Source organism: Sphingomonas hankookensis (assembly GCF_001619955.1).
Taxonomy (GTDB): Bacteria; Pseudomonadota; Alphaproteobacteria; order Sphingomonadales; family Sphingomonadaceae; genus Sphingomonas; species Sphingomonas hankookensis_A.
The window spans coordinates 336,058-451,400 of sequence record NZ_LQQO01000001.1 but is presented as its reverse complement, the minus strand read 5'-3'; the positions used below and the strand labels follow the sequence as shown (position 1 = coordinate 451,400).

At 67.4% G+C, this 115,343-nt stretch carries 102 protein-coding genes and 2 tRNA genes (2 of these 104 only partly in view); 45 read left to right on the top strand and 59 right to left on the bottom strand.

Annotated elements, in window-relative coordinates; all coding sequences use genetic code 11:
- Positions 1-1,682, bottom strand: partial view of an autotransporter domain-containing protein gene (locus AVT10_RS02215; RefSeq protein ID WP_084401261.1) — the 5' portion only. 1,663 nt of this gene lie to the left of the window's left edge; the window shows 1,682 of its 3,345 coding nt (coding positions 1-1,682); its start codon is at positions 1,680-1,682; its stop codon lies beyond the left edge, outside the window.
- A 309-nt stretch (positions 1,683-1,991) separates the two neighbouring features.
- Here AVT10_RS02215 and AVT10_RS02210 point away from each other — a divergent pair, with 309 nt between their 5' ends.
- A complete protein-coding gene (locus AVT10_RS02210; RefSeq protein ID WP_066687735.1) occupies positions 1,992-5,288 on the top strand; it encodes a glycosyltransferase in 3,297 nt (1,098 codons plus the stop codon).
- A gap of 2 nt (positions 5,289-5,290) precedes the next feature.
- Here the strand turns inward: AVT10_RS02210 and AVT10_RS02205 are convergent, their stop codons facing one another.
- Positions 5,291-5,590: a hypothetical protein gene (locus tag AVT10_RS02205; RefSeq protein WP_066687732.1), complete on the bottom strand. Its 300-nt coding sequence runs from the start codon at positions 5,588-5,590 to the stop codon at positions 5,291-5,293.
- 117 nt (positions 5,591-5,707) lie between these two features.
- Here AVT10_RS02205 and AVT10_RS02200 point away from each other — a divergent pair, with 117 nt between their 5' ends.
- The gene (locus AVT10_RS02200; protein WP_066687729.1) at positions 5,708-6,013 is read left to right on the top strand and encodes a hypothetical protein; all 306 of its coding nucleotides are present in this window, start codon (positions 5,708-5,710) and stop codon (positions 6,011-6,013) included.
- Positions 6,014-6,015: 2 nt separating this feature from the next.
- Here the strand turns inward: AVT10_RS02200 and AVT10_RS02195 are convergent, their stop codons facing one another.
- From AVT10_RS02195 to AVT10_RS02185, 3 genes are read right to left on the bottom strand one after another with little or no spacing between them, the layout of a single operon-like run.
- On the bottom strand, positions 6,016-7,317 hold the full coding sequence (locus AVT10_RS02195; RefSeq protein WP_232307834.1) for a sensor histidine kinase: 1,302 nt from the start codon (positions 7,315-7,317) through the stop codon (positions 6,016-6,018).
- Positions 7,318-7,358: 41 nt separating this feature from the next.
- Complete coding sequence (locus tag AVT10_RS02190) at positions 7,359-8,042, bottom strand: winged helix-turn-helix domain-containing protein (RefSeq protein ID WP_066687725.1); 684 nt, start codon at positions 8,040-8,042, stop codon at positions 7,359-7,361.
- Positions 8,014-8,412, bottom strand: coding sequence for a hypothetical protein (locus tag AVT10_RS02185; RefSeq protein WP_232307833.1), 399 nt, complete (start codon positions 8,410-8,412; stop codon positions 8,014-8,016). Before AVT10_RS02185 ends, AVT10_RS02190 begins: the two co-directional genes overlap by 29 nt.
- Positions 8,413-8,541: 129 nt before the next feature.
- Here AVT10_RS02185 and AVT10_RS02180 point away from each other — a divergent pair, with 129 nt between their 5' ends.
- The 5 genes from AVT10_RS02180 (at position 8,542) to AVT10_RS02160 (ending at position 14,289) form a co-directional block, all read left to right on the top strand.
- Positions 8,542-9,585, top strand: coding sequence for a LacI family DNA-binding transcriptional regulator (locus tag AVT10_RS02180; RefSeq protein ID WP_084401257.1), 1,044 nt, complete (start codon positions 8,542-8,544; stop codon positions 9,583-9,585).
- A gap of 135 nt (positions 9,586-9,720) precedes the next feature.
- Positions 9,721-10,734, top strand: coding sequence for a ferritin-like domain-containing protein (locus AVT10_RS02175; RefSeq protein ID WP_066687720.1), 1,014 nt, complete (start codon positions 9,721-9,723; stop codon positions 10,732-10,734).
- Between the two features lie 20 nt (positions 10,735-10,754).
- Positions 10,755-11,768, top strand: coding sequence for a ferritin-like domain-containing protein (locus AVT10_RS02170; RefSeq protein WP_066687717.1), 1,014 nt, complete (start codon positions 10,755-10,757; stop codon positions 11,766-11,768).
- 24 nt (positions 11,769-11,792) lie between these two features.
- Complete coding sequence (locus AVT10_RS02165) at positions 11,793-13,121, top strand: Nramp family divalent metal transporter (RefSeq protein WP_066687714.1); 1,329 nt, start codon at positions 11,793-11,795, stop codon at positions 13,119-13,121.
- A gap of 220 nt (positions 13,122-13,341) precedes the next feature.
- Positions 13,342-14,289, top strand: coding sequence for an NAD(P)H-dependent flavin oxidoreductase (locus AVT10_RS02160; protein ID WP_066687712.1), 948 nt, complete (start codon positions 13,342-13,344; stop codon positions 14,287-14,289).
- Here the strand turns inward: AVT10_RS02160 and AVT10_RS02155 are convergent.
- Together AVT10_RS02155 and AVT10_RS02150 are read right to left on the bottom strand one after the other, a co-directional pair.
- A complete protein-coding gene (locus tag AVT10_RS02155) occupies positions 14,284-14,742 on the bottom strand; it encodes a DUF1465 family protein (protein ID WP_084401225.1) in 459 nt (152 codons plus the stop codon). The genes AVT10_RS02160 and AVT10_RS02155 overlap by 6 nt on opposite strands.
- 83 nt (positions 14,743-14,825) lie before the next feature.
- Complete coding sequence (locus AVT10_RS02150) at positions 14,826-15,023, bottom strand: YdcH family protein (RefSeq protein ID WP_066687702.1); 198 nt, start codon at positions 15,021-15,023, stop codon at positions 14,826-14,828.
- A 23-nt stretch (positions 15,024-15,046) separates the two neighbouring features.
- On the opposite strand from AVT10_RS02150, the gene AVT10_RS18895 reads away from it, so the two are divergent.
- Positions 15,047-15,331, top strand: a complete 285-nt coding sequence (locus AVT10_RS18895) for a YdcH family protein (protein ID WP_332307259.1) — start codon at positions 15,047-15,049, stop codon at positions 15,329-15,331.
- Positions 15,332-15,379: 48 nt separating this feature from the next.
- On the opposite strand, the gene dksA is transcribed toward AVT10_RS18895, so the two are convergent.
- Together dksA and AVT10_RS18665 are read right to left on the bottom strand one after the other, a co-directional pair.
- On the bottom strand, positions 15,380-15,847 hold the full coding sequence (dksA, locus tag AVT10_RS02145; RefSeq protein WP_055756271.1) for an RNA polymerase-binding protein DksA: 468 nt from the start codon (positions 15,845-15,847) through the stop codon (positions 15,380-15,382).
- A 182-nt stretch (positions 15,848-16,029) separates the two neighbouring features.
- Positions 16,030-16,947: a hypothetical protein gene (locus AVT10_RS18665; protein WP_232307832.1), complete on the bottom strand. Its 918-nt coding sequence runs from the start codon at positions 16,945-16,947 to the stop codon at positions 16,030-16,032.
- Between the two features lie 58 nt (positions 16,948-17,005).
- Between AVT10_RS18665 and AVT10_RS18035 the strand changes: the two genes are divergently transcribed.
- Positions 17,006-17,104 (top strand): PEP-CTERM sorting domain-containing protein, encoded by a 99-nt coding sequence (locus AVT10_RS18035; protein WP_157092662.1) that lies wholly within the window; start codon positions 17,006-17,008, stop codon positions 17,102-17,104.
- A gap of 75 nt (positions 17,105-17,179) precedes the next feature.
- Here the strand turns inward: AVT10_RS18035 and AVT10_RS02135 are convergent, their stop codons facing one another.
- Positions 17,180-17,611: a host attachment family protein gene (locus tag AVT10_RS02135; protein ID WP_066687697.1), complete on the bottom strand. Its 432-nt coding sequence runs from the start codon at positions 17,609-17,611 to the stop codon at positions 17,180-17,182.
- Positions 17,612-17,707: 96 nt separating this feature from the next.
- Here AVT10_RS02135 and serS point away from each other — a divergent pair, with 96 nt between their 5' ends.
- The 6 genes from serS (at position 17,708) to AVT10_RS02105 (ending at position 24,389) form a co-directional block, all read left to right on the top strand.
- Positions 17,708-18,985: a serine--tRNA ligase gene (gene serS / locus AVT10_RS02130; protein WP_066687690.1), complete on the top strand. Its 1,278-nt coding sequence runs from the start codon at positions 17,708-17,710 to the stop codon at positions 18,983-18,985.
- 64 nt (positions 18,986-19,049) lie between these two features.
- Complete coding sequence (locus AVT10_RS02125) at positions 19,050-20,126, top strand: M23 family metallopeptidase (RefSeq protein WP_066688104.1); 1,077 nt, start codon at positions 19,050-19,052, stop codon at positions 20,124-20,126.
- Complete coding sequence (locus AVT10_RS02120) at positions 20,123-21,133, top strand: potassium channel family protein (protein WP_066687688.1); 1,011 nt, start codon at positions 20,123-20,125, stop codon at positions 21,131-21,133. Before AVT10_RS02125 ends, AVT10_RS02120 begins: the two co-directional genes overlap by 4 nt.
- A complete protein-coding gene (locus tag AVT10_RS02115; protein ID WP_066687686.1) occupies positions 21,133-21,477 on the top strand; it encodes a DMT family protein in 345 nt (114 codons plus the stop codon). The genes AVT10_RS02120 and AVT10_RS02115 overlap by 1 nt, the downstream gene beginning before the upstream one ends.
- Before the next feature lie 52 nt (positions 21,478-21,529).
- Positions 21,530-22,861: a 30S ribosomal protein S12 methylthiotransferase RimO gene (gene rimO / locus AVT10_RS02110; protein WP_066687684.1), complete on the top strand. Its 1,332-nt coding sequence runs from the start codon at positions 21,530-21,532 to the stop codon at positions 22,859-22,861.
- Between the two features lie 145 nt (positions 22,862-23,006).
- Positions 23,007-24,389, top strand: coding sequence for a leucyl aminopeptidase family protein (locus AVT10_RS02105; RefSeq protein WP_066687681.1), 1,383 nt, complete (start codon positions 23,007-23,009; stop codon positions 24,387-24,389).
- Positions 24,390-24,509: 120 nt separating this feature from the next.
- Here the strand turns inward: AVT10_RS02105 and AVT10_RS02100 are convergent, their stop codons facing one another.
- A complete protein-coding gene (locus AVT10_RS02100; protein WP_066687679.1) occupies positions 24,510-25,961 on the bottom strand; it encodes an ATP-binding protein in 1,452 nt (483 codons plus the stop codon).
- Between the two features lie 92 nt (positions 25,962-26,053).
- Between AVT10_RS02100 and AVT10_RS02095 the strand changes: the two genes are divergently transcribed.
- Positions 26,054-26,479: a ribosomal maturation YjgA family protein gene (locus AVT10_RS02095; protein WP_084401254.1), complete on the top strand. Its 426-nt coding sequence runs from the start codon at positions 26,054-26,056 to the stop codon at positions 26,477-26,479.
- Here AVT10_RS02095 and AVT10_RS02090 read toward each other — a convergent pair.
- Genes AVT10_RS02090 through AVT10_RS02080 form a run of 3 tightly spaced genes read right to left on the bottom strand, consistent with a single transcriptional unit; the run spans position 26,404 to position 28,867 of the window.
- Complete coding sequence (locus tag AVT10_RS02090; protein ID WP_066687677.1) at positions 26,404-26,730, bottom strand: 2Fe-2S iron-sulfur cluster-binding protein; 327 nt, start codon at positions 26,728-26,730, stop codon at positions 26,404-26,406. The two genes, AVT10_RS02095 and AVT10_RS02090, sit on opposite strands and share 76 nt — an antisense overlap.
- Positions 26,727-27,821 (bottom strand): cysteine desulfurase family protein, encoded by a 1,095-nt coding sequence (locus AVT10_RS02085; RefSeq protein ID WP_066688102.1) that lies wholly within the window; start codon positions 27,819-27,821, stop codon positions 26,727-26,729. Before AVT10_RS02085 ends, AVT10_RS02090 begins: the two co-directional genes overlap by 4 nt.
- Positions 27,818-28,867, bottom strand: a complete 1,050-nt coding sequence (locus tag AVT10_RS02080; protein ID WP_066687674.1) for a cysteine desulfurase family protein — start codon at positions 28,865-28,867, stop codon at positions 27,818-27,820. Before AVT10_RS02080 ends, AVT10_RS02085 begins: the two co-directional genes overlap by 4 nt.
- Before the next feature lie 41 nt (positions 28,868-28,908).
- Between AVT10_RS02080 and AVT10_RS02075 the strand changes: the two genes are divergently transcribed.
- Together AVT10_RS02075 and AVT10_RS18030 are read left to right on the top strand one after the other, a co-directional pair.
- Entirely contained in the window at positions 28,909-29,565 is a 657-nt protein-coding gene (locus tag AVT10_RS02075; protein WP_066687669.1) for an alpha/beta hydrolase, read from the top strand.
- Between the two features lie 171 nt (positions 29,566-29,736).
- Complete coding sequence (locus AVT10_RS18030; RefSeq protein WP_126012702.1) at positions 29,737-29,967, top strand: hypothetical protein; 231 nt, start codon at positions 29,737-29,739, stop codon at positions 29,965-29,967.
- Positions 29,968-29,970: 3 nt separating this feature from the next.
- Here AVT10_RS18030 and AVT10_RS18465 read toward each other — a convergent pair whose 3' ends face one another.
- Together AVT10_RS18465 and AVT10_RS02070 are read right to left on the bottom strand one after the other, a co-directional pair.
- The gene (locus AVT10_RS18465; protein ID WP_164523814.1) at positions 29,971-30,138 is read right to left on the bottom strand and encodes a hypothetical protein; all 168 of its coding nucleotides are present in this window, start codon (positions 30,136-30,138) and stop codon (positions 29,971-29,973) included.
- On the bottom strand, positions 30,135-31,097 hold the full coding sequence (locus tag AVT10_RS02070; protein ID WP_066687666.1) for a threonine ammonia-lyase: 963 nt from the start codon (positions 31,095-31,097) through the stop codon (positions 30,135-30,137). The genes AVT10_RS18465 and AVT10_RS02070 overlap by 4 nt, the downstream gene beginning before the upstream one ends.
- A gap of 139 nt (positions 31,098-31,236) precedes the next feature.
- On the opposite strand from AVT10_RS02070, the gene AVT10_RS02065 reads away from it, so the two are divergent.
- Both AVT10_RS02065 and AVT10_RS02060 read left to right on the top strand, forming a co-directional pair.
- Positions 31,237-32,478, top strand: a complete 1,242-nt coding sequence (locus AVT10_RS02065) for a type III PLP-dependent enzyme (RefSeq protein ID WP_084401221.1) — start codon at positions 31,237-31,239, stop codon at positions 32,476-32,478.
- A 185-nt stretch (positions 32,479-32,663) separates the two neighbouring features.
- A complete protein-coding gene (locus tag AVT10_RS02060) occupies positions 32,664-33,716 on the top strand; it encodes a 1,9-bis(guanidino)-5-aza-nonane synthase (RefSeq protein ID WP_066687661.1) in 1,053 nt (350 codons plus the stop codon).
- Positions 33,717-33,907: 191 nt separating this feature from the next.
- Here the strand turns inward: AVT10_RS02060 and AVT10_RS02055 are convergent, their stop codons facing one another.
- Positions 33,908-36,715 carry a DUF3857 domain-containing protein gene (locus AVT10_RS02055; RefSeq protein WP_232307831.1) on the bottom strand — a complete coding sequence of 936 codons (2,808 nt, stop codon included), beginning with the start codon at positions 36,713-36,715 and terminating at the stop codon, positions 33,908-33,910.
- 147 nt (positions 36,716-36,862) lie between these two features.
- Between AVT10_RS02055 and AVT10_RS02050 the strand changes: the two genes are divergently transcribed.
- Positions 36,863-37,834 carry an alpha/beta hydrolase gene (locus AVT10_RS02050; protein ID WP_066688098.1) on the top strand — a complete coding sequence of 324 codons (972 nt, stop codon included), beginning with the start codon at positions 36,863-36,865 and terminating at the stop codon, positions 37,832-37,834.
- A 103-nt stretch (positions 37,835-37,937) separates the two neighbouring features.
- Here AVT10_RS02050 and AVT10_RS02045 read toward each other — a convergent pair whose 3' ends face one another.
- The 12 genes from AVT10_RS02045 to AVT10_RS01990 form a co-directional block, all read right to left on the bottom strand.
- Positions 37,938-39,824, bottom strand: coding sequence for an XrtA/PEP-CTERM system amidotransferase (locus AVT10_RS02045; protein ID WP_066687659.1), 1,887 nt, complete (start codon positions 39,822-39,824; stop codon positions 37,938-37,940).
- A gap of 1 nt (position 39,825) precedes the next feature.
- On the bottom strand, positions 39,826-41,346 hold the full coding sequence (gene xrtA, locus AVT10_RS02040; RefSeq protein WP_066687657.1) for an exosortase A: 1,521 nt from the start codon (positions 41,344-41,346) through the stop codon (positions 39,826-39,828).
- A complete protein-coding gene (locus AVT10_RS02035; protein ID WP_066687655.1) occupies positions 41,343-42,500 on the bottom strand; it encodes a TIGR03087 family PEP-CTERM/XrtA system glycosyltransferase in 1,158 nt (385 codons plus the stop codon). The genes xrtA and AVT10_RS02035 overlap by 4 nt, the downstream gene beginning before the upstream one ends.
- A complete protein-coding gene (locus AVT10_RS18660) occupies positions 42,497-43,546 on the bottom strand; it encodes a FemAB family XrtA/PEP-CTERM system-associated protein (RefSeq protein WP_066687652.1) in 1,050 nt (349 codons plus the stop codon). The genes AVT10_RS02035 and AVT10_RS18660 overlap by 4 nt, the downstream gene beginning before the upstream one ends.
- Positions 43,543-44,382 (bottom strand): XrtA system polysaccharide deacetylase, encoded by an 840-nt coding sequence (locus AVT10_RS02025; protein WP_066687649.1) that lies wholly within the window; start codon positions 44,380-44,382, stop codon positions 43,543-43,545. The genes AVT10_RS18660 and AVT10_RS02025 overlap by 4 nt, the downstream gene beginning before the upstream one ends.
- Before the next feature lie 8 nt (positions 44,383-44,390).
- Positions 44,391-45,587, bottom strand: a complete 1,197-nt coding sequence (locus AVT10_RS02020; protein WP_066688096.1) for an AAA family ATPase — start codon at positions 45,585-45,587, stop codon at positions 44,391-44,393.
- A 199-nt stretch (positions 45,588-45,786) separates the two neighbouring features.
- Positions 45,787-47,394: a hypothetical protein gene (locus AVT10_RS02015; protein ID WP_066687647.1), complete on the bottom strand. Its 1,608-nt coding sequence runs from the start codon at positions 47,392-47,394 to the stop codon at positions 45,787-45,789.
- Positions 47,391-48,281 (bottom strand): AAA family ATPase, encoded by an 891-nt coding sequence (locus AVT10_RS02010; RefSeq protein WP_066687645.1) that lies wholly within the window; start codon positions 48,279-48,281, stop codon positions 47,391-47,393. The genes AVT10_RS02015 and AVT10_RS02010 overlap by 4 nt, the downstream gene beginning before the upstream one ends.
- Positions 48,282-48,319: 38 nt before the next feature.
- The gene (locus tag AVT10_RS02005) at positions 48,320-49,843 is read right to left on the bottom strand and encodes an XrtA system polysaccharide chain length determinant (RefSeq protein WP_066687644.1); all 1,524 of its coding nucleotides are present in this window, start codon (positions 49,841-49,843) and stop codon (positions 48,320-48,322) included.
- A 1-nt stretch (position 49,844) separates the two neighbouring features.
- Positions 49,845-50,480 carry an XrtA/PEP-CTERM system exopolysaccharide export protein gene (locus AVT10_RS02000; protein ID WP_066687642.1) on the bottom strand — a complete coding sequence of 212 codons (636 nt, stop codon included), beginning with the start codon at positions 50,478-50,480 and terminating at the stop codon, positions 49,845-49,847.
- A 138-nt stretch (positions 50,481-50,618) separates the two neighbouring features.
- Positions 50,619-51,851 carry a pyridoxal-dependent decarboxylase, exosortase A system-associated gene (locus AVT10_RS01995; protein WP_066687640.1) on the bottom strand — a complete coding sequence of 411 codons (1,233 nt, stop codon included), beginning with the start codon at positions 51,849-51,851 and terminating at the stop codon, positions 50,619-50,621.
- Positions 51,848-53,350 (bottom strand): acyl-CoA ligase (AMP-forming), exosortase A system-associated, encoded by a 1,503-nt coding sequence (locus tag AVT10_RS01990; RefSeq protein ID WP_066687639.1) that lies wholly within the window; start codon positions 53,348-53,350, stop codon positions 51,848-51,850. Before AVT10_RS01990 ends, AVT10_RS01995 begins: the two co-directional genes overlap by 4 nt.
- A gap of 540 nt (positions 53,351-53,890) precedes the next feature.
- Between AVT10_RS01990 and AVT10_RS01985 the strand changes: the two genes are divergently transcribed.
- Genes AVT10_RS01985 through AVT10_RS01975 form a run of 3 tightly spaced genes read left to right on the top strand, consistent with a single transcriptional unit; the run spans position 53,891 to position 55,580 of the window.
- On the top strand, positions 53,891-54,163 hold the full coding sequence (locus tag AVT10_RS01985) for an acyl carrier protein (RefSeq protein ID WP_066687638.1): 273 nt from the start codon (positions 53,891-53,893) through the stop codon (positions 54,161-54,163).
- Positions 54,160-54,822 carry an alpha/beta hydrolase gene (locus AVT10_RS01980; protein WP_066687636.1) on the top strand — a complete coding sequence of 221 codons (663 nt, stop codon included), beginning with the start codon at positions 54,160-54,162 and terminating at the stop codon, positions 54,820-54,822. The genes AVT10_RS01985 and AVT10_RS01980 overlap by 4 nt, the downstream gene beginning before the upstream one ends.
- Positions 54,807-55,580 carry a hydrolase 1, exosortase A system-associated gene (locus AVT10_RS01975; protein WP_066688094.1) on the top strand — a complete coding sequence of 258 codons (774 nt, stop codon included), beginning with the start codon at positions 54,807-54,809 and terminating at the stop codon, positions 55,578-55,580. The genes AVT10_RS01980 and AVT10_RS01975 overlap by 16 nt, the downstream gene beginning before the upstream one ends.
- Here the strand turns inward: AVT10_RS01975 and metH are convergent.
- The 4 genes from metH to AVT10_RS01955 all read right to left on the bottom strand — a co-directional run bounded on the left by metH (position 55,567) and on the right by AVT10_RS01955 (position 61,343).
- Positions 55,567-58,257, bottom strand: coding sequence for a methionine synthase (metH, locus tag AVT10_RS01970; RefSeq protein WP_066687633.1), 2,691 nt, complete (start codon positions 58,255-58,257; stop codon positions 55,567-55,569). The genes AVT10_RS01975 and metH overlap by 14 nt on opposite strands.
- 121 nt (positions 58,258-58,378) lie before the next feature.
- Complete coding sequence (locus AVT10_RS01965; RefSeq protein WP_066687628.1) at positions 58,379-59,428, bottom strand: homocysteine S-methyltransferase family protein; 1,050 nt, start codon at positions 59,426-59,428, stop codon at positions 58,379-58,381.
- Between the two features lie 23 nt (positions 59,429-59,451).
- Complete coding sequence (gene metF, locus AVT10_RS01960; protein ID WP_066687599.1) at positions 59,452-60,393, bottom strand: methylenetetrahydrofolate reductase [NAD(P)H]; 942 nt, start codon at positions 60,391-60,393, stop codon at positions 59,452-59,454.
- Entirely contained in the window at positions 60,390-61,343 is a 954-nt protein-coding gene (locus tag AVT10_RS01955; protein ID WP_066687597.1) for an ArsR/SmtB family transcription factor, read from the bottom strand. The genes metF and AVT10_RS01955 overlap by 4 nt, the downstream gene beginning before the upstream one ends.
- Positions 61,344-61,433: 90 nt before the next feature.
- Between AVT10_RS01955 and AVT10_RS01950 the strand changes: the two genes are divergently transcribed.
- The 3 genes from AVT10_RS01950 to AVT10_RS01940 all read left to right on the top strand — a co-directional run bounded on the left by AVT10_RS01950 (position 61,434) and on the right by AVT10_RS01940 (position 63,034).
- Positions 61,434-61,814: a hypothetical protein gene (locus tag AVT10_RS01950; RefSeq protein ID WP_232307847.1), complete on the top strand. Its 381-nt coding sequence runs from the start codon at positions 61,434-61,436 to the stop codon at positions 61,812-61,814.
- A 102-nt stretch (positions 61,815-61,916) separates the two neighbouring features.
- Complete coding sequence (locus AVT10_RS01945; RefSeq protein WP_157092660.1) at positions 61,917-62,075, top strand: hypothetical protein; 159 nt, start codon at positions 61,917-61,919, stop codon at positions 62,073-62,075.
- Positions 62,076-62,077: 2 nt separating this feature from the next.
- The gene (locus AVT10_RS01940) at positions 62,078-63,034 is read left to right on the top strand and encodes an aldo/keto reductase (RefSeq protein WP_198158472.1); all 957 of its coding nucleotides are present in this window, start codon (positions 62,078-62,080) and stop codon (positions 63,032-63,034) included.
- Positions 63,035-63,066: 32 nt separating this feature from the next.
- Here AVT10_RS01940 and trxB read toward each other — a convergent pair whose 3' ends face one another.
- The 6 genes from trxB to alaS all read right to left on the bottom strand — a co-directional run bounded on the left by trxB (position 63,067) and on the right by alaS (position 69,924).
- Complete coding sequence (gene trxB, locus AVT10_RS01935) at positions 63,067-64,014, bottom strand: thioredoxin-disulfide reductase (protein ID WP_066687592.1); 948 nt, start codon at positions 64,012-64,014, stop codon at positions 63,067-63,069.
- Positions 64,015-64,130: 116 nt separating this feature from the next.
- The gene (locus AVT10_RS18830) at positions 64,131-64,265 is read right to left on the bottom strand and encodes a hypothetical protein (RefSeq protein WP_269746887.1); all 135 of its coding nucleotides are present in this window, start codon (positions 64,263-64,265) and stop codon (positions 64,131-64,133) included.
- Between the two features lie 130 nt (positions 64,266-64,395).
- A tRNA-Met gene (locus AVT10_RS01930) sits at positions 64,396-64,472 on the bottom strand.
- Positions 64,473-64,525: 53 nt separating this feature from the next.
- Positions 64,526-65,041: a 2'-5' RNA ligase family protein gene (locus AVT10_RS01925; protein WP_066687589.1), complete on the bottom strand. Its 516-nt coding sequence runs from the start codon at positions 65,039-65,041 to the stop codon at positions 64,526-64,528.
- Complete coding sequence (locus tag AVT10_RS01920; RefSeq protein ID WP_066688091.1) at positions 65,038-66,960, bottom strand: potassium transporter Kup; 1,923 nt, start codon at positions 66,958-66,960, stop codon at positions 65,038-65,040. Before AVT10_RS01920 ends, AVT10_RS01925 begins: the two co-directional genes overlap by 4 nt.
- Positions 66,961-67,278: 318 nt before the next feature.
- Complete coding sequence (gene alaS / locus AVT10_RS01915) at positions 67,279-69,924, bottom strand: alanine--tRNA ligase (RefSeq protein WP_066687587.1); 2,646 nt, start codon at positions 69,922-69,924, stop codon at positions 67,279-67,281.
- Positions 69,925-70,033: 109 nt separating this feature from the next.
- Between alaS and AVT10_RS01910 the strand changes: the two genes are divergently transcribed.
- From AVT10_RS01910 to AVT10_RS01900, 3 genes are all read left to right on the top strand, one after another.
- Positions 70,034-71,380, top strand: a complete 1,347-nt coding sequence (locus tag AVT10_RS01910) for a dicarboxylate/amino acid:cation symporter (protein ID WP_066687585.1) — start codon at positions 70,034-70,036, stop codon at positions 71,378-71,380.
- A 125-nt stretch (positions 71,381-71,505) separates the two neighbouring features.
- The gene (gene kynU / locus AVT10_RS01905; protein ID WP_066688086.1) at positions 71,506-72,729 is read left to right on the top strand and encodes a kynureninase; all 1,224 of its coding nucleotides are present in this window, start codon (positions 71,506-71,508) and stop codon (positions 72,727-72,729) included.
- 50 nt (positions 72,730-72,779) lie between these two features.
- On the top strand, positions 72,780-72,998 hold the full coding sequence (locus AVT10_RS01900; protein ID WP_066687583.1) for a DUF3072 domain-containing protein: 219 nt from the start codon (positions 72,780-72,782) through the stop codon (positions 72,996-72,998).
- Positions 72,999-73,099: 101 nt separating this feature from the next.
- Here AVT10_RS01900 and AVT10_RS01895 read toward each other — a convergent pair whose 3' ends face one another.
- The 7 genes from AVT10_RS01895 to ccmC are packed head-to-tail and all read right to left on the bottom strand — an operon-like array spanning position 73,100 to position 77,853.
- Positions 73,100-73,744: a tetratricopeptide repeat protein gene (locus AVT10_RS01895; protein WP_066687580.1), complete on the bottom strand. Its 645-nt coding sequence runs from the start codon at positions 73,742-73,744 to the stop codon at positions 73,100-73,102.
- Positions 73,741-74,145: a cytochrome c-type biogenesis protein gene (locus AVT10_RS01890; RefSeq protein ID WP_066687577.1), complete on the bottom strand. Its 405-nt coding sequence runs from the start codon at positions 74,143-74,145 to the stop codon at positions 73,741-73,743. The genes AVT10_RS01895 and AVT10_RS01890 overlap by 4 nt, the downstream gene beginning before the upstream one ends.
- Complete coding sequence (locus tag AVT10_RS01885; RefSeq protein WP_066687574.1) at positions 74,142-74,669, bottom strand: DsbE family thiol:disulfide interchange protein; 528 nt, start codon at positions 74,667-74,669, stop codon at positions 74,142-74,144. Before AVT10_RS01885 ends, AVT10_RS01890 begins: the two co-directional genes overlap by 4 nt.
- Entirely contained in the window at positions 74,666-76,585 is a 1,920-nt protein-coding gene (locus AVT10_RS01880) for a heme lyase CcmF/NrfE family subunit (protein ID WP_066687571.1), read from the bottom strand. The genes AVT10_RS01885 and AVT10_RS01880 overlap by 4 nt, the downstream gene beginning before the upstream one ends.
- Positions 76,586-76,598: 13 nt before the next feature.
- Complete coding sequence (ccmE, locus tag AVT10_RS01875; RefSeq protein WP_066687567.1) at positions 76,599-77,027, bottom strand: cytochrome c maturation protein CcmE; 429 nt, start codon at positions 77,025-77,027, stop codon at positions 76,599-76,601.
- Complete coding sequence (gene ccmD / locus AVT10_RS18025; protein ID WP_125655582.1) at positions 77,024-77,131, bottom strand: heme exporter protein CcmD; 108 nt, start codon at positions 77,129-77,131, stop codon at positions 77,024-77,026. Before ccmD ends, ccmE begins: the two co-directional genes overlap by 4 nt.
- Positions 77,128-77,853 carry a heme ABC transporter permease CcmC gene (ccmC, locus tag AVT10_RS01870; RefSeq protein WP_066688085.1) on the bottom strand — a complete coding sequence of 242 codons (726 nt, stop codon included), beginning with the start codon at positions 77,851-77,853 and terminating at the stop codon, positions 77,128-77,130. Before ccmC ends, ccmD begins: the two co-directional genes overlap by 4 nt.
- A gap of 100 nt (positions 77,854-77,953) precedes the next feature.
- Between ccmC and AVT10_RS01865 the strand changes: the two genes are divergently transcribed.
- Entirely contained in the window at positions 77,954-78,709 is a 756-nt protein-coding gene (locus AVT10_RS01865) for a Crp/Fnr family transcriptional regulator (RefSeq protein WP_198158471.1), read from the top strand.
- Positions 78,710-78,750: 41 nt separating this feature from the next.
- Here AVT10_RS01865 and AVT10_RS01860 read toward each other — a convergent pair whose 3' ends face one another.
- Both AVT10_RS01860 and AVT10_RS01855 read right to left on the bottom strand, forming a co-directional pair.
- Positions 78,751-79,755, bottom strand: coding sequence for a ferritin-like domain-containing protein (locus AVT10_RS01860; RefSeq protein ID WP_066687554.1), 1,005 nt, complete (start codon positions 79,753-79,755; stop codon positions 78,751-78,753).
- 17 nt (positions 79,756-79,772) lie between these two features.
- Positions 79,773-80,726 (bottom strand): ferritin-like domain-containing protein, encoded by a 954-nt coding sequence (locus AVT10_RS01855; RefSeq protein ID WP_232307830.1) that lies wholly within the window; start codon positions 80,724-80,726, stop codon positions 79,773-79,775.
- 266 nt (positions 80,727-80,992) lie between these two features.
- Here AVT10_RS01855 and AVT10_RS01850 point away from each other — a divergent pair, with 266 nt between their 5' ends.
- Positions 80,993-81,604 carry a Crp/Fnr family transcriptional regulator gene (locus AVT10_RS01850; protein ID WP_232307829.1) on the top strand — a complete coding sequence of 204 codons (612 nt, stop codon included), beginning with the start codon at positions 80,993-80,995 and terminating at the stop codon, positions 81,602-81,604.
- A gap of 7 nt (positions 81,605-81,611) precedes the next feature.
- Here AVT10_RS01850 and AVT10_RS01845 read toward each other — a convergent pair whose 3' ends face one another.
- Both AVT10_RS01845 and AVT10_RS01840 read right to left on the bottom strand, forming a co-directional pair.
- Entirely contained in the window at positions 81,612-82,913 is a 1,302-nt protein-coding gene (locus AVT10_RS01845) for a sigma-54-dependent transcriptional regulator (RefSeq protein ID WP_066687543.1), read from the bottom strand.
- Positions 82,910-84,673: a sensor histidine kinase gene (locus AVT10_RS01840; RefSeq protein ID WP_232307828.1), complete on the bottom strand. Its 1,764-nt coding sequence runs from the start codon at positions 84,671-84,673 to the stop codon at positions 82,910-82,912. Before AVT10_RS01840 ends, AVT10_RS01845 begins: the two co-directional genes overlap by 4 nt.
- A 191-nt stretch (positions 84,674-84,864) precedes the next feature.
- Here AVT10_RS01840 and AVT10_RS01835 point away from each other — a divergent pair, with 191 nt between their 5' ends.
- The 4 genes from AVT10_RS01835 to AVT10_RS18460 all read left to right on the top strand — a co-directional run bounded on the left by AVT10_RS01835 (position 84,865) and on the right by AVT10_RS18460 (position 89,991).
- The gene (locus tag AVT10_RS01835; protein ID WP_066687538.1) at positions 84,865-86,205 is read left to right on the top strand and encodes a dicarboxylate/amino acid:cation symporter; all 1,341 of its coding nucleotides are present in this window, start codon (positions 84,865-84,867) and stop codon (positions 86,203-86,205) included.
- A gap of 77 nt (positions 86,206-86,282) precedes the next feature.
- Complete coding sequence (locus tag AVT10_RS01830; protein ID WP_066687536.1) at positions 86,283-87,791, top strand: alginate export family protein; 1,509 nt, start codon at positions 86,283-86,285, stop codon at positions 87,789-87,791.
- Positions 87,792-87,869: 78 nt separating this feature from the next.
- On the top strand, positions 87,870-89,483 hold the full coding sequence (locus AVT10_RS01825; RefSeq protein ID WP_157092659.1) for an NAD-dependent malic enzyme: 1,614 nt from the start codon (positions 87,870-87,872) through the stop codon (positions 89,481-89,483).
- 115 nt (positions 89,484-89,598) lie between these two features.
- Positions 89,599-89,991, top strand: a complete 393-nt coding sequence (locus AVT10_RS18460; protein WP_066687534.1) for a hypothetical protein — start codon at positions 89,599-89,601, stop codon at positions 89,989-89,991.
- 37 nt (positions 89,992-90,028) lie between these two features.
- Here AVT10_RS18460 and AVT10_RS01815 read toward each other — a convergent pair whose 3' ends face one another.
- The gene (locus AVT10_RS01815) at positions 90,029-90,229 is read right to left on the bottom strand and encodes a hypothetical protein (RefSeq protein WP_084401217.1); all 201 of its coding nucleotides are present in this window, start codon (positions 90,227-90,229) and stop codon (positions 90,029-90,031) included.
- 42 nt (positions 90,230-90,271) lie between these two features.
- Complete coding sequence (locus AVT10_RS01810) at positions 90,272-92,479, bottom strand: TonB-dependent receptor (protein WP_066687528.1); 2,208 nt, start codon at positions 92,477-92,479, stop codon at positions 90,272-90,274.
- An 85-nt stretch (positions 92,480-92,564) separates the two neighbouring features.
- On the opposite strand from AVT10_RS01810, the gene AVT10_RS01805 reads away from it, so the two are divergent.
- Positions 92,565-95,015: a PepSY domain-containing protein gene (locus AVT10_RS01805; RefSeq protein WP_066687526.1), complete on the top strand. Its 2,451-nt coding sequence runs from the start codon at positions 92,565-92,567 to the stop codon at positions 95,013-95,015.
- Positions 95,016-95,028: 13 nt separating this feature from the next.
- Here the strand turns inward: AVT10_RS01805 and hspQ are convergent, their stop codons facing one another.
- Complete coding sequence (hspQ, locus tag AVT10_RS01800) at positions 95,029-95,403, bottom strand: heat shock protein HspQ (RefSeq protein ID WP_066687522.1); 375 nt, start codon at positions 95,401-95,403, stop codon at positions 95,029-95,031.
- Positions 95,404-95,535: 132 nt separating this feature from the next.
- On the opposite strand from hspQ, the gene AVT10_RS01795 reads away from it, so the two are divergent.
- Positions 95,536-95,625 (top strand) — tRNA-Ser (locus AVT10_RS01795).
- Positions 95,626-95,714: 89 nt separating this feature from the next.
- Positions 95,715-96,170: a tRNA (cytidine(34)-2'-O)-methyltransferase gene (locus tag AVT10_RS01790; protein ID WP_066687521.1), complete on the top strand. Its 456-nt coding sequence runs from the start codon at positions 95,715-95,717 to the stop codon at positions 96,168-96,170.
- Between the two features lie 15 nt (positions 96,171-96,185).
- Here AVT10_RS01790 and AVT10_RS01785 read toward each other — a convergent pair whose 3' ends face one another.
- Positions 96,186-97,040, bottom strand: a complete 855-nt coding sequence (locus AVT10_RS01785) for a fumarylacetoacetate hydrolase family protein (RefSeq protein WP_066687519.1) — start codon at positions 97,038-97,040, stop codon at positions 96,186-96,188.
- 158 nt (positions 97,041-97,198) lie between these two features.
- Here AVT10_RS01785 and AVT10_RS01780 point away from each other — a divergent pair, with 158 nt between their 5' ends.
- The 6 genes from AVT10_RS01780 to glgX all read left to right on the top strand — a co-directional run bounded on the left by AVT10_RS01780 (position 97,199) and on the right by glgX (position 107,454).
- Complete coding sequence (locus AVT10_RS01780; protein WP_066687518.1) at positions 97,199-98,161, top strand: alpha/beta hydrolase; 963 nt, start codon at positions 97,199-97,201, stop codon at positions 98,159-98,161.
- Between the two features lie 105 nt (positions 98,162-98,266).
- Positions 98,267-100,696, top strand: a complete 2,430-nt coding sequence (locus AVT10_RS01775) for a glycogen/starch/alpha-glucan phosphorylase (protein WP_066687517.1) — start codon at positions 98,267-98,269, stop codon at positions 100,694-100,696.
- Positions 100,693-102,843, top strand: coding sequence for a 1,4-alpha-glucan branching protein GlgB (glgB, locus tag AVT10_RS01770; protein ID WP_066687516.1), 2,151 nt, complete (start codon positions 100,693-100,695; stop codon positions 102,841-102,843). The genes AVT10_RS01775 and glgB overlap by 4 nt, the downstream gene beginning before the upstream one ends.
- A gap of 18 nt (positions 102,844-102,861) precedes the next feature.
- The gene (gene glgC / locus AVT10_RS01765; protein WP_084401214.1) at positions 102,862-104,121 is read left to right on the top strand and encodes a glucose-1-phosphate adenylyltransferase; all 1,260 of its coding nucleotides are present in this window, start codon (positions 102,862-102,864) and stop codon (positions 104,119-104,121) included.
- A 151-nt stretch (positions 104,122-104,272) separates the two neighbouring features.
- Complete coding sequence (glgA, locus tag AVT10_RS01760; protein WP_066687513.1) at positions 104,273-105,688, top strand: glycogen synthase GlgA; 1,416 nt, start codon at positions 104,273-104,275, stop codon at positions 105,686-105,688.
- A complete protein-coding gene (gene glgX, locus AVT10_RS01755; RefSeq protein ID WP_066687511.1) occupies positions 105,685-107,454 on the top strand; it encodes a glycogen debranching protein GlgX in 1,770 nt (589 codons plus the stop codon). Before glgA ends, glgX begins: the two co-directional genes overlap by 4 nt.
- On the opposite strand, the gene AVT10_RS01750 is transcribed toward glgX, so the two are convergent.
- The 5 genes from AVT10_RS01750 to AVT10_RS01730 form a co-directional block, all read right to left on the bottom strand.
- The gene (locus AVT10_RS01750) at positions 107,441-108,940 is read right to left on the bottom strand and encodes an MFS transporter (protein ID WP_066687509.1); all 1,500 of its coding nucleotides are present in this window, start codon (positions 108,938-108,940) and stop codon (positions 107,441-107,443) included. The genes glgX and AVT10_RS01750 overlap by 14 nt on opposite strands.
- A 149-nt stretch (positions 108,941-109,089) precedes the next feature.
- Positions 109,090-111,135: a glycoside hydrolase family 97 protein gene (locus tag AVT10_RS01745; RefSeq protein ID WP_066687506.1), complete on the bottom strand. Its 2,046-nt coding sequence runs from the start codon at positions 111,133-111,135 to the stop codon at positions 109,090-109,092.
- Positions 111,136-111,302: 167 nt separating this feature from the next.
- Positions 111,303-112,925, bottom strand: a complete 1,623-nt coding sequence (locus AVT10_RS01740) for an alpha-glucosidase family protein (RefSeq protein WP_066687503.1) — start codon at positions 112,923-112,925, stop codon at positions 111,303-111,305.
- Entirely contained in the window at positions 112,925-114,715 is a 1,791-nt protein-coding gene (locus AVT10_RS01735; RefSeq protein ID WP_066687500.1) for an alpha-amylase family glycosyl hydrolase, read from the bottom strand. The genes AVT10_RS01740 and AVT10_RS01735 overlap by 1 nt, the downstream gene beginning before the upstream one ends.
- Positions 114,712-115,343: the end of a tryptophan halogenase family protein gene (locus AVT10_RS01730; RefSeq protein WP_066688084.1), read on the bottom strand. It continues 889 nt past the right edge of the window; only the last 632 of its 1,521 coding nucleotides appear in the window; its start codon lies off the right edge, out of view — the gene reads right to left on this strand; its stop codon occupies positions 114,712-114,714. Before AVT10_RS01730 ends, AVT10_RS01735 begins: the two co-directional genes overlap by 4 nt.

Here is a 115,343-nt window from a genome sequence, read left to right as displayed (position 1 = left end):
ATGGTCTGGCCGTTCAGCTGGTTGATCTCGATCAGGCTGGTGAGCGAGCCGGTGCTGGTGACGTTCAACCGCGCCTGGCTGTTGGCGATCGACAGGCGGTCGATGGTGACGCTGGTATCGAGCGTCGTGGTACCCGCCGCGCCGAGCGTCACGTCGAAATAGCGTCCGACGATGCCCGACGCCTTTACCGGGTTCGTGTTGTTGGGGACGAAGTTGGTCGCACCCGGCAGGCCGTTGGCCAAAGTCGCGGCGGCACGCGCCACCGCGGCGGGACCGCGGTCGACCGGGTCCTGCGCGACCGCCACGCCGTTCTGGTAATAGATGCCGGTCGCCAAATCCTTGCAGATCGAGCTCGACGCGCTTTCGAAGCACAGCTGCCCGAAATCGCCGCCCGATCCGGCCTCACCCTGGCCCGCGGTGGTCGGCACGCCGTTCACCAGCTTGCCGTTCTGGATCACCTGATAGCTCGGGTCGAGCTCGGTCTGCCAATGGGTCGCGTCGGTCCACTTCGCATCGCCCGCCTTCGCGCTGACATAGCGGTAGGGGTTCGAGGCGACGATATAGTCCCAATAGAGATAGAGCGGCTGATAGAAGGACGTCGTGCCGTAGGACGACGACGGCTGCGCGGCATAATAGCGCGTGCCGCCCGAGAGTACGCCCAGCACGACCGGCTTGCTATACGTCTTGTCGAGGATCAGCGGACCACCCGAATCGCCGCCGGCGGTGATGCCTTCGTTCGGAAGCGCATTGTCCTTGAACAGGTTGAAGTCGAACCGGCTGGCCGACGCCGTGCCGCGACGCGGATCGTCGAGGTCGGTCATGTACAGGTTCTGGTTCAGCGTCCGCGCCGTGTCGCCATAGAGGAACAGGTCGACATCGCTGAGCGAGGTCAGCGCGCCGAGATAATTTTCCGCCACGCGACGACGATAATCGATCCCGCCGGTATCGCCGTTCAGCCCGGTACCGTTGCGGCCATAACCGGTGATGACGACATGATAGCCGGTGCCGGTGGCGTTGTTGATCGACGACGGCGCGGGCAGTGCCGAGAACAGCAGCGCCCATGCCGGGATACCGACCGCCGGCGTGTCGAGCGTCGCAATGGCGACGTCGGCCTGCAGGAAGCCGCGATTTTCGGGCTTCAGCGAGTCGGTCAGGTACGACACCTGATTGACGTTGAACATCGCATTGGCGGGGGTCGACCGGAACGCGGTCACGCCGGTCGTGGGATTACCGAACAGCCAGTCGCGCACGCCCTGCAGGTTATCGGCCTTGAAACCGAACGCCATCTGCTTGTTGCCGGTTTCGGTGCCATAGGCGCTGGCCGGACTGGTGTTCATGCAGTGCGCCGCCAGGATCACCATGCGCGGGTTGACCAGCGTGCCGGTGCACAGGCTCAGGCTGCCGCCGCCCTGATTGATGAACATCTGCCCGACGCCGGTGATGTCGTTCGGGTCGCGTGCCGTCGTGGGCGTGCCCGGCGGGTTGATGACGACCTGCGGCTCGTCGACCGACGACCCGCCCGGCATCACACCACCCGGCGCAATGCCCAGCGGAGCGACACTGACCGGCGCGCTGCCGATCGGAGCAACGCTCACCGGTGCGGCGGAGATCGTGCCGGCATGCGGTGCATGGACGGACTCCGTCGGACGCTCCTGCGCCTGTGCCTGCACGGCGAACGGCATCACCGATGTCAGCAACGCGCAACGAGCCATCCGGCGGAAAGCCGCCGATCGACGCTGTACCATGTAAATCCCCCTATACTTCGAACGGCCCGGAAAACGCCGTGATTGCGGCATCCTATGCTTTGTCGGGGGGCTGTCAATTCATGCCGGGTCGTATCGATCATCAATAATCCGGAATGCGCAACCTGTTGCAAAGCGGCATCACGCGCCGTCCTGCCCGCGTGACCAAAAATTCATGTGGCGCTCACCGCCCGGCGCGGCCCGATCCCGTAACGCGGCCGGCACAGTCGTTATTGAGGTCGCCGCCACGTGAGCAAGCCCATCTTCTTCGATCCCACCGGCCGGCGCGGCATCTGGGCGAGGCGCGGGGTCGCGCTGCTGATCCTGGCGGTCGTGCTGGCGGCGATCGCCTTTGCGACGACACTCGTACTGACGCCGCGCACGCTCGGCATGCCCCTGCCCTTCGCGCGGCGGCATGGCGAAGCCTTCGCGCCGCGCAACGACGGGTTGGCGAACCATCGCCGCTGGCTGCCCCGCACCAGCGCGCCGACGCCGGGATCGCCGCTGACCATCGGCTTCTACGTCCCCGACACCGCCGGCGGGCTGTCGTCGCTCCAGCGGCACATGACCGGCCTCGACTGGGTCGTGCCGGCCTTCGTCACCGTCGTCGGGCAGCAGGTCCATGCGATCGACGATCCACGCCTGACACAGCTCATGGCCGCCACGCGCCACGCGCCGAAGGTGCTGCCGATGGTGCAGAACCTGACCGACGAAAACTGGGACGGCGCAGGGGCCGCAAAGATGCTGGCCGATCCGCAGGCCCGCGCGGCTTTGGTGGCGCAGCTGGCCGGCTATGCGCAGGCGCATCACGCCGCCGGTCTGGTCATGGACTATGAAAGCCTGCCCGCCGCAGCGGTCGCCCGCTATCCCGCCTTCCTCGCGCAGCTCCACGCCGCCCTGCCCAAGGGCGCGATCCTCGCCGTCACCGCGCCGGCGGGCGATCCCGAATGGCGACTGGCCGATATCGCCCGCGCCACCGACCGGGTGATCCTGATGGCCTATGACGAACATTGGGAAAGCGGCACCCCCGGCCCCATCGCGTCGCAACCCTGGTTCGTCGATCAGGTCGAACAGGCCATTCGCCAGGTCGGTCGCGACAAGCTGGTCGTGGCGCTCGGCAGCTATGCCTATGACTGGCACGATGGCGGCGCCGATGCGCTCTCGATCGAGGAAGCCTGGCTCGCCGCGCACGACTCATCGGCCCCGGTCGGCTTCGACCGGTCGAGCGGCAATGCCGGCTTCACCTATGACGACGAACGCGGCAGCCGCCATCAGCTGTGGATGCTCGACGCCGCGACCAGCTGGAACGAACTGGCGGCGCTGCGTCGGTTGGGGCTGGACGATGTCGCGCTGTGGCGACTGGGCAGCGAGGATGCCGGCATCTGGAACGATTTCGCCGCCTTCCGCACCGCCGGGCGCGTGCCGCGGCTCGGCCGCCTGCGAAGCGCGGTCAATGTCGATGTCGAGGGATCGGGCGAAGTGCTGCGCATCACCAGCCGCCCGACGGATGGCCACCGCCTGCTGCAATTCGACCGCGACGGCATGATCGCCGACGAACGCTACACCGCGCTCCCTACCCCCTATGTCGTGCAGCGCACCGGCAGCGCCGATCCGAAGGCGATCGCGCTGACCTTCGACGACGGCCCCGACGCTACGTGGACGCCGCCGATCCTCGACGCGCTGGAAAAGGCCGGGGTGCCCGCCACCTTCTTCGTCGTCGGCGAAAACGCGCTCGAACATCCGGCGCTGTTGCAGCGGATCGTGGCCGATGGCGACGAGATCGGCAACCACAGCTACACCCACCCCAACCTCGCCACGACCGGCGAACGCACGACCAAGCTGGAGCTGAATGCCACCCAGCGGCTGATTCAGGCCTATACCGGCCGGTCGACCACGCTGTTCCGCGCGCCTTATTTCGGCGATGCCGAACCGACGACGATGGACGAAATCGCACCCGCGCTGCTGGCGCAGGACCTCGGCTACACCGTCGTCGGGCTGCACGTCGATCCCAACGACTGGCAGCGGCCGGGCACCGACGCGATCGTGCGGCAGGTGGTGGAGCAGGTCGAGGACGCCAGCGCCGACAGTTCGCGCAACGTCGTGCTGCTGCACGATGGCGGCGGCGACCGGCAGCAGACGGTCGATGCCCTGCCGCAAATCATCGCGATCCTGAAGGCGAAGGGCTATCACTTCGTCACCGCATCGCAGCTGGTCGGCGTGCCGCGCGCCGTCGCGATGCCGGCGGTGACCGGACGCGACCTCGCGGCGGTCCGCACCGATGTCGCCATCTTCATCGTGCTGGCGGCGATTGCGGTCGGCCTCGCCTGGCTGTTCTACCTCGCCATCGGTCTCGGCATGGCGCGCGCGGTGCTGATGGCGGCGCTGGCATGGTTCCAGTCGCGGCGGACGCGCCCGACCCCGCCCGACTATCATCCCAGCGTCTCGGTCATCATCCCGGCATATAATGAGGAGCGGGTAATCGCCGATTCGGTCGCGCGGGTGCTGGCCAGCGACTATCCGGGGCTGCAGGTGATCGTCGCCGATGACGGGTCGAAGGACGCCACCAGCGCCGTCGTGCGCGACCGCTTCGCCCGCGATCCGCGCGTCACGCTGCTGACGCTCGCCAATGGCGGCAAGGCGGCGGCGCTGAACCGCGCGCTGTTGCAGGCGGAGGGCGAGGTGATCATCGCATTGGACGCCGATACCCAGTTCGAACCGACGACCATCGCCCGGCTGGCGCGCTGGTTCGCCGATCCGAAGCTGGGGGCGGTCGCGGGCGATGCGCGGGTCGGCAACCGGGTGAACCTCGTCACCCGCTGGCAGGCGGTCGAATATATCACCGCGCAGAATCTCGAACGCCGCGCACTCGCCGGGTTCGATGCGATGACGGTGGTGCCCGGCGCGGTCGGTGCCTGGCGGCGCGCGGCACTGGATGCGGTCGGCGGCTATCCGGAGGACACGCTGGCCGAGGATCAGGACCTGACCATCGCCATCCAGCGCGCCGGCTGGCGCGTCACCTACGACCCGCGCGCCGTCGCGTGGACCGAAGCGCCCGAGAGCTTCAAGGCGCTCGCCAAGCAGCGCTATCGCTGGGCGTTCGGCACGCTGCAATGCCTGTGGAAGCATCGCCGCGTGCTGCTGACCGGCAAGCCCGCTGGCCTCGCCCGGATCGGCCTGCCCCAGGCATGGCTGTTCCAGATCTTCTTCGCCGCCATCTCGCCGCTGATCGACCTCGCGCTGATCCTGTCGATCGTCGGCACGGCCGTCCGCGTCGCGCAGCATGGCTGGGCACAGACCAGCGGCGATGTCGGGCAGATGGGCCTGTACTGGCTGTGCTTCACCGCGATCGACGTCTTCTGCGGCTGGATCGCCTATCGGCTCGACGGCAACAAGACGCGCTATCCCGCCCATCTGCTCGTCGCGCAGCGGCTGGTGTACCGGCAGATCATGTACTGGGTCGTGCTGCGCGCCATCGCCTCGGCGATCGGCGGGTTCGTGGTCGGATGGGGAAAGCTGGAGCGCAGCGGCCGGGTGGAGGCGGCGTGAGGTCAGAAGGGAATCTTCAGCCGCACCATCAGTCGTGGGATCGTGATCCCGCTGCCCAGCGCCGCGCTCTCACCCTCGACCGCGGCCTTGGCGTCACCAATCCGCACTTCCGCCCGCATCGGCTCTTCCGCCGCAGCGGGCGGGGCATTCAGGCGATAGCGGCGGCTGTCGCGCTCGCCGCACACGACGATCTCGCCGTCGTCTTCCGCCTTGCCGCATTTCGGTTCGGGCGACAGCGGCGTCAGGTCGATCCGCGCGGGCGGTTCGGTGCCCGCCTGCATCAACAGAAGCAACGCCCACATCGCCCGTCTCCTTCCGGTCAAGGAATGTTCCCGCGAAATACGGCACGGCAAAGGCAGCCCCTTGGAGCATCGACCGCCACCTTGCCCGAGTCCTCCCGGCATCCTAGCTGATAGCTCATGGTATTCGATCTGGGCCGGGCGATGCGCAAGAAGGCGGAGCATGAAACCGCGCGCCTGCTCGACTTCGAATTTCGCATGCGGGTCCGGGCCACCCGCATGCTGCTGTCACGCCTCGGCCTCGACGAAACCGTCGCTGCCTCGCTGGTGGCCACCATGGCGGAAGACGCCGCCCTCGCCCATGTCACGCAACTTGCCGGCACCGAAATCGACTCCGTGACCGCGTCCTATCGCGACTGCCTGACCATCGCCCATCGACAACTGGTCGCCGAACGCGGCGACCCGACCCCGCACCGCCTCGCCTGACCCTACACGGCGATCGTCATCCGCGCGACCAGCCCCGGCGCATTGTCGCCCAGCTCCAGCGTGCCGCCATGCAGATGCGCGACCGCCGCAACCAACGACAGGCCCAGGCCCGCCCCGCTTTCGGTCCGCGCCGCATCCAGTCGCCCGAAGCGCCGCAGCGCATCGTCGCGCCGGTCGGGTGGGATACCCGGACCATCGTCGGCAACGATGATCGCCACGCTGCCCTCCGCCTGCTCGACGCCGACCCGGATAACACCAGCGCCATATTTCAATGCGTTATCGACCATATTTGCCACCGCCTGTCCGATCATTTCGCGATTGGCGGGAACGGTCACACCGCCGCCATCCACGACGCGGATCGCCAGCCCGCGGTCCTCGGCCAGCGGTTCGAACATGTCGGCGACATCGGCGACCAGCGCGGACAGGTCGACCGGCTGGAACGCCTCCCGCCCGATGCCCGCCTCCGCCCGCGTGATGCGCAGCGCGGTGTCGAGCATCCCGAGCAACCGGTCGCCCTCATCCATCGCCCGCAGCACCGCGACCCGCCCCTCCTCGCTCTCCGCCGCCGCCAGCGCGCGTTCCAGCGTCGCGCGCAGCCGGGTCAGCGGGGAGCGCAGGTCATGCGCCAGCCCATCGGTCGCCAGCTTCAGCTCGCCGACCAGCATCGCGATCCGGTCGAGCATCGCATTGACCGACCGGCCCAGCGCCTCGAACGCGTCGTTGCCCCCGTCCAGCGCGACCCGCTGCGCCAGATCGCCCGCCGTCACCGCCGCCACCGTCTGTGCCGTCCGCCCGAGCCGCGCCGCGATCAGCCGCGCCGCCGCCCATCCGGCCAGGGCGGCCAGCAGCAGCGCGACGACCATCGCCGCGACCATCGCCGCCTCCATCGCGCCGACGAACGCCAGCTCGCCCTCGATCACATGGCCGGTCAGCAGCCGCGTCCCATCGGGCAGGACGGTGCCGATCACCCGCATCGCCTCCGGCTGGCTGCGCGCCACGCGAAAGATTTCGATGGTCGATGGCGGTCCGATCACGACATTCGGGGGCCATGCCGCCACATTGCCCGCCAGCACCCGCCCGTCGCGCCCGATCACCAGCACGACCGATTGCGGCCGGTCGCTCCGGTCCAGCCGCGCCTCGGCGACGCGCACCAGCCGGTCGACCCCGCCCGACGCCCATCCGTCCAGCAGCGTCGCGCGCAATCGCCCCGCCTCGTCGGTGGCATTGGCGGTCAGCTGCTTTTCGGTAATCGACCGGACCGTCAACAGCACGACCGCCGACCCGGCAATCTGCAACGCGAACACCAGCGCGGCAAAGCGCAGCGTCGCCGACCGGCTCCACCGGATCAGGCGTCGGCTCCCAGCTTATAGCCCGACCCGCGCACCGTATGCAGCAGCCGGCGTTCCTCACCCTCGTCGATCTTGCGCCGCAGCCGGCTGATATGCACGTCGGTCACGTTGCTGCCCGGATCGAAATGATAGTCCCACACGCCCTCCAGCAACATGGTGCGGGTCACCACCTGCCCGGCATGGCGCAGCAGATATTCGAGCAGCCGGAACTCGCGCGGTTGCAGGTCGATGACCCGCGTCCCCCGCCGCACCCGCCGGGCAAGCAGATCCATCTCCAGATCGTCGCAGACGAGCTTCGTCTCGACCGCCGGCCCGCCCGCCTGTTGCCGCCGGGTCAGCAGCCGGACGCGGGCGAGCAGTTCGGCGAACACGAACGGCTTGGTCAGATAGTCGTCGGCCCCCTGGGTCAGCCCGGCGACCCGGTCGTCGGGCGATCCCATGGCCGACAGGATCAGCACCGGCGTAGCGACCCCGGCGGCCCGCATCGCCGCGACCGCCGCCATGCCGTCCATCTGCGGCAGCATCCGGTCCATGACGATACAGTCGTAGCCGCCGTCAATGGCATGGAACAGCCCGTCGCGCCCGTTGGTGGCGCGATCGACGTTGAACCCGGCCTCGGTCAGCCCCTTGGCGATATAGCTGGCGGTTTGTTCATCGTCCTCGACGATCAGGATCTTCACCTTGGCCCTCCGTTGGTCGCCGCCATATCAGCGTGCGGCCCACGCCGTCACCCCTTGCCGCGACATGCAGGCGCGCGACGCCGTCGCCCTCCGCACGCAGCAGCATGTCCGGCGTCGGCGCGCCCGATCCGTCGACCCGGTCGATCACATCGCCGACGCGCAGCCCCGCTTGTGCAGAGGCGCCACCAGTCTCCAGGCTGGTGACGATCAACCCGTCCGGCGCCTGGGTAACGGACAGCGTCGCGCCGCCGGCCGTCACTGCGCTCCGCCCGCTGGCAAGGACGCTGGGTCCGACCAGGGCAAGGGCGACCAGACCGCTCAGCGCGATCCCGCGTACCGGCATTCCCGACCTGCGCCCGATCGCGTCCATCGCCACCTCCTTCGCCGCCACCCTGCGCCATGCCGGGCGTCCGGCGGATGGGCGGCACATGAAGATCGCGTCATCTTCGCACCTGCGAAGGTTGACATGCGCGCGGCGGCGTGGAGGAAGATGGCGCCCATGAAATCCCCGCGATCGCGCCCGTCCCGGCGCATCACCATCGTCGATGTCGCGCGCCATGCGGCGGTATCGACGAAAACCGTGTCCCGCGTGCTGAACGGCGAACCGCACGTCACCGATGCGGTGCGCGACCGGGTGCGCGAAGCGGTGCGCGTGCTCGACTATCACCCCAACATCATGGCGCAGGGGCTGGCGCGGCAACGCTCCTACCTGATCGGGCTGGTCTATGAAAATCCCTCGCCCAGCTATGGCGTCGACCTGCAGATGGGCGTGCTCGACCGGTTGCGCGGCGAACGCTACCGGCTGGTCGTGCTGCCGGTGCGTTCGGTCAACGACCATGCGGATGAGGTCGTCGGTCTGCTGCGCTCGGCCGCGATCGACGGCGTGGTGCTCGCCCCGCCGGCATCCGACAGCCGCCGCATCCTCGACGAACTGGTCGGGATCGGGATGCCGTTCGCCCGCATCTCGCCGACCCAGTTCGACGATATCGTGCCGGGCGTCGTCGTCGACGACGTGGTCGCCGCGGCCGAAGTCGCCGGCGCCGTCCTGGCGCAGGGCCATCGCCGCATCGGCATCATCAAGGGCGATCCGACCCATGCCGCCAGCAGCGCGCGCATGACCGGCTATGCCGACGCCTTCGCCGCCGCCGGCGCTCGGATCGATCCGACGCGGGTCATCGACGGCCTGTTCACCTTCGATTCGGGCTTTGCCGCCGCGCGGACCCTGCTCGACCGGCCCGACCGGCCGACCGCGATCCTTGCCCAGAACGACGACATGGCGGTCGGCGCGCTGATGGCCGCGCGCGAACTGGGCATCGACGTGCCGCGCGACCTGTCGATCGTCGGGTTCGATGATTCGGAAATCGCCCGCATCACCTGGCCGCGCATCACCACCATGCGCCAGCCGGTGTTCGACATGGCGGTCAGCGCGACGTCGTTGCTGCTCGATCAGCTGTCCGGCACGCCGGTCCCGGCGACCATCGCCCACGAACACCGCCTGATCCTGCGGGAATCGATCGCGCCTCCGCCGGTCGCTGGGGGGTAGCATCGCGGCACGACAGCCAATACAGCACGCTACAGCGATATGTCGGTCGGCCTGACCCGCATATCATCGAAGGAGAGGTCCGGGTCGTTCCGTCATCCACGGAACGGGGCCGCCAGGGTTTAAGGGAACCGGTAGATGACCGACGAGACACAGATGGTTGCAGCCCTCGACGCGCGGGTGCGCCGACGCGAGGAACGCCGGGACTTCTTCCGTGCCTTTGGCGCGGTGGCGGCGGTCGGCACCGGCCTCGCGCTGACCTCGTGCGGCGGCAACGACGACAACTCGCCCACCCCGACGCCCAGCGGCACGCCGACGCCGACCCCGACGCCGACCGCAACGAACAGCAGCGGTTTCACCGACCTCGACGTGCTGAACTTCGCGCTGAACCTCGAATATCTCGAAGCGCAATTCTATGCGTTCGCCGCCAACGGCACCGGCCTGGCTGCCACGCTGCTGACCGGCACCGGCACCGCCGGGACCGTGACCGGCGGCAAGAAGGCCAATCTGAGCGACCCGATCGTCGCCAACTATGCCCGCGAAATCGCACAGGACGAAGTGGCGCACGTCGAATTCCTGCGCAACGCGCTGGGCACCGGGGCAATCGCGATGCCGAACATCGACATCAGCGCGACCGCGACCAGCGCCTTTTCGAACGCCGCGCGTGCCGCCGGCCTGATCGGTCAGGGCGCGACGTTCGATCCCTATGAGAATGACGACAATTTCCTGCTCGCCGCCTTCCTGTTCGAGGATGTCGGCGTCACCGCCTATCGCGGCGCGATGGGCGGCATCGCCAACGCGCTGATCCGTCAGGCGGCGTCGGGCATCCTCGCCGCCGAATCCTATCACGCGGCGATGATCCGCTCGGCACTGTACATGCGCGGGCTGACCACCCCGACGCTGATCGATTCGACCGAAGCGATCTCGAAGGCGCGCGACGATCTCGACGGCGCCAGCGACATCGATCAGGGCGTGCGCCCGATCGAGGACCAGTCGAACATCATGCCGTTCGATTCCACCAACGGCCTCCCCTATGGCCGCACCACCGGACAGGTGCTCAACATCGCCTATCTGAACCGGAACGCCGTCACGACGGGCGGCTTCTTCCCCGCCGGTGTCAACGGCGCCATCAAGTCCAGCGCGGCGAACTGAGCCTTTCGGGAGCGACCCAGATGACCAACGAATCGATCCTGTCGGTGCTCGACACCAACGATAGCCGCCGCGCCGATCGCCGCGACTTCCTGCGCAGCGCGGGCAGCGTGTCGGCCGTCATGGCCGGCGCGTCGCTGCTCGCTGCCTGTGGCGGGAACAACAGCAACCCGGCCCCGACGCCCACCCCCACGCCGACTGCAACGACGTCGCCCACGCCGACGCCGTCCTCGACGCCGCTGACCGATGCCGATGTGCTGAACTTCGCGCTGAACCTCGCCTATCTCGAGGCGCAGTATTTCAGCGTCGTCACGACCGGCGCCGGCCTGTCCGCCGACCTGCTGACCGGAGCCGGCACCGCCGGGGCCGCCAGCGGCGGGCGCCAGCGCGTGTTCGCCGATCCCGTCCTCGGCCAGTTCGCGCGCGAAATCGCCGCCGACACCCGGGCACAGGTCGCGCTGCTGCGCCGCACGATCGGGACCCCGGTCATCGCCCAGCCGGCGATCGACCTCGGCGTCACCGCGACCAGCGCTTTCTCGAACCTTGCCCGGACGGCGGGGCTCATCACCGGCACGGCGGCGACCTATGACGTCTATGCCACCGACGAACAGGTCATGCTCGGCGCGTTCGTGTTCGCCGACGTCGCCGTCACCGCCTATCGCGGCATCACCGCCGGCGTGACCGGCGCGGCGTTCATCGACGCGATTGCGGGCATGGTCTCGGCCAAGGCCTATCATGCCGGCCTGATCCGCGCTGCGCTGTATCGCAAGGGCATCGCCACCCCGGCGATCCTCGATGCGACCGAAGCCCTGTCGAAGGCCCGCGACGACCTCGAAGGTGCCAACGACACCGATCAGGGGGTGAAGCCGGTCAACAACGCGTCGAACATCGTGCCGACCGACGGCAGCGCGCTGACCTTCAGCCGCCTGCCGGCGCAGGTGCTCAACATCCATTACCTGACCCGCGCCTCGGTCTCGGCCGGCGGCTTCTTCCCGGCGGGGGTCAATGGCGCGCTGAAGACCAGCAACGCCGTCTAACGTCTGATTTCGGGAGCGTATCGCATGGCCCCTCCGACCAGCGCAGACGCTCCCGAGCGGCGCCCCAGCCTGCCCGGCTCGTTTCGCACCGTGCCGGTTCCAGCCGGCGCCGGGCAGTTCTGGCGCAAGCTCGGTGCCTTTGCCGGCCCCGGCTATCTCGTCGCGGTCGGCTATATGGACCCGGGCAACTGGGCGACCGACATCGCCGGCGGTTCGGCGTTCGGCTATACGCTGTTGTCGGTCATCCTGCTGTCGAACATCATGGCGATGGTGCTGCAATCGCTGTCGGCCAAGCTCGGCATCGTCACCGGCCTCGACCTCGCCCAGGCGTGTCGCGAATATTATCCCTCGCCGATCCGCTGGGTCCTGTGGGTGCTGTGCGAGCTGGCGATCATCGCCTGCGACCTTGCGGAGGTCATCGGCACCGCCATCGCGCTGCAACTGCTCTTCGGTATCCCGCTCGTCTGGGGCGTGTGCATCACCGCCGTCGACGTGATGCTGATCCTGCTGCTCCAGCAATATGGCTTTCGCAAGCTGGAAGCGTTCATCGTCGCGCTGCTCATCATCATCGCCGGCTGCTTCGCGGTGGAACTGTTCCTCGCGCAACCCTCGCTCGCCGCGATCGCCGAGGGGCTGATCCCGCGAACCGAGATCGTGACCAATCCGGCGATGCTCTACATCGCGATCGGCATTCTCGGCGCGACCGTGATGCCGCACAACCTCTATCTGCACTCCTCGATCGTGCAGACGCGCAGCTTCGATCGGACGCCGGAGGGTCGGCGTGAGGCGGTGAAGTTGGCGACGATCGACAGCTCGGTCGCGCTGATGCTCGCGCTGTTCATCAACGGATCGATCCTGATCCTCGCCGCTGCGACCTTCCACACCGCGGGCCGCACCGACGTCGCCGAAATCCAGGACGCCTATCAGCTGCTGACCCCGATGCTGGGTGCCGGTGCCGCCAGCATCCTGTTCGCGGTCGCGCTGCTCGCCTCGGGCCAGAACTCGACCATCACCGGGACGCTCGCCGGACAGATCGTGATGGAAGGGTTCCTCAACATCCGCCTGCCGGCGTGGATCCGCCGGATCGTCACCCGGCTGATCGCGATCGTCCCCGCCGTCATCGTCGCCAGCCTCTATGGCGAAAGCGGCACGGCGCAGCTGCTGATCGCCAGCCAGGTCGTGCTGAGCCTCCAGCTGCCCTTCGCCGTCTATCCGCTGGTCCGCTTCACCGGCGACCGGGGCAAGATGGGCGACTTCGCCAACCGCCCGGTACTGGCGCTGGCCGCATGGGTCATCTGCGCGGCGGTGATCGTGCTCAACTTGGTGCTGCTCTATCAGGTCGTGACCGGCTGACTTTCCTACTTGGCCGAAACATGCATGCTGTTCCGGCTCTTTGACATTGCCCGGCACCGCTCGACGCACCGATTGAACCACAAGTGTCGACTTCCACGCCGAAGTTGCCCTGCAAGTCATTGCAGAACAACGAAATCTGGTCGTTATAAACTTCGACGTACCGTAACCTTCGCCAACTTTCGCCGCTGGACAGTGATTACGGTTGCGCTATGAAACTCATATGGCGCTTCCTTCTCTCTTCGACAGGCTGACGATCCCGGTCATCGGGTCGCCGCTGTTCATCATCTCCGGCCCCGATCTGGTCATCGCCCAGTGCAAGGCCGGGATCGTCGGCTCCTTCCCGGCGCTGAACGCCCGGCCGCAGGCGCAGCTCGACGAATGGCTCCACCGCATTACAGAGGAACTGGCCGCCCACGACCGCGCCAACCCGGACCGCCCCGCCGCGCCCTTCGCGGTCAACCAGATCGTCCACCGCTCCAACGACCGGCTGGAGGCGGACCTGACGACCTGCGCCAAATGGAAGGTGCCGATCGTCATCACCTCGCTCGGCGCGCGCGAGGACCTGAACACCGCCGTCCAGGGCTGGGGCGGGATCACGCTGCACGACGTCATCGACGACCGCTTCGCCCACAAGGCGGTGGAAAAGGGCGCCGATGGCCTGATCCTCGTCTGCACCGGCGCCGGCGGCCATGCCGGCCGCCTGAACCCCTTCGCCTTCACGCAGGAGGTTCGCCAGTGGTTCGACGGCCCGCTGGCGCTGTCGGGCGCGATCGCCAATGGCGGCGCGGTGCTCGCGGCCCAAGCGGCGGGCGCCGACCTCGCCTATGTCGGCTCCCCCTTCATCGCCACCGCCGAAGCCAATGCCGTCGCCGCCTACAAGCAGGCGGTGGTCGACGGCCGGGCGGACGATATCGTCTACAGCAACCTCTTCACCGGGGTGCACGGCAATTATCTTCGCGCCTCGATCGTCGCCGCCGGCCTCGATCCCGACGCCCTGCCCGACAGCGACGCCTCGAAGATGAATTTCGGGTCCGGCGCAAAGGCTTGGAAGGACATCTGGGGCGCGGGCCAGGGCATCGGTGCGGTCGATGCCGTCCTGCCCGCCGCCGACCGTATCGCGCGCATGGCGGAGGAATATCGCGCCGCCCGCACCCGGCTGGCGCTATAGCTGCATCGCCAGCCGTTCGAACATCGCCCGCGCCGGGCTGGCCGGCGGCGGGCTGGTCTTCGACCGCTCGATCCGTTCCGCCCGGCGATACAGGTCGAGGCTGGCGCGGATCAGCACCTGCGTCCCCGCCGGCATCGTCTCCAGCACCTCGTCCTCGGTCACCGGCGACGTGGCCAGCGCGCGCAGCGGATCCTCGGCCAGGTCCGGCGCCATCTCGCCCGCATCGATCGCGCGCTGGGTCAGCAGCCACGCGATGACGTGCATCAGCCGCGTCGTGATCTTGAGCGATTCGCACGACAGCACCACCCGCGCCATCGGGTCGAGCAGCGCGCGTTCCGCCTGTCCGGCATCGTTGAAATAGGATCGCGCCTCGTCGGCCAGCAGCATGGCTTCGACGTACAGCGAATCGATCAGTCGGCGTTGAACGTCCGCCCCGTGTCCGGCTGGTCCCATGATCCGCTGGATGCCACGCCCTGCCGCCGGACGACAAGCGCCCGATGACGCGCGACCGTCCCTGAACGAACCAACCGGGCGGTTCAGGCGATGATGTCGGGGATCAGCTGGTCCTCGATCGCCGCGATCTCGTCGCGCAGGCGCAGCTTACGCCGCTTCAGCCGGGCGATTTGCAACTGGTCGACCTGCGCCGCCATGCCCAGCGCCGCGATCGCATCGTCGAGGTCGCGATGCTCGATCCGCAGCAGCCCCAGACGCTGTTCAAGGTCCGATTCGTCCATCGCGGTCCACTCTCGCTTGGCGCTTGGCCGCTGGCAACGGCCCGTCGGTCATTTTCGCACGCCATGTCGAAAAAGCCGCTCGCGGCATGGCGACAATCGTCGGCGGCTGTGTTCTATTCATTCCCCCAACAGCCAAGCAGGAGGATGCAACGATGCAGTCTGCCCACCTCACCGCCCTCGAAGCGAAACATGCGACGCTCGATCGTCAGATCGCCGCCGAAACGCAGCGTCCTTCCCCCGACCAGGCGCTGCTGTCCTCGCTGAAGAAGCGCAAGCTGATGGTGAAGCAGGAGATGACGGCGCTGTAACGCGACGACCTGCGCGGGGCCCTGCCGGCCCCGCGCCTTGTCGTGCGCTCAATCCTCGCGCGATACCTTTTCCTGGCGTTCGTGGCGGCTCTGCGCCTCGACCGTCATCGTCGCGATGGGGCGGGCTTCCAGCCGGCCCAGCGCGATCGGCTCCCCGGTGACTTCGCAATAGCCATATTCGCCATCGTCGATCCGGCGCAGCGCCGCCTCGATCTTGGCGATCAGCTTGCGCTGGCGATCACGGGTGCGCAGTTCGATCGAAAAGTCGGTCTCGCTCGATGCGCGGTCGGTCAGGTCGGCCTCGCGCAGCGATTCGTTCTGCAGATGCGCCAGCGTGTCCTGCGCCTCGCGGTGGATTGCGTCCTTCCATGCCAGCAGTTTGGCCCGGAAATAGGCCTGCTGACGGGGGTTCATGAACGGTTCGTCCGCATGGGGACGATATCCGGTGCCATCGTCGTTCGCCGGCGGCGGTGGCATGTCGAGAGGTTGTTTCGTGTCGCTCAAAACCGTGGCCATCCCCATTCTCCACCCAGGGGCGTCCCTCTACGAAGCCCGCGGGGTCGCCCTCTCTTGTCCCGCGCGCCTATATCGAGCGGGGGGCGGCTCCACAAGCGTTGCGGAACATGGGACATTGTTCCCGTCGCATCGCCGACGGGTCCGTATCGTACCGGTGTGACTCGTCGTCCCTTTACGGTACGTTAACCGTAGCGAAGTGCTGGCGTAGCGCGCATTTCAGAAATATGACCGCGGGAATAGGTCACATTGGCTTGAACTTTACGGTTTCTTTCGCCTTGGTGATGCAGGACGGACCCGCGCGATGCTCTCGGGCACGTAGTCGGGGTTCTTTGGGAAGAGTGGTGCTGCATGTCGGTAAAGATGGCATTGGCGAAATTATGCGCATGTGCCTGTGGCGGTGCCGTCATCGGCGGCGGCGCGGTGCACGTCGCCGAATCGTCGCAACATCGTGAGATCACGAAGCGCGCCATCACCAAACGCGTCATCACGAAGCGAGTCGCGGCGCGCCCGGCCCCCAAGCGAGTCGTGAAGCGCATCGTCACCCGGACCAAGACCGTGTGCGCACCGACCGTCGTGACCGTCGCCAGCCAAGCCGATCCCGTGCCGCTGCCCCCCGCCTTTGCCAGCCCCGACATGCCGGTCATGCAGGGCGGCGGCTTCGCCCCCGGCCCGGTACTGGTCGGCGGCACCGGCGGCGGCGGGATCGGCGGCGGCTTCTTCGCGGGCGGCTTCTTCGGCGGCGGCGGTTCGGGCGGGTCGAGCGGGATCGTCGTATCGTCGACCTCCAGCACGAGCGGCTCCACCTCGACCTCGGCCGGTGGGTCATCGACCAGCACCGGCGGCGTGTCGAGCACCAGCAGCACGTCGTCCGCGTCGGGCGGCAGCAGCGGAAACGTGTCCAGCTCGTCCAGCGGCAATGTCTCGTCGTCGTCGAGCGGCAATGTGTCGACGTCCACCTCGTCGAGCGGGAACGTGTCGACCTCGACCTCCTCGAGCGGCAACGTCTCGACGTCGACCTCCACCTCGTCGAGCGGCAACGTATCCACCAGCACGTCGTCGGCATCGTCCGCCTCGACATCCTCGGCGACCAGCTCGTCCACCTCGTCGTCCTCCAACGGCTATCCGCCGCCCCCGCCGCCGGACAAGCCCCCGACGCCGGTGCCGGCCCCGCCGATGCTGCTGCTATTCGGTGGCGCCGCCGCGGCGCTGGTCCTGCGCAAGCGGTTCGCGCGCAAGGTGGCCAGCGACGCCGCCTGATCCCGGTCGATTGCACGACAAAACGGGCCGCGTGGAACCCCCGCGCGGCCCGTTTTCCGTTCCGGCCTTTCGGCATCAGGCGTTGGCGAGCAGCTTCTCGATCTGGTCGACCGGATGGCCGGTCAGGTCCTTGTCGAGTTCGCCGGCCAGCTTGTCGCTGACCGCCTTGTGATAATGTTTGCGCATCTCGCCCAGCGTCTTGGGCGGGGCGACGATGATCAGCGATTCGAACTCGTTCGCCAGCGCACGCTTGCGCAGCAGCTCGGCCGCTTCCGCCGCGAACCGGTCCTCGGCCTGCTGATGGAAATCGACCTCCCCCATCGTGCCGCCGGTGGTCGACGACGCCTGACCCGCCGCATCGGTCTTCTGGTGGCGGTCGGCGGGATTGGCCTGCAGCTTCTGATCCTCGACGATCAGGTTCGGCATGTCCGCATCGCCTTCGTTGCGAAAGAACAGCATCTTGCGCCCGTCCGCGACCAATATGCAGGCGTCATGGGGTATCCGCATCGTCCATCTCCTTATGGCTGTCCGGGCGAATGAACGCGCCGATGGGCGGGGCGGTTGCGGCTTGCATGGCTCGGCTGGCCTCGCCATAGCCCCGCCATGCACGATATCCGCCTGATCCGCGACGATCCCGCCGCCTTCGACGCCGCCCTTGCCCGCCGGGGTCTCGACCCGCGATCGGCCGAGATCGTGGCGCTCGACGAGCGCCGCCGCGCGCTTCAGACCGAGATCCAGACCGCTCAGGCGCGCCGCAACGAAGCATCGAAGGCGATCGGGGCAGCCAAGGCGAAGCGGGACGAGGACACTGCCGCAATGCTGATGGCCGAAGTCGCCACGCTGAAGGATCGGATGCTCGCGGCCGAGCTGGAGGAGGCGTCGCTCGCCAGCGAACTGCGCGGCGTTCTCTCGATCGTCCCCAACCTGCCGCTCGCCGATGTGCCCCAGGGCGCGGACGAGGACGATAACGTCGTCGAAAAGACCGTAGGCGATCCGACTGCCTTCGGCTTCGATCCTGCCGAGCATGACGCGATCGGCCCGGCCATCGGCCTCGATTTCGAAACCGGGGTCAAGCTGTCGGGCGCGCGCTTCACGCTGGTGCGCGGCGCGGCAGCCAAGCTGCACCGTGCGCTCGGCCAGTTCATGCTCGACACGCTGACCGGCATCCATGGCTATGAGGAGGTCGTGCCGCCGGTGCTGGTGCGTAGCGACGCGCTCTATGGCACAGGACAGCTGCCCAAATTCGCCGAGGACCTGTTCCGGACGACGGAAGAACATTGGCTGATCCCGACCGCCGAAGTGTCGCTGACCAATATCGTCGCAGGCGACATCCTCGCCGAGCGCGAGCTGCCGCTGCGCTTCACCGCGCTGACCATGTGCTTCCGTTCGGAAGCTGGTGCCGCGGGACGCGACACGCGCGGCTTCATCCGCCAGCACCAGTTCGAAAAGGCGGAAATGGTATCGATCACCACGCCGGAGCAGTCGGACGCGGAACATGAACGCATGACCCAGGCGGCCGAGGATATCCTCAACCGTCTCGTCCTTCCGTTCCGCCGCATGAAGCTGTGCACCGGCGACATGGGCTTCTCGGCCGCACGCACCTACGACCTCGAAGTCTGGCTGCCCGGCCAGCAGCGCTATCGCGAAATTTCGAGCTGCTCGACCTGCACCGACTTCCAGGCGCGCCGCATGAACGCACGCTATCGCCCGGAGGGGGAGAAGGCGACCCGCTTCGTCCATACCCTCAACGGTTCGGGCCTTGCGGTCGGGCGGACGCTGGTCGCGGTGCTGGAGAACTACCAGCAGGCCGACGGATCGGTCGTCGTGCCCGACGTGCTGCGCCGCTATGTCGGGCAGGACGTTCTGGCGCCCGCACGCTGACGGCTTTCCCGCTGCGGCGGCCATGGTTAAGGTCGCGTCGGGGATGACGGGCAAGGGGTTGGCGATGAAGGTCGGAACGCGGAGCGCGGCGGCGCTGATTGTCATGGGCCTGGCCAGCGGGTGCATCCCTGCCTCGCCCGGCTACGATCCTGCCCCGGCCCTGCCACAGGCGCCGCCGGTCGCCGCGCCCGGCACCCCGCCTGCGACCAAGCCGGAAGGCGACGGCGTCACCGCACTTCCCTCCCCGCCGCCGGCCTGGGAGGCACGTCGCGTCGTCGCCAATGCCCACAGCATCGCCGAAAGCAGCTACGTCGTCCGGCCCGGCGATACGCTGCGCGGTATCGCCAACGCGACCGGCGCCGGATCGGAAGCGATCGCCCGCGCCAACAACCTGCCCGCACCCTTCACCATCCGCGCCGGACAGCGCCTGACCATTCCCGACGGCCGCTATCATACCGTGCATGAGGGCGAGACCGGCATCGCCATCGCCCGCGCTTACGGCGTCGACTGGTCGCGGATCGTCACCGCCAATGCCCTGACCGAACCCTATATCCTGCGTACCGGACAGCGCATCCTGATTCCCGGCGATGCCTTGCCGCGCTCCGCCGCCGAACGCGCCGCCGCGTTCCGGCTCGACATCGACGACATCCTCACCGGCGGCGAACCGGCAATCAAGCCGAACGAAAAGCCAGTGGTCGCGGTGACCTCGCCCAAACGCGTCCTGCCCTCGACCGCCGCCATCGCCGCGCCGACCACGACGCCCGGCACCTTCGCCTGGCCGGTCGATGGCCGGCTGTTCAAGCGATTCGGCGCCGGCGCCAGCGGGGAGCGCAATGACGGCATCAAGATCGCGGTGCCGCTGGACACCCCCATCGGCGCAGCGGCGGACGGCACCGTCGCCTATGTGGGGACCGGCGTGCCGGGGCTGGGCGGCGTGGTCATCGTCCGCCACGGCGGCGGGCTGACCACCGTCTACGGCCATGCCAGCCAGTTGCTCGTCCAGCGCGGGCAGGCGGTGAAGAAGGGGCAGAAGATCGCCCTGTCCGGCGATTCGGGCTTTGCCGACCGGCCGATGGTCCATTTCGAGATGCGTTCGGGCCGCACCCCGGTCGATCCGCTCACCCGGTTGCCGCGCCGGTGAGAGCGCCCGGCCGGCGCGCGATCCTGCGCCAGTCGTCGTCGCTGCCGGTCTGGGCCTCGATCCTGTGGCGGGTCGTCGCGGTGCTGGCGCTGGTCGGGATCGCCATCGGCGTCCACTGGTTCGACCGCGCGGGGCTGCGCGACAATTACGACGGGTCGGTCAGCTTCATCGACGTCATCTATTTCACGATGATCTCGATCACGACGACCGGCTATGGCGACATCGCACCGGTCACCGAACGCGCGCGACTTTTCGATGCGTTGATCGTTTCGCCGATCCGGGTGTTCGTCGTGCTGCTGTTCATCGGCACGACCTATCAGTTCGTCTTTCGGCGCAGTTGGGAGCGTTGGCGCATGGCGCTGTTGCAGGAAAAACTTTCCGGACACATCGTCGTCGCCGGCTTCGGCAAAACCGGTTCCGAAGCGGTCGATGAACTGATTGCCCGGGGCGAGGACGCCCGCCGCATCGTCGTGATCGATCCGGTACAATCGCATCTCGATGAAGCGCAAAAGATCGGCTGCATCGTGCTGCAGGCCGATGCCACCCGCGACGCGACGCTGAACGACGTCTGCGTGGCAAAGGCACGGGCGCTGATCGTCGCGACCGGCCGCGACGACACGTCGATCCTCGTGACGCTCACCGCCCGCCACCTCGCCCCCGACCTGACGATCAGCGTCATTGTGAAGGCGGAGGACAATGAATCTCCTGCCCGGGCCGCCGGCGCGACGACCGTCATCAACCCGGTCAGCTTTGCCGGCCTGCTGCTCGCCGGATCCTGCCGCGGCCCGCATATCGCCGACTACATGCTCGACCTCGCCTCGATCGACGGCGCGGTCGCCCTGTCCGAACGCCCCGTCGCTCCGCACGAAGTCGGGCAGCCGCTGTCCGCGATCACCACCGGCCTCGGCCTGCGCATCTACCGGCAAGGTGGGAAGATCCGGTTCGACAGCCCCGAAGCCCGCAACCTGCAACCCGGCGACACGATCGTCGAAGTGGTGACCCGATAATGCCCGATGCTGCCCGTCTCTGGCCGATCCTGCTGCTGATCGCGTCGAACATCTTCATGACCTTCGCCTGGTACGGCCATCTGAAGCACAAGGGGGCGCCCCTGTTCTTCGTGATCGTCGTCAGCTGGGGCATCGCCTTTTTCGAATATTGCCTCGCCGTGCCCGCCAACCGCATCGGGTCGCAGGTCTATTCGGCGGCGCAGTTGAAGGGGATGCAGGAGGTCATCACCCTGACCGTCTTCGCGATCTTCTCGGTCGCCTATCTCGGACAGAAGATTACGGTCAATCACATGATCGGCTTCACGCTGATCGCCGGGGGCGCGTTCTTCCTGTTCCGGCAATAGGTTCCGCTGCCCCTATCATTTTTCGCCGAAATCGCTATGTGACGCGGCGATCATGGCAACTCGTCTTCCTTCGCCCCCCCGTGTCGGGATGGTTTCGCTCGGCTGTCCCAAGAACCTGGTCGACAGCGAACGCATCCTGACCAAGCTGCGCAGCGACGGCTATCAGATGTCGCCCGACTATGCCGGCGCCGACGTCGTGCTCGTCAACACCTGCGGCTTCCTCGATTCCGCCAAGGAAGAGTCGCTCGAAGCGATCGGTGAGGCGATCGCCGAAAATGGCCGCGTCATCGTCACCGGCTGCATGGGGCAGGAGGCGGAGACGATCCGCGCCCGCTTCCCGCAGGTGCTGGCCGTCACCGGCGCGCATCAATATGAGCAGGTCGTCGACGCCGTCCACGAGGCCGCGCCACCAATCCCGTCTCCCTTCGTCGATCTGGTCCCCGAAAGCGGGCTGAAGCTGACGCCGCGCCACTACAGCTATCTGAAGATCTCGGAGGGCTGCAACCACCGCTGTTCCTTCTGCATCATCCCGTCGATCCGCGGCGATCTGGTCAGCCGCCGCCCCGACGCGATTCTGCGCGAGGCGGAAAAGCTCGTCGCCGCCGGCACGAAGGAACTGCTGGTCATCAGCCAGGACACCTCGGCCTACGGCATCGACATCCGCCGCGAACCGCGTGCGTGGAAGGGGCGCGAGGTCGTGCCGCACATGACCGACCTCGCCCGCGAACTGGGCCGGATCGCGCCTTGGGTCCGGCTGCACTATGTCTATCCCTACCCCCACGTCGACAGCGTGATCCCGCTGATGGCCGAAGGACTGGTGCTCCCCTATCTCGACATTCCTTTCCAGCACGCCTCGCCGTCGGTGCTGAAGGCAATGAAGCGCCCGGCCAACGATGCCAAGGTGCTGGAGCGCCTGCGCGGCTGGCGTGAGGTCTGTCCGGACATCGCAATCCGTTCGTCGTTCGTCGTCGGCTTCCCCGGCGAGACCGAGGCCGATTTCCAGTACCTTCTCGACTGGCTGGACGAAGCGCAGCTCGACCGCGTCGGCGCTTTCCGCTTCGAGCCCGTCGAGGGCGCCGCCGCCAACGCGCTGCCCGATCCGGTGCCGGAAGAGGTCAAGGAAGAGCGCTACGCCCGGATCATGGAAAAGACCGCCGCGATCTCGGCCGCCAAGCTCGCCGCCAAGATCGGCCGCACGATAGACGTCATCATCGACGAGGTCGGCGAAGAGGGCGGCGCCACCGGTCGCAGCACCGCCGATGCACCCGGCATTGACGGCGAGGTGTTCCTGCGCGACGCCGGCCATCTGGCCCAGGGCGATATCATCAAGGTCGAGGTCGAGGACGCCGACGAACACGACCTGTACGGCGTACCGCTGACCTGAGATCCTCCCCGCTTCGCGGGGAGGGGGACCAGCCGCAGGCTGGTGGAGGGGCGTGTCCGCGCACGGAACCGTAGCGTTGCGAGCTGATCCCTCCCCGTGCCGGGGAGGATTGCGCTGATCCATGGGTCGGTCCTACATCCCACCCATGACACCGACGATCACCGCCGACCGGGGGCAGGAAGCCCGCACCATTCACCTGATCGACCCCGCCGGCTTCGACACCTGGCGTGGCGCACAACCGCCCCGCATCCGCGCCGCCGTCGCTGCCCAGCGCCTGACCCCGAAACCCGGCAAGACCGCCACCCTGCCCGGCGAACAGCCCGACGACTGGTCGGTCGTCACCATCGTCGCCGATACCACGACGCTCACCCCCTGGTGCCTCGCGCACCTTCCCGCCCAGCTTCCCCCCGACCACTACCGGCTCGCCAGCGGCACGCCCGGCGCGGCGAAGCTCGGCTGGGCCACCGCCCAATATCGCTTCACCCGGTACAGGAAGGCGGAGGATGACGCCCCCCGCATCCTGCTGTCGCGCGATCCGGCGCAAATCGACGAAGCGCTGCGACAGGCGGCGGCGACCGCCCGCGTCCGCGATCTGGTCAACACCGCCGCCGCCGATCTCGGCCCGGCCGAACTCGCTGCCGAGGCGAAAGCGCTCGGCGAAGCGCATGGCGCTACCGTCACGATCACCGCCGGTCGCGACCTCGAAACCGGCTATCCGATGATCCACGCGGTCGGAAAGGCCGCCGCAAAGGGCCGCGAACCGCGCCTGATCGAACTCACCTGGGGCAACCCGGCCCACCCGAAGGTCGCGCTGGTCGGCAAGGGCGTATGCTTCGACAGCGGAGGCCTCGACATCAAGCCATCGTCCGGCATGCGGCTGATGAAGAAGGACATGGGCGGCGCGGCACACGCGCTGGCGCTGGCCGGACTGGTGATGGAAACCCACCTGCCTGTCCGGCTCCACCTGCTCATTCCGGCGGTCGAGAACAGCGTCTCGGGCGACGCCTTCCGCCCCGGCGACGTGCTGAACAGCCGCAAGGGGCTGACGGTCGAGAATACCAATACCGATGCGGAGGGGCGCCTCATCCTCGGCGACGCGCTGACCCGTGCGTGCGAGGGAGCACCCGAACTGCTGATCGACTTCGCGACGCTGACCGGCGCGGCGCGCGTCGCGCTGGGGCCGGACCTGCCCGCGACCTTCGTCAATGACGAAGCGCTAGCCGCCGACCTGATCGCCGCCGGCACCGCCGAAGCCGACCCGCTGTGGCAGATGCCGCTCTGGGACGCCTATGACGACCTGCTCAAGTCCGACATCGCCGACATGGTCAACGCACCCGACGGCGGCATGGCCGGCGCGGTAACCGCCGCGCTGTTTCTGCGGCGCTTCGTCACGCCCGGCACGGCTTGGGCGCATCTCGACACCTTCGCCTGGCGCGCCGCCGCCAAACCGGGCCGGGCCAACGGCGGTGAAGCATATGGCCTACGCGCGGCGTGGCGATTGCTGAAGGACCGGTACGGGCAACGCTAGGACCGGACCATCCCTCTCGCTCCAAACGTCATCCCAGCGCAGGCTGGGATCTCCCGGTGATAACGCGGGACAGGAACCGCGGGAGACCCCAGCCTGCGCTGGGGTGACGTTTCGTCTCGACTACGCCGCCTCCGCCGCCTCCGTCGTCCACCCCAGATGCGGCAGCGCGATCGAGCGTTTCCCCGCCAGATCGATCCGGCACACCATCAGGTCGCGCCCCTCGATATAGGCCAGCATCCGCTTCACCCGGCCGAGCGAGCTGGTGCCATAGGTCCGCGCGATCTCCGCTTCGCTCGGGCACGGCCGCCCTTCCCGCGCCGCCCGCGCAATCAGCATGAACGCGCCGAGCATGTCGTCGGGCAGCACGTCCGCGATCGCCAGCGCCTGCGCCCATTCCTCGTCCGGTGCGTCATAAATCCCGGCGCGCGCACAGGCCAGCCGCCGCGTGAAAGCGGGCAGGTCGAGCGGCGGTCGCGGCAGGCCAACCATGCGGCAGCGCACGTCGAAATCCTGATACAGCACCGCCGCCGCGCGCTGCTGATCGCCCTCGTCCTCCACCAGCGCGCGCAGCACGTCTGCGACGATACCGTCGGTCTCGTCCGCGCTGCGTTCGGGCAGGTCGGGCGCGACGCTGGGCCGGGGAGGAGCGGCAATCGCCGCCTCCACCGCCTCGGGCGGCGCGACATGGCGGATCGGCGGTCCCAGTGGCAACATCGCCTCGACCGGGGCCAGCAACAGGTTCTTGATGTCCGCCACCGGTGCGGTCGGCAGCGGGGTCAGCTTGGGGCTGCCGCTGCGCGCCGAGGTCTGCACCGGCCCGATCTTGATCGACAACGGCCGCCGCGACACCGCCGGCCCGAGCGCGAGGAAATGGCCGCGCTGCAGGTCACGAATCGCTTCGGCCTGCCGCCGCTCCATGCCCAGCAGGTCGGCGGCACGCGCCATGTCGATGTCGAGGAAGGTCCGCCCCATCAGGAAGTTCGACGCTTCGGCTGCAACGTTCTTGGCAAGCTTCGCCAGACGCTGCGTCGCGATCACACCGGCCAGGCCGCGCTTGCGCCCGCGACACATCAGGTTGGTCATCGCCGACAGCGACGCGCGTCGCACCTCCTCAACCACCTCGCCGCCGCCCGCCGGCGCGAACAACTGCGCCTCGTCGACCACGACCAGCGCCGGATACCAATGCTCGCGCGGCGCATCGAACAGCGCGTTCAGGAACGCGGCGGCGCACTTCATCTGCCCTTCGGCCTCGAGGCCTTCGAGGCTCAGCACCACCGACGCCCGATGTTCCCGCGCGCGCGTCGCGAATTTGGCGACCTCGCGCTCGCTATGGTCCGCCGCCTCGATCACGACATGGCCGTAGGCGCCGGCCAGCGTCACGAAATCACCTTCGGGATCGATCACCACCTGCTGCACATGGCCGGCGCTGCGTTCGAGCAGCCGGCGCAACAGGTGCGACTTTCCCGACCCCGAATTGCCCTGCACCAGCAGCCGGGTGGCCAGTAATTCTTCCAGATCAAGGGGAACGGTCTTGCCCGCCGGGTCCGTCCCCATATCGACGTTCACGGTCATCGCGGGTCTTTAGGCGGTCGCGGCGTGTCGGGGCAAGCGGTTGCATCGCCATCCGTCGCACGCCATGGTGCGGGCGGGTTCGGGGAGAGATGATGCGCTTCGACACACGCTATGCCGCGCTGACGCTGGCCCTGCTGCTGACCGAAATCGCCATCGCGCTGTTCGTCCGCGACGCGATCATCCGCCCCTATGTCGGCGATGCGCTGGCGGTGGTGCTGGTCTATGCCGGGCTGCGCACGGTCACGCGCCTGCGCGTCGTCCCTGCCACCACGCTGGCGCTGCTGATCGCCTTCGTCATCGAGTTCGCGCAATATTTCCGCCTGCTCGACCAACTCGGCCTGTCAGGCAATCGCTGGGCGCGGATCATCCTGGGCAGCGGATTCGACCCGCAGGATTTCGTCGCCTACACCGCCGGTGCGGTCACCGTGCTGCTCGTCGAGCGTTACCGCCGTGCATCGCGCGCTGCCGCCGGCACGCGCACGGTCAACTCGCCCAGCGATTCGTCGAGCACGATCTGACACGCCAGCCGACTGGTCGCGACCGCCCCTTCGGCGAAATCGAGCATATCCTCCTCCTCCTCGCTTGCCGCCGGCAGCCGCGCAAAGTCCACCGGATCGACGATCACATGGCAGGTCGAACACGCCATTTGCCCGCCGCACGTGCCCTCCAACGGCAGGTCATAGGCCTGCGCCAGATCGAGCAGCCGGTCGCCCGCTGCCCCGCGCGCTTCCTCGACCCGGCCATCGGTACGGACGAACCGAACGATCATCGCTGCCCCCGCGCGGCTCGGTCGATCGCCTGCAATGCCCGCACCAAATCCTCCTCCTGCGTATAGCGCCCGAACCCGATCCGGATCGACGACCGCGCCTCGCGTTCGGTAAGGCCCAGCGCGCGCAGCACATGGCTGCTCCGCCCCGACCCGCTTGAGCAGGCCGACCCCGCCGAGAAGGCGATATCGCGGCATTCGCTCATCAATCGCGCGACGTCCAGCCCGTCCATCCGCACGTTCAGATTGCCGTGCCAGCGCGACGCCTCGCTGCCGTTCAACCCCCAGTCCGGCGCCGACAGGATCGTGCGAGCGACGCGCCACAACCGTTCGGCCTGCACCCGGTCCTCCTCCGACAGCAACGTCGCCGCGACTCCGAACCCGACGCACAGCGCGGGGCTAAGCGTACCCGACCGCAAGCCGCCCTCCTGCCCGCCGCCATGCAGGATCGCCGCCGGCTCCATGCCGTCGCGCACCCACAACCCGCCGACGCCCGTTGGGCCATAGACCTTGTGCCCCGACACCGCGATCAGGTCGCAGGCATCAACCGGCACGTCGACCCGCCCCAATCCCTGCACCGCGTCGCAAAACATGACTGCCCCGGCCGCGCGTGCCAGTTCGCGCAGCCAAGCGACCGGCTGCACCACGCCGATCTCGTTGTTGACCAGCATCGCCGCGACAATCGCGGTTCGCCCGTCGATCGCAGCGACGGCGGCGTCGCGATCGACTAGCCCGTCCCGCCCGACCGGCAGCACGACGACCTCCGCCCCCAGCGCCGCTACGGTATCGAGCACGCAGGCATGCTCGGTGGAAATCGTCACCACCTTCGGCCGCTCGGCCCCGACGCGCGCAAAGGTGCCGGTGATCGCCCAGTTCGCCGCCTCGGTCGCGCCGCTCGTGAAGAACAACCGTCCACCCGTCACACCCAGCGCCGCCGCCACCTGCCCCCGCGCGACCTCCACCGCCGCCCTGGCGCGCCGCCCCTCACGATGCGGCGAATGGGGGTTGGCATGGTGGTCGCGCAGCCACGGCACCATCGCCTCGAACGCCTCGGGTGCGAGCGGCGTCGTCGCCTGATAATCGAGGTACGTCACGCCAACGCCCTCCACGCCGCCGCGAAGTGCTCGACATCGTGCGCCGTCGTCGTCCAGCCGAAACTGACCCGGATGACCTCGCTCGCCGCCTTGGCGTCGATCCCCATGGCGGTCAGGACATGGCTGGTCTTGAGCGTCCCCGACGAACAGGCGCTTCCCGCGGACACGGCAAACCCGGCGGAATCGAGCCGCATCAGTTGCGCCCCCGCCGATCGCCCCGGCATTCGATAGGCGGCGATGGTCGGGATGCGCGGCGAAGCATCGGCAATGACCTCGCCCCCATGCTCCCGCACCACATCGTCGAGGGTATGGCGCAGTATCGCCGTGCGCTCGAACCACTCGTGCGGCGCCTCCAGCGCGGCGGCAAAGCCCAGCGCACCCGGCACATTCTCCGTACCGCCGCGATAGCCCTGCTCCTGCCCTCCGGTCGGGGTCAGCAACGCAAAGTCCCGCACCAGCAGCGCGCCGATCCCCGGCGGCCCGCCCAGCTTGTGCGCCGACACCACGATCAGGTCGGCGGGTGGCAGCGGCAGCTTGCCCGCACTTTGCGAACAATCCGCAACGAGCACGTCCGCCTTCGCCGCCACGTCCGCGAGCGGTTGGAGCACACCGGTTTCGCTATTGGCGGACTGCACCGCCAAGCGCCGACCCGGCGGCACCTGCGCGGGATCGACCAGCCCATCACCGCCGACACTGATCCGGTCGCTTCCGACCACGCGCAGCACCGCATCATGCTCGACGCTGGCAGCGACCGCATCATGACCTTTCAGCGCGATCGCGAGCGCCTCGCTCGCCCCGCTGGTCAGGATAACCTCTCCCTCCCAGCCCAGCGCCTTCGCGATCCGCGCCCGCGCATCCTCCAGCGCCCGCCTCGCCGCGCGCCCCTCGGCATGGGGGCTCGACGGATTGGCCCAGCGCGCCATGCCGTCCGCAACGGCGGCGATGGCTTCGGACCGCATCGGCGTGGTCGCGGCATGGTCGAGATAGATGCGAGTCGTCAAAACACTTCCGTTCCGATTGTCTGCGCCTATATAGCCGCGAACCATCTTCGCGCCATCGCTGCGCCTCCATCACAACAGGACGTCCCATGCCAGAAGTCATCTTCCCCGGTCCCGAAGGTCGACTGGAAGGGCGTTTCGCCCCGGCACCGCGTCCACGTGCGCCCGTTGCGATGATCCTGCACCCGCACCCCTCGTCGGGCGGGACGATGAACAACCGCATCGTGCAGGAACTCTACAAGACGTTCCAGCGCCGCGGCTTCGCGACGCTGCGCTTCAACTTCCGCGGCGTGGGCAAGAGCCAGGGGACGTTCGACAACGGCGTCGGCGAGCTGTCGGACGCCGCTTCGGCACTCGACTGGGTGCAAAGCTTCCACCCGGAAGCGCAGACGACGTGGATCGCGGGGGTCAGCTTCGGGGCATGGATCGGCATGCAGCTGCTGATGCGCCGCCCGGAAATTCGCGGCTTCATCTCGATCGCGCCGCCGGCGAACATGTACGACTTCACCTTCCTCGCGCCCTGCCCGTCGTCGGGTATCATCATCCAGGGCGACGCGGACGAGGTCGTAACGCCCGCCGCCACGCAGAAGCTGGTCGACAAGCTGCGCACGCAGCGCCACATCACGATTCACCACGACGTGATCCCAGGCGCCAACCACTTCTTCCAGAACGAAATGCCCGAACTGATGGGCAGCGTGGACAAGTATCTGGACATGCGCCTGGACCCGAACTCGCCGATTAAGTGAGACTCGGCGCAGCGGATTGGCGTTGCTAATCCGCGCCCGGCGGCGAGCCCGGCCGGCGGCGCACCAGGCGCCGACCGACGACGCGGCTTCGCCGCGTGGCCATATCCTGCTTGCCATATTCATTCACAACCATAGGGTGTCAGCAACACTCCGTTACAGGACGACCGGACCATGCTGACCTCCCTGCTGCTCGCCGCCGCCATGCAAGCCGCCCCTACACCTTCCCTCTCTCCGGCAACGGAAAAGCCGATCTGCCGCCGGGAAATCCCGATGGGATCGAACATGATGCGCAAGGTCTGTCACACCCGCGCGGAATGGGCACGGATCGACGGCGAGAATGCCAGCGCCAGCGGACAGGCGCTTCGCCAGCGGGTCAACCGGCCAGGTAGCAACAGCAACTGAGCGCTAGACGGTCCAGATCGCGACATTCCCGATCATCACCAAGGCACACACCAGCATCAGCCACCCATTGCGCCGTTCACCCCGCGCAATCATCCGCACGCCGAACACGGCCAGCAGCACCGCGACCAGCATCAGGATTGCCAACAGCGTACCCGCCGGCCCCTGCGTCATGCCGCCAACACCTTGGCATAGGCGGCGGCGTCGACATTACCGCCCGACACCAGCACCAGCGTCCCCGGTACCACCGCCACCCGCTTCGACAGGATCGCCGCCAGCGCCACCGCGCCTCCGGGCTCCACCACGGTGCGCAGATGCCGCATCGCCCAACGCTGCGCCTCCGCGATCTCGCCCTCGCTGACTGCTACCCCGGTCGCCCCGCGTCGCGACAGCACGTCGAACGTCCGCTCCGCCACCCGCATCGTCTGAAGCGCGTCGCAGGCGGTCGGCGGCGGCGCCTCGCCTACCGGCTCGATCCACCCGGCCTCCAGACTGCGCCGCATATCGTCCCAGCCCTCCGGCTCGACCGTCACCATCTCGGCATCGGGCAGCGCCAGCGCGATCCCGGCCGCCAGCCCGCCACCGCCACACGGCACGACGACCCGCGCGGGCGCCGGTAACCCCGCCGCCGCCATCTGCGCCGCCGCCTCGATCCCGGCCGATCCCTGCCCCTCGATCACCCAGGCATCGTCGAAGCTCGGCACCAGGGTCGCGCCACGCGCGTGGGCCAGATGCGCCGCAATCTTCTCGCGGCTCTCGGTCACCCGGTCATAACGGACGACTTCCGCCCCCAGCGCCATCGTCGCCGCCAGCTTCGCCTGCGGCGCATCCGCCGGCATCACGATCGTCGCCGCAATGCTAAGCCGCTTCGCCGCCCAGGCGACGCCCTGCGCATGATTGCCCGATGAGAAGGCAACGACGCCGCGCGAGCGCGATTCGTCGCATAATGCGGTCAACCGATGCCATGCCCCGCGCAGTTTGAACGAGCCGACCGGCTGTAACGCCTCCATCTTGAAAGCGACAGCCAAGCCATTGATTTCCCTCACCATCAGCGGCGATGGCGGCAGGATTTCCGCGATCTTAGCCGCCGCATCGCGGACGCCGGCACGAGTGGGTTGTCGCATAATCGTCATAAAATGCACTTTCTGCCGCACAGACACTTTACATCAAGGTTTGCGGGTCATAGATCGCGCCTCCGCTGCCCCATGGGACTTCCAACCGCAAGGCAGCTTTTGTCACCGTATGCCGAAAGGCAATTGGAGGTCCCTTGAATTGGCCAAGCACCATAGCGCGCTGGGGCTAGCTGCCCCCTTTATCGCCCGTGACTCCTCGTTCGAGCGCGGGATCGACATTGCAGAGCGCCGACCCGTCGAACCGGTCACGCTCGTTCGCCCGCACGCCGCCGCGCGCGCAGCCCGATTCTTCGTCGAGAAGTTTCCGGGCCGCTCGATGTATGCGGTGAAGGCGAATCCGTCGCCCGACCTGCTCGGTGTCCTGTGGGACAACGGCATCGTCCACTATGACACCGCGTCGATCGGCGAGGTCCGTCTGGTGAAGGCGACGCTGCCGGACGCGACCTGCCACTTCATGCACCCGATCAAGGCGCCGGAAGCGATTGCCGAAGCCTATTTCGAGCATGGCGTGCGCACCTTCTCGCTCGACAGCATGGACGAGCTGCACAAGATCGTCGCCGCCACCGATGGCGCGACCGACCTGACGCTGTGCGTCCGGATGCGCGTGTCGTCCGAATATGCCAAGCTCTCGCTCGGATCGAAGTTCGGCGTGGCGCAGGGTGAGGCGAAGGACCTGCTGATCGCGACCCGCCAGGTCGCCGATGCGCTGGGCATCTGCTTCCATGTCGGCAGCCAGACCATGTCGCCCGACGCCTATGCCAATGCGATGGAGCGCGTCCGCGCCGCCATCGTCGAAGCGGGCGTCACCGTCGACGTGATCGATGTCGGTGGCGGCTTCCCGTCGCGCTATCCGGGCATGACCCCGCCGCCGCTGGAGCGTTTCTTCGAAACGATCCACCGCGCGTTCGAAAGCCTGCCGATCAGCTATTCGGCCGAACTCTGGGCCGAACCCGGCCGCGCGCTGTGCGCCGAATATGCGTCGGTCGTCGTCCGGGTCGAACATCGCCGGGGAGCCGAACTGTTCATCAACGACGGCGCCTATGGCTCGCTGTTCGATGCGGCACATATCGGCTGGAAATATCCGGTACAGCTGCTGCGGCAGCCGGAATCGGACGCCCGCGATATGGACTTCAGCTTCTGGGGTCCGACCTGCGACGATATCGACCAGATGCAGGGTCCGTTCCCGCTTCCGGCCGATACCCGCAGCGGCGATTATTTCGAGATCGGCATGCTCGGCGCCTATGGATCGGCCATGCGCACCGCGTTCAACGGCTTCGGCAATGGCGAAACCGTGCTGACCGACGACGAACCGATGGAGTCGATGTATATCGAACTCGATCCCGTTCCGGCGTTCGTGTCGAACAACGTCGTCAAGCTGTAACCAGCCGCTACTAACCAACCACCTCCCCCCTACCCGCACCTTGCGGGAGGGGCCGGGGGTGGGCTTTGCATGGCTTTGCCGCTATGCGACCGCCATCGGCTCCTCCCGCGTTTGTGGGCAGGAGGCCAAACCGGGTTTCCGCGTCCCCATAACGACGACGGCTTATCGATGATGATGGGACCATCATGACCGACACGACGATCAACGACACCCGCAAGGCCGAACTGCTTTCGACCACCGTCGAGCATGTCGACATCACCAAGTTCGACGCCCGCCCGATCATCGACGCCATGGGCAAGATGAGCTTCACCAGCCGCGACCTCGCGCGCGCCACCCGCATCTACAACCAGATGCTGGAGGACAAGGACTGCTCGATCTTCCTCGTGATCGCAGGCTCCACCTCGGCCGGCGGCTGCATGGACCTGTACGCCGAACTGCTGCGCTCGAACATGATCGATGGCGTCGTCGCGACCGGCGCGTCGATTGTCGACATGGATTTCTTCGAAGGGCTGGGCCACAAGCATTATCAGGCGCTGGAAATCCCCGACGACAACACGCTGCGTTCGCTCTACATCGACCGCATCTACGACACCTATATCGACGAAGAGCAGCTGCAGGATTGCGACCACACGATCGGCAAGATCGCCGACTCGCTGGAACCGAAGGCCTATTCGTCGCGCGCCTTTATCCGCGAAATGGGCAAGTATCTGTCGGAGCATGGCAAGAAGGAAAACAGCCTCGTCAAGCTCGCCTATGAGCATGACGTGCCGATCTTCTGCCCGGCCTTCGTGGACAGCTCGGCCGGCTTCGGTCTGGTCAAGCACCAGGTCGACCGTGCGAAGGAAGGCAAGCCGTACATGGTGCTCGACGCCATCGCCGACTTCCGCGAACTGACCGACATCAAGATTAAGGCGGGCACCACTGGCCTGCTGATGATCGGCGGCGGCGTACCGAAGAACTTCATCCAGGACACCGTCGTCTGCGCCGAAATCCTCGGTCACGACGATGTCGAGATGCACAAATACGCCGTGCAGATCACCGTCGCCGACGTGCGTGACGGCGCCTGCTCGTCGTCGACGCTCAAGGAAGCGGCCAGCTGGGGCAAGGTCGACACCGCGCTCGAACAGATGGTCTTTGCCGAAGCCGGATCGGTCATGCCGCTCCTCGCCTCGGACGCGTATCATCGCGGCGCGTGGAAGACCCGCGCGAAGCGCGCCTTCGGCAAGATGTTCGACTGATCCGTCGGCAAATCGCCGAAATCGAGAACGGCGAGGGAGCAATCCCTCGCCGTTTTTGTTTGCGCGCCGCAAAGGCGACCGACATGCATGTCATTCCACGAGCGCGGCAGAGCGCGACGTCGGCCCTATACCCGTCACCCCGGGCTTGACCCGGGGTGACGAGGGCGATCGCTGGATCACGCGCTCGCCCCCTACATCTTGAACCCGTACCGCGCATATTGCCGGTCGATCGTCGGGTTCATCCGCCGCGCCAGCGCCAGCTCGCCCGCCGCCTCGCCGTCGCGCTGCATCGCCTTCAGCACGGCGGCACGGACATAGCGGCTGGCCGCCATGTCCGGATTGGCCGCTAGCACGGTATCGAGATCGGCGAGCGCTTCCGGGTAGCGGCCCATCCGGTACCAGACCAACGCCCGGCTATCGAGCGCGGCCAGCGTATCGTCGCTCAGCTCGATCGCCTTCGTGCAGTCCTTCAGCGCGGTATCGAGCATGATGTTGCGCGTGCCCTTGGTCCAGCAGCGCCCGTTCAGCAGCGTCGGCGACCCCGGCTTCTCGGCGATCAGCGTATCGTAAAAGGCAACCGCCTCCTGGGGATTACCGAACTCACCCAACACGCTCGCCTTCATCTGCCGGAGAAACGGCCGCGACTCACCACCCAGCGCTATGCGTTCGTCAAGCAGCGCGACGGCACCCCTCAAATCCCCGGTTTCAGCACGGGTCTGCGCCACCTGCGCGATCGCGCCATTCGCCGCGGGATCCAGCGCGCGCGCCCGTTCGGCATCGGCCAGCGCCTTGGTCGGATCGCCCAGGTTGAACTGGGCATAAGACCGCTGGAGATACAGGTCGACTGATGGCTCCTTGGCGATCACCTTGTCCAGATCGGCCAGCGCGGCCCGGTAGTTACCGATGCCGGACTCGAACGCCGCCCGACTCTGATAGCCGCTCATTTCCTCGGGATCAGCGGCGATCGCCTTGCCGAAGATTGCGCGGATCGCCTGCACCTGGCTCGACTTCGCCAGCGTCGCGTCGTCCAGCGTCCAGCGCCGCGGCGTATCGACCGGCGCGACGACGCGCGGGATATTGGCCTTCGCCGTCGCCACCGCATCGCGCTCGACGGCGATCCGCGCCGCCGGGACTTCGGTGCCCGCCGCATCGAAGCGCTCGTCCATGGTCATCGTCCCGCCCGACAGGCGCGTGGTCCGCTTCACCACATAGCCTGCGAGCCGCTGATCGGCATCGGGCGCCCCTTCCAGCGTGAAGCCGCGCCCGCCATCGGGCAGCTTCACCTTCACATGCCGTTCCACGCCGAAAGGCGGCGGTGCGGCGACCGGGATGCTGCTCCAGTCGGGGCGGCTACGGTCGGGCGTAAAGTTGAGCTCGCCCAGCGCACCGCCGAGCGACCGCTTGCGCCGCCGGTCCTCGACGCTCCAGCTGGTGTTGACCACCCCCTTCGCCCGAACCACGACATCGCCACTCGCCGAATCGGGGGTGATCGTACCCTCGGCAAACTGCCCCTCTCCGACCGCCTGTTGCAGGATGGTCGAGATCAGCTCATGCTGTTCCTTCGGCCCGACCTGACTCTTGGCCGCCCGCAGCTGGGCCGCCATCTGGCCATGCGTCACCATCGTCACCTCGACCGGGCTGGGCAGGTCGACCGCGCCGCTTTCGTCGGCGTCGATCGTCACGCTGGCGATCGGGCGGGCATTGGGATGCGTCTCGATCCGCATCGGCGTGGCACCTGCGGCGCGGATCGGCAGGACATAACCGACGCCGGGCGTATCGCGAATGTCCGGCAGCCGCGCATTGCTGCCGGTCCCGTCGAGCCACAGCACCTCGCCACCGATCGTTGCCCGGACGAACACGTGGTTGAACGCCGCGGCGCTGGGCAACCGCTCGGGCACCGCATCGCCCAGCCCGACATTGGCGACGACCGGCTCCGCCTCGATCCCCATCGCGTGCAGCATCGCCAGCAGCATCAGCGTCTTGGCCTTGCAATCGCCGTAGCGGACTTCCCACGTCTTTGCAGGGGCTTGGGGCAGATAGTTGCCACCATCCATCCCGACCGCGAGATAGCGGATCTTGCCCTGCACCAGCTCCAGCGCGCGCTGCGCCCGGCCGAGCGGCGTCGCCTCCGCCTTCTCGATCGCCGCGACCTCGTTCGCCAGCGCGCTACCCGGCGCGATCAGGCCGTCGGTCTTGTACAGCGGGGCGAACGTCCGCGACACATCGGTCCAGTCGGCAAAGCTCGCCACCTCGATCAGCGGCGGATGGCGATAGCGCGCCGGCGCGTCCTCCGGCATGTCCTTGGGCTTGGCGAGCGGCAGCGCGAAGCTCAGTTCGGTCGTGTCGCCCTTGCGCACCGGCGTCGCCGTCACGCCATCGGCCAGCAGCTTGTATTTCGGCGCGCTGTCGTTCGACCACAGATAGCGCACCCGCCCGGCCCCGATGCGCAGCGGCAGCGCGGGCAGCGGCACGACGTCCTGTACCCGGCCCCCCAGCGCCGGATCGCGACCGGTGACCGAGAAGCGCAGGTCGAGCAGATCGCCGACCTCCAGCCCCTCGACCGCCAGCGTCGCAGTCAGGATGCCGGTCAGCTCGCGCTGCTCGAGCGCCTGTTCGCGCCGCAACACGGTGAATCTCTGCCCCTTCGCCAGCAGGTCGATCGTCTGGCCGTCACGCAGGATCGTCAGCCCATGAACGATCAGGTCGCCCTTGTCCGGCGCCCAGGGCAGCGTCAGCGTCGCCGCCTGCGACAGCATCTCGGCACTCGCGATCCGGGTGCGCTGATGGACATAGGAGGTCAGCTTGTCGCCCTCGATCCGCTTCTGGAAATCGAGCAGCACCAGCGGCGGCAGTTCATCCACCGGCCCCGCGGGCAAGGCCGGCGCCGCGCTGACCCAGGCGGGTGCCGATTGATACAGCGGCGTTTCACTGGCCCAGGCAAGCGCCGGCAACCCCGCCGCCGCCAGAGCGACCGCCTTCACCACCACGAAACGCGTCACGCAACTTCCCCCTGTTCATGCCGGCCCCCGCCGACCACCCAAGGTCTATCGCCCCGCCGCCGATTGTCGAGCGCTTTGGCGGGCGCGCGGCTTTTCCTGTGTCGATGGTGCGGTTAGGCTGACGGCAACGAACAGGGAGTGGAGCGGATGATCGACCGGCGGACCATCTTGGGTGCAACCATCGCACTACCGGTGGCGGCAAAGGCAGCGGCCCAGCCCGCCGCACGTCTCACGCCGGGCGGTGAACGCCTCACCCCCTGGCCCCCACGCGAACATTTCCGCCTGTGGCCCGCCCGCGCGCCCGGTGCCCGCACGACCCTGCCGACCTATGCCCCGTCGATGAACGGACGGCCCGAGATGCGCGAGCTATGGCTGCGCGGCGTGGCCGATCCGGTTGTCGGCGTGTTCCGCCCGGCCCGCCCCAACGGCACCGCCGTCCTCTCCATCCCCGGCGGCGGCTATGGCTTCGTCTCGATCGAGAATGAAGGGATCGACGTCGCCAAGGCACTGAACCCCGCCGGCATTACCGTCTTCGCGCTCGCCTATCGCCTGCCGGGCGAAGGCTGGGATGATGCGCAGGACGTGCCGCTGCAGGATGCGCAGCGGGCCATGCGCCTGATCCGCGCGAATGCCGCGCGCTACGGCATCGATCCGGCGAAGCTCGGCATCTGCGGCTTTTCGGCGGGCGGGCATCTCGCCGGATCGCTCACCATCGCCCATGACGACGTGGTCTATCCCCCCATCGACGCCGCCGACCGGCAGTCGGCGCGCCCGGCGTTCAGCGGCCTCGTCTATCCGGTCACCAATATCGCGGCGATGGACCGTCGCGGCTCCGGTCGACCCGAAGGCCCGATGGCGGTCTATCGCCATTACAACATCCCGGCACGGGTCACCGCACAGACCCCGCCGGTCTTCCTCGCCCATTCGGTCGACGACCCCGTCGTCCCGCTCGACCAGTCGCTCGAAATGCTCGCCGCCTGCCGCCGGGCCAAGGTCCCGGTCGAGGCGCATTTGTTCGAACGGGGCGGCCATGGCTGGGGGGCGCTGCATGCGCCGGTCGACAGCCCGCAACGCGTCTGGACCGACCTGTTCCGCCGCTGGATCGGCCAGCACGTTTAATACCACGCTACCGTCACCCCGGACTTGATCCGGGGTCCCGCTTCTCCTTGCACGCTCGGTAAAAAGCGGGCCCCGGGTCAAGCCCGGGGTGACGGTAACGAGACTACCCGAACAACCGTCGCGCACTACGCTCCAGCATCACCAGCTGCCACAGCGTCCGGCCATGCTCCGCTCGACCCGACCGATGCTCCGCCGCCAGTCGCTCGATCGCATGGGGCTCGAACCACGTCGCCAACACCGGCGACCGCGCGAGCCCCGCCGCCTCATCCGCCAACGCCCCCCGGAACCACGCGCTGACCGGGGTCACGAACCCCATTTTGGGCCGATACAGGATTTCGCGCGGCAGCCACGGCTCCAGCGCCTTCTTCATCAGCCACTTGCCCTCGCCCCCGCGCAACCGCAGCTTTGCCGGCAATGTCGCGCAGAACTCGATCAGCCGATGGTCGAGCAGCGGCTCGCGCGCCTCCAGTGCCACCGCCATGCTGGTCCGGTCGACCTTGGTCAGGATGTCACCCGGTAGCCAGTGACGGAAATCAGCATATTGCGCCCGGTCGAGTGCATCGCGCCCCGGCGCCTGCCGCATCGCCGCGACATAGCGCTCTTCCCCGCGATAGCCGCCCAGCTGCCGCGCCATCGCCTGCCCGTACAGCCCGTGCCGCACCGCCGGCGTCGTCACCCCCACCGCCTGCGCATAGGCCTCGTCACCATCCTGCGCGAGCGCCAGCAACGTCGTCTTGGCGCGGAACGGGCGCGGTGCCCAGTCGGCCTTGGGATAGACATCGCCCAGCGCCCCGAACACCGGTTCCCGCAACCCCGGCGGCAGCAGCGCACGCACCCGCTCCTCCGCCGCATGGAACTTGTACCGGCGGTACCCGGCCAGCGCCTCGTCCGCGCCATCACCCGACAGCGCGACCGTCACCCGCTCGCGTGCCAGCGCGCATACCTGATAGGTCGCCAGCGCCGACGCATCGGCAAAAGGCTCGTCGAACGCCGCGACCAGCGTGTCGATCACGCCGAAATCGTCCGACCGCACCGTCCGCACCGCATGGTCGGTCGCAAATCGCCCCGCGACCAGCCCCGCCGGCCCGCGCTCGTCATGGCCCGCTTCCTCGAACCCGATGGTGCAGGTCTGCACCGGCGACCGGCTCGCCTCCGCCATCAGCGCCACGACCGCCGACGAATCGACCCCGCCCGACAGGAACGCGCCGAGCGGCACATCGGCGACCATCCGCGACCGCACGCCCTCGCGCATCCGCTCGACCAGTTCCGCCTCGAGGTCGCGCGCGCTGCCCTTGGCCCGCTTCGAAAAGTCGACGTCCCACCACCGGACCGGCTGCGGCACGCGCCGCCCGCGCTCGATCAGGAGGAAATGCCCCGCGGGCAGCTTCTTCACACCGGCCACGATACAGGCGTCGTCGGGCACATAGCCGAGCGCCATATAATCCTCGATCGCCGCCGCATCGGGCGTCCGCCGCACCAGCGGATGGGCGAGCAGCCCTTTCAACTCCGACGCGAACGCCACCGCGCCGTCGCCCAGCTCGACATAGTGGAACGGCTTCACCCCCATCCGGTCGCGCGCGATGAACAGCGCCTGCCGCCCCGCATCATGGATGGCAAAGGCGAACATCCCGTTCAGCCGCGCCAGCATGTCCGGCCCCCATGCCGCCCAGGCATGCAGCAACACTTCCGTATCGCCCTGGGTGCGGAACACCGCGCCCTTGCCCTGCAACTCGGCCCGCAGCTCGGCGAAGTTATAGATTTCGCCGTTGAAGGTGATGACGACCTGTTCGCCCGGCAGCGCCATCGGCTGCGGACTGCCTGCGACGTCGATGATCGACAGCCGCCGATGGCCCAGCCCCACGCCCGGCGCGGTCCATACGCCCGACCCGTCGGGGCCGCGATGCGCCTGAACATCGGTCATCGCTGCGATCCGTGCCGGATCGACCGGCTTTGGCTGCACGCTATGATACAGGCCGGCGATTCCGCACATCTCAGCGCATTCCCGCTGCGCGGTCGGCGATCGCGTCGACCGGCCCCGCCGCCTTTAGGAAATCGGCGATCGCCTGTCGCGGGTCGTGCCCATCCTTGCGCGCCGATAGCAGCACGGCGACGCCGCGTTGCGGGCCGCCGAGCAGCTTCGCCTTCAGCGTCTCCCACTTCACCCGGTCAGCGCTGCCGGTCGTGATCGATCCGATGCGATACCAGGTCGCGACCTCGCGCTCGACCGGGCCGGGCGCGGCCATGCGCAGCGACGCGCTGCCGGCGATCGGCGCGGTGTCGGCGATCCGCACCCAGCGGTCATTCTCGCGGATCGCGCCTGTTCCGAACCCTACCAATTCATGTCCTTCGCCCTGCGAGCCATAGAGCGCAACGACCATGTCGACGCTGCGGCCCCTCGCATCGCCATAGCGCCCGATCAGGAAATGGTCAGCGCCCGGATAATTCGGAACCCAGGGTTCGCCATCGACCGCCACCCGCTGCCATCCGGGCACCTGCGGTAACTCGATCCGCGCCGGCAACGCCTGCGCCCGCCGGTCGACGATCCAGCCCCATGCCGCAAAGCCGACCGCGACCGCCAGCACCGCCGCTGCCGCCAGCGACCGGTCCGCCGCGCGCATCGGCATCGCAGCCACGCTCGCCACGTCGAACCACGGCGCATCGGGGTCGCGGTCGAACCAGCGCCAGCCGAGCGCCAGCACCCCCGCCATGGTCAGCGCGAAGAACACCCAGCCATAGACGATATGGTCGAACCCGGTCGCCGCCTCGACCGACGTCAGATGCGCGGCATAGATCGTTCCCGCCGCGCGCACCCCGTTGGCCAGCACCGGCACGATCAGCGCCAACGCCGTGAACGCGATCCGTCGCCGCCATGCGACGTAACACACATTGGCGACCAGCGTGCCATAAGCGACCATGGCGATGACGAACTTCGACCCTGAACAAGCCTCCGCCACTTCGAAATAGCCGTTGGGGATGGTGATGAGCACCCCGTCGACCGCCGCCGGCACACCGAGCAAATGCAGCAGCGGCATCGTCAGCGATACCGTCGCCGCTTGCAGCCACGGCTCTAGGAAATCGCCGAACGGCACGAGGAAGACCATATAGGCCAGCGGGAAGGCGATCCCGCGCGCGACGCGGGCGCCGAGCAACGCGACCACCGCCCCCTGCAACATCGCGACCAGCCCGACATGCCGGAACAGCGCCACCGCCGCCGCTTCCCCGACCAGCCAGAGCGCCCCGCCGCCCGCAACGATCGTCAGCCCGGGCCACCAAGCCTGCGGGGTCAGTTGCGCGAGCTCGCGCCGCCGCTGCCACACCAGCCAGCCGATGATCGGAGCGACGAACAGGCAATGGCCATAGGTGGTCGAATTCCACCAGATATCCGCCATATCGGCCGCGTCGCGGTGAAAGATCGCCAGCAACGCCGCCCAGATGCCGCTGAGCGCCAGCAACGCCCGCCACCACGCCGGGTCCGTCGCCGCCAGCGGCTGGTCGAGCGCAACGCTGTTCATGCCAGCCCCAGCAATTCGGCCAGCGGTGCCAATCGCGCGTCCCAGCCATAGCGCTCGATCGTCCGCGCCCGCGCCGCTCGCCCTACCGCATCGGCTGCGACGGGGTCGGACAGCAGCTCCCGAATTTCCCGTACAAACCCGGCCGCATCGCTCGCGACCCGGATCGTCCCCCGATGGTCGATCCCTTCGGCGGCGGCGGTCGATGCCACCACCGGCCGCGCCATCGCCATCGCCTCCAGCACCTTGTTCTGGATACCCCGCGCCAGCAACAGCGGCGCGACGACCACGGCGGCAGCGGCAATCCACTCGCGCACGTCCGCGACCTCGCCGGTCACGACCACCCGCTCGCTCTCTAGCGCCCGTACCGCCGCGGTCGGACTGCGCCCGACAATCGCAAAGCGCGCCTCCGGCACCAATGGCAGCACCTCGCCCGCGAACCAGCGAACCGCATCGATATTGGGCCGGTAGTCCATCTGCCCGGTAAAGACGATCAGCGGCCCCGCCTGTTCGACCGGCACGACGCCCGCCGGATCGAAAAAGCCGGTGTCGATCCCATTCTCGATCGCGACCACGCGCTCCGCGCCCGACATCCGCCGGAACAGATCGGCCTCCGCCTCGCTCACCAGCAGCGACGCCCGCGCCCGCCCCGCCACGTCACGTTCGAACGCCGCCAGCTTGCTTGCCTCGCGCCGCATCATCCAGCGCATCGGCCCATGCGCATCATCGGCATAAGCCGCGAACTTGGCCGAATCCATGTCGACGAAATCCATCACGAACGGCACGTCCGCCGGCACATACTGCGCCATCTGCCCCGAATAGACATAGACGGCATCATAGCGCCGCTCGGCCAGCAACTCCGCCACCGCGCCCCGCATCGCCGCGCTGTCGAACGCCGCCTCCGACACGGTCCGCCCGCCCGCCAGCGCCTCAATCGCTGCAAGCGCATTGCCCTTCGTCCGCCGCAACACCCGCACGCTCGCACACCACTGCCCCAGCGCCGCCTCATGCCCCATGTCGCGCGGATCGTCGGCAAAGGTCGCCAGATGCACCCGCCCCAACCCGCTGAAATGCCGCAGCACATGATGGCTGCGCACCTTGTCGCCACGATCGGGGGGATAGGGAACGCGGTGGGCGAGGAACAGGATGTCGCTCACCCCAGCCCCTTCGCGATGAACGGCCCGACGCGATTGGCGACCGCGACCGGCAACTTCTGCCACGCCGCGATCTTCAGCCGGTATTTGGGGTTGAGCGGGCTGGCATCGCGTGGGCGCTCGCCATCGGCCGTCCATGTCGGATAGCCCAGCGGCGTGCCGACGAAACCCCAGTTCTTCTTGTACGCCGCCGGCCCGGTTCCGACCTTCGACCGCCCGAAATCGAACGCTGTGCAGCCCCTGGCCCGCGCATGCCGCATCAGCTCGAAATACATCCGCTCATTGGCCCGCAGACCCCGCGCCGCCGCCGTACCGCCACCCCAATAGGGATAGACCGTGCCCCGCCAATAGACCGACAGCACGCTCGCCACCGCCACGCCGCCATGCCGCACGGTCAGCACATCGGCGTCGTCCCCGAACCGCCGCACAACCTCCGCGAACAGCGACCGCGGAAACACCGGCGTACCGAGATTACGCACTGACGTCCCATAAACATGGAAATGCTCCGCCAGCGCCGCCCGGTCGCGCCCGATGGCGATCTCGAACGGCTCGGCCAGCGCCTTGCGCACATCGGCGCGCTGCTTGCGCGGGATCGCCAGCAATTCGGCATCGTCGTCGTTCGCCAGCGGCCGGACGAACCCGACATAGCGGCTATCGTCCCACGTCCACCCCGCCCCGTCGATCGGCACGCCGCCGCGCATCTCGATCGTCGGACAGCGCAGCTCCCGCGCCATCTCGACCGCCGCCGCCGCCAGCGCCGCGCCCGCCGCCGGGTCGCTCGCCAGCACCCCGCCGCCGACCCCGAACCCGGTCGACACCAACGCCGCCCCGAACAAGGGCGAACGGACATGGGTCAACGGCACGACGCCCTTGAGCACCCCGCCATCCTCGGCCAGCAGCATCCGGTAATCCTGCCCGCACCCCGCCGCCGTCGCCTCACCCCAGACCGGCAGGTGGAACGGCGTGCCGTCGGGATGCTCACCCACGAACGTCTCGATCCGGGTGCGCTCGCCCGCATCGGCCAGATCGGCCCGCCGTACCGCGATCACAGCGCGCCCGCGCGCTCGGCGACGATCCGGTCGGCCCGGCCCCAGTCATGGTTCGCCATCAACCGTTCGAGCTTGCCCGCCATCGCCCCCAGCCGCGAATAATGCCGCAGCTTCGACTTCAACGGCGCGTTCTTCACCCGCGGCTGGCCGGGATCGATCTCCCAGGGATGGAAATAGAACATCGCCGGATGGGCGTCGGCCTGGTTGCTCCGCACCACCGCATCCTCGACCACCCGGTTCGGCAACAGGCGAAAGAACCCGCCCCCCGCCGACACTTCGCGCCCCAGCACCTTGGCCAGTGTGATCGGCCATTCGATCAGGTCGCTGCCCGCAACCGGCCGGTGCAGCACGCGCGGCGCATCCTTCCAGCCATAATGGTCATGGGTCAGCGGCGCGACCGACGACGAATAGGCATAGCCCGCCTCCGCCAGCACGGCATGCGCCCATGGCGTCCGCCGGTCGATCGAAAAGCTCGGCGCGCGATATCCGGTCACCGCCTGTCCGCCCGCATCCTCCAGCGCCGCCTTCGCCCGTGCCAGATCGTGCCGGAATTCGTCGGCGGTCATCGTGAAGACGCGCTTGTGATCCCAGCCATGGCTCGCCAGCTCATGCCCGCCGGCCACGATGCGCTGCATCAGCGCCGGAAAGCGATGCGCGACCCAGCCGAGCGTGAAGAACGTCGCCGTCACCCCGCCGGCGGCGAACAGGTCGAGCACCGCATCGGTATTCGCCTCCACCCGGCATTCGAGCGTGTCCCAGTCGCCCCGGTCGATGACCGTTTCGAACGCCCCGACCTGGAACCAGTCCTCGACATCGACCGACATCGCGTTGCGCATGGGGTGCGTCAGCCGGCGGCGCGGATCGACGACAGGTCGGGACGGCGTTGTTCGCCCTCGACCCAGTCGACCAGCAGGGTCAGCACCCGGCGCAGCGCCGCATCCTGTTCCTCCAACCGTTCCTCCAGCGCCGCGATCCGCGCGACCAGCGCGTCGCGATCCGCCGCATCGACCGGGGCTGCCACCGGGGCCGCCGCAGCCGGCGCTTCCTCGACGATCGGCGTCGGCCAACCGGCGACATCGACCACCGACAGGTGGATCGGGCGCGGCGGCATCGGCGGCGGTGGCGGGGTCATCGGCAACGGATCGGCATCGACGACCGGGGTCGCCTCGGCCACCGGCGCCGCCTCCGCCCGCACGGGCGCGGCGGATTCGGGCGCATGGGTCCCCATCCCGTCACCGTCGAGATCCGCGATCACCTGTTCGATGTCGAGCGACCCGAACCGCTCGATCCCCTCGATCGCGCCGTACAGCAGCACCCGCCCGGCGAGCTGGTTCAACCGCCGCGGCACGCCGCCCGACCAGTGGTGCAGCGCCGCCAGCGCATCCATGCTGAAACTGGGCGAACCATTCCACCCGACGATGCCGAGGCGGTGTTCCAGATACGGCCCGACCTCCTCGACGCCCATCGGCTCCAGATGGTGCATCGCGATCACCCGCTGGCGCAGCTGCTCCAGCCGGTCCGACCCGTGCAGCCGCTGGCGGAACTCCGGCTGGCCCAGCAGGAAGATCTGCAACAGCGCATAGCCGCCCGCCTGGAAATTCGACAGCATCCGCAATTCTTCGATCGATCCGACCGGCAGCGACTGCGCCTCGTCGATCACCAGCAACGTGCGCCGCCCCGACCGCGCGACATTGTGCAGGCCCCGCTCGATCGCTTCGAGCAGCTGCGCCTTGGTCAATCCATGGTGATCGACATCCAGCCCCGCCGCGACCAGCCGCAGCAGGTCGTCCGCCTCGATCTGGGTCGTGACGATGCGGATGACGTTCAACCGCTCCGGATCGATCGTCTGCATCAGGTGGCCGAGCAGCGTCGTCTTGCCGGTGCCCGGATCGCCGGTAATGACGATGAAGCCTTCGCCCTGGCTCAACCCGTAGCCGAGATACGCCATCGCCTTGCGGTGCGTCGCCGTGTCGAACCAGAAGGCCGGATCGGGCGTCAACTGGAACGGGCGACCGGTCAGGCCATAATGATCGTCGTACATCATCGTCTCCAATGGCGGGACCGTAGCCGCCAATCGGTTGAATGTTCGTTTATAATCCGGCGAATTTACCCTGTTCCGTTCCCGGCCGGTAGGGGTGCACGACTGCTCGAACGACGTCGGCGAAAGGCACGCCCACCTATCCCCCCGTCACCCCGGGCTTGACCCGGGGTGACGATACGATCACGGCGGCGGCGGCCCGTTAGAAACGGAACCCGACCGCCAGCAACGCCTGCGCGATCAGGTCCGACTGGCTCCGCTCCACGTCGAACCCGTACACCCCGGCGGTCAGGCTGCCATAGGCCCGCCCGAAGCTGCGATAATAGCCGCCCTGCGCACCGCCGCCCCATGCGTCCAGCCCGCCTTCGATCCCGCTGGCGAAATAGTTCGCATACAGGTCCGCACTGACCGACGACCGGCTGTCGAGCGCCCATTGGCCGAAGCCCTGGACATAATAGCTCTCGTCGCGCGTGCGATAGATGACCGCGCCCGGCACCGGCGGGATATAATAGGCCCGGCTGGCATAGCCCGCGCCCAGCCCCAGCCGCGTCGGACCGCGCGTGATCGAATAGACCGCATCGATGCCCCGCGCGCGGAAGGTCGCCGCGCTGACCGACTGGAATACCGGGGTGAGGCATCCGCCGGCATTGGACGCGCCCTCCGGCGTCACGCCTCCGCCGAACACGCACCCGCCATAACGCGCACCGAACGGGTCCTCGCCCCCGATATAGTTGATCGGCAGCTGCGACAGCGATCCGGTCAGCTGCCGCCCGAACGTCGTCACGCTGTCGTAAACACCGACCTGCAATGCCGATGCCGGGCTGACCTGCCATTGCAGCGACCCAGTGTAGCTCATCGACCCGTAGCGCCGCCCCAGCCGCGCCTCCAGCGCGGTGCGGGGGCTGGGCCGCCACAATACGCCCGCGTCCCAGATGATGCCGTCGGTGTCATAGGCGATGCGCGGCGCCGACGCCGGATCGGTCACGAACCGCCCTGCGCCATCGACAACCGGAATATTCTGCGCATCGAGCAGCGGGTCGCGCTGCGTCACCTCGATCTTTTCGTAGCCGACGCCACCGACCGCCGCCAGCGTCCGCGTGATCGGCAGCACCGCATCGACCCGGCCGTACGCGCCCTCGAACTTCTGGTCGAGCTGCCCCGCATCCTCACGCAGCCACGCCCCCGACACGGTGAAGCCGATCGGCAGCAGCGTGCCCGCGCGGGTGCCGGCGCTGCCCATCACCAGATGGCTGGTCGCCTCGTCATAATAATCCAGCCGCCGCTGCCCCGGCGCCAGATCGACCACGCCCGGCGTCTCCGCCTTCACATAACCGAATTGATAGGTGCCGTTGACCGCGAACGGGCCGACGCGCGTGTTGACGCTCGGCCCGGCATAGAGGCCATAAACCTGCGCGGTATTGACGTTGCTCGCATTGACCAGCGGTCCGAACCCGCCGCCGCGCGTATCGCCCTGCGCCCGCGTGGCGATCGCGCCGCCTTCCAGGTTCAGCCAGCGGGTAATCTGCACATTGGCCCGCGCCAGGCCCGAATGGACGTCGCCATTGCCGAAATCGTCGCCCCAGTCGATCAGCCGCTGATACTGGTAATTGGCCTGGACCTGCACCCGCTGCGTCGTGATCGTCGCATCGACCCCGGCGGTCAGCTGGGTATAGGTCACCACATCGCCGTCGTTCAGATCGGCGAGCAGCACCTGCCCCGCCTCGATATAGGGCGACACCTCGACCCGCTGCGCCAGCGCCGGGCTTGCCGACGCTGCGACCACGACCGGCAGGGCGAGCCAGCGCATCATTCCTTATCCTGCCCGTAATAGCCGAACCGCGCCCCTTCCGCCCGGTACGTCGTCGCGTTCAGCAGCAGCTGGATATCGTCGCACCCGTCGAGCAGCGCCACCGCCTCGCGCAGGTCCGATTCGCTGCTGCGATCGGCGCGGACCACCAGCACCGTCTGCCCGACCAGCGACGCCAGCACCGCGGCCGGCGACGCGGCGAGCGCGGGGGGCGAATCGAAGATGACGATCCGGTCGGGATCGGCGCTCAGCAGCCGCTCCAGCACGTCCTGCGCATGGTCGCTACGCAGCAACTCGGTATCGGCGTTCGTCCGCTTGCCCGCCGGCAGCACCGACAGCTGCGGCACGTCGGTCGGGATCACCAGCGCCTCGACATCGATCGCCGGATCGCCCAGCGCGTCGAGCAGCCCCTGTCCGCTCGCGGCGATGCCCAGCCGGTCGAGAATGTCGGGCTTCGGGAAATCGGCATCGACCAGCAGGATCTGCAAATCGCGCTCCGCCGCCAGCGACAGGGCGAGGTTGATCGCACAGAAGGTCTTGCCGTCGCCCGGCTGCGCCGAACACACCAGCACCATGCGCGCCGCCTGCGGGTCGCGCTTCTCGATATCGGCGGCGGTGGTCAGCAGCTGGCGCTTCACCAGCCGGAATTCCTCGGCCAGCGCCGTCACCGGACCACCGGGCACCAGCATCCCCGCCTCGGCCAGCCGTTCGCGATCGATCCGCGCTGGATCGAACGGACGGATGCGTGCCGGCGGCATCTTGCGCGCGGCAGGCTTCGCCGCGACCGGCGGCGGTGGGGGAGGCAGGTCGGGCATGGCGACCGGCGGCAGTTCGGGCTTCGGCCCCAGCTGCCAACGATCCGCCGCGCGCTCCAGCAACGATGCGCGCATGGCCCGGTGCGATTGGTCGTTCACCTTGTCATCCCCACTCACGCCACCAGCCCGCGCTGGGCGAATTCCAGCCCCAGCAACAGCACGAATGCCGCGACCAGCGCGCCCGCGCCACCCGCAAACAGCTTCAGGCGCCGCTTGCGTGTCTCCCGGACCGCATCGGTCACGACCTCGCCGATCGACCCCAGCACCGGCATCCCGCTGATCTTTTCCAGCTTCTGTGCGGTGGCAAAGCTGGTCCTCACCCGGCTGAGCGCAAAGGCGATGCCGACGCCCGCGCCGATCCCGACCACCAGCACGCCCAGCAGCAGCAGCGGCCGGTTGGGTGCGGTCGGTTTGCTCGGCTGGGTCGGGGGATCGATCACGTTGAACTTCAGCGCATCGGTATCGGTCTGCACGCTGCTGCGCAGCCGCACTTCCTCACGGTCCTGGAACAGCGCGTCATATTGTTGTTTCAGCGACGCGATATCGCGGTCCAGCTGCGACTGCTGCGCCGCCGCCTGCGGGTCGGCCGCGATCTTCGCCTGCAGTCCGTTCAGCTGGCTTTCGATCTGGCTCTTGCGCTGCTGCAGCTCGGCCACCCGCGCCTGCCGGTCGGCCTGGGTCGCGCGCAGTTGCAGGTAGAACGGGTTGGGCGACGCCGCCGTGCCGCCGCTGACGCCGCCACCCTCGCCCCGCGCCGCCGCTCGCGCAGAAGCCAGCTGGCGATTGAGCGCCACCATATCGGGATGCTGATCGGTCCAGCCGCGGCTGCGCCCCTCGGCGATCTGACCCTCGATCGCATTCAGCCGCGCCCGCGCCGGCCCGACCATCGCCGTCCCCGCCGTCCCCGGCAGCGTCGCCGCCGTCCCCGCCATCTGCGCATTGGCCGCATTCAGGCTCGACTGCGCCGCCGCCAGATCGCCGTCGATCTGCGCCAGCTCGCTGCGCGCATTCGACATGCGGTCGTCGAGCGACCCGGTGCCCGGCAGCATCGCCATATATTGCGCCTGGAACGCCTGCCGCCGCGCCTCGGCATCGGCCAGCTGCTTCTGCCGCTGCGATAGCTGCTGGTCGAGGAAGCGCAGCGACTGCACCGTCGCGTCGCGGTCGCTGGCCAGGTTGTCCTGCACGAAGATGTCGATCATCTTCTGCACGACCTCGCGCGCGACCTTCGGATTGCCCGACGTCGCCGAAATCTCGAACAGATTGTCCTGCTGCTGCGTCAGCTTGATCGCATTCTGCAACGACGCGATCCGGTCGCCCACGTCCCGGTCATTGGCGACCGTCTCGTTCAGCGACGTGCCCCGCACCACCTTTTCGAGGTTCACGGCGGACGTCAGCGTCTGGCGGATGCGGTCGATATTCTTCGCCTGATCGTTCTGAGCGACCGCCGCCTCGGCACCGGGCAACACCTGCCGCATCTGCACCATGACCCGCGCGGTCGACTGATAGCTGTTGGGAATCTGGCTCACCGCCAGCCATCCGCCCAGGCACACCACCCACGCCACCGCCAGCGCGATCCAGCGCCGCTGCCAGATCGCGTGGAGGATCAGCTTCAGCTCGTCGTACAGCCCGTCCATCTCAGAACATGCTCTCGGGGATGATGATGACGTCGCCCGGCTGCAGCTTCACGTTCGCGCTCGCATCGCCGTTCTTGAGCAGGCTGGAAATCCGCAAGCCGAATTCCGACTGCTTGCCCGTCGCGCGGTCATACCGCACCAGCCGCGCCCGGTTGCCCGACGCATATTGGTTGAGCCCCCCCACCGCGATCATCGCGTCGAGCAGCGTCATGTTCGCCCGGTACGGCAGCGATGCCGGCTTCTCGGTCGCTCCCACCACGCGCACCTGCTGACTGAACGTGCCCGAGAAATTCTCGACGATCACCGAAACCAGCGGGTCCTTCACATATTCGCCCAGCGCCAGCTTCAGATCGTCGGCCAGCATCGCCGGCGTCTTGCCGGTGGCGGGCATGTCGTTGATCAGCGGCGTGGTGATCCGCCCGTCGGGGCGCACCTGCACCTTGGTCGACAGTTCGGGGTTGCGCCACACGAAGATGCTCAGCTGGTCGAGCGGCCCGATGACATAGGCCTCGCCCGGCGCTTCCTTCGCCTGCACGAACGGCGCGGGCGGCAGCTCGGGGCGCGTCGCCCCCCCGGCGCATCCGCCCAGCAGGGCCATCAGCGCCACACCCGTCCCCAAACCATGACTGCGACGCATTACCATACCTCGTTCCGAACGAGCGCAGCCGCAACCGGACTGCGCAGGACTGCCCCTGCTATGCTGCCAAAGGGGTAAAGATAGGGTTGAGTATAGACCCGATTCCCGCAACACGCACCATAACGGGACTCCGTGCGCTTACCCGTCCTTTGCGACGAACAGTTCGCGCGCCGGCGGGTGGCCCAGAAACGCCGCCGGGCTGGCCGTCGCACCATAGGCCCCCGCCTGGAACAGCACGATCGTATCGCCGACCGCCACCGCGGGCAAAGCCACCCGGTCGGCCAGTCGGTCCAACGGCGTACACAAGCACCCGACGACCGACGCGGTCATCACCGGCGCGGCGTCCATCCGCTCCGCCACCGCGACCGGATAATTGCGCCGCACCACCGTCCCGAAATTGCCGCTCGCCGCCAGTTGGTGGTGCAGCCCGCCATCGACCACGACGAAGGTCTCGCCGCCGCTCTCCTTCACATCGACGACCCGCGTGCAATACACCCCCGCCTCGCCGACCAGCCATCGCCCCAGTTCGACCGCAAAACCGGTCTCGGCCAGCACCGCCCTGCGCCGCGCCAGCGCCTCGCCCAGCGCCTGCCCGACGCCCTCGACATCGACCGGGGTGTCGCCCGCGAAATAGGGAATGCCGAACCCGCCGCCCAGATTGATGAACGCCGGCACCGCGCCCGCTTCTTCCGCCAGCCGTTCGGCCAGCGCCAGCGTCGCCGCCTGCGCCTCGCTGATCGCCGCGCTGTCCAGCGTCTGCGATCCGGCAAAGATGTGGAACCCATGCCAGTCCGCGCCGACCGCGACCAGCCGCTTCACCAGCGCCGGCACCCGCGCTGCGTCAATGCCGAAGGGCGACGCGCGTCCGCCCATCCGCATCCCAGACCCGCGCAGTTCGAAATCCGGGTTCACCCGCACGGCAATCCGTGGGGTGCGCCCCAGCCGGTCGCCGACCGCCAGCGCCCGATCCGCCTCGCCCTCCGACTCGACATGCAGCGTCGCGCCGGCCGTGATCGCCGCCGCCAGTTCGTCGTCGCGCTTGCCCGGCCCCGCAAAACTGATCGCCGCCGCCGGCTTCACCGCCAGCGCCATCGCCAGTTCGCCGCCCGATGCGACATCCAGCCCGTCGACCATGCCCGCCATCGCCGCCAGCACGTCGCGGTGCGGATTGGCCTTGATCGCATAGTGGACCCGCACCGCCTCCGGCAGCGCTGCGCGCAACCGCGCCACCCGCGCCGCCAGCGCCGCCCCGTCATACAGGAACGCCGGCGTATCCCCGGCGCGTTCCAGCAGCTCGGCAAAGTCGACTCCGCCGACCATCAGCCGCGACGGTCCGGCAAAGCCCGCCGGGATCGGCCCGACCGGCTTCACGACCGCACCGCCTGCTCGGCAATCGCCCGCACCGCCACCCGGTCGAGCTTGCCGTTCGCATTGCGCGGCAACCCCTCGACCCAGACATAGTGCGATGGCTGCTGGAAACTCGGCAGCTCGCGCCGCAGCCGCGCCCGCACCCCCGCCTCGGCATCCTCGACCAGCGCCCGCGCAACGACGGTGATCGCCTGTCCCTGCCGCTCGTCGGGCAGGCCGACCGCGACCGCCTCCACCACTTCCCCGCCCGCCAGCACCGCTTCCTCCACTTCCGTAGGGCTGATCCGGTTGCCCGCCACCTTCATCATCTCGTCATCGCGCCCGACGAAGCGCAGCAGCCCGTCCGCGCCCACCGCGACCGTATCGCCCGACCACACCGCCATCCCGCCGCTGTCCATCCAGTCCGGCGCCGGCCGGAACCGCGCCGCCGTCCGCTCGGCATCGCGCCAATATCCCTGCGCCACCAGCGGCCCGGCATGGACCAGCTCGCCCGGTTCGCCGGCGTCCGCCCGACTGCCGTCGCAGCGCACCACCGCCACCTCGGCAAAGGGGATCGCCGACCCGATCGCCTCCGGGTTCGCATCGATCAGCGCGGGGTCGAGATAGGTCGACCGAAACGCCTCGGTCAGCCCATACATCGCATAGAGATCGGCCGCCGCGAAGCGCTCGCGCAACGCCCGCACCATGCGCGGCGTCAGCGCCCCGCCCGAATTGGTCAGCCGCTCGAGCCGCGCCGCCGTCTCCGCCGGCCATTCCGCCTCCAGCAGCTGCGTCCATAGCGGCGGCACGCCGGCCAGCGTCGTCACCCCGAACCGCTCGACCGCCTTCACCACGTCGCGCGCCGTCAGATAATCGAGCGGCACCACCGCACCCCCTGCCATCCAGGTCGAAAACAGCTGGTTCTGCCCATAATCGAAGCTCAGCGGCAGCACCGCCAGCACCCGGTCGTCGGGGGTCAGCTTCAGGTAGCGCGCGACCGACACCGCCCCCAGCCACAAATTGGCATGGCTCAGCATCACCCCCTTGGGCCGCCCGGTCGACCCGGAGGTATAGAGGATCGCCGCCAGCGCATCGGGATCGCCGTCGCCTGCTGCCACCGGCTCCCCGTCCGGCGCCTCGGTCAGCACCCGGCACCCGTCCGGCACATCGCCCGGCGCCAGCGCCGCCGTCCGCGCCGCCTGCGTCACCAGCACCGCCGCCCCACTATCCGACAGGATATGCGCGACCTGCGCCCGCTTCAGCGCCGGATTGACCGGCACATGCACCAACCCCGCCCGCGCCGCCGCCAGCGGCATCAGGCACGCCGCCCGCGTCTTCGGCAACCACGTCGCCACCCGCGCACCGGGTTCGAGGCGCAACGCCGCCAATCCCCCCGCCATGCGGGCCACGGCCGCTTCCAACGCGGCAAAGCTCAGCACGCCGTCCCGATCGATCAAGGCGGAAGCATGCGCGGCACCCAGCGCAGGCAGATGATCGATCGTCCGGGCAACAGGGAAATCCATCGCCGCGTCCTAGCGCCGATCGAAAGCCAGATACAGGGGGCGAAGCCTCTGGTGGATCACCCACCTTACCGCGACGTCACCCCGGGCTCGACCCGGGGTCCCGCTTCTTCTGCCTCCGCGAAAGAAGCCCCCCGCCGCCTCGAAGAAAACCGCACCCCCGCGAAGGCGGGGGTCCAGACGCCGCATTCTCGTCCGCGCGGCTCATACGCAGCGTACCCCCGCGCAGGCGGGGGTCCAGAGCCCAACAAACCGACACCGCGACCAACCACCCTGGATCCCCGCCTTCGCGGGGATACGGTGGCAGCGCCCCGCTCCCGCCCTTCCTTACCCCGGCGAAGGCCCGGGCCCCGTCGGGGGACGTCAGCGACCTTTCGATACGCGGCACCAACTGGACCCCGACCTCCGCCGGGGTACGACAAATCCCGCTCCGAGCGCCCGCTCCCGGCAGAGTCACCGACCCACCACCGGGCGACCAACACACCCCGCTTGGCAGCACCCCGAACAACCCCTAAACCCGCGACCAAACAGGGGAGTTACTACGTGATCCAGACAGGTTCGGCTTCGATCGAGGAAACGGTCCGCGCGGTGCTGCGCGACGTGCTCGGCCTGTCGGACGAACGGGCGGCGGCGTTCGACGACGCGACCCCGCTGTTCGGCGCGCTCCCCGAACTCGATTCGATGGCCGTCGCCGGCGTCCTGACCGAGATGGAGGACCGGCTGGGCATCCTGATCGAGGATGACGATATCGACGGCGACACGCTCGAAACCTTCGGCTCGCTGGTCGCCTTCGCCCGCGCCAAGGTTCCCGCTTGATCGACCGCTACGACTGGCCCGGCGGGCATGAGGCGCTGTGGCGCTTCGGTCCCGATACCGGTCCGTTCGTAATGATGCTGCTGCCCCCGTTCGAAGAGGCGAACCGCACCCGCACCTTCGCGGTGCGTCTGCTCCGCGAACTTGCCGCGCGCGGTATCGCATCGGTCCTGCCCGACCTGCCGGGACAGGGCGACAGCCTGCTTGCCACCGAAGCTGCGACCCTCGCCGACTGGCGCGCCGCCGTCACCGCGCTGGTCACCGCCATCGACCGCCCGGTCGTCGGTGCGGCGATCCGCGCCGGTGCCTTGCTCGACTGCGACGCCGACCTTGCCGGCCGGTGGCACCTCTCGCCCCAGTCCGGCACCGCGCTGGTCCGCGAACTCGGCCGGATCGCCAGCGGGATCGACCGCAGTGCCGCGATGGTCGAAATTGCCGGCAATCGCATCGCGACCGCGCTGCTGGACGAACTCGACACGGCGCTCCCCTGCGACACCCATCCCCGTCGCGTCGTCCGCCTCGGCACCGATCCGAAGGACGCCGACCTGCGTATCGACGCCGCGCCCTTGTGGCGCCGCGCCGAGCCGGGCGACGACCTCGCGCTGGCCGAACAGCTTGCCGACGACCTCGCCGCATGGAGCCGCGCATGCGTCGGCTGGTGACCTTTCCCTGCCTGGGCGAAACCCTTGCCGGCACGCTCGACGCCGCGCCCGGCACCACCGGCCTGCTGATCGTCTCGGGCGGCAACGAACTGCGCATCGGCGCCCATCGCGGCATGGCGCTGCTCGCGGCCGCCATCGCCGCTGCCGGCTATCCGGTCCTGCGCTTCGACCGGCGCGGCCTCGGCGATTCGACCGGCCGCAATGAAGGCTTCCGCACCAGCGCCCCCGACATCGCCGCCGCCGCCGCCTTTTTGCGCGAACAGACCGGCGTCACGCGGATGGTGGCATTCGGCAATTGCGACGCCGCGACCGCGCTGGCGCTGTTCCACGCGGACGCCGGGATCGACCGCCTCGTCCTCGCAAACCCCTGGATTGTCGAGCCTTCGGGCGACCTGCCGCCCCCCGCCGCGATCCGCGCGACCTATGCCCAGCGCCTGTCCTCGCCCGCCGAATGGCGCCGGCTGCTGACCGGCGGCGTCAACTTCCGCCGCCTGGCGCAAGGTTTGGCAACCATTGCCCGGTCCCGCCGCACCCAAAACGACCTCGCCCGAACCTTCGCCCGGTCCCTCGCCTCTGGAAGCCCGGCCGACATCCTGCTCGCCACCCGCGACCACACCGCCGTGGCATTCCTCGATGCGTGGCACCTTCGCCACCTTACCGCCCTGCACCACCGCGACAGCGACAGCCACAGCTTCGCCCGCCCCGGCGACGCCGACTGGCTCCGCGACCGCCTGCTCGACGCCCTCAGTCGAGATTAGGCCGCAGCCACCGCTCCGCCTGCTCCAGGCTGACGCCGCGCCGCGTCGCATAGTCCTCCAGCTGGTCCCGCCCGATCCGCGCCACCCCGAAATAGGCGCTGTCGGGATGCCCGAAATAAAAGCCCGACACCGCCGCCGTCGGCAGCATGGCAAAGCTGTCGGTCAGCGTGATTCCAGTGGCTTGGGCAGCCCCCAGCATGTCGAACAGGATCGGCTTCTGGCTATGGTCGGGGCACGCCGGATAGCCCGGCGCCGGGCGAATCCCGCGATACTGCTCGCGGATGATCGCCTCGTTGGTCAGCTGCTCGTCCGGCGCATAGCCCCACAGCTCGGTCCGCACATGATGGTGCAGCCGCTCGGCAAACGCCTCGGCCAGTCGGTCCGCCAGCGCCTTCAACAGGATGTCCTGATAATCGTCGTTATCCGCCTTGAACCGCGCGATATGCGGGTCGATCCCGTGGATCCCGACCGCGAACCCACCCATCCAGTCGCCCGCCGGATCGACGAAATCCGCCAGGCACATATTGGCCCGCCCCTCCCGCTTCTTCACCTGCTGGCGCAGGAACGGCATGCGGATCGCATGGGTGGCGTGGGTCGTCTGCATCGGCGTCGCAAAGTCGTGCGGCACCCCCGACAGCGGCGACACCCGCCCGGCCTCCATCGCCGGCTCCAGCTGCTCGGCCGGCACGTCGACGATCACGTCGTCGCCGTCCCGCCGGCAATGCCACAGCGCCGCAACCCCCTTTGCCGTAAGCCATTTCTCGGCGATGATCCGGTCCAGCATCGCCTGCGCATCGGCATAGAGCGACGTCGCGCTTTCCCCCACGACCTCGTCGGTCAGGATCGCCGGAAAATTGCCCGCCAACTCCCACGCGCGGAAAAACGGCGTCCAATCGATATAGTCGCGCAGGTCCGCCAGGTCCCAGTCGTCGAACACATGCCGCCCCGGCTTGTTCGGCGCGGCCGGCTTCTGGCCGAAGTCCGCCACAAATCCATTGGCCCGCGCCTCCGCAATCGGAGCGAGGTCGCTTTGCCCCTTCCCCGCCCGCGCGATCCGCACCGCCTCATAGTCGGCCGCGATCTGCTCGACATAGGCATCGCGCGCGGTGTCGCTCACCAAGGTCGTCGCCACGCCTACCGCCCGGCTGGCGTCGAGAACATGGACGATCGGACCATCATAGGCCGGTGAGATGCGCAGTGCCGTATGGACCTTGGACGTGGTCGCACCACCGATCAGCAGCGGCATGGTCATGCCCGCGCGCTTCATCTCCTCGGCGACGGTGACCATCTCGTCCAGCGACGGCGTGATCAGGCCCGACAGGCCGATCATGTCGGCGTCATTCTCGTTCGCGGCCTCTAAAATCTTGGTCCACGGCACCATGACGCCAAGGTCGACCACGTCGAACCCGTTGCACTGCAGGACGACGCCGACGATGTTCTTGCCGATATCATGCACGTCGCCCTTGACGGTCGCCATGATGATCTTGCCCTTGCCCTTGGCGCCGGGCTCCTTCGCCGCCTCGATGAAGGGCAGCAGATGCGCGACCGCCTTCTTCATCACCCGCGCGGACTTGACGACCTGCGGCAGGAACATCTTGCCCGACCCGAACAGGTCCCCAACGACGTTCATCCCGTCCATTAGCGGCCCTTCGATCACCTCGATCGGCCGGGCGAATTGCTGGCGGCATTCCTCGGTATCGTCGACGACATGCGCGTCGATGCCCTTGACCAGCGCATATTCGAGCCGCTTGACGACGGGCAGCGAGCGCCATTCCGCCGCCGCCTTCTCGGCGACCGCATCGGTGCCCTTATACTTCTCCGCCAGCGCGATCAGCCGCTCGGTCGCGTCGGGATCGCGGTTGAGGATCACATCCTCGCACGCCGTCCGCAGCTCGGCATCGATCGTGTCGTACACGTCGAGCTGCCCGGCGTTGACGATCCCCATGTCCATCCCCGCCGGGATGGCGTGGTACAGGAAGATCGAATGCATCGCCCGCCGCACCGGCTCGTTCCCGCGAAAGCTGAACGACAGGTTCGATAGCCCGCCCGAGATATGACAATGCGGGCAGCGCGCCTTGATCTCGCGGCACGCCTCGATGAAGTCGACGCCGTAGTTGTTATGCTCCTCGATCCCCGTCGCCACCGCGAAGATATTGGGATCGAAGATGATGTCCTCGGGCGGAAAGCCGATACCGGTCAGCAGCTTGTAGGCACGCTCGCAAATCTCGACCTTGCGGTCCTTGGTATCCGCCTGCCCGACCTCGTCGAACGCCATCACCACGACCGCCGCGCCATAGTTCATGCAGATGCGGGCATGGTGCAGGAACTGCTCCTCGCCCTCCTTCATGCTGATCGAATTGACGATCGGCTTGCCGGACACACACTTCAGCCCCGCCTCGATCACATCCCATTTGGAACTGTCGACCATCACCGGGATGCGGGCGATATCCGGTTCGGCCTGGATCAGCTTCAGGAAGGTCGTCATCGCATGGTGCGCGTCGAGCAACCCTTCGTCCATGTTGACGTCGAGGACCTGCGCCCCGCTCTCGACCTGCTGCAGCGCGACCTCGACCGCGGCGGCATAGTCGCCCGCCATCACCAGCTTCTTGAAGCGGGCCGATCCGGTCACATTGGTGCGTTCGCCGATATTGACGAAGTTGGTCGAGGCGTTGGTCATGTCAGCTTTCTCTCCCTCTCCCCTTCAGGGGAGAGGGTCGGGGAGAGGGGAATGTGCGGAGAGGGCGGTGAACGTCCCCTCTCCCAACCCTCTCCCCTGAATGGGAGAGGGCTTTTAGCAGCTACGCCGCCATCGTGAACGGTTCCAGCCCGGCAAGCCGCGTCTGTACCGGCACGCCCGGCACCTTGCGCGGCGCGACGCCACGAACGCGATCGGCCATCGCCTTGATATGCGCCGGCGTCGATCCGCAGCAGCCGCCCAATACGTTCACCTGCCCATGATCCGCCCAGTCGCCGACCAGCGCCGCCGTCGTCTCCGGCGCTTCGTCATAGGCGCCCAGTTCGTTGGGCAGGCCGGCATTGGGATAGACCATGATCAGCGTGTCGCAGATGTCGCTGAGCGTCTTCACATGCGGGCGCAGCTGTTCCGCGCCGAACGAACAGTTCAGCCCGATCGTCACCGGCTTCGCATGACGGATCGCGTGCCAGAACGCCTCGACCGTATGGCCCGACAGGTTGCGGCCCGACAGGTCGGTCAGCGTCATCGACAGCATGATCGGCAAGTCGCGCCCCAACGCTTGGCCGGCCTCGATCGCCGCCAGAACCCCGGCCTTGGCATTCAGCGTGTCGAACACCGTCTCGATCAGCACGAAGTCAATGCCGCCGGTGACCAGCGCATCGATCTGGTCGCGATACACGCCCTTCAAATGGTCGAAGTCGATCTCGCGATAGCCCGGATCGTTGACGTCCGGTGATAGCGAGAGCGTCTTGTTGGTCGGCCCGATCGCCCCCGCCACGAAACGCGGGCGTCCGTCTCGCGCGGCATAGTCGTCGGCCAGCCGGCGAGCGATCCGCGCGCTTTCGATGTTGATATCGGCGACCAGCGCCTCCGCACCATAATCCGCTTGGCTGATCAGGTTCGCGCTGAAGGTGTTGGTCGACACGATATCCGACCCGGCGTCCAGATAGGCGCGGGTGATCGTTTCCGGCACCTCCGGCTTGGTGATCGCCAGGATATCGTTGTTGCCCTTCTGGTCGTGGCCGAGCGTCAGCGAGCCGGCATAATCCGCCTCGGACAGCTTCCAGTTCTGGATTTCGGTACCGAACGCGCCATCGGTGATGAGGACGCGCTGGGCGGCTTCGGCGTTCAGCCGTTCGCGGGCGGTGGTCATGTCGTGTTCCTCAAACCGTGAGTTCAGGCCGCGGCGGCGACCGGCGTCGCCTTCGGCCGCAACCCCATCAGGTGGCAAATGGCGTAGGACAGTTCTGCGCGGTTGAGCGTGTAGAAATGGAAGTCGCGGACGCCGCCGGCATAGAGCTTGCGGCACATTTCGGCGGCCACCGTCGCGGCGACCAGCTGCCGTGCGCCGGGATGATCGTCCAGCCCTTCGAACAGCCGGTCCATCCACGCCGGAATCGACGCCCCGCACAGACCGGCGAACTTGCGGACCTGCGCCACATTCGACACCGGCAGGATACCCGGTACCAGATCGGCGTTGATACCCGCCGCCGCCGCCGCGTCACGGAAGCGGAAGAACGCCTCGGGCGTGAAGAAGAACTGTGTGATCGCGCGGGTCGCGCCGGCATCGATCTTGGCGCGAAGGTTATCCAGATCGGCCGCCTGATGCTCCGAATCCGGGTGGCATTCGGGATAGGCCGCGACCGAAATCTCGAACGGGTGCAGCTTCTGCAGCCCTGCAACCAGCGCCGCCGCATTCTCATACCCATCAGGATGGGCGACGAACTTCTGCCCCATGGTCGGCGGATCGCCGCGCAGCGCGACGATATGGCGGACGCCCGCCGCCCAATATTCCTGCGCGACCTGATCGATCTCGGCGCGGCTCGCCTCGACACAAGTCAGATGCGCGGCGGCGGGCATCGACGTCTCGCGCGCGATCCGGGCGACGGTAGCATGGGTCCGCTCCCGGGTCGATCCACCCGCGCCATAGGTGACGCTGACGAACTTGGGGGCGAGCGGCTCCAGCGCGCGCACCGTTTCCCACAACGCTGCTTCCATCTTCTCGGTCTTGGGCGGGAAGAATTCGAAGCTGACCGCGCAATCGCCGGCCAGATCGGCGAACAGCGGCGCATCGAGCGCGCGGCGCGCTTCTTCGAGATCGGAAATGGTAGGAGTCATGCCGCCTTCACCTCTTGTACGTCGTACGCCCGCCGCGCCATCCACAGCTTGACCGTCAGTTCGCCGCCACCCAGCGTCTGGATCGACACCGGTGACAATCCCGTTTCCGCGAACCAGCCCAGCATCTGTTCGTCGGAGAAGCCCAGTCGCGCATGGGCATCGCGAACCCGCAGTTCCTCGCGCTGATGCGGCGCGAAGTCGCAGATCAACAGCCGACCGCCGGGCCGCAATACCCGCGCCGCCTCTGCAATCGCCGCACCGGGATGCTGCACGAAATGCAGGACATGATGCAGCACCGCGGCATCGGCCGCCCCCGCCTCAAGCGGGAGCGCCTGAATGTCCGCCTGTCGCAATTCGGCATGGTCCAGTCCGCGCTCGGTCAGCTTGGCTCGCGCCAGTCGCAGCATCTCCGACGACCGGTCGATGCCGATCGCCTGCTCCGCCTGCGGAGCGAACAATTCCAGCATCCGCCCGGTACCGGTGCCAATATCGACCAGCAGGCCGATCGGATCGGAGCCCAGCGTCGCCAGCATCGCCCGTTCGACCTGCTCCTCCGCGACATGCAGCGAACGGATCGCATCCCATTCGCCGGCATGCGCCTCGAACCAGGCGGCGGCGGCGGCGGCGCGATCGGCCCGCACCTCCGCCAGTCGGGCGCCATCGATCTCGCGCCACGCGTCATCGTCCGCTACCCAGGCATCGAGCGCCTCCAGCAGCGGCGCGACAAGCGCCGGCTCCCCCAGCGCGACGAATACCCAGCTGCCTTCCTTGCGGCGGACCGTGAGCCCGGCATCGCACAGGATCTTGATATGGCGGCTGACCCGCGGCTGGCTCTGTTCCAGCACCTGCGCCAATTCGCCGACAGACAATTCCATCGACCGCAACAACCCGATGACCCGCAAGCGGGTCGCGTCGCTGGCGGCGCGTAATATGTCGAGGGCCGGTGCCATGACTATTGATATAAAGAAATCTTTATATCAGGTCAATCGGCGAAACCATGCGCCGCCCGGATAATCGACGATGCAACCGCCGTGCCGCTGATGCGTTTGGCGCCCGGTCATAACGGAAGGGAAACCGCCATGAAGAAGCTCATTCTGCTGCCGCTCGCCGCCGCCGCATTCTCGATCGGCGCTTGCAGCCAGAAGGCGCAGAACGAAACCGGCGAGGCGGCCGACGCCGTTGCCGCCGATGTCAACGCGACGATGGGCGAAGCCGTCGACGACGTGCAGGCCGCTGGCGACCGTGCCTTCGGCGCCGCCGAGAACGCCGCCGACCGCGCTGGCCAGAAGATCGACAACGCGACCGATCGCGCTGGTGCCGCGCTTGAACGCGGTGCGGCCAAGGCCGACGCCGCTGCCGACAACGCGCAGCGCGAAGCCGGCCAGGAACTGGAACAGGCCGGCCGCGAAATGCAGCGCTGATCCTCTTCGGTTAGCAGACAAGGCCGTGTCCCGACGCAACGGGGCGCGGCCTTTTTTGTTTGGAGATTATCGATGCGCCCTGCCCCTATCCTCGCCCTGGCCTTGGCCACCCTGCTCCCGGCCGGATGCAGCGGGTCCGACGACCGCTCGGCCCCCGGCGGCGTCACACAGGACGAGGCAGCCGCGCTGAACGACGCCGCCGCCATGCTAGACAATGGCGCGCTCGACGCCAACGCCATCGCCCCCGATCCGAAGGACTGACCATGACCGCTATTCCGCTCCGAACGCTGGGCGCCACCGATCTGCAAACCCCGCCCCTGATCCTGGGTGGTAACGTCTTCGGCTGGACGATCGACCGCGATTCCAGCTTCCGCATCCTGGACGCCTTCGTCGACCTGGGCGGCACGATGATCGATACCGCCGACGTCTATTCCGCGTGGGTCGACGGGCACCGTGGCGGCGAGTCCGAGACCATCATCGGCGAATGGCTGCGCCGGTCGGGCAAGCGTGACCTCGTCCTGATCGCGACGAAGGTCGGCATGCTTCCCGGAGAAGGGGGCGAAAAACTGGCGCCCAGCCGGATCGCGGCGGCCGCCGAGGCATCGCTCGACCGGCTCGGCACCGATCATATCGACCTCTATTACGCACATCAGGACGACGACGACACGCCGCAGGAGGATTATCTGGCGGCGTTCGGCCGGCTGGTCGATGCCGGAAAGGTTCGCGTGCTCGGCGCGTCCAATTTCCGCGCCATGCGACTGAAGTCGGCACTCGACCTTGCGACGTCAGAAGGACTGCCGCGCTTCCATGCGCTCCAGCCCGAATATAATCTGGTGAGCCGCCGCAAATATGAGGGCGAACTCCAGAACCTCTGCGTCGAGCATAATATCGGCGTGGCGCCCTATTACGGCCTCGCCTCGGGGTTCCTCACCGGCAAGTACCGCTCCACGGAAGACCTGTCGAAAAGTGTGCGCGGCGGTGGCATGGCCAAGCTGCTGGCCGGGAAAGGCGCCGCCGTTCTTGCCGCGATGGATGCCGTCGCGGCAGAAACCGGCGCGACCCTGGCACAGATCGCGCTCGCGTGGCTGGCAGCACAGGAAGGCGTGACCGCGCCGATCGCCAGCGCCACCAGCGTCGATCAGCTCGAGGAACTGGTCGGTGCGTGGCAGATCGACCTGACGGCCGACCAACTCGCCCACCTGACCGACGCGGGCGTGTAAAGTCCGGGGCCGGGCAACGCGCCCGGCCTCGCTTATTCGGCGGCTTCGGCCACCTCCGCAAATTCCGCCGCCTGCAGGAAACGTTCGGCGTCCAGCGCCGCCATGCAGCCGGTGCCCGCAGCCGTCACCGCCTGGCGATAGACCTTGTCCATCACGTCGCCGCACGCGAAGACGCCAGGCACGCTGGTCCGGGTCGAACCGGTTTCGACAGCGATATAGCCATCATCATCGAGCGCGAGATGCCCCCGGAACAGCTCGGTCGCCGGATGGTGGCCGATCGCGACGAAGCCGCCATCGACGTCCAGCATCGACAGTTCGCCGGTCACGGTGTCCTTCAATTCGATCCCGACCAGCCCATGCGGATCGCCGCCACCGACGAAACGCTCGACCTGCTTGTTCCACAGGACGCTGATCTTGTCGCTGGCGAACAGCCGCTGTTGCAGGATGCGTTCGGCGCGGAAGCTGTCGCGGCGATGGATGATCGTCACATCGTCGCTATGGTTGGTCAGGTACAGCGCTTCCTCGACCGCAGTATTCCCGCCACCGATCACCGCCACCTTCTTGCCTCGGTAGAAGAACCCGTCACAGGTCGCGCAGGCCGACACGCCCTTGCCCTTGAGCAGTTCTTCGCTGTCGAGGCCGAGCCAGCGCGCCTGCGCACCGGTGGCGATCACCAGCACCTCGCCTTCATAAACGTCGCCGCTATCGCCGGTCAGGCGAAACGGCCGTCGGGTCAGGTCGACATCGACGATCGTATCCCACATCATCCGGGTACCGACATGCTCGGCCTGCGCCTGCATTTCACCCATCAGCCACGGCCCCTGCACGACGTCGCGAAAGCCGGGATAGTTCTCGACGTCCGTCGTGGTCATCAACTGACCGCCGGGCTGGATGCCCTGCACCACGATCGGCTCCATGCCGGCGCGCGCGCCGTAAATTGCAGCAGAGAGACCCGCCGGTCCCGAACCTAGGACGAGCATGCGAGTGTGGTGCGTGACAGCCATGAGATCATATTCCGTTCGATGCGAGCGGCCCGTCTAGGCCGGTCGCGGGGTCGAACGCAACATGGGGAACGTCAGGTGGCGCGCAAGTCGCCTTACAGGACGAACGCCAGGATGACGGCCCAGAGCGGTATGGCCAACAGCATGCCGGAGAGAAGCCCGGAAAGATGCGGCGGACGATCCTGAACACCGCGAACGGGCGTCGGGCGGGCGGGGGCAACGATCGGCATGGCGGCTATCCTCTCTTGCTCGTATCACCACCAACAACGAACGAGCGCGCCGCAAGTTCGATCTAGCTGAACGGAACATGAAGAATACGAGAGATCGGCGTCGCGGACGCTGCGCTGACGCCTTGGCGGGTGGTAGCGAAGGAGGGATTTGAACCCCCGACCCCAGGATTATGATTCCCGTGCTCTAACCAACTGAGCTACTTCGCCCCGCCGCATCCCCATCGGGGAGGGCGGCCCTATACGAACGCGAATCGTTGCGGTCAAGCGAACATGTGTCGGGAAAATAATTCCCACGGCCCGCCACGATACCACCAGCTGGCCAAACCCGCGATTTTCAGCGGGTGCGGGGTAAATCCGGCGGACAATTCGGCCAGCAACGCCTTTGCGGCAGCGGGTTCGACCTTGTTCTGAATCGTGACATGTGGACGCCATCCGGCGCGGTCCTGCGGCGTCAGCATCGATGCGAACGCATCGGCCAGTTCGGCGCGGACCGATTCGAGATCGGGCGATTCGATGCGATAGGCCACGCCCCGGCCGAGGTTCATCAAGCCGCCGACCCGGGCAAACGGCGCCGGCACGCCGCGCGTCAGCGCGTTCAGGCGTTGCTTCAGTTCCGGTCCCAGCTCCGGGGCCAGATGGTGGAACATCGTGCAATGCGCCGCAAGGACGTTGCGCTCGGGCGGAAAATAGGCGCGCCGCTGCCGGTCGAACCACGCCTGATCCTCATGCCCGAACAAGGCGGTCACGATGATCGGGGCGGGGTCGGGCGGGGTCAAATCTCGACCTGACTGCCGAGCTCGACGACGCGGTTGGTCGGCAGGCGGAAGAACTCCATCGCGCTTTCCGAATTCTGCAGCATCCACGCGAACAGCTTTTCGCGCCAGATCATCATGCCCGGCCGCGATGACGGCAAGAGCGTCTGGCGCGCGAGGAAGAAGCTGGTGTCCATCATCCGGAAGTCGCCGCCGCAACAGCCGACCGCCTTCAGCGCGCCGGGAACGTCGGGGTCCTGCATGAAGCCGAACTTCAGGATCATGCGGTGGAAGCCCTGCCCCAGATCCTCGTTCTTCGTGCGAAGCTCGGGGTCGACATAGGGCGTGTCGGCGATCTTCACGGTGAGCAGGATCACCCGCTCGTGCAGCACCTTGTTATGCTTCAGATTGTGGAGCAGCGCGTGGGGCACGCCTTCGGGGGTCGACGTCATGAAGACGGCGGTGCCGGGCACGCGGGTGGCGCTGCTGGCCGCCGACTGGATGAACACCTTGATCGGCATCGCGGCCTCGCGCATCCGCTCGATCATCAGCTTGCGCCCCTTGGCCCAGGTGGTCAGCAGGACGAAGACGACGATGCCGACCAGCAGTGGGAACCAGCCGCCATCGGGCACCTTGGTCAGGTTCGACGCGAAATAGGCGCCGTCGATGCACAGGAACATGAACATGAACGCGGCGACCGCAGCGACGGGCCAGTTCCACACCCGCTTGATCAGCACCGCGATCATGCAAGTGCTGATGAACATCGTGCCCGTCACGGCAATGCCATAGGCTGCGGCCAGGTTCGACGATTCCTGGAACCCGAAGATCAGCAGCAGGACCATGACCAGCAGCGCCCAGTTCACCGCCGGGATGTAGATCTGCCCCGCGGCATCGGCGCTGGTATGTTCGATGCGCAGGCGCGGCATCAGCCCCAACTGCACCGCCTGCTGCACGACCGAGAAGGCCCCGGTGATCACCGCCTGGCTGGCGATGATCGTCGCGAGCGTCGCGAGGATGACGAGCGGAAGGCGGAAATCCTCCGACGCCATGAAGAAGAACGGGTTGGACGCCGCATCCGGGTTCTGGAGCAGCAGCGCCCCCTGCCCCAGATAGTTCAGCATCAACGCCGGGAACACGACGTACAGCCACGCAACCGAGATCGGCCGGCGCCCGAAATGGCCCATATCGGCGTACAGCGCCTCGGCACCGGTCACGGCCAGCACCACCGACCCGAGCGCAAGGAACGCCATGATGCCGTCCTGCGCGAAGAATCGCACGGCCCAGATCGGGTTCAGCGCCTGGAAAATGTCGGGTCGTTCGAGAATGTTAAGGACGCCGAGGAACGTCAGCGTCGCGAAATAGGCGATCATGATCGGCCCGAACAGCCGCCCGACGCTGGCCGTGCCGACCGCCTGCAGCCAGAACAGCCCGATCATGATGACCACCGCGATCGGGATCACGAACGGGTCGAAACCGGCATTGACCGTCGCCAGCCCCTCGACCGCCGACAGCACCGACACGGCGGGCGTGATCATGCAGTCGCCGAAAAACAGCGCCGTCGCGAGCACGCCGAGGATGACGAGGCTGGCGGTCCAGCGACCGCCACCGCTCTTGCGCTGGATCAGCGCCAGCAGCGCCAGGCTGCCGCCTTCGCCATTGTTATCGGCGCGCATGATGATGAAGACGTATTTCAGCGTCACGATCAGCATCAGCGACCAGAAGACGAGGCTGACCACGCCGAAGATGTTGAGCTGGTCGACCGGCAACCGGTGATGGCCGACGAAGGTCTCCTTCATCGCATAGAGCGGCGAAGTGCCGATATCGCCATAGACGATGCCGAGCGCGCCGAGCGACAGCTTGGCGAGCGACTGGCGCGGCCCATGATGGGTCGCGCCCGTGTCGGGCAGGTCGGCGGCTTCCGACGAAGCCTCTCGGGAGAATATCACGGGCGCGGGAACCGCGCCGAAGTGGCAACGAGTTTGGTCATGTCGACCGCGTCCCAGTGGTTCAAGGCCGGGCCGTTAGCACGCGCAATATTGCTGTGCAATCGTCCGCACTGCACGCCTGCGGCTGCATCGGGGATGAACGGGAGTTTTGGGTGATGCTGCGGCGGTGGCAGGAGGTTGGCGTGCGTACGTGCGTTCGGGGCACGACGGCCATTACAGAACCAGACGTCACCCCGGACTTGATCCGGGGTCCCGCTTCTACTTCCGACGTCGAGAGAAGCGGGCCCCCGGCTCAAGGCCGGGGTGACGAGGAAATTAGTTCGTCAGCAGCGCGCGAATCGCCGCCAGCGCTTCGTCGCCCTTGGCTCCGTCCGGGCCACCGCCCTGAGCCATGTCAGGGCGACCGCCGCCCCCCTGCCCGCCCAGCGCCGCGACCGCCGCCTTGACCAGATCGACCGCGCTGATCCGGCCGGTCAGGTCGCTCGACACCCCGACCCCGACCGAGGCGCGGCCGTCATTGACCGCGACCAGCGCAACGACGCCCGAGGGAACGCGCGCACGGGCTTCATCGATCGTCCCGCGCAATGCCTTGGCATCGAGCCCGTCGATCACCTGACCCAGAAAGGCGATGTCGCCGACCTGTTCCGGACCGGCCGGCGCCGCACCCGCACCGCCGCCCATGGCCAGCGCCTTCTTCGCCTCGGCCAGTTCGCGTTCCAGACGACGCCGATCCTCGACGAGCTGCGCCACGCGGGCGGGCACTTCGTCGGGGGTCGCCTTCAGCGCGGCAGCGGCTTCCCGCAGCTTCGCGTCGCGATTGCCGAGCCATTGGCGCGCTGCCTCGCCGGTCAGCGCCTCGACGCGGCGGACGCCCGAGGACACCGCGCCTTCGGACACGATCTTGAACAGGCCGATTTCGCCAAGCGCATTGACGTGCGTCCCGCCGCATAACTCGATCGAATAGGTGCCTTCCGCATCCTGTCCCATCGACACGACGCGGACCTCGTCGCCATATTTCTCGCCGAACAGCGCCATCGCGCCCATCGCGATCGCATCGTCGGGGGTCATCAGCCGGGTGGTGACCGCACCGTTGCCGCGCACCTGCGCGTTGACGTCGGCCTCGACCAGCGCCAGCGCGTCCGCCGCGATCGGGGAGGGTTGCGAGAAGTCGAAGCGCAGCCGCTCAGGCGCGACCATCGATCCCTTCTGCGCGACATGGGTGCCGAGCCGCTCCCGCAACGCCTCATGCAACAGGTGCGTCGCGGAGTGGTTGGCGCGAATCTGCGCACGGCGCGCGGTGTCGATCGTCAGCGCGACGCTGTCGCCGACCTTCAGGCTGCCGGCGTCGATCGTCGCGACATGGGCATGGAGCTTGCCGAGTTGCTTGGCGGTATCGGTGACGGTCGCCATGAACCCGGCATCGGTGGTCATGGTGCCGGCATCGCCGACCTGCCCGCCGCTTTCGGCATAGAAGGGCGTCTGGTTGGTGAGCACCAACACCTCGTCACCCGCCTCAGCCGAATCGACCCGCGCGCCGTCCTTGACGATCGCGACGACCTGCCCCTCGCCCGCCTCGACCGAATAGCCGATGAATTCGGTCGGTCCGGCGGTTTCGAGGACGTCGAACCAGACATCGTCCGACGCCTTGGCACCCGAGCCCTTCCACGCAGCACGCGCGGCGCGCTTCTGTTCGGCCATCGCCGCGTCGAATCCGGCACGGTCGACGCCGTACCCTTGCGCACGCAGGGCGTCCTCGGTCAGGTCATAGGGGAAGCCATAGGTGTCGTAGAGCTTGAACGCGGTCTCGCCGGCCAGCGTCGCGCCTTCGGCGAAATCGGCAGTCGCCTCGTCGAGCAGCTTCAGCCCCTTGTCGAGGGTGCGGCGGAACTGGGTTTCTTCCTGCTGCAACGTCGCTTCGATCAGCGGCTGCGCGCGGACCAGCTCCGGATAGGCCGCGCCCATTTCAGATACGAGCGAGCCGACAAGCCGGTGCATCAACGGGTCCTTGGCACCCAGCAGATGCGCGTGCCGCATCGCGCGGCGCATGATCCGGCGGAGCACATAACCGCGGCCTTCGTTCGCCGGCAGCACGCCATCGGCCACCAGGAAACCCGACGCGCGCAGGTGATCGGCGATGACGCGGTGGCTGGCCTGCGTCGCCCCTTCGGCGCGGGTGCCGGTCAGTTCGCAGGATGCGGCGATCAGCGCCTTGAAGGTATCGGTGTCGTAATTGTCCGACACGCCCTGCATAACCGCTGCAATGCGTTCGAGGCCCATGCCGGTGTCGATCGACTTCTTGGGCAGTTCGCCGACGATCTCGTTGGCGTCCTGCTCGAACTGCATGAACACCAGGTTCCAGATCTCGACGAACCGGTCGCCATCCTCGTCCGGCGAACCGGGGGGACCGCCGGGGATGTGGTCGCCGTGATCGTAGAAGATTTCCGAGCACGGACCGCACGGGCCGCTGTCGCCCATCGCCCAGAAATTGTCCTTGGTCGGGATGCGGATGATCTTGTGATCGGGCAGCCCGGCGATCTTCTTCCACAGGTCGAACGCTTCGTCGTCGGTATGATAGACAGTCGCGGTCAGCTTCTCCGCTGGCAGTCCCCAGTCGCGGGTCAGCAGGGTCCAGGCGTTCAGGATCGCCTGTTCCTTGAAATAATCGCCGAAGGAGAAATTGCCGAGCATTTCGAAGAAGGTATGATGCCGCGCGGTATAGCCGACATTGTCGAGATCGTTATGCTTGCCGCCCGCGCGCACGCATTTCTGCGACGACGTCGCCGTCACGTAAGGCCGCGTCTCGAGGCCGGTGAACACGTTCTTGAACGGCACCATGCCCGCATTGACGAACATCAGCGTCGGATCGTTCTGCGGAACAAGCGGCGCGGAGGGCACGCGGGCGTGGCCCGCCTTCTCGAAAAAGTCGAGGAACGAGCGGCGGACATCATTGGTCGAGGTCATGTCCGCTCGATACGCAGGCGCGCGCGACTTGCCAAGCGAGGACACGCACAGGGGTTGACCCGGACGAAACATTCCCGTCCTTTCCCGTGCAAACGATCAGGGACTACGCATGGCCAAGCGGCTTACGACTTTCATTCTCATCGCGCTGGTGGCGGGGCTCGTGCTCGGCTGGGCGCTGAATGCCGGGCTGGACGATGGCGGCGGCGCCGGCACCGCGACGCTGAAGAATATCGCCTATTATCTGTCCGCCGTGACCACCGTGTTCCTGCGGCTGATCAAGATGATCATCGCGCCGCTCGTCTTCTCGACGCTGGTCGTCGGCATCGCGCATATGGGCGACAGTTCGTCGCTGGGCCGGGTCGGGCTGCGGTCGTTCGGCTGGTTCGTGATGGCCAGCTTCATCTCGCTGATGCTCGGGCTGTTGCTGGTCAATCTGTTGCAGCCGGGCGTGGGTCTGGGCCTGCCCGTCCCGCCGGTCACCGCCGCGACCGGCGTCGACAAGCCGGCATTCGATTTCGTGAAGTTCGTCGGCCATATCTTCCCCGCCTCGGGCATCGAGGCGATGGCGACGAACGAGATCTTGCAGATCGTCATCTTCTCGCTGTTCATCGGCGTCGCGCTGACGGCGGTCGGCGACAAGGGCAAGCCGCTGGTCCGCGCGCTCGAAGGGCTGGTCGCGGTGATGTTGCAGGTCACCGATTACGTCATGCGCTTTGCCCCGTTCGCGGTGTTTGCGGCGGTGACGGCGACGCTGGCCGAACGGGGACCGGGGATCATCGGCGACCTCGCCTATTTCATGGGCAGCTTCTACCTCGGCCTCGCCACGCTATGGACGGTGCTGATCGGCATCGCCTTCGCCATCATCGGCCCGCGCGTGAAGATGCTGCTGCGCTATCTGCGCGATCCGATCCTGCTCGGCTTTTCGACCGCCTCGTCGGAGGCCGCCTATCCGCGCACGCTGGAAGCGCTCGACCGGTTCGGCGTACCGCCGCGCATCGCCAGCTTCGTGCTGCCGCTCGGCTATTCGTTCAACCTCGACGGGTCGATGATGTACATGACCTTCGCGTCGATCTTCATCGCGCAGGCGTACGGCATCGACCTCAGCTGGGGACAGATGTTCCTGATGCTGCTGGTGCTGATGGTCACGTCGAAGGGGATTGCCGGTGTCCCGCGCGCCAGCCTGGTGGTCATCGCCGCGACGCTCGGCATGTTCAACATCCCCGAAGCCGGGTTGTTGCTGATCCTTGCCATCGACCATTTCCTCGACATGGGCCGCACCGCGACCAATGTCGTCGGCAATGCCATCGCCGCCAGCGTCATCGCCAAATGGGAGGGCGGGTTCGATCCGCCCGAATCGCCGGAGATCGAACCGCTGCCGACCCCGTCGGGACAGCCGCGCACCGACGTGCCCGACAGCTTCCGCGACATGGGCGGCCCGCCGCCCTCCGCGCACTGAGCGACCAGTATCGATATGAACCGACCGCGCAGCAAGGCCCGCGTCGGGCATCCTGATCTGGCAAAGGTGCTGAGCGGCATGTTCTCGTGGCAATCGACCGTCCGCCGGGTGGCGGCGTGGGCATGATGACGCTGATCGAAGCGGGGGCCAGCGACGCCGCCGATCCGCTGCACAGCGTCCGCGACCGCTTCGCTCTGCCCGAGGGCGTGATCTATCTCGACGGCAATTCGCTCGGCGCTCTCCCGCGCACCACCCCGGCGCGGTTGCAGCAGGTCGCGACGCAGCAATGGGGCGACGGGCTGATCCGCAGCTGGAACGCGCATGACTGGATCGGCGCAGCGCGGCGGATCGGGGCGAAGATCGCGCCGTTTATCGGCGCACAACCGGACGAGGTGGTGGTCGCCGATTCGACCTCCGCCAACCTGTACAAGCTGCTGGTGGCGGCGTTGAAGGCACGGCCGGGGCGCGCCACGATCCTGTCCGAACCCGGCAACTTCCCGACCGATCTCTACATCGCCGATGGCGCCGCGTGGAGCGTCGGCGATGCGCGGATCAGGACCGTGCCGGTCGACACCATCGTCGACGCGATCGACGACGATGTCGCCGTCGTGATGCTCACCCATGTCCATTACAAGAGCGGCGCGATGCTCGACATGGCCGGCATCACCGCCGCCGCGCAGGCACGGGGCGCGCTGGTGCTGTGGGACCTCAGCCACAGCGTCGGCGCGGTGCCGCTCGACCTCACGGGCTGCAACGCCGACCTGGCGGTCGGCTGCGGCTATAAATATCTGAACGGCGGCCCCGGTGCGCCCGCCTTTCTCTACGTCGCAAAGCGTCACCATGCGACATTGCGATCGCCCTTGTCGGGCTGGCTGGGCCATGCCGCACCGTTCGATTTCAGCGACGATTACGCCCCGGCCGCCGACATTTCGCGCTTCCAATGCGGGACACCACCGATCCTCGCGCTTGCCGCGCTAGAAGAGGGAATTGCGCAATTCGACGGCGTCGACCGGGATGCGCTGATCGCCAAGTCCCGCGCGCTCGGCGACTCCTGCATCGCGCTGGTCGAGGCGCGATGCCCGGAGCTGACGCTCATCAGCCCGCGCGATGCCGCCCGGCGCGGCAGCCATGTATCGTTCCGCCATCCCCATGCCTATGCAATCTGCCAGGCGTTGATCGATCGCGGCGTGATCGGCGATTTCCGCGCGCCCGACGCGCTGCGGCTGGGGTTCGCGCCGCTCTATATCGGCTTTGCCGATGTGTGGCGGGCGGTCGATATCCTGCGGCGAATTCTCGACGATCGCAGCTGGGACGATCCCAGATACCATGCCCGCAACGCCGTAACCTGACGGAACGAACTGGGAACGCGCGGGTTGGTGGCGGTGAAAGGAATTCTGCGATGACCGACCACCCGAACCCCAAGAGCGAACCCTTTTCGAATGCCGAAAAGGACCCGGACGACTGGACGACCGGCGACGAACCGATGACCGGCGCCCAGGCGTCCTATCTGAAGACGCTAAGCGAAGAAGCGGGCGAGCCGTTCGACGATTCGCTGACCAAGGCGGATGCGTCCAAGGCGATCGACGCGTTGCAGGCAAAGACCGGGCGCGGCGCCTGAGCGGACGGCAGGCGGACTGGAGTCTGATCCAGCTCCTCCGAAACGGGCGTCATCTCGGCGAAGGCCGGGGGAATGACATTTTCGCGCGAGTGGATCAGACTCTATCGGGCCGGGGCGGTCGGGCGCATTGCCATCAACCGGTCGAGCAGGACCAGCCGCATCGCAAGGTCCTCGCGATAGGATGCGTTGCGCGGCGTGCGCGCCAGCGCCGCGAGCCATGCTCGCTTCGCGCCGGGCAGGTCGCCCGTCTGGATCAACGCCATGCCGTAATAGAAATAGGGGCCGGGGTGATCCGGCGCCGTTGCGATCCCACGGGCAAAGGCGGTGCGGGCAGCGGGCGAGAGTACCTGCCCGCCGTCATGGGCAAGGATCGCCGTGCCCAACCGGGTCCACAACCGCCCGCTGTTCGGGGCACCCTGCAACCCGCCCAGCACCGCATTTACCGCCGCCTGGGCCGCTCCCGCGCGGGCAAGACCGTCGGCCGCGACCGCATAGGCGTAATCATAGGTAAAGCGCCCCCAGATCGCGTCGCGCAAATCGTCTGCCGCGATATCGGGTGCCTCGAACTTACGCTCCGCCGCGCGCGGCACGCCGGCCAGGGTCGGGCTCCCCTGCCACGCATAGCCTGCCGCGCCCAGCATCAGCGTGGCGCCAACAAAGCCCCATAACGGCTTTGCGACACGCGCCATGACCAGCAGCCCGAAGATGGCAATCAGCAACAGCGCGAGGATCAGCCAACCGTTCATCGCCGACGCCCCTTCAAGCTGCGCCGGGCGAGCAGACCACCGATCGCCAGCAGCACGATCGGCGCCAGCCATAGCGGCCCCGTCGCACCCGACAGCGGCGGGTCATAGCTGACATAGTTGCCATAGCGTTCGATCAGCCAGTCGCGCACCGCGACCGGCCGCTCCCCCGCTGCGATCCGCTGCCGGACCAGTGCGCGCATGTCGGCGGCCATGTCGGCGTCGCTGTCGGCGATCGACTGCCCCTGGCAGACGAGACACCGCAGCGTTTCCATCAATGCCTTGGCCGCTCGCTCCTGGGCCGGATCGGCCAGTTGCGTATCGGCCAGTGCCGGAGGCGGCACACGCGACTGGGCCAGCGCCGGGGGCGCGATCAGCAGCGCCAGGACGAACAGCGCCCTCATCGGGCGGACTTCAATTTGTCGAGCAGGACCGGCACATCCTCGTCGCGGATCGCCCCGATATGCTGGTGCGCGATCCGTCCCTGTCCGTCGATGACGAAGGTTTCCGGAACGCCGGACGATCCCAATGCCAACTGCACCGAACTGTTGCGATCGTCGCCGATCGCCGCAAAGGGATCGCCATTGGTCGACAGGAACCGCGCAACATCGGCCGGCGTATCGCGGATCGCGATGGCGTCGATCGTCGCGCCCGCCTGTGCCAGCTTCGCCAGCTGCGGTGCTTCGGCGGCGCAGGGCACGCACCAGCTGCCGAAGACATTCAACAGCCGCGGCTTGCCGGCCTGAAACATCGCGGTCGTCAATCCCGGCTTGCCCGGAGCGGCCGGGGCCAGGCTGAACTGGGGCAGCGGCTTGCCGACCAGTCGGGAACGCACCTGCCGGTCGCTGTGCTGCGGCAGCATCCACGCGAACAGCCCGGCAATCGCGACGAAGGCGAGCAGCGGAAGCCAGAGCAGGCGACGGTTCATCGCGCCTGCCGCCGCCGCACGCGCCCGACCAGCGCGATCGCCCCGCCCAAAGCAATCAATCCGCCACCGGCCCAGATCAGCGTCACGAACGGCTTCCACCACAGCCGCAATTGCCGCCGCCCGCCGGCATCGTCGCGGCCGAGCACGGCATAGAGCTGCCCGTCCCAATAGGTCGCCAGCGCCGCCTCGCTCGTTTCGGTCGGCGGATTGGCGAAGAAGCGCTGTTCGGGCCGCATCACGAACGCCCCGCCCGCTCCGCGCGTGACGGTCAGCCGCCCCTGCACCGCCGACCAGTTATCGCCGACCACCGGCTTGATCCCATCGAAGCGCACGTCAAACGGTCCGACCTTGTGGTGTTCGCCCGGCGCAGCGGCGACCAGCCGTTCCTGCGTAAACGCGCTGTCGCTCGCCATGCCCGCTAGGCTGACCGCGATGCCCAGATGCGCGACGACCATGCCCCAGATCGGCAGCGGCGTCCGCCACGGGCTCCGCCCGACCAGCGGCAGGACGCTGGCGGCCGCCAGCCCGGCGGCCAGCGCCAACCCGAACTTCGGCAACCACCCGCTGTCGACGAACGCGACCGCCGCGATCAGCACGACCAGCGTCACCCCGGCCGGCACCGCGACCCGGCGCAGCACCGCCGCGCCCCGATCCCGGCGCCACCGCAGCAACGGCCCGACCGCCATGCCCGCAACCAGCAGCAACGCGATCGGCCCGGCGGCGCGGTTGAAGAAGGGCGGCCCGACCGAGAGCTGCACCCCGAACGCCTCCGCGACCAACGGGTACAGCGTCCCGATCAGCACGATGCCGAGGATGACCGACAGCAGCAGGTTGTTGAGCACCAGCCCGCCCTCGCGGCTAACCGGCTCGAACAACGCCCCCTGCCGCACCGTCCCGACCCGGAACGCGAACAGCGCCAATGCTCCGCCGATATAGAGGATCAGCAGCGCCAAAATGAACCCGCCCCGCGTCGGATCGACCGCAAAGGCGTGGACGCTGGTCAAAATGCCCGATCGCACCAGGAACGTACCGACCATCGACATCGAAAAGGCGACGACCGACAGCATGATCGTCCATGCCCGCAGCCCATCGCGCGTCGCTAGCACCGTCACCGAATGGAGCAGCGCGGTCGCCGCCAGCCACGGCATCAGCGACGCATTCTCGACCGGGTCCCAGAACCACCAGCCGCCCCAGCCGAGCTCATAATAGGCCCAGTAGCTGCCCGCCGTGATCCCGATCGTCAGGAAAATCCACGCCCCCAGCACCCATGGCCGCATCGCCCGCGCGAAATCACGGCCGACATCGCGGGTGATCAGCGCGCCGACCGCGAAGGAAAATGCCACCGACAACCCGACATAGCCGAGGTAGAGCGTCGGCGGATGGAAGGCGAGGCCGGGGTCCTGCAACAACGGGTTGAGGCCCAGCCCGTCGCGCGGTACAGGCGACAGCCGGGCAAAGGGATTGGAGGCGAACAGCAGAAATGCGTAGAAGCCGGCCGCAATCGCCGCCTGCGCTGCCAGCGTCGCGGCATGGGTACGCGTCGCCAGCAACCGTTCGAACAGCGCGATCCCCGCCCCGGCCACCGCCAGCACCGTGACCCACAGCAGCATCGACCCTTCGTGATTGCCCCAGGTCGCCGCGATCTTGTACAGCATCGGCTTGGCCGAATGGCTATTTTCGGCGACCAGCAGCACCGACAGGTCGGTCCTCGCGAACAGCACGATCAGCGCCGCAAACGCCCCGGCCGCCAGCAGCCCCTGCGCTACCGCGACCGGCCGCACCGCCGCCAGCAACTCCCGCACGATCGCCGGCGGCTCCGCCTCGCGCGACGTCAGCGCGATCGCCGCCATCGCCAGTTGCAGCAACGCCATCGCCGCCGCCAGCCACAAGGCGGCAAGACCAGCCTCGGCAATCATCGGTTGCGATCGCTCATGGGGCGGTGCTCTCGCTCTTGTGCATCTTGCCCGCTACCTGCGGCGGCATGTAGCGTTCGTCGTGCTTGGCGAGCAGATTGTCGGCGACGAACCCGCCGCCTGCCACGAACCGTCCCTCGGCCACGACGCCCGATCCTTCGCGGAACAGGTCGGGGACGATCCCGGCGAAGCGCACCGGCACGGTCGCCTTGCCATCGGTCACGGTGAAATGGATCGTCACGCCATCTGCCGCCCGACGGACCGATCCTGCCGCGACCATCCCGCCCAGCCGCACCGGCTTGTCGATCGGCGCGGCGGCGGCATCGGCGGGTGCGTAGAAGAACGCCGCTTCCTCACCCAGCGCCGACATGGCGAGCAGCACCGCGCCGACGATCGCGACCACCGCCAGCAAAGCCAGCGTCATGCGTTGCCGTTTCGGACTCATCCCCGCTCCGCGCGGCGCATCGCCACCCATGAAGCAATGGTGATCGCGGCGATCCCGCCCAGCGTGACCCCATACGCCGCCGCAATGAACGCCCAATGGTTCATGCCGCCGCCCGCCGACGCATCCGCGCCTCCGCCTTGATCCGGGCCAGATCGGTCCGCATCCGCATCAGCACGACCCCACCGAACAACAGGCTCGCGCCGCCCGCCGTGAAGAACAGCGGCCACAGGATCGTCGGGTCGATGGTCGATTTGGTCAGCGTGATACTCGGCCCCTGATGCAGCGTCCGCCACCACAGCACCGAATAGCGGATGACCGGCAACAATGCCGTCCCGGCAATACCGAACAGTGCCGGGATACGCCCGTCGCCGTCGCGATCGGCATCGGCACGGGCGAGTGCCAGATAGGCTAAATACACGAAGAACAGCAGCAGCATCGACGTCAGCCGCCCGTCCCATTGCCACCATGTCCCCCAGGTCGGTCGCCCCCAGATCGAACCGGTCACCAGGCACAGCGCGGTGAACAGCGCCCCAGGCAACGCGATCGCGCGCGCGGCAACGGCCGCCAACGGGTGCCGCCAGACCAGATAGACGATGCTGGCGATCGCCAGGCTCGACCATCCGCCCATCCCCAGCCACGCGGCGGGTACATGGACATAGAGGATGCGGACGCTCTCGCCCTGCAGATAATCCGCCGGGGTCTGCGTCAATCCGGCCCAGCAACCGAACGCGAACAACGCCGCCCCCGCCCCGACCAGGATCGGGGTCAGCGGGCGGGCGATCGCTAGGAATCGTCGTGGATTGGCAAGGGCGTGAAGGCTCGGCACGGTCGCGCCCTGTCTATGCAAGGCGCGGGCAAACGGCAATGCGGATCGAACCGACCGGTTCGCAATTGCGTTGTCGCCGAACGCGTGGAAAATGGCCGCCATGATGACCCTATCGAGTGACATTGCCGACCGCCCTGCCACCCCGGTCAGCGAAGGCGGCGAAAACCGGCTGCTCGCCGCGTTGACGACGTCGGACCGCGCCCTGCTCGCCCCCGACCTCGAACGGGTCTCGCTGGTCGTCGGGGACACTTTGCTCACCGTCGATCAGTCGATCGATTATGTCTACTTCCTCGAAGGCGGGATCGCCGCCGTGCTGGAAGTCATCGACGGCGAACGGCAGCATGCCGTGGGCCTGCTCGGCGCGGACGGCTATGTCGGCTGGCCGATCCTGCTGGGCGACGACCGGTCGCCGCACGACGTCGTGCTGCGCGCCGAACCGGGCACGGCGCTCCGGATACCGGCCGATCGGCTGCTCGCGGCTGTCGAACGCAGCGATACGCTGCGCGCCGCGCTACTCCGCTTCATCCAGGTGTTCCTGATCCAGATGGGCCGGACGGTCGTGTCGGCACTGTCGCACCCGGTCGAACGGCGGCTGGCGCGTTGGATCCTGCTGTACCACGACCGGGTACGCGGTGACGAAATCTCGATGACGCATGAGGAGTTTCGGCTCATGCTGGCGGTCCGCCGCAGCAGCATTACCGACGCGCTGCATAGATTGGAAGAAACGCTCGCCATCAAATCGGTCCGCGGCCGGGTGATCGTCCGCGACCGCGAAAAGCTGTTGGAGATGGCGGCCATGACCTATGGCCCGCCTGAGGAAGCCTATCAGCGACTGGTCGGCACCCCCGGCAACTGAGCGAAGGCGGCGTCCCGACACGCGGAACGCCGCCCTCTCCCTTAATTCGCCGCGCTGGAGCGGATCGTGCCATTGACGCCGTTCGGGAAGAACCCGCCTGCCGTCTTGGCCGTCCGATCGAGATAGACGATGTTCAGCACTTGTCCCGGAGTCCGGCTGAACGCGATGCCGCTGCCATCGGTCGGCACGATGTTCGACGCGGTTGCATTGCCGCTGCCGGTCGCGCGAATCCCTTGGTCGAGGTCGCTGCTGCCATCGAGGCTGTCGCGCGCCGTCGAGATCGCTTCGGTCGCGTCGATCAGCGACGGAGTCGCCACGCCCTTGCGGTACAGCACGGTCCGGACCAGGCCCGCATGATAGGCTTCCGCCGCATGGATGCCCGCCGCCGCCTCAAGGAACGTCTTGTTGCTGACGAAACCGACGGCACCCTTATAGGCGGTGACGCCGACATCTTCGAAGATGAACGCGCCAAGCAGGAAGTTCTCGTCATTGGCGTACACGTCGAATGCCGCGCCCGCCCCGATCAGCCCGGCGGCGCGTGCCGCATTCGAAAAGGCGCTGGTCGCGGTCACGCCGATATCGATCGCCGGCTGCGCCACCGCCGCCGACCCGAGCGCGGTGCGCAGGAAGTTGACGTGCGCGATTTCGTCCGCCGCGATTTCACGCGCATAGCGCGCCACCAGCGGATCGGTGAACGTCACCTGCCGCCCGCCGCTGACCGCCCCTTGCGTGCCCGTTCCGCTCAGGCTGCTGTTCGGCAGGCCCGCGCCGGTCGCGGCAAAGGAATAGAATTGCGCTTCGAGATATTCGAGGTTCAGCGCGAAGTTCAGCACATCGGCATCGGTCAGCGCCGTCGTCGCGGTCGGGGTCGGCGTAGGCGTCGGCCCGGGGGTGATGAAGCCGCCGCCGCTGTCGCTGCACGCGGCCAGTACCGATGCGCCCGCCGTGGCGATCGCGGCACCGCCGGCATAGCGCATGAACTCGCGACGCGCGTTGCGCCGCTGGTCGCAGGCTTCGAGGACCTGCAGGATCGGATCGTTTTGCATGATGTCTCTCCTCAGGTTCAGTTGGCGGCGCTGGCGCGGATGGTGCCATTCACCCCGTTCGGGAAGAAACCGCCGCCATTCACCTGAGCGTTGTTGAGATAGACGATGTTGAGCGTCTGTCCGGCCGACCGGCTGAAGGCGATGCCGTTCGCGTCGAGCGGCGCGATATTGCTGGCATTCGGGTTGCTCGACAGCGGGGACAGGCCCTGGTCGAGATCGGTCGTGCCGTCGAGGCTGTCGCGCGCGTTCGAAATAGCATCGGTCGCCTGGATCAGCTGCGCCGATGGCGTCGCAATCCCCTTCGCATAGAGCGTCGTGCGCACGATCGCGGCGTGATAGGCCTCGACCGCGAGGATGCCGGCGGCGGCTTCGAGGAAGGTCTTGCTGCTCAGCAGCGGCGCCGCACCCTTATAGGCGGTGACGCCGACATCTTCGAAGATGAACGCGCCCAGCAGGAAATTCTCGTCGCTGGCATAAGGGTCGAACGATGCGCCCGCCCCGATCAGCCCCGCCGCGCGTGCGGCGGCGGAGAAGGCACCGTTCGCCGATGCGCTGATGTCAATCGCCGGCTGCGCGACCGCCGCGCTGCCCAGCGCCGTGCGCAGGAATTCGACATGCGCACGTTCGTCGGCCGCGATCTCGCGGGCATATTGCGCGACCAAGGTGTCGGAGAAGGTGACCTGCCGCCCGCCGGTGACCGCCCCTTGCGCGCCGGTGCCGGTGAGGATGGAGTTGGGAAGCCCGCTGCCGAACGCCGCGAAATAGTAGAATTGCGCTTCGAGATATTCGAGGTTCAGCGCAAAGTTCAGAATGTCCGCATCGGTCGGACCGCTTTGCGCCTGTGCTTCCCCGGACTGCGCCATAACAAAAGCGGCGCTGCCAACTGCTGCAGCGCCGCCCAGCATCTTGAAGAAATCGCGCCGTTCCTCACGCCGCTTCGCCCGCGCATCGAACGCGTGCGTCACTGACATTTGCTCGTCCATGACACCGTCTCCCTGGATCGTTGTCACGACCTAACGAACCGTAAATGACAAACGATGCGTGCCAAAGGTGGATGTACGGTTCCGTACAAGATGCCCGGGGTGACTGGATTGCCTCAAATCTTGCAGGCAAAAGACGCGAAATGGCTTTCGCAGTGAATATCGATCGCGTGGGCGAGACATCTACTACCCTGCCTACGACCGACAACAGGCTGTTGGGCGCCATGCGTCCCGACACCCGGCGTAAATTGGCGTCGGTGGCCAGTCGCGTCATTTTACAACCTGGCGATATTCTTACGCGCAGCGGCGAGCCGATCGACCGGCTGGTCTTTCCCGAAGGGGCGCCGGCGATGCTGTCGCTGTCGACCGGCGGGTCGTCGCAGGACGTCGGCATGATCGGGCGCGACGGCGTGGTCGGCTGGTCGCGGCTGTTCAGCGACCAGCCGACCCCGTTCACCGCCCGTGCGCATATCCAGGCCGGCAGCGCGATCGTCATCCCGGCGACCGCCGTCGTCGATGCCGCGAACGAGGACAGCGCGCTGTTGAAGGCGATCCTGAGCTTCGGCCAGCGCTTTTCGATGCAGATCGCGCGGACGCTCGCATCGGCGCTGCGCGACGTGCCCGAACGGCGCATCGCCCGCCTGTTGCTGATGATCGACGACCGGATCGATGGCGACACCATGTCGGTCACCCATGCGTCGATCGCCGCCACGCTGAACCTGCGCCGCGCGACGGTCACCGATTGCCTGCATATCCTAGAGGGTGAGCACATGGTCCGCTGTTCGCGCGGGCGGATCGTGATGCGCGACCGTGCCGCGCTGGAGGCCCGCGCCGGCCTCGCCTATGTCACGGACGACGGGCTGGACTGACCGGCGTTCAGGACTGGCCGCGCACCGACTTCAGGTCGATGCCCAGCCGCTGCACCTTGTAATAGAAGGTCTTGCGCGGGATCCCCAGCCGCTCGATCGCCGCGCCGATCTCGCCGCCGGTCGCGGCGATCGCGGACAGGATCGCCTCGCGCTCGAACGCGGCGATCCGTTCGGGCAGCGGACGCGTGGCGTCGCTCCCGCCCCCTTCGCCCCCATCGCCCTCCAGCCTCAGCACGAACCGGTCGGCGAAGTGCGCCAGTTCGCGCACATTCCCCGGCCAGTCGTGGCGCGCCAGCAGGTCGCGCGCGCCATGGGTCAGCGGCGGCACCTCGCGCCGCAGCCGCTTGGCCGACTGATCGACCAGATGCGCGAACAGCAGCGGCACGTCGTCGCGCCGTTCGCGCAGCGGCGGCATCCGCAGCCGTACCGCGGCCAAGCGATAGAGCAGCGCCGGTGCGATCGCATCCGGCCCACGCTGCGCCTCTTCCGCCGCCGTCGCGATGACGCGGATATCCACCGGCACCGCATCGCGCGGACCCCGGATCGCCCGGTCCTCGATCACCTGCGTCAGCCGCCCCTGCAATCCGCGCGACGCCTGGTCGATATCGTCGAGGAAAAGCGTACCGCGCTGCGCGCCGACGATGCCGCGATCGCCCACGCTGGCGAACAATTCGTCCTCGATCGCCGGCCCGGGCAGCGCGGCACAGGCGATGGCGACGAAGCGATGCCGCGCCCGCCGCCCCGCCCGGTGGATGGCGCGGGCGAGCAGTTCCTTGCCCGTCCCCGTCTCCCCCTCGATCAGCAGGTCGATATCGGCATCGGCCAGCACCGGGATCATCTCGCGCAGCCGGGCGATGGCGGGTGACCGGCCGACCAACACCATGTCCTCGCCGCCCGCCGCCTCGGCACGCAGGCGGCGATTGTCGAGCGCGAGTGCCCGCGCCGCCATCGCGCGGGTGGCGGCCGCGATCAGCGCGTCGGGATCGAACGGCTTGGACAGGAAATCCCATGCGCCGTTCTTGATCGCATCGACCGCGGTTTCGACATCGGCATGACCGGTCACCAGAACGACCGGCAGCGTCGGATCGCGTTCGCGCAGGGTGCGGAACAGTTCGATCCCCGACATGTGCGGCATCCGCACGTCGGTGACGACGATCCCCTCGAAATCGGCGTCGATCGCGAGCAGCGCGGGCGGCGCCGCCGGAAAAGCCACCACGTCGAACCCGGCCAGCGTCAGCAACTGCGCGGTCGATGCGCGCAGGTCGTCGTCATCCTCGACCAGCGCGACGCGCCCACCTGCCCCACTCACGGCACGCGCCGCAGGGTGAGCGCGAACCGCGCGCCGCGCTCCGAGGGCAACAGCCGCAGCGTGCCGCCCAGATCGGTCATGATATCCTGCGCGATCACCAACCCCAGCCCCAGCCCGGTTTCCCGGCTGGTAACGAACGGGGTGAAGATCCGCTCGGCGACATCCGGATCGATGCCCGGCCCGTTGTCGGCGACGATCAGCGAGACCATCTCCGCCTCGACCTCCAGCTCGATCGCGATGCACGGGTCGGGTGTCGCCGCCAGCGCCTCGATCGCATTCTGCAACAGGTTGACCAGCACCTGCTCCAGCCGCACCCGCCCGGCGACCACCATCAGTTCGTCCGAAATCGGCGGCACGACGAACGTCACCTCGGACAGGCGTTCCTTCAGGATCAGCCGCGCGCCGTCGATCACATCCGCCAGCCGGATCGGGCCGATCGTGCCGCTGCCCTTGCGCGCGAAGCCGCGCAATTCGGCGGTGACCAGCCCGATACGGTCGGTCAGCCGCGCGATCGCGCCCAGATTATCGTCCACCGCGCGCATGTCGCCGCGCATCAGCAACTGGCGCGCGGCGGCGACATAGTTGCGGATCGCCGCCACCGGCTGTGCCGTTTCATGCGCCACGCTGGCAGTAATCTGCCCCAGCGCGGCGAGCCGGTTCGCCTGGCGCAATCCTTCGCGCAGCTCGGCCGCGCGCGCCTCCGCGGCGGCGCGCTCCTCGATTTCGGTGCGCAACGCGCTGGTCCGGTCGGCGACCGCCGCCTCCAGCTCGATCGTGCGCATCGCGCGGCGCCGCGACCGTTCGCGCAATCCCCACAGCGCCCCGATCAGCGCCAGCGTCACCGCCGCCGCCGCCAGCGCGCTGGTCCGCACCGCGCTGCCGATCGTCGGGGGCAGCGGCATCGCCAGATGCACCTGCCACCCCTCGTCCCCCGCTGGCGTCACCGCATGCTGCAGCGTCCCGCGCTGCCCGTTCAGCCGCAGCGCATCGTCGAGGATCGCGAACGGCGGGCGTTTCAGCGCCGCCGCCCCGCTATCGGCGCGCACTGCGGCGGCGACCGCCGGCTCGATCGGCCGCGTCGTCGCGAAACGCCAGCGCGGATCGCTGGAAATCAGCACCACCCCGGCGGCATCGGTGACGAAGGTGATGCCGCCCGCCGCGCGCCATTCGCTCTCGATCCGGTCGAATTCCAGCTTCACCACGACGACGCCGCCATCGGCGGTCCGGCGGCTGAGATAGAGGCCGGGACGACGGCTGACCGTGCCCAGCGCGAACTGCGTCCCCGCCCCGGTCCGCACTGCGTCGCGATAATAGCGACGGAAATTATAGTCGTTGCCGACGAAGCTCTGCGGATCGTCCCAATTGCTCGCCGCGATCGCGAGCCCGTCGCGCCCGATGACATAGATCACGCTGGCCGAGGTCGACTGCGCCAGCGCCGCCAGTTTCCGGTCGAGTGCGCGCCGCGCGGCATCGCCCCCGCGCACCGCCGCCACCACGTCGCGGTCGTCGGACAGCGCCAGCGGCAACAGACGGAACCGGGCGATCTCGCTGGTCAGCAGGACCTGGCGCAGCCGCGCGTCGCTCTCGATCTTGGCAAGCGATTCGGCCTGGGCCCGCTGCTCGACGAAGCGGCCGACCGCAGCCGCCATCGCGGCGCTGAGCAGCAGGCCGCCCAATATCCATCCAATCCACCAGGTACGGCCAAGGCTGCGCATCGCCGCCTTGTACGAGCGGCACCGCCCATGTGCAATATTCTGCACATTAGACTTTAGTCTTGGCAAAAATCTACGCAAAATCTACCATGGCGGAATACACAATCACTGTTTGTCAACGACTTAGCAAACACGATTGCAATCACGACAAGCTGGATTGCGTGCGGTTAAATCGTCCCAGAAGCGCCAACCGCCATGAAGAGTCGGACCGGCGCAGCCAGAGGATGAAAGGTCGCCGCATGATACTTGCCACCGACACCGCCCACCCGCCCGTGCCGCCCGCCGCGAAACCATGGTACAAGCATCTGTACGTCCAGGTGCTGATCGCCATCGTCGCCGGCGTCCTGCTCGGCCACTTCTATCCGTCGACCGGCGAAGCGCTGAAGCCGATCGGTGATGCCTTCATCAAGCTGGTGAAGATGATCATCGCCCCGGTGATCTTCCTGACCATCGTCACCGGCATCGCCGGGATGCGCGACCTCGCCAGCGTCGGTCGCGTCGCGGGCAAGGCGTTCGCCTACTTCCTGACCTTCTCGACGCTCGCGCTCATCATCGGCATGATCGTCGGCAACGTCGTGCAGCCGGGTGCGGGCCTCAACATCGACCCGTCGACGCTCGATACGTCGAAGATCACCGAATATGCCGAAAAGGCGCATGATTCGACGATCACCGGCTTCCTGATGGGCGTCATTCCCGACACCTTCATCTCGGCGCTGACCGAAGGCAACATCCTCCAGACGCTGTTCGTCGCGATCCTGTTCGGCATCGGCCTCGCCATGATCGGCGACAAGGGCGAACGCGTGCTCGACGCGCTGAACGACATCTCGATCGCCTTCTTCAAGGTCGTCGCGATCGTCATGAAGGCGGCCCCGATCGGCGCGTTCGGCGCGATGGCGTTCACCATCGGCAAATACGGCATCGGCACGCTGTCCAGCCTCGCCGCGCTGGTCGGCACCTTCTACCTCACCGCCTTCCTGTTCGTGACGGTGGTGCTGGGTGCGGTCGCGCATTTCTGCGGCTTCTCGATCTTCAAGCTGATTTCGTACCTGAAGGCCGAACTGCTGCTGGTGCTCGGAACCTCGTCGTCGGAAAGCGCGCTGCCCTCGCTGATCGAGAAGATGGAGCGTGCCGGCATCCCGAAGTCGATCGTCGGCCTTGTCGTTCCGACCGGCTATTCGTTCAACCTCGACGGCACCAACATCTACATGACCATGGCCGCATTGTTCATCGCCCAGGCGTGCAACGTGGAACTGACCCTCAGCCAGCAGATCCTGCTGCTCGCCGTCGCGATGCTGTCGTCGAAGGGTGCGGCGGGCGTCACCGGCGCGGGCTTCATCACGCTCGCCGCCACGCTGTCGATCGTCCCCACGGTCCCGGTTGCCGGCATGGCGCTGATCCTCGGCGTCGATCGCTTCATGAGCGAGTGCCGCAGCCTGACGAACTTCATCGGTAACGCAGTAGCAACCGTTGTCGTCGCAAAATGGGAAGGCAAGCTCGACAAGCACCAGTTCGACGAGGCTCTGGCCGGTCGCAGCGTGCGGGTCGATCAGATGCCCGAAGGCGCAGTTCCCGCCGAGTAACTCCCTATGTGCCGGTCCGGGCGATCCCCGGACCGGCACCGACGTTCTCGCCCCCGGGCGAACAAAGGTATGCCAAGATGAAGACCTTGTTGCGGCTGTGTGCCGCTGCCCCGATCGTCGCATCGACCATCGCTCCCGCATTCGCGACCGAACCCGCGATCCCGACCACGACCAGCACGATCGCCAGCCAGGTCGCCGATCGGGGCAATGCCCGCCCGGTCGCCCAGGAATATCCGACCGCCGGTATCGGCGACGGCGTCACCGCCGGCGGCTACAACCAGTCGCGCTGGGCCGAGGACTGGACCAGGTTTCGCGATCCCAAGAAGCGCGACGACATTCTCGACCAGCTCAAATACATTCCGATCGCCGGCGACGATGTCTATCTGACGCTGTCGGGCGAGTTCCGCGCCCGCGTCAACCTGACGACCAATCCCAACCTGCGCGACCGCGAGGCGCAGCGGCAGGACATTTTCCGCGTCGTCGGCGGTGCCGACCTGCATCTGGGCGAACATGTCCGGCTGTACGGCGAACTGGCGCATGCCGGCATGTCGGGACGCAATCTGGGGGTGAAGGCCGGGCAGCTGCACAACGATCTGGTCGTGCAGCAGAGCTTCGTCGACGTGACCGGGACGGTCGGCGGGGTCGATCTGGGCGTGCGCTATGGTCGACAGACCTTTGCCGACGGTCCGAACCTGATGGTCGTGCCGCGCGACAACAACACGATCTTCTTCGTGTATAACGGCGTGCGGGCGTGGGCGAAGGGCGATACGATCCGCGGCGACGTGTTCGACTACTACACGACCCGCCTCGGCGTCGGCGGCACCGGCGACGACATCATCGACCGCAACCGTCGTTTCTCCGGTGCGACGGCAGGCTTCGTCATTCCTAAGACGTTCCTCGGCGGATCGAACCTGTTCTTCGATCCCTTCGTCTGGCGGCTGCGCAACAGCAACGCCGTCTGGGGCGGCCGCACGGCGGAGGAAGTCCGCAAATTCTACGGCCTGCACCTTTATGGCGATACCGGCCCGGTCAATCTCGACTGGACGGTCAACTATCAGGGCGGCGAGTTCCAGAACCGCCCGATCTCGGCATGGCTGGTCCTGCTGCAGCAGACCTACAAGGTCGGCAAGTCGAAGACCGCGCCGCGCGTCGGCTTCCACTTCGACTATGCCAGCGGCGGCGGCGCCTATGGCAACGGGACGCTCAAGACGTCGCTCGCGCCGTTCGGCAACAACATCTATTACAGCTATCAGCTCTATGCGACGCCGACCAACCTGATCGCGTTCGCGCCGAGCGTCCAGTTCCAGCCGACCTCGAAGCTGCGCATCGCCGCCGAATATCAGCTGTCGTGGCGCGACAGCCTGAACGACGCGGTCTATCGTGCCAACGGACAGGCCTTTGCCGGCACGCAGCTGGGCAATTCGCGCAAGATCGCGGACACGATCCGCTTCCAGGCGATTTATCCGATCAGCCCGCGGGTCAGCATCACCGCACGCTACGAACATCTGATCGCCGGTCCGGCGCTGACCGATGCGAACTACAAAAGCTCCGACTTCCTCGCCGGCTGGATCAGCTTCCGCTTCTGAGTTCCTAGAGCAGCCTGGCGCTCCGGCGGACCCCGCCGGGGCGCTACTTTTTTGTTTCCGATACCGAAGGGTCCGCCGATGTCCCCCGCCGCCCATGCCGCCGCCCGCGCGCTGCTCGCCGATCCGCTGACCAACAAGGGCACCGCCTTTACCGAAGCGGAACGCGACCAATGGGGACTGCACGGGCTGCTTCCGCCGCATGTCGGCACGCTCGACAGCCAGATCGAACGGCGGCAGCGGGCGCTGGCCGGCATGCCGGACGACTTTCATCGCTACAGCTTCCTGCGCGAATTGCAGGATTCGAACGAGATCCTGTTCCACGCGATGGTGCAGCGCGACCTGCCCGCCATGCTGCCGCTGGTCTATACGCCGACGGTCGGCGAGGGCTGCGAACGCTTCAGCGAAATCTGGCGGCGGCCGCGTGGGCTGTTCCTCTCCTGGCCCAACCGCCACCGCATCGCCGAAATCCTGGGCGATCCCGCGCTCGACCGGGTAAAGGTGATCGTCGTCAGCGATGGCGAACGCATCCTGGGCCTCGGCGATCAGGGCGCGGGCGGCATGGGCATCCCGATCGGCAAGCTCGCGCTCTACACCGCCTGCGCCGGGATCCATCCGTCGGAGGTCCTGCCGATCCTCCTCGACGTCGGCACCGACAATGCCGAACGCCGCGAAGACCCGCTCTATGTCGGCTGGCGCCACCCGCGCATCCGCGGCGCCGAATATGACGCGTTCGTCGAAGACTTCGTAACCGCCGTCGCCGACCGCTTCCCGGGCGTGTTGCTCCAGTGGGAAGATTTTGCCGGACACAACGCCTACAAACTCCTGGACCGCTATCGCAACCGCCTGCTCAGCTTCAACGACGACATTCAGGGTACCGCCGCCACGGCGGTCGGGACGCTGCTGTCGGCGATCGGCCGGACCGGCGCACCGCTTGGCGAACAACGGATCGTGCTGTTCGGCGCCGGCGCCGCCGGATGCGGCATCGCCGACATGCTGGTGCAGGCGTTGAAGGCCGATGGCCTCGACGCCGAACAGGCGCGCGGGCGCATCTGGGCGGTCGACCGCAACGGGCTGATCCTGTCCGACATGGGCGACCTGTCGGCCGGGCAGCGCAGCTATGCGCGCGATCCGGCCGAGGTGGAAGGCTGGACCCGCACCGCCCATGGTGACATCGACCTGTTCGACACGGTCGCCAACATCCATCCGACCGTCCTGATCGGCGCGTCGGGACAGCATGGCGCGTTCAGCGAGGCGGTCGTCCGCACCATGGCGCAGGCGGTCGAGCGGCCGGTCATCTTTCCGCTGTCCAACCCGGTGTCGCGCGCGGAGGCGCATCCGACCGATCTGACCCGCTGGAGCGCCGGACGCGCGGTGATCGGGACCGGCAGCCCGTTCGGCATCACCGGCGTCACCCAGGTCAACAACGTCTATATCTTCCCCGGCGTCGGGCTGGGCGCGTTGGCGGCGCAGGCGCATACGATCACCGACGGGATGTTCATGGCCGCCGCGCGTGCACTGGGCGCGATGGGGGGCGACGACACGCTGCTGCCACCGATCGAGCGGCTGCGAGATGTCGCGCTCGACATCGCCGTGGTCGTCGCCGCTCAGGCGGTTGCCGACAAGGTCGCGGCACCCGACGCAGCGATCGACCGCGACACGATTGCGGCGCGGATGTGGCAACCAGCCTATTGACGCCTTCCCCGAATCGGGAACCATCGATGCGAACCAAGTCTTTCTGACTGCTGTCAATCCTGTCCAGCATGGGTTCAGCCGAATCCCGCCAGACAGGGGCAGAGAGGAAGCGATCATGAAGCAGTTGATGAACATTTTCGCCGGTATCGGCCTGACCATCGCCGGCCTGACCGCCGTTCCCGCCGTGGCCGACGCTCAGCCCGGCCGCCATGCGCACCGCGACCACGGCCCGCGTGCGCATCACGACAATCGCCGCTGGGACGACCGGCGCCATTGGGACAATCGTCGCGGCTGGAACGACCGGCGCGGCTGGGACAATCGCCGCGCATGGAACGACCGCCGCCGTTGGGACGATCGTCGTCGCTGGGACGCGCGGCGCGGCGACCGCTACGGCCATCGCGGCGAACGGGTGATCCCCGGCTGGTCGCGCGAGGCCGCGGCGCAGGGCGTCGATTATCGCGGTCCCTGCCGCTACGTCATCCGCAACGGCCGCCGCGTCTGCGGTTGAGCGATCCGACCCCTTCCGGCACACCCGCCGGGAGGGGTTATTTCTTGGGCGTGACCCACACCGATACCGGCACCACCACCTTGCCCGGCGCGGGCTTGCCGATATCGACCCGGTCAGCGGTGACCAGCTCGCCGGTCTCCAGATTGAACGAAGCCCAGGGCTTCGGCATGCGGCCGAAGGTCATCTTCTGGATCGGCTGGCCAGTGGTCGAATTCATGATGGTGGCAATGACAGGCATGGGCCGGGCGACTAGCCGCCGCCCCGCCCCGCTGTCCAGCCCTCAGAACCGCATATCCCACCCGAGCGTAAAGGTGCGCCCGCGCCCCGCAAAGAACGCGAAATTGTCGCTCGGCAGGCGGGTGTCGCTGTTATAGTCGATATAGAAGCGGTCGAAGATATTCTGGGCACTGAGCGACAGGCCACCGAATTTCGTCTGATACCGGATCGATGCATCGGTCACGTCATAGCCGCCGAAATTATTGTCGGGGCTGGGGTTCGCCTTGCCGCGGAAATTGCGCGACAGATATACCTGCGTCTGCACCCGCGCGGTCACCGGCCCGGACGCGAGGTCGGCGGCAAGGTTCAGCCGATCGGGCGAAATATTGGTCCCGTCTAGGTCGGTATCGACCACGCCGTCCGGCGGGCTGCGGTCGCTGTCATAGCGCCCGAGGATATGGGCATAGCCGGTCGACAGCTTCAGCCCTGGCAGCGGCGTCTGCACCGCCAGATTGACTTCCAGCCCCTGTATCTCGACCCGCTGACGCTGCACCTCGAAAATGCCGTTGCCCTGCGCGACGAGCAGCTGCCCCCGGTCGCTCGACGACCAGAAATAGGTCGCCCCGGCGTCCAGCGGCCCGCGCTTCACCTCGACGCCGACCTCGCGGTTGTTCGACACGACCGGCTGGATGTCGAGGAAATCGTCCAGCCGCACGCCCGGCGTCGATATCGCGCGGGTGATGCGCCCGATATCGGCCATGGTGAACCCTTGGGCATAGCTGGCATAGGCGCGGACGCCGGTCAGCGGCTCGACGATCACCCCGCCGTTGAACAGCACGTCGCTGAACCTAGGTTTGCCCCCCGTCACCGCCACGCCGCCAAAGGTTCGCGCATTCCGGCCGTCATAGGTGGTCGACGCCAGCGTGCGGAAATCGTCGATGCGAACCTGCACATTCTCCCATCGCGCGCCGCCGGCAACGCGGACCAGCCCGTCCGCCAGCTTCAGATTGCCCTGCACGAACGGCGCCAGGCTGCGGAAATCGGCGGGCGGCACCCAGATGCGGTTCGTCGCGATCAGCCGTTGTTCGGTCTTGTCGAACAGCGCGTCGAAGCCGATCGTCGCGACCAGCGCCTCGAACCCCGGAACCGCGCGTTCGTAGCTGGCCTTGGCGCCGAGCTTGCGCGAACGGTTCTCCGACTGGTCGAACAACGTCCCCACCGGCGCGATGGCCGGATCCTGGAATGTCGGCTGGATCGCCACCTCGCCGCCGAACGTGTCATGGGTGCGGTTGAAGAACAGCTGCGTGACCAGGTTCCCGCCCAACACATCGCTATCGGTGTAAGACAGCGACAGTGCTTCCGCCCGATTGGCGGCCGGCCTGCCCGGCGGAGTACCGCGCACTGCGCTGGTCGGCACCCCGGTGCGACGGTTGCCGGCGATCGCGAGGTAATCGCCGTCGCCCTTCAACTCGAACCGGTTGGCGATCAGGTCGAGGCGACCGGTCGCGCCGACCTCCATGCCCAGCCGCGCGAAGAAGTCGGTCGCGCGCGAATCCTGCGTCTCGCCTTGGGTCAGGTTGATGCCGATCCGCCGGTCCTGCGCGTCGTAGAAGGCTCCCCGCCTTTCATAGCTCGCGCCGATCGTCGCATCGAACCGCCCCACCTTCGACTGGACCAGCCCCGCGATCTTGCCGCCGAAGCCGTCGGGCTCGAACCCGTCCGATGCGGTGCCCTGCACCAGCGTCCGGCCGCTCACACCCTCCTGTCGCGGGGCACCGACCGTGACCTGGTTGACGATGCCGCCGGTGCCGCCGACGCCCTGCAGAGCGTTCGATCCATAGATCAGCTCGACCCGGTCGATGAAGAACCCGTCGATGGTGAAGCCGTCGCGACTGCCGTCGCGCAATGGCGTCGTCTGCGGAATGCCGTTGATCGCATAAAGCGGCGAGCGGCCGCGCAGCGTCTCCCCCGCTCCCGACAATTTGCCGCGCGTCGGCGAGAAGCTGGGCGTCAGAGTCGCGACGGCGTCGGTGATGCTGCCCGAAATCGCGATCTGCTGGTCGATCGCCTGCTTGTCGATCAGGTCGATCGTCAGCGGCAGGGCATTGGGCGGCAGAATCGTGCGCGCGGCGGTTATGACGATCTCTTCGTCACTTTCGGCAGTCTTTACAGCGTCCGCGTCGCCATCGACGCTCTGCGCCGCCACCGGCATCGCCAGTATCGCTACCGTCGCCACCGCTGCCAGCAACAGCCGGCCCGTTCCCCCGCGCATTCTCGTTTCCCCCGCGTAATATTGACGCTTGTTGCGCGGCCCGCTAACGCGATCAATTATCAATATCAAGTCATTCGAGCGCGGCATGACCCGGAACGTCCTGTTTCAGATTCACTGGTTCCTGGGCATTACCGCCGGGCTGGTTCTTGCGGTCATGGGCGTGACAGGCGCGGCGCTCAGCTTCGAACCGGAGATATTGGCCGCGCTCAACCGCGATCGCCCGGTCGCGGCCGGGACGGCCCGCCTGACCGGACCGGAACTGATCACCGCCGTCATGCGCCAGCGCCCCGATGCGGAGATCGGGCGGCTGATCGTCCCGAGCGGTTCGGACGAGCTGACCAGCGTCACCTATCGGCTGAAGGGATCGAAGGAGCGCCAGTTCGAACGCCTCGACCCCTATGACGGCACGCTGTTGGGCGAACCGCGCGGCGGCGCGACGATCGACTTCCTCGAAGACCTGCATCGCTGGCTCGCGCTGCCCGGCGGCGGCAACGGCATCGGTCGCCAGATCAGCGGCTTCTCGGCCATCGCCCTGATCTATTTCGCGCTGTCCGGCCTGTACCTGCGCTGGCCCAAGCGACCGCTCGACTGGCGCAACTGGTTAGTGCTCGATTTCCGAAAAACCGGGCGCAATCTCTACCGGATGCTGCATGCGGTGATCGGCGGCTGGGTGCTGATCTTCTACTGCATCAGCGGCTTTACCGGGCTGTGGTGGTCCTACGACTGGTATCGACAGGGCGTGCGTGCGCTGCTGGTGGCGGAGGGGCCGGTCGAAAAGCCCAAGCATCCGAAGGACGTTCCCGTCGATCCGACGCGCGCGTGGCAGGGCTTCGTCCATGCGACGGGGGGCCGGGACTATGACCGGGTGACCCTGATCGTACGCGATCATGGGGAGGTGCAGTTCCGCGCGAAGCTGCCGAACGGCCGTCACGACCGGGTCAGCGACGAACTGTCGATCGACGGTACGACGGGCCAGATGATCGCCGACAAGCGCTATGCTGCGCGGCCCGTGGGCGAAGATATCGTGACCAGCATCTTCGAACTGCATCGCGGCGCATATTTCGGGCTGATCGGCCGCATCGCGATGATGCTCGCCAGCCTGACCATGCCGCTGTTCACGATCACCGGCTTCCTTCTCTATTTTGCCAGGCGGCGTCGCAAGGCGGCTTTGGCCGAGGTCGTGGCGGATACCTCCGCCGCGCCGCTCGACCACGCGACGACGCTGGTCGCCTATGCCAGCCAGACCGGATCGGCCGAGCGCATCGCCCGGCTGACCGCCGCCGCCCTGCCCGATGCCGCGGCGCTGCCGATCGCCTCGCTCGACCCCGACCAGCTGTCGCGTGCCAGCCGCCTCTTCGTCGTCGCCAGCACCTATGGCGAGGGCGAGCCGCCCGACAATGCCCGCGGCTTCGCCCGAACGATGGAGCGCGAGGCGCCCGACCTGTCGCATCTCGACTATGCGGTAATGGCGCTGGGCGACCGCAAATATGCCGAATTCTGCGCCTTCGGTCACCGCGTCGACCGCTGGCTGCACGATCACGGCGCCACCCGGCTGTTCGATGCGGTGGAGGCGGACGGCACCGATGCCGATGCCCAGCGTCAGTGGCAGCATCAACTCGCCGGGCTTGGTGGGCGTACCGATCAGCCGGATTGGGCACCCGCCGCGATGGACGAATGGCGGCTGGTCGAACGCCGCCTGCTCAACCCCGGCAGCGCCGGGGGCGAGGCTTGGCATGTCGCGCTGGAGCCGGTCACCGCCGGCGCGGACTGGACACCGGGCGATATCGTCGAGATCCGGCCGCAACAGGATGTGCGCCGCGTTGCGGCCTATCTTGGCGCGTCCGGCCTTCCCGATACGCCCGAAAACCGGGCGATGCTGATGACCAGCATCCTGCCGACCGGCGCCGGCGATGTGGCAACGCTGAAGCCGATAGGGCATCGCGAATATTCGATCGCATCGATCGCCGCATCGGGCCGGATCGAACTGATCGTTCGTCGCTGCACGGCGGCCGACGGGTTCGATGGGCTGGGATCGGGCTGGTTGTGCCATGGCGCTCCGGTCGGCGGCATCATGCAGGCACGCGTCCGCGCCAACCCGGCCTTCCACCCGCCCGCCGACCCCAGCGTGCCGCTGATCCTGATCGGCAACGGCACCGGCCTCGCCGGCTTGCTCGCGCATCTGCGGCACCGTGCCGTTCGGGGCGGCGCGCCGGCTTACCTCTATTGGGGCGAACGGCATCAGGCGCACGACGATTTTCTCGCCGACGAACGCCGCGCGCTCATGGCCAACGGCACAATGGCAAGCCAGCAAGTCGCCTGGTCACGCCAGCCGGGCGGCCACCGCTATGTGCAGGATGCGGTCGCTGCGGATGGCGAGCATATCCGTTCGGCGGTCGAGGCCGGTGCGGCGATCTATGTCTGCGGCAGCGTTCAGGGCATGGCGCCGGGCGTCCACGCCGCCTTGTCGGCGATCCTCGGCGAATCGCTGCTGGAGGACATGCTCGGCAACGGCCGCTATCGCCGGGACATCTACTAACCCGGCCCGCCGATCAGTGCTTGTGCTCGCGGCGCAGGCGGTAGCGCCCGTCGGCATAGTCATCGAACAGCCCCCGGATCGCGGGATGATCGACCGGCTCCTCGCTGTCGTCGACGATCAGGTTCTGCTGGCTGACATAAGCGACATAGCTCGCCTCGGCATTTTCGGCGAGCAAGTGGTAGAAGGGCTGGTCCTTGCGCGGGCGTGCGTCGACGGGAATCGATTCATACCATTCCTCGCTGTTCGCGAAGACCGGGTCGATGTCGAACACGACCCCGCGAAAATCGAACAGCCGGTGGCGCACGACCTCCCCGATCGAAAAACGGGCATGGGCGATCGGCGGGACGGGCGTGCCAAGGTCGAGAAGCGGGGCGGAAGAAGCCTTCATGCGAAATAATCTAGGGTCGATGCGCGATTGCAGCAAGGATGCGCTTGCACATCCCGATTCCATGGGCTAACGGACCGCCCTCGCTGACCAACGTGCCGCGTCAAACACGGCATATGAGCGGAAAACCTCTGCGGAGAGGTGGCAGAGTGGTCGATTGTACCGCACTCGAAATGCGGCGTGCCTTTACGGGTACCGAGGGTTCGAATCCCTCCCTCTCCGCCACTTACCCACCAAATTGAACGATAGAATGGCCCGCCTTCGAGCGGCCACTATCGCTTGCGCCACGCGTCGGCACGCGCCAAGCAGCGCCGATGCGTATCGCGCTTTATGAACCCGAAATCGCGGGCAATGTCGGGGCCGTCATGCGGCTGGGGGCCTGTCTGGGCGTGGCGGTCGACCTGATCGAGCCGCTGGGCTTCGCCTGGGACGACCGTCGGGTGCGGCGCACGGCGATGGACTATATCGACCATGTGTCGGTAACGCGCCATGCCGGCTTCGCAGCCTTCCAAGGCGCCCGCGCCGGCAGCCGGCTGGTGCTGTTCACGACCAAGGCGACGCAGTCCGCCTACGACTTCCGGTTCGCGGCGGACGACGTGCTGCTGTTCGGCAAGGAGAGCGCGGGCGTACCGCACGGCGTAGCCGACAGCTGCGACGTCGCCCTTCGCCTGCCGATCAGGGCAGAGGTGCGCTCGATGAACCTTGCCACCGCCGCGGCACTGGCGCTGGGCGAAGCCCTGCGTCAGACGGGCGCCCTGCCCGCAGGATAAGGGCGCCCCGGAGCGTCAGCCGAGAACGGCGTCACCGAGGTGCCGCCATTCGACGACCTGCTGGGTCTGTTCGCCCAGCCCCGCGATGCCGAGCGTCATTTTGTCGCCGGCTTTCAGATAGATCGACTGCGGCTTCTTCCCTTCGCCCACGCCCGGCGGCGTGCCGGTGATCATCAGGTCGCCGGGATAGAGCGTGATAAATTCGCTGACATAGGCGATCAGCTCCGCGACATCGAAGATCATCGTGCGGGTATTGCCGGTCTGCATCCGCGCGCCGTTCACGTCGAGGAACATGTCGAGGTTCTGCGGGTCGGCGATCTCGTCGGGGGTCACCAGCCACGGGCCGACCGGACAGAAGCTGTCATGCCCCTTGCCCTTCGACCATTGCGACCCGCGCTGCTTCTGGTTGAAGCGTTCCGACACGTCGTTCGCGATGGTGAAGCCTGCGACATGGGTCAACGCCTCTTCCTTGGCGACATAGCGCGCGGTCTTGCCGATCACGACGGCCAGTTCGACTTCCCAGTCGCTATGGGTCGACCCCTTGGGCAGCATCACCTCGTCATTCGGACCGGTCAGCGCCGACAGCGGCTTCATGAACATCATCGGTTCCGTCGGCACCGGCAGGTTCGATTCGGCCGCATGATCCGCATAGTTCAGGCCGATCGCCACGATCTTTCCGATCCCCTTCACCGGCACGCCATAGCGCGGCTCGCCCTCGACCACCGGCAGCGCCGCGATGTCGACCGACAGGTCGCGGATCGTATCGACGGTAATGTCGTCGATCACGCCCGACAGGTCGCGGATGCGGCCATCGGCGTCGACGATGCCCGGCTTTTCCGCGCCCCGGTTGCCATAGCGACAGAATTTCATGCGACGTCTCCCAAGCATTGCGGCGACCGCCCGGACGCCGGTTCGTCCCTTCCCCTCGCGATGTGCCCCGGATACGTCAAGCGGAGACGGCGCCCGCTCGACGTTCCGGTGTCGGCCCGGCATGCTGGACACGACATGAAGAGGGACAAGCGACCGCGATGACGACCGGACCGGGTAGCGTGCTAGGCCGCCGCGCCGTGATCGGCGGTGGCATCGCGACAGGCATTGCCGCGACCCTTCCCGCCAGCGCGGCGCAGCCCGCCCGCTTCCGCCAGATCTGGCCCAGCGGACCGCCGGGCAGCGCGGCGGTCCATGCCGTCGAGCAGGAAGTCCCCCGCTCGGCGACCGGGCCGGTGGACGACACCGCCTTCGTCCATGTACGCACGCCGGGTCTACTACACGCCGTCCCGACGCGCCCCAACGGCGCGGCGATACTGCTGATCCCGGGCGGCGGCTATCGCCGGGTCGCGATCGGTCATGACGGCCGCAACATGCTGCGCTTCTTCGCCGAGCGTGGCTATCATGCGTATCTGCTGAAATACCGGCTGCCGGCCGATGGCTGGGCGGCGGGACCGGACGCACCGTTGCAGGACGCGCAGCGGGCGCTGCGGATCGTGCGGGCGGAGGCGGCGGCGAACGGCGTCGACCGCGATCGCATCGGAGTGCTGGGATCGTCGGCGGGCGGGCATTTGGCGGCGATGCTCGCCTATCGCGGCGACGCGACCTATCGGCCGACCGACGCGATCGATGCCCAGCCTCTGGGCGTGCGGATCGCCGCGTTGCTCTATCCGGTGGCCCTGATGGGCGTGCCCGGCACCCATCGCGCGTCGCAGGACGAACTCGTCGGACGCAGCGCCAGCCCGGAACAGGCCGCCCGCTATCGCAGCGACGCACGCATCACCGCCGCCAGCCCGCCGACCTTCCTCACCCATGCGATCGACGACCGCATCGTCGCGGTCGACAATGCGCTGGCGCTACTGGGCGCGCTGCGCCGGGCAAGGGTGGCGACGGAAGCGTATCTGCCCGAACTGGGCGGGCATGGCTTCGGCGTGCTGCGCGACGGGCAGCCGGCGCCGTGGACCGCGCTGTTCCTCGAATGGGCGAAACGACACGGTTTGTAAGCTTTTGCCTGTAACCGGAACGACGCGGATCGCGCATACGTATTGCGCGTGACAAGCGTCCGGCATTCGATACTGTCGTGCGCGCCCCTTCGTCGAGGAACCTGCGTGACCCAGCCTGCTTTAGCCGCCGTTGCCCCGACCACGCCCCCGCTCGCCGAGGCGATCCTCGACACGCTGATCCACCGGATCGGCAAGGACGCACAGGCTGCACTACCGCACGACTGGCTGGCGGCGACGATCCTGACGGTGCGCAACGACATCATCGAACGCTGGATGGCGTCGAGCAAGCAGGCCCATGCCGCGGGTGCCAAGCGGGTCTATTATCTCAGCCTCGAATTCCTGATCGGCCGACTGCTGCGCGATGCGATGGCGAACCTGTCGCGGACCGACGAGGTGCGCGAGGCGCTGGCCTCGCTGGGCGTGAACCTCGCCGACCTGGAGGGGGAGGAACCCGATGCGGCGCTCGGCAATGGCGGTCTCGGCCGGCTGGCGGCATGCTTCATGGAAAGCCTCGCGAGCCTCGACCTGCCCGCTTATGGGTACGGCATCCGCTATGTGAACGGGATGTTCCGCCAGCGGATAGACAATGGCTGGCAGGTGGAACTGCCGGAGACGTGGCTGCGCCATGGCAATCCGTGGGAGTTCGAACGGCGCGAGAGCAATTACCGCATCGGGTTCGGCGGCGAGGTCGTCGGTGACGAGAATGGCGACATCCACTGGATGCCGGACGAGAGCGTAGAGGCAGTGGCGGTCGATACGCCGGTGATCGGCTGGCGGGGCGCGCGGGTCAACACGCTGCGGCTGTGGACCGCGCGGGCCCGCGATCCGATCCGGCTCGACCGGTTCAACGCCGGCGACCACGAAGGCGCGCTGGCCGCATCGGTCCGCGCCGACACGCTGGTGCGCGTGCTCTATCCCGCCGATTCGACCCCGGCGGGACAGGAATTGCGGCTGCGGCAGGAATATTTCTTCTCCTCCGCCTCGATCCAAGACATCGTCCGCCGCCACGTCCAGTATTTCGGCGATATCCGCACCCTGCCCGACAAGGCGGCGATCCAGCTGAACGACACCCATCCGGCGGTGTCGGTCGCCGAACTGATGCGCATCCTGGTCGACGACCATGCGCTCGATTTCGACGGCGCGTGGGAGATTACCAGGGCAACGTTCGGCTATACCAACCACACGCTGCTCCCCGAAGCGCTGGAAAGCTGGCCGTTGCCGCTGTTCGAACGGCTGCTGCCGCGCCACATGCAGCTGGTCTACGCGATCAATGCAAAGATCCTGCGCGAGGCCCGGGCCCAGGGGCAGGACGACGGTGCCATCGCCGCGATCAGCCTGATCGACGAAGGCGGCGAGCGGCGGGTGCGCATGGCGAACCTCGCCTTCGCCGGCAGCCACAGCGTCAACGGTGTCGCCGCACTCCACACCGACCTGATGAAGCAGACGGTGTTCGCCGACCTGCACCGGCTCTATCCCGACCGGATCAACAACAAGACCAACGGCATCACCCCGCGCCGCTGGCTGTTCGAAAGCAATCCGGGGCTGACGTCGCTGATCCGCGAGGCGATCGGCGATGCCTTCCTCGACGATGCGACGAAGCTCGCCGACCTCAAACCCTTTGCCGCCGACGCGGCGTTCCGCGAGAAGTTCGAAGCGGTAAAGCGCGCCAACAAGGTACGCCTGTCGCAGCATCTGCGCGAGGTGATGGGCGTCCGGCTGGACCCCGATGCGATGTTCGACGTGCAGGTGAAGCGCATCCATGAATATAAGCGCCAGCTGCTCAACATCCTCGAAACGGTGGCGCTCTACGACCAGATCCGCAGCAATCCGGACAAGGACTGGACGCCGCGCGTCAAGTTGTTCGCTGGCAAGGCGGCGTCGAGCTATCACAACGCCAAGCTCATCATCAAACTGGCCAACGACGTCGCGCGGCGGATCAATGCCGACCCGGCGGTGCGCGGGCTGCTGCGCGTCGCGTTCGTGCCGAACTATAATGTCTCGCTCGCCGAACTCATCATGCCCGCCGCCGACCTGTCCGAACAGATCAGCACCGCCGGCATGGAGGCATCGGGCACCGGCAACATGAAGCTGGCGCTGAACGGCGCGCTGACCATCGGCACCCTGGACGGCGCCAATGTCGAAATCCGCGATCATGTCGGCGCCGACGACATCGTGATCTTCGGCCTGACCGCCGAAGAAGTCGCCGAAAAGCGCGCCGCCGGCTATAACCCGCGCGAGGCGATCGCCGCGTCGCGCGAGCTGCAACAGGCGCTCTCCGCGATCAAGGGCGGCGTGTTCAGCCATGACGATCCCGGCCGCTATGCGGGGCTGATCGACGGGCTGGAGAATAGCGACTGGTTCCTGTGCTGCGCTGATTTCGACAGCTATGCGCAGGCGCAGCGGCAGGTCGATGCCCGCTGGACCGATCGTGCCGGCTGGAACGCCAGTGCGATCCGCAATGTCGGCGGGGTCGGATGGTTCTCGTCCGACCGCACCATCGGCGAATATGCGCGCGACATCTGGAAGGTGATGTGACCCCCGGCGACGACGCCATCGCCGCGCTGCTCGGCGGGCGTCACGCCGATCCCTTTTCGCTGCTCGGCCCCCATGCCGGGCCGGCGGGGACGTTCGTGCGCGCCTGGCTGCCCGGCGCGCAGAAGGTGCTGGTGCACGACCTGTCGGGCAAGGTGCTGGGCGAGCTGAAACCCGTCGGCGACGGTATCGTCGAAGGGACGATGGACGCCCCGCCCCAGCCGCTATGGTATTATGCGCGCGGCGGCGGCGGCGAATGGTGGGTGAAGGACCCGTACAGCTTCGGCCCCGTCCTCGGCCCGACCGACGATTTCCTGCTGGCGGAGGGCACGCATCTGCGCCTCCACGACAAACTGGGCGCGCATCCGATCCGGCACGAAGGGGCCGACGGCATGCACTTCGCGGTCTGGGCGCCCAATGCGCAGGTCGTCAGCGTCGTCGGCGACTGGAACATGTGGGACGCGAAACGCCACCCGATGCGGCGGCGGAGCGACGTCGGCGTGTGGGAAATCTTTCTGCCCGATATCAATGCCGGACAGGCTTACAAGTTCGCGATCATCGGCCCGGACGGCGAACGCCTGCCGCTGAAGGCCGACCCGTTCGCCTTCGAAAGCGAGCTGCGCCCCGCGACTGCTTCGCGCACCGCCGCCCCGCTTGATCATGACTGGCGTGATAAGGCGCATCGCGACCATTGGGCGTCGGTCGATCCGCGCCGCGTGCCGATTTCGATCTACGAAGTCCATGCCGGCAGCTGGCGGCGGGGTGACGATGGCTGGTTCCTGCCTTGGGACCAGCTGGCCGACCGGTTGATCCCCTATGTCGTCGACTTAGGGTTCACCCATATCGAATTCCTGCCGATCAGCGAGCATCCCTACGACCCGTCCTGGGGATACCAGACGACCGGCCTCTACGCCCCGTCCGCGCGGTTCGGTGATCCGGCAGGGTTCGCGCGCTTCGTCGATGGCGCGCACAAGGCGGGGGTCGGCGTGCTGCTCGACTGGGTACCGGCGCATTTCCCGACCGACGCGCACGGCCTGGCGCGTTTCGACGGCACCGCGCTGTACGAACATGAAGACCCGCGCCTCGGCTTCCACCCCGACTGGAACACGGCCATCTATAATTTCGGCCGCCGTGAAGTCTTCCAGTTCCTGGTGAACAACGCGCTGTTCTGGGCCGAGCGCTATCATGTCGACGGGCTGCGCGTCGATGCGGTCGCATCGATGCTGTACCGCGACTATTCGCGAAAAGACGGCGAATGGATTCCCAACGACGCGGGCGGGCGCGAGAATTGGGAAGCGGTCGAGTTCCTGCGCGCCGCCAACCGCGCCGTCTATCGCGAGCATCCCGGCTTCTTCACCATAGCCGAGGAATCGACCTCATGGCCCGGCGTGTCGAAACCCGCGCATGAAGGAGGGCTCGGCTTCGGATTCAAATGGAACATGGGCTTCATGCACGACACGCTGTCGTACATGGCGCGCGAGCCGGTGCATCGTTCGCACCATCATGACGAGATCACCTTCGGGCTGACCTATGCCTTCAGCGAGAATTTTGTCCTGCCCTTGAGCCACGATGAAGTGGTCCATGGCAAGGGTTCGCTGCTGACCAAGATGTCCGGCGACGACTGGCAGAAATTCGCCAATCTGCGCGCCTATTATGCGTTGATGTGGGGCTATCCTGGCAAGAAGCTGCTGTTCATGGGGCAGGAATTTGCCCAGCGCCGCGAATGGTCGGAGGAGCGCGCGCTCGATTGGGAGCTGATGGACGCGCCTGCGCATAAAGGGGTCGCCGCGCTGGTCCGCGACCTGAACCGGCTCTATCGCGACACGCCCGCGCTGCATGCGAGCGATTGCGAGGGCGAGGGGTTCCACTGGGCGGTGGTCGACGATGCCGCCAATTCGGTCTTCGCATGGGAACGTCGCGCGCCGGGCGAGCCGCCGGTGCTGGTCGTCAGCAACCTGACCCCGGTGGTCCGCGAAGGATACCGCGTGCCGGTGTCGGCCGACGGCGCCTGGCGCGAAGTGCTGAACAGCGACGCCGCCGTCTATGGCGGCAGCGGCATCGGCAATCTGGGCGAGGTCACCGCCAGCGACGGTGCGGTCGTGCTGACGCTGCCGCCGCTGGCGACGATGTGGTTCGAATTTACAGCATAATACGGGGGAGAGTGCTGCGTGGAAAGGCGAGGACAACCATTGGCACGCGATGCCATGGCCTATGTATTGGCGGGCGGCCGGGGCAGCCGCCTGTTCGAAATGACCGACACCCGCGCCAAGCCGGCGGTCTATTTCGGCGGCAAGAGCCGGATTATCGATTTTGCGCTGTCGAACGCGATCAATTCGGGCATTCGCCGCATCGGGGTGGCGACGCAGTACAAGGCGCACAGCCTGATCCGCCACCTGCAGCGCGGCTGGAACTTCCTGCGCCCCGAACGCAACGAAAGCTTCGACATCCTGCCTGCCAGCCAGCGGATCAGCGAGTTTCAATGGTATGAAGGCACCGCCGATGCGGTGTTCCAGAATATCGACATCATCCAGAGCTACGGTCCGGAATATATGGTCATCCTTGCCGGGGACCATATCTACAAGATGGACTATGAGCTCATGCTCCAGCAGCATGTCGACACCGGCGCCGACGTGACCGTCGCCTGCATGGAGGTACCGAAGGCCGAGGCGGTCGGGTTCGGCGTGATGCATGTCGATGCGACCGACCGCATCATCGATTTCGTCGAAAAGCCCGCCGATCCGCCCACTTTGCCCGGCGATCCCGACCGCTCGCTCGCCAGCCTCGGCATCTATGTCTTCCGCACCGCCTTGCTGTTCGAGCAGCTGCGCCGCGATGCCGATACCGCAGGGTCGAGCCGCGATTTCGGCAAGGACCTGATCCCCTGGCTGGTCGAGCACGGCCATGCGCAGGCGCACCGCTTCTCCTCGTCCTGCGTACGCAGCCCGGAGGAACCGCGTGCCTATTGGCGCGACGTCGGCACGGTCGATGCCTACTGGGAAGCGAATATCGACCTGACCGACGTCGTGCCGCAGCTCGACCTGTACGACCGCAGCTGGCCGCTCTGGACCTATTCGGAGATCACGCCTCCCGCGAAGTTCGTCCACGACCTCGACGGACGTCGGGGCAGCGCAGTGTCGAGCTTGGTCGCGGGCGACTGCATCGTGTCGGGATCGACCGTGCATCGCAGCCTGCTCAGCACCGGGGTGCGGGCGCACAGCTATAGCAGCATCGATGAATCGGTGATCCTGCCGATGACCCGGATCGGGCGGAATGCTCGGCTGACGCGCTGCGTGGTCGATGCGGGGGTGACCATTCCCGATGGGCTGGTCGTGGGCGAGGACCCGTTGCTCGACGGCCACCGCTTCCGCCGGACCGATCGCGGCATTTGCCTGATTACCCAGCCGATGATCGACCGGCTGGGCGCGTGATGGCGACTCGTCAGGTCCTCCCCGGCACGGGGAGGGGGACCGTCCGCAGGACGGTGGAGGGGGGCGTCGTCGTCCACTCCGCGTGGTGGAGGGGGAACGCCCCCTCCACCATGCTCAGCATGGTCCTCCTCCCCGTGCCGCGGAGGACCTGATGCACGTCCTGTCCGTCGCCTCCGAAGCCTATCCCCTCGTCAAGACCGGCGGCCTCGCCGATGTCGTCGGCGCCCTCTCCGCCGCCCTAGCCCCGCACGGAATCGAGACGACGACGCTCCTGCCCGGCTACCCGTCGGTCGTGAAATCGCTCGGCCGCGCCAAGGCCATCCGCCGCTGGGACGACCTGCTCGGCACGCCCGCACGCCTGCTCGGCGGCAGGATCGACGGCCACCCGCTGCTGGTGCTCGACGCCCCCGACCTGTTCGCGCGCGACGGCGGACCCTACGCTGATGCGACCGGCCGCGATTGGGACGACAACTGGCGGCGCTTCGCCGCGCTCGGGCGGGCGGCGGCCGATCTGGCCGGGCAGTTCGATTTGGTCCACGCCCACGACTGGCAGGGCGCGATGGCGCCGGCCTATCTGCGCTATGACGGCGCGCAGGTGCCGAGCGTCCTGACGATCCACAACATCGCCTTTCAGGGCCGCTACGATGCCGCCGTGTTCGCCGGCCTTGGCCTGCCCGAAACGGCCTACGCGCTCGATGGCGTCGAATATTATGGCGGGGTCGGGCTGCTGAAGGCCGGCCTTGCCTCGGCCGATGCGATCACCACCGTGTCGCCCAGCTATGCCGAGGAAATCCGGCACGGCGAATTCGGCATGGGGCTGGAGGGCCTGATCGAGGCACGTCGCGACCGGGTGTCGGGCATCGTCAACGGCATCGACCCGGCGGTCTGGTCTCCGGAAACCGATGCGGCCCTGCCCGCCCGCTATACGGCCCGCACCCTGTCCCGCCGCCGGACCAACAAGCGCGCGGTCGAACAGGCGTTCGGCCTGGACGGGGATGACGGCCCGATCTTCGTCGTCGTCAGCCGCCTGACATGGCAGAAAGGCATGGACGTGCTGGCCGGGCAACTCGACGCCATGGTCGCGATGGGCGGGCGGCTGGCGCTGCTCGGGTCGGGGGACGCCGCGCTCGAACAGGCATTCAGGGCAGCGAGCAACCGCCATCCCGGCCGGATCGGCGTGCGGATCGGCTATGACGAAGCGCTCTCGCACCTGTTGCAGGGCGGCGGCGATGCGATCCTGATCCCGTCGCGCTTCGAACCCTGCGGTCTGACCCAGCTCTATGGCCTCGCTTATGGCTGCGTGCCGGTGGTCGCCCGGACCGGCGGCCTTGCCGATACGGTAATCGACGCGAACGAGGCTGCGGTCGCAGCCGGCGTGGCCACGGGCATCCAGTTCGCCGCAGTCACCCCTGACGGCCTGTCGCAGGCGCTGCGCCGTACGATGGCGCTCTACGCCCAGCCCGATCCCTGGTCGACAATGCAGAAGCAAGGGATGCGCGCCGACTTTTCGTGGACGCGGAGCGGCGCACGCTATGCCGAATTGTACCGGAGCCTGGTGGCGGCATGATCCCCGGCGCCAGCGCGATCCCCGGCGGCACCCGCTTCGCCGTCCGCGCGCGCGACGCCGCGGCGGTCTGGCTGTGCCTGTTCGATGGTGATGCCGAGCGCCGGCTGGCCATGGCCCGGGAAGGCGACTGGTTCGTCGCGGACGTGCCGGGCATCGGCCCCGGACAGCGTTACGGCTATCGTGCGGAAGGCGATTGGGCGCCCGATACCGGCCGCTGGTTCGATCCGGCGAAGCTGCTGGTCGACCCCTATGCCATCGAGCTGGACCGCCGGTTCCGCTATCATCCGATCCTGCCGGTATATGGCGAGGACACGGCGGCTATCGTCCCGTGCGCGATCGTTCCTGCGCTCTCCGACCCGGCGCCTGTCGAACGCCCGCGGATCGATCCGGCGCGCCCGATCTACGAATTGAACGTCCGCGCCTTCACCATCCAGCATCCCGACATTCCGGAGGCGCAGCGCGGCACCATCGCCGCCCTCGCCCACCCGGCCGTCATCGCACATCTCCGCAAGATCGGTGTGGGCACCGTCGAACTAATGCCGATCGTCGCGTGGATCGACGAACGCCATCTGCCGCCGCTCGGCCTGCGCAACGCATGGGGCTATAATCCGGTCGTCCCGATGGCGATCGATCCCGGCCTTGCGCCGGGCGGCGTCGCGGAACTGCGCGATACGGTCGCCACGCTGCGCGAAGCGGGGATCGGCGTGATCCTCGACCTGGTGTTCAACCATAGCGGGGAGAGCGACCGCGACGGCCCGATCCTGTCCCTGCGCGGACTGGACAATCTATCCTACGCCCATGCGCCCGACGGCAGCCTCATCAACGATACCGGCACCGGCAATACGCTAGATGCAGGCGATGCGGGGGTGCGCGACCTGATCCTCGCCTCGCTGCGCCACTTCGCCGCGCTGGGCGTCGATGGCTTTCGCTTCGACCTCGCCACCGTCATCGCCCGCTCGCCGGGGTTCGACCGCCACGCCCCGATCTTCGCCGCGATCGCCGCCGATCCGTTGCTGAACCACAAGGTGATGATCGCCGAACCGTGGGACATCGGCCCCGGCGGCTATCAGCTCGGCAATTTCCCGTCCGACTGGCTCGAGTGGAACGACCGGTACCGCGACGATGTCCGCCGCTTCTGGCGGGGCGACGGCAGCGTCGGGCTGCTGGCGACGCGGCTGATGGGATCGGCGGACGTGTTCGGTCCGGTGACGCGCAGCGTGAACTTCCTCGCCGCGCATGACGGCTTCACCCTCGCCGACCTTGTATCGCATGTCGACCGCCACAATCACGCCAATGGCGAGGATAATCGCGACGGGCACGGCGAGAACCTCTCCTGGAACCACGGCGTCGAAGGGCCGTCCGAAGACCCCACCGTCACAGCCGCCCGCACCGCCGACCTGCGCGCGCTGCTCGCTACGCTGTTCGCCACGCGCGGCTATATCCAGCTGACCGCCGGCGACGAATTCGGCCGGACACAACGCGGCAACAACAACGCCTATGCGCAGGACAATGCGATCACCTGGATCGACTGGACCGCGCGCGACGTCGCGCTGGAGGAGCATGTCGCCACGCTCGCCGCATGGCGTCGCGACCGTCCGGCGGTGTTCGATACCGACGTACCGGAACAGGCGACCTGGCTCACGCTGGACGGCCAGCCGATGACGGCGGAGCGGTGGGAGGCACCCGACTGCCCCGGCTTCGCGCTGCATTTGCCGGGCGCGACGATCCGGATCGATCGCGCGGCCCGAAGCGTCACGCTGCGCTAGGCTCGCGCACCCGCAGCATCGCCACTGCCGCCAGTGCCATCACCGCCGCCGCGACCAGCATGGTATAGGCCGGCTGGGTCGGGAACCACGTCTTGATCACGCCACCCATGACGGTCGCGACGATCAGCTGCGGCAGGACGATGAAGAAATTGAAGATGCCCATATACACGCCCAGTTTGCGCTGCGGCAGTGCGTTGGCGAGCAGCACATAGGGCATGGTCAGCACCGACGCCCAGACGATACCGATCCCGACCATCGGCACGATCATGCCCAGCCGGTCATGGGTCAGGTATATCCCGATATAGGCCGCCGCACCGACAGCCAAGCACAGCATATGCGTCCGCCCCGCCCCGATCCGGCGCGCCAGCAGCGGCAGTGCGAACGCCGCGACCGCAGCCACGCCCGAATAGATTGCGAACAGAACGCCGACCCAGCTGCCCGCCTGATTATAGCCGTCCGACGCCGGATCGACCGTACCCCACACCTGCTGCGCGATCACCGGGGTGGTGTAGACCCACATGATGATAAGCGCGCCCCAGGTGAAGAACTGCACCAGCGCCAGCCGCCGCATCGTGTCGGGCATGGTCGCCAGGTCGCCGATGATGTGGCTGAGCACATTGTCGCCGCGTCCGGCGCGGACCAGCGCCGCCGATACCAGCTGCGCAACACCGTACAGCGCGATGCCCGCCGCGACGAAATAAGCTTCGCGTCCGCTTTCCAGCGCACCGGCCGCCTCCGCCCACGCGATCAGCCCCGCGACCACCGCGCCGCCGACGATCCAGAGCGCCCCGCGCGTCGGCACGACCATCGGCGCGGCATCGTCGGCCTCCGCCGTCTCCTCGCCGAACGCCGCCATCTCCGCCGGGCTGTATTCGCGGACGGTCAGCACGGTCCACAGCACCGCGATCAGCAGCATGACGCCGCCGAAGTAAAAGCCATAGCGCACCGCATCGGGCACCTGTCCGGCCGGGGCGGTGTTGCTGACGCCGAACACATTTTCCAGCACATAGGGTGCGATGCTGGCGACGACCGCGCCCGCGCCGATGAACCAGGTCTGGAACGCATAACCCGCCGGTCGCTGCTTGGGTGCCAGCATGTCGCCGACGAACGCGCGAAACGGCTCCATCGACACGTTCAGCGACGCATCGAGGATCCATAGCGTGATCGCCGCCGCCAATATGCTTGGCGAATTGGGCATGAAGAACAGCGCGCAGGTGCACAGGATCGCACCGACGAGGAAATAGGGTCGCCGGCGCCCCAGCCGTCCCCAGGTCCGGTCGGAATAATGGCCGATCAGCGGCTGGACCAGCAGCCCGGTCAGCGGCGCGGCGATCCACATCAGCCCCAGCTGATCGATCGGCGTTCCCAGCGACTGGAAGATGCGGCTGGCATTCGCATTTTGCAGCGCGAAGCCGATCTGGATGCCGAAGAAACCGAACGAGATGTTCCAGAGCTGGGCGAAGCCGAGCGTCGGGCGGGTCTGCATATTCTCAAGCTCCTCCCCGCTCCGCGGGGAGGGGGACCATGCGTTAGCATGGTGGAGGGGGGTGTCCGTCTCCACCACGGTTGCGTTGCGGGGCTACCCCCTCCACCGTCCTGTGGACGGTCCCCCTCCCCGTTTACGGGAGAGGATCGTTACTTCCGCTTCGGTGCCACGAAACGGATCGCCTCGCCACCGCCCGGCGCCAGCGCGATGGTCAGCGTATCGCCCTTCCTCACCTGACGCTGTTCGATGGTGATCGAATGGCGGGCATCGGTGCGATAATCCGCGCCGGGGCCGTCGCGATAGATTTCAGCGGTGTACGTCTTGCCGGCCTCGAGGAAGTCGAGCTCGACCGTCGAGCTGCGCGCCTCTTCGTCACCGATCGCGCCGAGGAACCAGTCGTTGCTGCCCGCCGCCCTGCGCGCGATCGTGACGTAATCACCGACCTCGCCGTTCAGCACGCGGGTGTCGGACCAGTCGGTCGGCACGTCGCGAATGAACTTGAACGCCGCCGGATAGCGCGCGTAATTCTCCGGCGTATCGGCTGCCATCACCACCGGCGAATAGAGCGTGACATACAGCGCCAGCTGCTTGGCGATCGTCGATTGCAGGAACACGCCCGGGCTGCCGGTTAGGCTCAGCACGCCCGGCGTAAAGTCCATCGGCCCGCCCAGGAACTGGGTGAACACCAGATTGGCCTCATGCTCGGGCGGGTTGTTCCCGCCGCCGCCCCAGGCATTATACTCCATCCCGCGTCCGCCTTCGCGGCTGAGCCAGTTGGGATAGGTACGGCGGAGACCCGTATCCTTGACCGGTTCGTGACTGTCGATCGACACCTTGTAGCGGGCGGCGGCGTCGAGGACGCGCTGATGGTGGTTCACCATCCACTGCCCCTCATGCCACTCCCGGTGCTTCGATCCGTCGGCATCGACGCGCTCGATCTGACCCGCATCGGTGACATAGCCGGTCTTGACCACCCGCTCGCCATGATCGGCGGCCCATTTGAACGCGCTGTCCAGCTGGCGGTCGTAATTGCTGACCGACCCGCCGGTTTCGTGATGGCCGATCAGCCGCACGCCCTTCGACTTGGCATAGGCGGCGAGGCCTGCCGCATCGAAATCCTCGGTCGGCTGGCTGAAGTTCATGTCGTTGCCGTTGCCGAACCAGTCGCCGTCCCAACCGACATTCCACCCTTCGACCAGCACGCCCTGAATCCCGTTGGCGGCAGCGAAGTCGATATAGCGGCGGACATTGGCGGTGGTCGCGCCATGCTTCGGCCCGCGCGCCCAGCTCCATTCCCCCTTGATCATGTTCCACCACACGCCGACGAACTTGCCCGGCCGGATCCAGCCCGACGTATCGCCCAGCTTGTTCGGCTCGTTCAGGTTCAGCCCGATCCGGCTGGCGGCGTAGAGACCGGGCGCGTCGTCGGCGATGGCGATGGTCCGCCACGGGGTCGAGAAACCGGCGGCGCGCGACACCTTGGGACCGTTCGATCCCGGCGTCAGCACCGCGCGGAACGTCGTCCCCTCGGCGCGGGCGAGGTTCATCGCCGAATAATCGCTCAGCGCCGCTTCATGGATCGCGACATGGCGACCGCTGGCGAGCTTCACCGTCATCACCGTCTGCGCGGTGCCGACCGCGTCGAGCGGGGTCTTGTTGTAGAGATATTCCTCGCGATTCCACTCGAACGCCGGCTTCCACCATGCTGTGCCCGGTTCGGCAAAGGCGAACTGGGTCAGTTCGTCGGCGATGTTGGCGGTCGTCAGATTGGCCTGTTTGGGCAAGGTATAGCGAAAGCCGACGCCGTCATCGAACAGGCGGAAGGTCACCGCCATCTCGCGCTTCAGGTTCTTCGCCTCGCGGAACGTCACCGTCAGTTCGGTGTGATTGTCGCGGATCGTCTTCCATTCGCCAAACGGCTGCGTCCAGGTGGTGTCCGTCCGGTCGCGCTTCGTGCCGGTCAGCGTCAGCCCGCGCTCGATCTTCGGCGCGTCGGTGAACATGAAGCCCAATTTGCTGTCGTTCAGCACCGGCCGGCCGTCCTTGGCGATCGAATAGCTCGGCCGCCCTTCGTTATCGAGGCTCACCGCCACCGTCAGCTTGCCGTCGGGCGACGCCGCGCGTGCCACGACCTCGGCAAAGGCGGGCGAGGCCATCGCAGTCGCGCCGGCCAACGCCAGCGCCCATTTCATCATCCTCATCGCCTTCTCCTTTTTCCCGAGCCTTCCCTCCGTCCATCCTGAGTAGCCACTGAGCTTAGCGAAGGGGCGTATCGAAGGACCGGCAAGGGTGCTTCGATACGCGTCTTCGACTTCGCTCAGCCGCTACTCAGCACGAACGGGAGTGGAAAGCCGCACGTGTTTCAGTCGCGGATCCCGACCTGCGCCGCGAACGGACCGAACCGGTCCCCGTCCACATCGCCGATGGTTTCGATCGCTCGCCGGCCCGCTCCGCCTGCGAAGGTCGCCGGTGCATCGGACAGGTTGAACACGCAGAGCGCCTGCTGCCCGTCCAGTTCGCGTTCGAATGCGAAGATCGAATCCGATGCCTCGACGATGGTCATGCTGCCTGACCGCAGCGCCGGATGGGCGTTGCGCAGGCGCAGGACACGCCGGGTAAAGTTCAACAGCGACGCATCGTCCTCCGCCTGCCGGTCCACCGCCAGCGCCCGGTGCGCCTCGCCGGTCGGCAGCCAAGGCTTGCCCGACCCGAACCCCAGATTCTCCGCATCCGCCGCCCATGGCATCGGCGTGCGGGCACCGTCACGCGACAGGGTCAGCGGCCAGTTCGCGATCGCTTCCGGATCCTGCAGATCCTCGAATGCGATGTCGACCTGCGGCAGCCCCAGTTCCTCGCCGTTATAGAGGAAGATGTTCCCGCGCAGGCAGGCGAGCAGCAGCATCTTGATCCGCCCGAACGCCCCCGCATGGGCCGGGTCGGTCAGCCAGCGCGAGACCGCACGTGGCGCATCATGGTTCTCGAACGCCCAGCTCGGCCAAGGCGCATCCTCGCCCCAGGTATCGAACGCGTCACGCAAGATACGGGGCGACAGTTCGGGCGCGTAGAGAAAGTCGAAGCCATAGGCGGTGTTGAGCCGCCGGTCGCCCTCGCAGAACAGCTTCATCTCGCGCGTCGCATCGTCGCCGCCGATCTCCGCAACGGTGAAGCGATCGCCATAGCTGTCGAGCAGCGCGCGGACGTGTTCGAGGAATGCCGGAATGTCCGGATGCCCCTGATTGTACAGCTTGCGCTGGAAATCGAACGGGCGGGTCCGCGTTTTGCCGTTGCTCGGCATCGGCGGATTGTCGCGCAATTCCGGGTCGTGCATCGCGAAGTTGATCGCGTCCAGCCGGAACCCATCGACGCCGCGGTCGAGCCAGAAGCGCGCGGTGTTGAGCAGCGCTTCCTGCAGCTCCGCATTGTGGCCGTGGAGCTGCGGCTGTTCCTTCAGGAAATTGTGCAGATAATATTGCCCGCGCCGCGCGTCCCACGTCCAGGCCGGGCCGCCGAACACCGACTGCCAGTTGCTCGGCGGCGAGCCGTCGGGCTTGGCATCGGCCCACACATACCAGTCGGCCTTGGGGTTGGTACGGCTCGACCGGCTCTCCACGAACCAGGGGTGTTCGTCGCTGGTGTGCGACCACACCTGGTCGATGATGATGCGCAGGCCCAGCGCATGCGCCTTGGCGATCAACGCATCGAAATCGGCGAGCGTGCCGAAGATCGGGTCGACATCGCAATAATTCGCGACGTCATAGCCGAAATCCTTCATCGGTGAAGTGAAGAACGGCGACAGCCAGATCGCATCGACGCCCAGCGATGCGACATAGTCGAGATGCGCGGTGATTCCGGGCAGGTCGCCGATCCCGTCGCCATTGCTGTCGGCAAAGCTGCGCGGATAAATCTGGTAGATGGTCGCGCCGTGCCACCACGGACGGGCGGTGGCGGGTTCGGGGGCGATCGTCCGGGCGGCTGCTTCGGTCATTATCGGGTCTCCGCGGCGCACACCGCATAGCCAAGGGCGGGAATGGTCAGGCGGATCGCACCCGGCGCGGTCACGCTGCCGCATGTGCCGGACAGGGCGCGGAACCGGGTGGAGGCGGTCTCGACCTGCACGTTGCGGGTGATCGGCGCGTCCGATGTGTTGAACACCAGCAGCACCTCACCGCCGCTCATCGGATCGAACCGCGAAATGGCGAGGAGACCCGGCTTGTCCTCCCGCGCGCGCAGCACTTGCCGGCCGCGCGTCAGCGCCGGGGTCTCGTTCCGGAGCTTCGCCAGTTCGGCGATCTGCCGGTACAGCGGGTGGCTAGGCGTGAAATTGGCGGTCGCGGTGGTCGCATTGGTGCCGACCAGCTTGTTGTCGTTGTACGACGCGACCTGGGACGCGAACATGTCCTCGCGCGCGTCCTGATCGTTGCCGTCACCGGCAAAGCCCTGTTCGTCGCCTGAATAGATCGTCGGCACGCCCCGCAGCGTCAGCAGCATCGCGTTCGACAGCATCACCCGCGACAGGATTTCCGCATCGCTCGCCTGCGGCCGCGCCTGCCGCAGGTAGAAGGCGAAGCGGCCATTGTCGTGGTTGCCGGTAAAGGTCGGCAACTGCCGCGCCATCGCCTCGCCGCCGGCATAGAGCACGTCGCCGTCGAACACAGTCTCGAACACATCAGTGCCCTTCGTACCCGCAACACTCTGCAACACCGCCTCGCGAAACGAGAAGTCGAGCACGGCCGGGAACTTGCCGGTCTTGGTCCAGGCGGCGAGGCCACCCGCGTCGAGCGACGACAGCGCGACTTCGCCGAAGACGTGGAAATTGGGGATACCGCGCGCCTTCGCCCGCGCCTGCATCGCCGGCACGAACGCCGCCCAAAATTCCGGGTTCACATGTCGCGCGGTATCGATGCGGTAACCGTCGATCCCGAACCGGTCGATCCAGCCGCCGAAGATATCGATCATCCCGGCCACCACGCGCGGATTCTCGGTCATCAGGTCGTCCAGCCCGACGAAATCGCCCATTTGCGAGCTTTCGTTGCTGAACGTCGTGTTGCCGCGATTATGGTAATAGATCGGGTCGTTGAGCCATGCCGGCACCTTCACCGACCGCTCGGCCGGCGGCACGAACGGGGTATAGGCGAAGGACGGATCGGTCAGCTTCGCGAAATTCTCCGCCGTCTGCACGCCATCGCCGGCAAAGCCCCGGTTCTTGGCCCTAGCCGAATAGGGATAATCCGCGCGGCTGCGATAGACGCACTCGGCCTTCCCCACGCATTCGCGATACTGGATCACGTCGGCGGTATGGTTGGCGATGATGTCCATATAGACCTTCATCCCACGCGCATGTGCCGCATCGACCAGCGCCTTGAAATCGGCATTGGTCCCCAGATGCGGGTCGACCTGGGTGAAGTCGGTCACCCAATAGCCGTGATAGCCGGCGGACTCGCTGCCCGGCCCGCCCTGCACCGCCTTGTTCTTGAAGATCGGCCCGACCCAGATCGCGGTGGCACCCAGCGACTGGATATAGGGCAGCCGCGCGGTCAGCCCTTTCAGGTCGCCGCCATGATAGAAACCCTTGGCGGTCGGATCGAACCCATGGACCAGCCGGTCGCCGGTCATCCCGCCGCGGTCGTTCGCCTTGTCGCCATTCTCGAACCGGTCGGGCAGGACGAAGTAGATGACCTCGTCCTCCGGCGCCCGCGCACGGAAATCCTGCGCGACGGCAGCGACGGGCAGCGCGCTGGCACCGAGGGTCAGGGCGAGGAGCAGGGATCGGATCACGCGGCAACCTTTGCGTCGGGCGCCGGGCAATGGGCGCGGAGAAACTGGTCATGGGTCGGCATCCGCGCGACCGTGGCGGCTACATGTTGCGCCGAAATGTCGAGAAACTGGTCACGCCGGGCGGCGGGTAGGGCATCGGCGAGCGGGTGATAGCCCTTGGCGACCACCCCCTGCCCGACCAGCAGCTGCAACCACGCGACCTCGGCGAACAATTCATGCTCGTCGCGGACGATCCGCCCCGATTGTTCGAACAGCGCGATGCGTTCGATCAGGCTATCGGGCAGCGGCGTCGCGCGACGTTCCTGCCAGAACGGCTCGTCCCGCCCGTTCAGCGCATAATGCGCGATCAGGAAGTCGCGGATGCTCAGCCATTCGCGCGCCGATTGCCGATTGAACTCGGCGATATCGGCGGTGCGGGGCTTGGCGCTCGGCCAAAGCGACAACAGCCGCGCAATCCCCGACTGGACCAGATGGATCGACGTCGACTCCAGCGGCTCCATGAACCCGGCGGCCAGCCCGAGCGCAACGCAATTGCCGATCCACGGCGCCTGACGCCGCCCGGTGGTGAAGCGCAACGGCCGGGGATCGCCCAGCGCCGCCCTATCAAGATTGTCGAGCAATGTCGTCG

Bases quoted from the DNA above. Each gene is read 5' to 3' on its own strand.
- AVT10_RS02205 (WP_066687732.1), bottom strand. From the start codon at position 5,590: ATGTGGGCGTTGCTTCTGTTGATGCAGGCGGGCACCGAACCGCCCGCG.
- AVT10_RS02200 (WP_066687729.1), top strand. From the start codon at position 5,708: ATGGTATTCGATCTGGGCCGGGCGATGCGCAAGAAGGCGGAGCATGAA.
- AVT10_RS02185 (WP_232307833.1), bottom strand. From the start codon at position 8,412: ATGGACGCGATCGGGCGCAGGTCGGGAATGCCGGTACGCGGGATCGCG.
- AVT10_RS02180 (WP_084401257.1), top strand. From the start codon at position 8,542: ATGAAATCCCCGCGATCGCGCCCGTCCCGGCGCATCACCATCGTCGAT.
- AVT10_RS02175 (WP_066687720.1), top strand. From the start codon at position 9,721: ATGACCGACGAGACACAGATGGTTGCAGCCCTCGACGCGCGGGTGCGC.
- AVT10_RS02170 (WP_066687717.1), top strand. From the start codon at position 10,755: ATGACCAACGAATCGATCCTGTCGGTGCTCGACACCAACGATAGCCGC.
- AVT10_RS02165 (WP_066687714.1), top strand. From the start codon at position 11,793: ATGGCCCCTCCGACCAGCGCAGACGCTCCCGAGCGGCGCCCCAGCCTG.
- AVT10_RS02160 (WP_066687712.1), top strand. From the start codon at position 13,342: ATGGCGCTTCCTTCTCTCTTCGACAGGCTGACGATCCCGGTCATCGGG.
- AVT10_RS02155 (WP_084401225.1), bottom strand. From the start codon at position 14,742: ATGGGACCAGCCGGACACGGGGCGGACGTTCAACGCCGACTGATCGAT.
- AVT10_RS02150 (WP_066687702.1), bottom strand. From the start codon at position 15,023: ATGGACGAATCGGACCTTGAACAGCGTCTGGGGCTGCTGCGGATCGAG.
- dksA (WP_055756271.1), bottom strand. From the start codon at position 15,847: ATGGCCACGGTTTTGAGCGACACGAAACAACCTCTCGACATGCCACCG.
- AVT10_RS02135 (WP_066687697.1), bottom strand. From the start codon at position 17,611: ATGCGGATACCCCATGACGCCTGCATATTGGTCGCGGACGGGCGCAAG.
- serS (WP_066687690.1), top strand. From the start codon at position 17,708: ATGCACGATATCCGCCTGATCCGCGACGATCCCGCCGCCTTCGACGCC.
- AVT10_RS02125 (WP_066688104.1), top strand. From the start codon at position 19,050: ATGAAGGTCGGAACGCGGAGCGCGGCGGCGCTGATTGTCATGGGCCTG.
- AVT10_RS02115 (WP_066687686.1), top strand. From the start codon at position 21,133: ATGCCCGATGCTGCCCGTCTCTGGCCGATCCTGCTGCTGATCGCGTCG.
- rimO (WP_066687684.1), top strand. From the start codon at position 21,530: ATGGCAACTCGTCTTCCTTCGCCCCCCCGTGTCGGGATGGTTTCGCTC.
- AVT10_RS02105 (WP_066687681.1), top strand. From the start codon at position 23,007: ATGACACCGACGATCACCGCCGACCGGGGGCAGGAAGCCCGCACCATT.
- AVT10_RS02100 (WP_066687679.1), bottom strand. From the start codon at position 25,961: ATGACCGTGAACGTCGATATGGGGACGGACCCGGCGGGCAAGACCGTT.
- AVT10_RS02095 (WP_084401254.1), top strand. From the start codon at position 26,054: ATGCGCTTCGACACACGCTATGCCGCGCTGACGCTGGCCCTGCTGCTG.
- AVT10_RS02090 (WP_066687677.1), bottom strand. From the start codon at position 26,730: ATGATCGTTCGGTTCGTCCGTACCGATGGCCGGGTCGAGGAAGCGCGC.
- AVT10_RS02080 (WP_066687674.1), bottom strand. From the start codon at position 28,867: ATGGTTCGCGGCTATATAGGCGCAGACAATCGGAACGGAAGTGTTTTG.
- AVT10_RS02075 (WP_066687669.1), top strand. From the start codon at position 28,909: ATGCCAGAAGTCATCTTCCCCGGTCCCGAAGGTCGACTGGAAGGGCGT.
- AVT10_RS18030 (WP_126012702.1), top strand. From the start codon at position 29,737: ATGCTGACCTCCCTGCTGCTCGCCGCCGCCATGCAAGCCGCCCCTACA.
- AVT10_RS18465 (WP_164523814.1), bottom strand. From the start codon at position 30,138: ATGACGCAGGGGCCGGCGGGTACGCTGTTGGCAATCCTGATGCTGGTC.
- AVT10_RS02070 (WP_066687666.1), bottom strand. From the start codon at position 31,097: ATGACGATTATGCGACAACCCACTCGTGCCGGCGTCCGCGATGCGGCG.
- AVT10_RS02060 (WP_066687661.1), top strand. From the start codon at position 32,664: ATGACCGACACGACGATCAACGACACCCGCAAGGCCGAACTGCTTTCG.
- AVT10_RS02050 (WP_066688098.1), top strand. From the start codon at position 36,863: ATGATCGACCGGCGGACCATCTTGGGTGCAACCATCGCACTACCGGTG.
- AVT10_RS02045 (WP_066687659.1), bottom strand. From the start codon at position 39,824: ATGTGCGGAATCGCCGGCCTGTATCATAGCGTGCAGCCAAAGCCGGTC.
- xrtA (WP_066687657.1), bottom strand. From the start codon at position 41,346: ATGAACAGCGTTGCGCTCGACCAGCCGCTGGCGGCGACGGACCCGGCG.
- AVT10_RS02025 (WP_066687649.1), bottom strand. From the start codon at position 44,382: ATGCGCAACGCGATGTCGGTCGATGTCGAGGACTGGTTCCAGGTCGGG.
- AVT10_RS02020 (WP_066688096.1), bottom strand. From the start codon at position 45,587: ATGTACGACGATCATTATGGCCTGACCGGTCGCCCGTTCCAGTTGACG.
- AVT10_RS02015 (WP_066687647.1), bottom strand. From the start codon at position 47,394: ATGATGCGCTGGCTCGCCCTGCCGGTCGTGGTCGCAGCGTCGGCAAGC.
- AVT10_RS02010 (WP_066687645.1), bottom strand. From the start codon at position 48,281: ATGCGCGCATCGTTGCTGGAGCGCGCGGCGGATCGTTGGCAGCTGGGG.
- AVT10_RS02005 (WP_066687644.1), bottom strand. From the start codon at position 49,843: ATGGACGGGCTGTACGACGAGCTGAAGCTGATCCTCCACGCGATCTGG.
- AVT10_RS02000 (WP_066687642.1), bottom strand. From the start codon at position 50,480: ATGCGTCGCAGTCATGGTTTGGGGACGGGTGTGGCGCTGATGGCCCTG.
- AVT10_RS01990 (WP_066687639.1), bottom strand. From the start codon at position 53,350: ATGGATTTCCCTGTTGCCCGGACGATCGATCATCTGCCTGCGCTGGGT.
- AVT10_RS01975 (WP_066688094.1), top strand. From the start codon at position 54,807: ATGCGTCGGCTGGTGACCTTTCCCTGCCTGGGCGAAACCCTTGCCGGC.
- metH (WP_066687633.1), bottom strand. From the start codon at position 58,257: ATGACCAACGCCTCGACCAACTTCGTCAATATCGGCGAACGCACCAAT.
- AVT10_RS01965 (WP_066687628.1), bottom strand. From the start codon at position 59,428: ATGACCACCGCCCGCGAACGGCTGAACGCCGAAGCCGCCCAGCGCGTC.
- metF (WP_066687599.1), bottom strand. From the start codon at position 60,393: ATGACTCCTACCATTTCCGATCTCGAAGAAGCGCGCCGCGCGCTCGAT.
- AVT10_RS01955 (WP_066687597.1), bottom strand. From the start codon at position 61,343: ATGGCACCGGCCCTCGACATATTACGCGCCGCCAGCGACGCGACCCGC.
- AVT10_RS01950 (WP_232307847.1), top strand. From the start codon at position 61,434: ATGCGTTTGGCGCCCGGTCATAACGGAAGGGAAACCGCCATGAAGAAG.
- AVT10_RS01940 (WP_198158472.1), top strand. From the start codon at position 62,078: ATGACCGCTATTCCGCTCCGAACGCTGGGCGCCACCGATCTGCAAACC.
- trxB (WP_066687592.1), bottom strand. From the start codon at position 64,014: ATGCTCGTCCTAGGTTCGGGACCGGCGGGTCTCTCTGCTGCAATTTAC.
- AVT10_RS18830 (WP_269746887.1), bottom strand. From the start codon at position 64,265: ATGCCGATCGTTGCCCCCGCCCGCCCGACGCCCGTTCGCGGTGTTCAG.
- alaS (WP_066687587.1), bottom strand. From the start codon at position 69,924: ATGACCTCGACCAATGATGTCCGCCGCTCGTTCCTCGACTTTTTCGAG.
- AVT10_RS01910 (WP_066687585.1), top strand. From the start codon at position 70,034: ATGGCCAAGCGGCTTACGACTTTCATTCTCATCGCGCTGGTGGCGGGG.
- kynU (WP_066688086.1), top strand. From the start codon at position 71,506: ATGACGCTGATCGAAGCGGGGGCCAGCGACGCCGCCGATCCGCTGCAC.
- AVT10_RS01900 (WP_066687583.1), top strand. From the start codon at position 72,780: ATGACCGACCACCCGAACCCCAAGAGCGAACCCTTTTCGAATGCCGAA.
- AVT10_RS01895 (WP_066687580.1), bottom strand. From the start codon at position 73,744: ATGAACGGTTGGCTGATCCTCGCGCTGTTGCTGATTGCCATCTTCGGG.
- AVT10_RS01890 (WP_066687577.1), bottom strand. From the start codon at position 74,145: ATGAGGGCGCTGTTCGTCCTGGCGCTGCTGATCGCGCCCCCGGCGCTG.
- AVT10_RS01885 (WP_066687574.1), bottom strand. From the start codon at position 74,669: ATGAACCGTCGCCTGCTCTGGCTTCCGCTGCTCGCCTTCGTCGCGATT.
- AVT10_RS01880 (WP_066687571.1), bottom strand. From the start codon at position 76,585: ATGATTGCCGAGGCTGGTCTTGCCGCCTTGTGGCTGGCGGCGGCGATG.
- ccmE (WP_066687567.1), bottom strand. From the start codon at position 77,027: ATGAGTCCGAAACGGCAACGCATGACGCTGGCTTTGCTGGCGGTGGTC.
- ccmD (WP_125655582.1), bottom strand. From the start codon at position 77,131: ATGAACCATTGGGCGTTCATTGCGGCGGCGTATGGGGTCACGCTGGGC.
- AVT10_RS01865 (WP_198158471.1), top strand. From the start codon at position 77,954: ATGATGACCCTATCGAGTGACATTGCCGACCGCCCTGCCACCCCGGTC.
- AVT10_RS01860 (WP_066687554.1), bottom strand. From the start codon at position 79,755: ATGCAAAACGATCCGATCCTGCAGGTCCTCGAAGCCTGCGACCAGCGG.
- AVT10_RS01855 (WP_232307830.1), bottom strand. From the start codon at position 80,726: ATGTCAGTGACGCACGCGTTCGATGCGCGGGCGAAGCGGCGTGAGGAA.
- AVT10_RS01835 (WP_066687538.1), top strand. From the start codon at position 84,865: ATGATACTTGCCACCGACACCGCCCACCCGCCCGTGCCGCCCGCCGCG.
- AVT10_RS01830 (WP_066687536.1), top strand. From the start codon at position 86,283: ATGAAGACCTTGTTGCGGCTGTGTGCCGCTGCCCCGATCGTCGCATCG.
- AVT10_RS01825 (WP_157092659.1), top strand. From the start codon at position 87,870: ATGTCCCCCGCCGCCCATGCCGCCGCCCGCGCGCTGCTCGCCGATCCG.
- AVT10_RS18460 (WP_066687534.1), top strand. From the start codon at position 89,599: ATGAAGCAGTTGATGAACATTTTCGCCGGTATCGGCCTGACCATCGCC.
- AVT10_RS01815 (WP_084401217.1), bottom strand. From the start codon at position 90,229: ATGCCTGTCATTGCCACCATCATGAATTCGACCACTGGCCAGCCGATC.
- AVT10_RS01810 (WP_066687528.1), bottom strand. From the start codon at position 92,479: ATGCGCGGGGGAACGGGCCGGCTGTTGCTGGCAGCGGTGGCGACGGTA.
- AVT10_RS01805 (WP_066687526.1), top strand. From the start codon at position 92,565: ATGACCCGGAACGTCCTGTTTCAGATTCACTGGTTCCTGGGCATTACC.
- hspQ (WP_066687522.1), bottom strand. From the start codon at position 95,403: ATGAAGGCTTCTTCCGCCCCGCTTCTCGACCTTGGCACGCCCGTCCCG.
- AVT10_RS01790 (WP_066687521.1), top strand. From the start codon at position 95,715: ATGCGTATCGCGCTTTATGAACCCGAAATCGCGGGCAATGTCGGGGCC.
- AVT10_RS01785 (WP_066687519.1), bottom strand. From the start codon at position 97,040: ATGAAATTCTGTCGCTATGGCAACCGGGGCGCGGAAAAGCCGGGCATC.
- AVT10_RS01780 (WP_066687518.1), top strand. From the start codon at position 97,199: ATGACGACCGGACCGGGTAGCGTGCTAGGCCGCCGCGCCGTGATCGGC.
- glgA (WP_066687513.1), top strand. From the start codon at position 104,273: ATGCACGTCCTGTCCGTCGCCTCCGAAGCCTATCCCCTCGTCAAGACC.
- glgX (WP_066687511.1), top strand. From the start codon at position 105,685: ATGATCCCCGGCGCCAGCGCGATCCCCGGCGGCACCCGCTTCGCCGTC.
- AVT10_RS01750 (WP_066687509.1), bottom strand. From the start codon at position 108,940: ATGCAGACCCGCCCGACGCTCGGCTTCGCCCAGCTCTGGAACATCTCG.
- AVT10_RS01745 (WP_066687506.1), bottom strand. From the start codon at position 111,135: ATGATGAAATGGGCGCTGGCGTTGGCCGGCGCGACTGCGATGGCCTCG.
- AVT10_RS01740 (WP_066687503.1), bottom strand. From the start codon at position 112,925: ATGACCGAAGCAGCCGCCCGGACGATCGCCCCCGAACCCGCCACCGCC.